Origin of the sequence: Oceaniradius stylonematis (genome assembly GCF_003149475.2) — a bacterium.
GTDB classification, from domain to species: Bacteria; Pseudomonadota; Alphaproteobacteria; order Rhizobiales; family Rhizobiaceae; genus Roseitalea; species Roseitalea stylonematis.
In genome coordinates, this window is record NZ_QFWV02000004.1 from 562955 (window position 1) to 676487 (window position 113533).

Below are 113533 nucleotides of genomic sequence, written 5' to 3' on the forward strand. Positions count from 1 at the left end.
CCGAGTTGGGCCGCCAACGCCCGGCTGGCCGTGCCCGCGCAGATCACGACGGCGTCGAATCGCGCATCGTGCGCCGACCCTCTGTGATCGAACGCAACGGCAACGCCGCCCTGATCGCGCGAAAGCCGTGTGATTGCGGCTTCGTTGACGAAGATCGCACCGCGCTTGACGGCCGCATCGGCAAGGCCGACGGAGAATTTGTGGATATCGCCGGTCGAATCGCCCTGCGTGTAGAAGCCGCCGAAAAACTCGCCTTTCAGCGCCGGCTCCAGCGCTCTTATGTCGGCCGGCGACACGGCCTCGCGCATGAGCCCGCCGCGCGCCAGCAGGCGGTTGACGTTCGCCGCATGCTCGAAGCCCGTGCGGTCGGCGTAGACATGCAGGATGCCGCGCCGTTCGAGATCGAAATCGATACCGGCGTCGCGCGCCATCGCAAACAGATGCTCGCGCGCGGCGATCGCCATGCGCGTGGTCGCCACGGTGTTGCGATCATGGTGCGGAATGCTGGCCAGGAACTCGGCCATCCATGAGTAGGTGTGCCAGGACGGCCGAAGCGAGAATTTGAGCGGCGCGTCGGAGCGCATCATCCATTTGATGCCCTTGAGAACGTTCGNCATAGCGGTTCTTGTCGAACAGGGTGACATCGTGGCCGCGTCCGAGCAGCGACCATGCGGTGGTGACGCCGGTGATCCCGGCGCCGATGACTGCGATATGTGCCATATCCGGCTCCTGACGGTTCGGCCGGCCGCGCGCGGCGATCCGGTCCGTGCCCCATCTGTCAGGAAACCTGAGAGTTTTGCCCGCTCCGGCTCTGCGGATCGCACCGGACCATCCGGTGCTGGGCTTGCTCCTTCGGTGGGCACGTCGTGGCGACGTGCCGCTCTCCAGATTTTCAAGGCGTCGCGCAGTCCTTTCGCCTGAGAGTTTCCGGGGCGGTTGCTCCTTCGGCGCCGGGCCAACCTCGACGGTTGCCCGGTCTCTCCCGCGCGACGCGGAATGGCTGCCGATACATCAAAGCATCGATCCGTGCAATACTGGTCTCGCGCGGCGACAGGCGTTAAAGCAGGCCAGCATTTGTGATCGGGTCGCGTTTGTCACAAATGTCACATTGAGCCCCTAGGGGAAGCGCGACGCAACGAATCGGGACCACGATCATGAAAATTGCAGTTCTGGGCGGTGACGGATTTGTCGGCTGGCCGACCGCGCTTCACCTGTCGGCCAAGGGCCATGACGTCCACATCATCGACAATCTGTCGCGCCGCTGGATCGACACCGAACTGGGCGTGCAGTCGCTGACGCCGATGGATTCGATTCAGGAGCGCACCCGCATCTGGCACGCCGAGACCGGCCGCCGCATCCATTTCCACCTGATCGATCTGGCCCGCGACTATGACGTGCTCAAGGGCTGGCTCGCCGAGCACCGCCCGGACGCGATCGTCCATTTCGCCGAACAGCGCGCCGCGCCCTATTCGATGAAGACCGACCGGCACAAGAACTACACGGTCAACAACAACGTCAACGCCACGCACAATCTGCTCAACGCGATCGTCGAGATCGGCATCGATCCGCATCTGGTGCATCTGGGCACGATGGGCGTCTATGGCTATTCGACCATCGGTGCGGCAATCCCCGAGGGTTATCTGCCGGTCGGCATCGAGACGATGGACGGCGATACGGTCACCCAGGACATCCTCTATCCGGCGAACCCCGGCTCAATCTACCACATGACCAAGTGTCTCGATCAGTTGCTGTTCCAGTTCTATGCCAAGAATGACGGGTTGCGGATCACCGACCTGCACCAGGGCATCGTCTGGGGCACGCACACCGCCGAGACGAAGCTGCATCCGCAGCTGATCAACCGGTTCGACTATGACGGCGATTATGGCACGGTGCTCAACCGCTTCCTGATCCAGGCGGCGATCGGCCATCCGCTGACCGTGCACGGCACCGGCGGGCAGACGCGCGCCTTCATCCACATCCAGGATTCGGTGCGCTGCATCGAGCTGGCCCTGTCGGACGCGCCGGCCAAGGGCGACAAGGTCAAGATCTTCAACCAGATGACCGAGACGCACCGGGTGCGCGATCTGGCCGAAATGATTGCCAGGATGACCGGCGCGAAGATCGCCTTCCTGCCCAACCCGCGCAAGGAAGCCGCCGAGAACGAGCTTGTCGTCAAAAACGAGCAGTTTCTGGCGCTCGGCCTCGAACCGATCACGCTCGCCGAAGGATTGCTCGAAGAGGTCGTCGATGTGGCCAAGAAGTTCGCCTACCGCGTCGACCGGTCGCGCGTGCCCGCGGTTTCGGCCTGGACCAAGGACATCGCCAAGACCGTCGAGACCGACCCCGAGGGCAAGCGCCTGAAAAGCGTGTCCTGATCGCGAGCGCAATGACCGGGTCCGGCGGTGCGCCGCCGGGTCCGCATCCCGCCATGGCCAAGCACGCCTATATCACCCTTGTCACCAACCCCGACTATGCCGGCGCGGCGATCGCGCTCGTCCGCTCGCTGACGCTGACCGGCACGCAAGCCGACATCGTCGTCATGGCGACGGGCGGTGTCGCGGCGGCCGATCTGGCGCCGCTTTCCGATCTCGGCGCCATTATCGTGCCGGTGGACCTGCTCGACACGTCGCCCGCCTTCAACGAACGCCATGGCCGGGCGAAGCTGCATGCCGACGCGCCCTTCACCAAGGGCAACAAGCCGGCCTTTCACACGCCGCTCGACAATTTCGCCAAGCTGCGCCTGTGGCAGATGGAGCAATATGACAGCGTCGTCTTTCTCGATGCCGACACGCTCGTCGTGCGCAACATCGACCGGCTGTTCGCCTATCCCGAATTCTGCGCGTCGCCGAACGTCTATGAGAGCCTCGCCGATTTCCACCGTCTGAACTCGGGCGTCTTCACCGCCCGACCATCGCGGGCGACGTTCGTGGCGATGATGGCGCGGCTCGACGTCGCGGACGCCTTCTGGCGCCGCACCGACCAGACATTCCTTGAGGCCTTCTTCCCGGACTGGCACGGCCTGCCGGTGACCTACAACATGCTGCAATATGTCTGGTTCAACATGCCGGACCTTTGGGACTGGAAAAGCGTGCATGTGGTTCACTACCAGTATGAAAAGCCATGGCAGGCGGACCACCCGAAACGCGCCCAACTGCGTCCGCTGATCGATCTGTGGCAGGCGTATCGCACGGGCGAGGCGATCCCCGACATCGACACGCTGCCCAATCCGTCGCCATGACCACCGTCCTTATCTCGGGGGCGACCGGGCAGGCCGGTCGCTTCATCGCCGAGGAATTCCTCGCCACGGGTGCCGACGTGATCGTCATGGGCCGCACATGGCCGGCGGCCGGCTTTTTCTCCGAACCGGCCGAATGGGTCGCCGGCGATCTCGATCCCGACCATGATTTCGGTCCGGCCTTCGACGGCGCCGATGTTTTCGTCCATTGCGCGTTGGCCCATGTACCGGGGAAGTATCGCGGCGGCGAGGGCGACGATCCGGAGGGTTTCCGCCGCGCCAATGTCGACGGCACGCTGGCGCTGATGGCGGCGGCCAGGCGCGCCGGCGTCGGCCGCGCCATCTTCCTGTCCTCGCGCGCGGTGTATGGTCCCAAACCGCCGGGCACGGTGCTGACCGAGACGACGCCGTGCGCGCCCGACACGCTCTATGGTCAAACCAAGCGCGCCGTCGAGATCGCGCTCGCCGGCATGGCGTCCGACCGGTTCCTGCCGCTCATCGTGCGCGCCACGGGCATCTACGGCCCCGCCGGGCCGGGCCGGGCGCACAAATGGGCCGGCCTGTTCGCCGATTTTGCGGCGGGCAGGGCGATCGCGCCGCGCATCGGCACAGAACTGCATGGCGAAGACCTCGCAAGCGCCGTGCAATTGCTCGCCACGCTGCCTGCCGACCAGCTCGGTGCCCACGGCCCGGCGCCGGTCTTCAACGCCTCCGACATTCTGCTCGACCGGCACGATCTGCTGGCGGCCTATGCCAAACGGGCGGGCATCGCCCACGCGCCGCCGCCGCGCGCCGATGCCACGGCCTTCAACGCGATGGACACGGCGCGGCTGCGGGCGCTCGGCTGGCGGCCGCGCGGCACGCTCGATCTGACGGGGCTGGCATGAGGCGGGCGCTCCGTTCATCGCGCCGCTTGCCTCACCCTTCGAGGCTCGCCGCCGATCCACCCTCATCCTGAGGTGCGAGCATAGCGAGCCTCGAAGGGCGAGGGATTGGCGCTCGCTCCTCAGGATGGGGCAAGCGAGCGCGCGACATCATCACCGCACCTCCGTCGGAAGCCGAGAGCATGTAGCCTCTTCAATCGCCCAAGGACTTGCGCTTCCCCTCGGGTCGAGCCCGAGGGTCGACGTGCGCCCTGGGCAAACGCAAAACGCACGTGGGCGCCAGCCCGCGCAAGATTTTGCGCCAGCTTCAAAANACGTTTTTATGGTGCGGTCGCCAAACCGCCCGTCCGGCGGGCTTGCGGTGATCGCCATTTTGGCTGGCTTCGAAAACCTGTCCGCCTCGCCGGTCGCTCAGCGGGGTTCGAAGCCGTTTGCGGGGGACGCCCGCTCACCAACGCCGCCAGCCGATCGTCAGGCGTAACAGCGCGCCAAAACCTTCATTCCGCACCGGCGTGGGGATTCATCATCCAGCCATGCGACCGCTCGCACGGCCCGCCGGTCCACCGCCGCGCCCGCCGTTGGNTGGTGGCCATCCGACGTTCCGATGGGCGCGGTGNGGGCAAGTATGGGGGAGGGTGGAGGCGGTTGGATAAGTTTTTATGGGCATGCCGCACAAGAATTGCGCCACTAACGGGTCGCTTCCGGCCGTGGACCGCGGCACCGCAGGGCCATCGGCCCTTCACGGGCGCCCTGCCGGCGGGTTCTCGCAGTTCAATACCGGTTTCGGGCGGTGAAGGAGTGCCGGGCCTCAGAAACGGACGAAGTGGACATCAGCGCGAAACCGTCTAGACTTCGTATCGGTCCAAAGCGTTCGCGCCCGGCTGCGCGTCAACATGCTGATTGACCAGCCGGCACCTCTGCGGCGCGTGCGTTACGGGCTGCTGGTCCTCGTGAAGACATGACATGATTGGAAGAGGACCATGAGGGCCATTCAGTTCCATCGCTTTGGCGGGCCCGAGGTCTTGCAGCTGGATGAGGTGCCGGATCCGGCGCCGGGGCCGGACGATGTGATCATTGCGGTGAAGGCGGCGGGTGTGAACCCCGCCGACACCTATATGCGCAGCGGCACATACCGCATCCAACCGGAACTGCCCTGCATTCCGGGCGGTGACGCCGCTGGCGACGTGGTAGCGTTGGGCGAAAATGTCACCGGCTTGAAAATCGGCGATCGCGTCTTTTCGGGCGTCGCGATGGGGCTGGATTTTACCGGCTGTTATGCCGGGCTGGTCAAACGCCCCGCAAAACATGTGCTGCCCATCCCCGAAGGGATCAGCTATGCCGAGGCCACAACGTTTGGCGTCTCCTACGCGACCGCCCACTACGCCCTTTTTGCGCGTGGCGGCGCCAAAAGTGGCGAAACAGTCTTCATCCATGGCGCGAGCGGTTCGGTCGGCACATCTGCGATACAGCTGGCGAAACGCGCCGGTCTAAAAGTCATCGGCAGCGCAGGTTCGGAGGCCGGGCTCGCCCTGCTGCGCGGTGAGAACGTTGACCACGCTGTCAATCACAGAGAAGCGAACTACCTCGACGCCGTCAAACAAGCTTGCGATGGCGGCGGCCCCGATCTGATCCTGGAAATGCTGGCCAATGTGAATCTCGCCGCAGACATGGAAATTGCCGGACAGAATGGCCGGATCGTTGTGATCGGCAACCGGGGCGAGATCGAGATCAGCCCGCGCATGGCGATGATGAAGGAGCTCGATATCCGGGGCATCATGCTTTGGAATGCAACGGAGGTACAGCTCAGCGACATCATGGCGGACATTCTGGCCGCGGCGGCGGAAGGCGCCATCAAGCCCAAGGTGGGGCACCAGCTGCCTCTGGGCGAGGCGGCCAAAGCGCACGAACTCGTCCTTCAGCCGGGTAATGCGGGCAAGATCGTACTGATCCCGTAACTTGAGGAGGCTTCATGAACTATCCAGATTTCATTCAATCTCAACCGTCTCTGGATATCCCCTTCCCGGAAGACGCCGTCACAACGTCGGCGGTGCGCTCGGACGGTGCGCTGGTGGTCTTCTTCCATGTGCACAAGGATGTGGAAGTGCCCGAACACCAACACGGAGCCCAGTGGGGAACGCTCGTTCATGGCAGTCTGGAGCTGACCGTCGATGGTCACACCCGCATCTGCGGACCGGGCGACAGTTGGGACATTCCCGCCGGGACCCCACATGCCGCGATCTTGACGGCAGGCAGCCTTGTGATCGACGTGTTCGAAGAGACGGACAGATATCCCCTTAAAGACTGAGGCCAATCAAGAACCAAGAATGGCAGAAAGCAAAAAAACCCGCCGGTGTTTCCACCGGCGGGTTTGTTCAATTCAGCGCTGTGGGCGGTAAGGCTTAGGCCGCCAGATCCCGCAGGACGTAATGCAAAATCCCGCCATTGTTGACGTAGTCCAGTTCGTCCGCCGTATCGATGCGGCAGATCAGCGGCACGTCCTTTTCCGTCCCGTCGGCATAGGTGACCTTGGCGATCACTTTGTCGCGCGGCTTGACGTCGGCGAGGCCCTCGATGGTCACGGTCTCGTCGCCCTTAAGGCCGAGCCCGGCCCATGAGACGCCCTCGTCGAAGGTGAAGGGCACGACGCCCATGCCGACAAGGTTCGACCGGTGGATGCGCTCGAACGATTGCGCGATGACGGCCTTGACGCCGAGCAGGTTGGTGCCCTTGGCCGCCCAGTCGCGCGACGAGCCGTTGCCATATTCGCCGCCGGCGAAGACGACGAGCGGCACGCCTTCCTCGCGGTAGCGCATCGCCGCGTCATAGATCGGCAGTTCGTCCTTGGAGGGATAGTGGATCGTGTAGCCGCCCTCGCGGCCGTTTTCGCCCAGCATGTGGTTGCGGATGCGGATGTTGGCAAACGTGCCGCGCATCATCACCTCATGGTTGCCGCGCCGCGTGCCGTACTGGTTGAAGTCGGTAACGCTCACGCCATTGTCCATCAGATAGGCGCCGGCGGGAGACTGCGCCTTGATCGAGCCGGCGGGCGAGATGTGGTCGGTGGTGATCTTGTCACCGAACAGGCCGAGGATGCGCGCGCCCCTGATGTCGGAGATTTCGCCGGCGCCCTTGCCCATGCCCGCGAAATAGGGCGGGTTCTGCACATAGGTCGAACCGTCGTCCCAGGCATAGGTCTTGCCCTCGGGCACGGTGACCGCGCGCCAGCGTTCGTCGCCCTTGAAGACGTCGGCATATTTGGCCTCGAACAGTGCGCGGGTGACATGCTCGTGGATGAAGGACTGGATCTCCTGGTTCGACGGCCAGATGTCCTTGAGGAACACGTCGTTGCCGTCCTTGTCCTGGCCGATCGGGTCGGTGTCGAGATTGATGTTGACCGTGCCGGCGAGCGCATAGGCGACGACCAGCGGCGGGGAAGCCAGATAGTTGGCCTGCACGTCGGGCGAGATGCGGCCCTCGAAATTGCGGTTGCCCGAAAGGACGCCCGCGGCGATCAGGCCCTTGTCGTTGATCGTCTTGGAGATCGGGCCGGGCAGCGGGCCCGAATTGCCGATGCAGGTGGTGCAGCCGAAGCCGACCAGGTTGAAGCCGATCTGGTCGAGCTCTTTCTGAAGGCCGGAGTTTTCGAGATATTCGGCGACGACCTGCGAGCCGGGGGCCAGCGAGGTCTTCACCCAGGGCTTCTGGGCGATGCCGAGCCGGTTGGCGTTGCGCGCCAGAAGGCCGGCGCCGATCAGCACGGAGGGGTTGGAGGTGTTGGTGCACGAGGTGATCGCGGCGATCGCCACATCGCCATGGCCGAGATCGTAATCCTCGCCCTCGACGGCGTAGCGCTTGTCGATCTGGCCGGCATCCTTCTTGTATTCGGCGGTGAAGGCCTCGCGGAACTTTTCGCCGACATCGCCGAGCGGCACGCGGCCCTCGGGGCGCTTGGGGCCGGCCATGGAGGGCACCACGTCGCCAAGGTCCAGTTCCAGCGTGTCGGTGAAGACCGGATCGGCGGAACCGGACTCGCGGAACATGCCCTGCTCTTTCGCGTAAGCCTCGACCAGCGCAATCCGGTCGGCGTCGCGGCCGGTCATGGTCAGATAGTTCAGCGTTTCGGAATCGATCGGGAAGAAGCCGCAGGTCGCGCCATATTCGGGGCCCATGTTTCCGATGGTGGCGGCGTCGGCGAGCGTCAGATTGTCGAGGCCGGCGCCGAAGAACTCGACGAACTTGCCGACAACGCCCTTCTGCCGCAGCATCTGCACGACGGTCAGAACGAGGTCGGTGGCGGTGACGCCTTCCTTGAGCGCGCCGGTCAGCCTGAAGCCGATCACCTCGGGCAGCAGCATGGAGATGGGCTGGCCGAGCATGGCGGCTTCCGCCTCGATGCCGCCGACGCCCCAGCCCAGAACGCCCAGACCGTTGATCATGGTGGTGTGGCTGTCGGTGCCGACGCAGGTGTCGGGATAGGCGATGGTCTCGCCGTCGGCGTCTTTCGTCCAGACGCACTGGCCGAGATATTCAAGGTTCACCTGGTGGCAGATGCCGGTGCCGGGCGGCACGACGCGGAAATTGTCGAACGCGTTCTGGCCCCATTTGAGGAACCGGTAGCGCTCGCCATTGCGCTCATATTCGAGCTCGACATTGCGGGCGAACGCGTTGGGGTTGCCGAACTCGTCGACGATCACCGAGTGGTCGATCACCAGATCGACCGGCACCAGCGGATTGATCTTTTCGGGATCGCCGCCGAGATTGACCATCGCATCGCGCATCGCCGCAAGATCGACGACGGCCGGCACGCCGGTGAAATCCTGCATCAAGACGCGCGCCGGGCGGTAGGCGATCTCATAGCCCGCCGTGCCCTTGTCGTTGAGCCAGTTGGCGACGGCCTGGATGTCGGCCTTGGTGACCGAGCGGCCATCCTCGTTCCTGAGCAGGTTTTCCAGCAGCACCTTCATCGAGAAGGGCAGGCGCGCAATGCCGTCAAGGCCGTTCTTTTCGGCTTCGGCAAGGCTGTAATAGGTGAAGCTCTTGCCGTTCACCTCAAGCGTCTTGCGGCAATTGAAACTGTCGATTGTGGACACGATGACTGACCTCCGGTTGGCCCGGCGCGTGGGCGCCCGGCGCCGCCGCTGCCGACCCTTTCGGCCCGATCAAGCTGGCGGTGAAATTGTTGGCGATTGCGCATTGCAGCAATCGCAGCGTCACGGCTTGTGAATAGATACAAATCGGTCAGGTTGAAAGACCAACCAAGGTCAAAAAGCGCGGGCGATTGCGCGCGGCGGCCATTGTGTGCCAATCAGCGCGCAAACGGGGAACGCCATGAAGCTTGTAGCGGACGGGCTCGCCGCCCGGCGCGGCAACGAGATGGTCTTCGAGGGCGTCGGCTTCGCGCTTTCGGCGGGCGAGGGCATGGCGGTCACCGGGCCCAACGGGGCCGGCAAATCGACATTGCTTCGGGTTCTGGCCGGGTTCCTGCGTCCCGTCGCCGGCGCAGCGGCGATGACCGGCGCGCCCGGCGGCATCGCCGAGATCGCCGCCCATGCCCATTTCCTGTCGCCGCTCAACGCGATGAAGCCGGCGCTGACCGTGCGCGAGAACCTGAATTTCTGGCGCGCCTTCGGCGAAGCGCGCGCCGCAATGCCGGAGGAAGCGCTCGAACGGGTCGATCTGGGCCATGCGATCGACGTGCCGTTCTCGGACCTGTCGACCGGCCAGCGCCGCCGCGCCGCCATCGCGCGGCTGTTCGTCAATCATCGGCCGGTCTGGCTGCTGGACGAGCCGACATCGGGGCTCGACGCGCGCACTGAGGCCGCGTTCGCCGGCATCATCGCCGGTCACATGTCCGATGGCGGCATCGTCATCGCCGCCACGCACCTGCCGATCGAGGTGGCGGGCATGAAGAAGCTGCGCTTCACCGACGGGGGGGATGCATGATCGCGCTGATCCTCCGCGACGTGAAGCTGGGCGTTCGCGCCGGGGGCGGCGCGCTGATCGGCATCCTGTTCTATCTGGCTGTCGTCACGGTTGCGCCGTTCGCGATGGGGCCGGATCTGAACCTTCTGGCCCGGATCGGCCCGGCCATCCTGTGGACCGGGGCGCTGCTGGCATCTCTGCTCGGGCTTGAGCGGTTGTTCCAGATCGACCATGAGGATGGAGCGCTCGATCTTCTGGTGATTGCCCGGCACGAAACGCCGCTGGCGCTGACGGTGTTCGCCAAATGCGTCGCCCACTGGCTGGTGACCGGGCTTCCGCTTGTGCTTGTAACGCCGCTGCTGGGACTCCTTTTGAACATGGACGCGACCGCCATCGGCGCCACCGCGCTGACATTGCTGGTCGGCACGCCGGCGATCACCTTCATCGGCGCGGCGGGCGCCGCGGTCGCCGTCTCGCTGCCGCGCGGCGGGCTTCTGGTCTCGGTGATCATCCTGCCCTTCACCATCCCCGTCCTGATCTTCGGGGTGATGGCGACGCTGGGCGCGGTCGAAACCTTCGCGCCGTTCCTCCAGCCGTTCACGTTCCTTGCCGCGCTGACGCTGTTTTTTGCCGTGCTCGGCCCGTTCGCTGCTGCGCTCGCTCTGAAAGGGCTGCAGGATTGAGCAGCCGATGTATTGCAAAAATGGTATATTGCAGTTATGGTATGGACAGTCGAAACGCTTGATCAACGGGTTGATGACGAACTCGGGGCACTGCCAAATGACATGCGGGCCAAGTTCGTCTGGATTGCCGAGTTGATCGAAGCGAAGGGGCTGCCGAACGTCCGTGAACCTTACGTAAAACCCTTGGAGCGCGGGCTGTGGGAGATCCGCATGAAGGGCCGGGACGGGATTGCGCGTGCGATCTATGTCACGGCTCGATCGGAGCGGGTCATTGTCGTTCGGGTGTTCCGGAAGAAGTCGCAAAGGACACCACGCAGTGAAATCCGATTGGCGCTGGAGAGAGCAGCAGAAGCGAAATGACCAAACTCAAAGACCTGAAGGCCAAATGGTCCGAGGACCCCGAATTTCGCGCCGAGTATGATGCGCTGGAGGAGGAGTTCACCCTGGCGGCGGCGATGATCGAGGCGCGCATGCGAGCGTCCATGACACAGGAGCAGATCGCCAAGGCGATGGGCACCACGCAGGCGGCCATTGCGCGGCTCGAGAGTGGCCGTGTTCCACCTTCCACGCGCACGCTGCAGCGTTTCGCCGCGGCCACCGGCACGAAGTTGCGCATCCTTTTTGAGCCCGATGCCGACAATCGAACTGACCACCCATCTTGATGCCGACCAGGCGACCGTCCGCGCGCAGGTCATGCGTCCGGCCGTGCTGCCGCATGTTTCCGCGCCGCTGCTCCGCTTTCGGCCGATCGAACCGTCGGTCCTGCCGGACATTTGGCAAGGCGGAGACTGTCGGCTCGGCATGTCCTTGTTCGGCATCGTGCCGCTCGGTTGGCAGATCGTCGGGATCGAGCCGCAGCCGATGCGCGATGGCATCTGGTCGATCCGCGACAATGGCCGCGGCCGGCTGATCCGCACCTGGGATCACTGGATCGAGGTCGCGCCGGAGAGCGAGGGCACCCGCTACACCGACCGCGTGACGGTTGATGCCGGTGTGCTGACACCGTTCGTCGCCCTGTTCGCGCGCATCTTCTATGCCCACCGGCAGCGGCGTTGGCGGCGGCTCGTGGCGAACGATTTCCACCTCGATCGATAACGCGCACGTGTGCGACCGATTGTCCGAGATCAATTGCGCGGCCACAATTGCCGCTCTAAGAAGACAGCCATGAGTGACGCCGCCGCATCCAAGCCGGGATTCTGGACATCTTTGGCCAATCCGACCCGCTTCATGGGCCTGTCGGCGTCGATGTTGCCATGGCTGTGGGCGATCGCCGGGGTGCTGACGATCGGCGGCCTTGCGTGGGCCTGGAACGCACCGCAGGACTATCAGCAGGGCGTCACCGTCCGCATCATGTACATTCATGTGCCGGCGGCATGGCTGGCCATGTTCGCCTACGCCGTGATGGCCGCATCGGCGCTCGGCACGCTGATCTGGCGCCATCCGCTGGCCGACGTCTCGATCCGCGCCGCCGCGCCCATCGGCGCCGCCTTCACGCTGATCTGCCTGATCACGGGCTCCCTCTGGGGGCGCCCTATGTGGGGCACATGGTGGGTCTGGGATGCGCGGCTGACCTCGGTGTTCGTTCTGATGCTGATGTATCTGGGCATCATCGCGCTGCAGCGCGCGATGGACGATCCGGCAAAAGCCGCACGGCCGGTGGCGATCCTCGTCCTGGTCGGTTCGGTCAACATTCCGATCATCAAATTCTCGGTCGATATCTGGAACACGCTGCACCAGCCCGCGTCTGTCATCCGCTTCGACGGGCCGACGATCCATCCGACCATGCTTTGGCCGCTTCTGGTGACGGCGATCGGCTTCATGGGGCTGTTCGCCGCCATGCACATGCTGGCCATGCGCAACGAAATCCGCCGCCGCCGCGCCGCCGCGCTGCGCCGCGCCGGCGCGCGCGGCCCGTCCGCCGCCCCGGCGACGGCCGTTCTGGAGGGCTGACACGATGCTCAGCCACTCCGCCTTTGTTCTGCTCAGCTACGGGGCGGCCGCCGCCGTGCTCGGCGCGGTGCTGGTCTGGCTGTTCATCGACCGCGCGGCGACCATGGCCGAGCTGGACCGGCTCGAACAGGCGGGCCTGAAGCGCCGTTCGGCTTCGGGAGGCGACGAAAGCCGATGAACAGCACGGACGCGCCGACCCGCCGGTCGGGCATTTCCTGGCCGATCATGATCGCGGTGATCGTCTTCTTCGCGCTGGCTGGCGTCTTTGCCTACATGCTGGTGCTGCCCGACCGGGTGGCGTCGACCGTGCCGTCGGCCCTGATCGGACGCGACGCCCCGCAGACGCCGCTGCCGGCGGTCGAAGGCATGACGACCGAGGCGGGCGATCCGATGCCCGGCTTCGATCCGGCCATGCTCGAGGGCAACATCTCGCTCGTCAACATCTGGGGTTCCTGGTGCGCGCCCTGCCGCGAGGAGCATCCATGGCTGATGGAGCTGGCCAACGATCCGCGCATCCGGCTGATCGGCTTCAACTACAAGGACAAGCCGGAGAACGCGATCCGTTTCCTGCGCCAGCTCGGCAATCCCTATGATGCGGTCGGCGCCGACGGCAATGGCCGCACGGCGATCGAATGGGGCGTCTATGGCGTGCCGGAGACCTTCATCGTCGGCCCGGACGGCGTGATCGCCTACAAGCATGTCGGCCCGATCAGCCAGGACATCATGACCCGCAAGATCGTGCCGGAGATCGACCGGCTGGCGGCGGATTGAACCTTGGTGCATTTCCCTCGCCCCGCTTGCGGGGAGAAGGCAGCGCCGGCACCACACGATAGCGCTTCCCATTCTCCGCCCGCACGCCTATATGCGGCGCAACAACAGCCGCTTTTCCGAGACATTCAATGGCCCTTCGCAACATCGCGATCATCGCGCATGTCGACCATGGCAAGACGACGCTGGTCGACGAACTTCTCAAACAGTCCGGCGTCTACCGCGACAATGAGCGCGTCGAGGAGCGCGCGCTCGATTCCGGCGACATCGAGAAGGAGCGCGGCATCACGATCCTTGCCAAGGCCACCTCGGTGACCTGGCAGGATACGCGCATCAACATTGTCGACACGCCCGGCCACGCCGATTTCGGCGGCGAGGTGGAGCGCATCCTGAACATGGTGGACGGGGCGATCGTGCTGGTCGATGCCGCCGAAGGGCCGATGCCGCAGACCAAGTTCGTCGTCGGCAAGGCGCTCAAGGTGGGCCTCAGGCCAATCGTCGCCGTCAACAAGATCGACCGGCCCGACGCGCGCCCGGACGAGGTGATCAACGAGGTGTTCGACCTGTTCGCCGCGCTCGACGCCGATGACGAACAGCTCGATTTTCCGATCCTGTACGGCTCCGGCCGGGACGGCTGGATGGCCGCCGGACCGGACAAGCCGTCAGACGCTTCGCTTGCGCCGCTGTTCGACCTGGTGCTCGACCACGTGCCGGAACCATCGGTGGGCGACGGCCCGTTCCGGATGATCGGCACGATCCTCGAGGCCAATCCGTTCCTGGGCCGCATCATCACCGGCCGCATCCATTCCGGTTCGGTCAAGCCGAACCAGACCATCAAGGTGATGGACGGGGACGGCAAGACGCTGGAAACCGGCCGTGTCTCCAAGATCCTCGCCTTTCGCGGCCTCGAGCGCCAGCCGATCGACGAAGGCCGGGCCGGCGACATCGTCGCCATTGCGGGCCTTTCCAAGGGCACGGTGGCCGACACGTTCTGCGACCCGTCGGTGACCGAGCCGCTTCCCGCGCAGCCGATCGACCCGCCGACCGTGACGATGAGCTTCATCGTCAACGATTCGCCGCTCGCGGGCACCGAAGGCGACAAGGTGACCAGCCGCGTCATCCGCGACCGGCTGATGAAGGAGGCCGAGGGCAATGTGGCCCTTAGAATCGAGGATTCCGAGCAAAAGGACGCCTTCCACGTCTCCGGCCGGGGCGAGTTGCAGCTTGCGGTCCTGATCGAGACGATGCGCCGCGAAGGGTTCGAACTGGCGGTTTCGCGGCCGCGGGTCGTCATGCAGACCGGCGAGGACGGCGCAACGCTCGAGCCGATCGAAGAGGTCGTCATCGATGTTGACGAGGAGCATTCGGGCGCCGTCGTCCAGAAGATGAGTGAACGCAAGGGCGAGATGATCGAGCTCAAGCCGTCCGGCGGCGACCGGGTGCGGCTGGTCTTCCATGCGCCGACGCGCGGGCTGATCGGCTACCAGTCCGAGCTTCTGACCGACACCAAGGGCACGGCGATCATGAACCGGCTGTTTCATGAATATGCGCCGTTCAAGGGCACCATCGCGGGCCGCAACAATGGCGTTCTGATCGCCAACGAGCCGGGCGAGGCGGTCGCCTATGCGCTGTTCAACCTCGAGGACCGGGGTCCGATGGTCATCGATCCGGGCGTCAAGGTCTATCAGGGCATGATCGTCGGCATCCACACGCGCGACAACGATCTGGAAGTCAACGTGCTCAAGGGCAAGAAGCTGACCAATGTGCGTGCCGCCGGCAAGGACGATGCGGTCAAGCTGACCCCGCCGGTGAGGATGACGCTGGAACGCGCCCTGTCGTGGATCCAGGACGACGAGTTGGTCGAGGTGACGCCCAAGTCCATTCGCCTGCGCAAGCTCTATCTCGATCCGCACGAGCGCAAGCGCTTCGAAAAGACCCGCGCCAGCGCCTGACCGGCGGTCGACCGCCGGGCACGTCAACAGGATGTGAAATTGATCGGCGCGGGGGCAAAACGCTCTTGCCCGACGCGGCGCGCTGGCTCATGGTTAACAAATCATGACCGCGCTGACGATCGACATACGCCCCGCAGACCCGCGCGATGCGCCCGGGATCGCCGAGGTGCATGCCGAAGCGTGGCAGAACGCCTATGCGGGCATCATCCCCCACACATCGCTGCGCGGCATGATCGGCCGGCGCGACCATCGCTGGTGGCAGCGCGCGATCCGGCGCGGCACGTCGGTGATGGTGCTCGATCTGGGCGGCATGATCGCCGGCTATGTCACCTACGGTCTCAACCGGGCGCGCGCCCTGCCGCAGGATGGCGAGGTCTACGAGATCTATCTGCGCCCCGAATATCAGGGCGTCGGTTTCGGCAGCCGCCTGTTCGCCGCCGCGCGCGGCCAGCTCGCGAGCCATGGCTGCAAGGGCCTGGTCGTGTGGGCGCTGGCGGAAAATATCGGCGCGACGGACTTCTACCGCGGCCAAGGCGGCCAGCCTGTGGCCGAAGGCGCCGAGGTGTTCGACGGCCGCAAGCTGGCCAAGATCGCCTACGTCTGGAACTGAGCGGCGCTCGCCCTCGGTCCTACGCCTTCCTCATCCGGTCGTAGGCTTCCTTCATTTTCAGACCAAGCTCCTTGGCGGCCTCGCCAACCTCTTCGGCCGATTTGTCGAACTGCGCGCGACTGGCAAATCTGTCCCAGTCCTTCATCAGTTCGTCCCACTCGTCTTCGGCTTCGCGTGCGCCAAGATGCAGTTGAAGACGCAGCTCATCCCGCATCCTTTTCAGGTCGTCGGTCCAGTCCGCGTTGTCGGCCATCGCCGCCTCCAATTGCTGGTATCATCGCACCGGCTCCGGCCCACTATGAAGGATCCCCGGCTCAAAACATAGGACGGCTTTGCGTGCGAACCGAGCTGGACGCGCAAATCCGCGATCTGACGGCGCCGTGCCGCGCACTCCACCCTATAACGGACTATCCGGCCAAATTTTTCACGGAATGCCCCGAATTCCGTCGCAAGGTCCGCGTGGCGGCGAGACGTAGAAGCCGCCGGTCCCGGTCCAGGCCGGCGTTGCGCGCCGCAACCGGTCCGACAAGGCCGCGCGGACTGATTCCCAGCGCCTGCCGAAACATGTAGCTGAATGCGCTTGGCGATTCATAACCCATGTCGAGGGCGACTGAAGCGACCTTCTCGCCGGCGGCAAGCCGCGAAACGGCGTGCAGAATGCGGACTTGCCGCAGCCATCGCGATGGCGGCATGCCGGTCTCGGCGGCGAACAGGCGTTCGGCGGTCTTGCGGCTGGCCGGGGCGGCGGCGAGCCATTCGTCGACGGACGCAATCCGGCCGGGATCGTCAAGCGCGGCCTGCGCGACACTGGCTATTCGCCTGTCCTCCGGCATGGCGACGGACAATGGCACTTCCCTTGCCGCGACGAGTTCATGCAGCAGCAGATCATCGATCGCCTGGCGGTGACCGTCGGCGCGGCCATTTGCATTTTCCGGCATGGTCGCCGAGATCAGTGCCGCCAGGAGCGGCGTCATCGCCACGATGCGGCAGTCACCGCCGAGCCTGGCCGATTCGGTCCGGTTCACGTCGACATAGAGCATCTCGTTGTTGGAACCGTAGCGCATCCAGTGATCGACATCGGGCGGGATCCAGACGGCCATGGCCGGGCTCAGCAGGAGAACCCGGTCCGGCGTGCCCACATACATGGAACCGGATGCCGCCGAGATGAGCTGGCCGAACCCATGGCTGTGCCAGCCATAGCTTTCGCCCGTGGCCGGGCGGATCGTCTCGCCCGAATAGCGCGGCCTTCCGCCATCTTCGGGCGGGTCCTGCATTTCATCGCTCTGAATGCGCGTCATGTCTGACGATTTCTCGATGCTCTTCGGCTTTGCGTCGATATTACGTCATAGCGGCGCGGGCTAGCAATAGCCAGACAGAGCGCCGCGATGTCCGCGCCAGCGCCAAGCCGGGTTTGCCGCCATGCCGAAGCGCACCCTCCTGACATGGTTCGTCCTGGGTCACCTCGCCAATGACTGGCCCATCGCGTCGCTATGGCTGATCGTTCCGGTGGCCGGTATGGCGACGGGCTTGACGCCGGCCGAAGTCGGACTGCTGTTCACCGTGTTCAATGTCGGTGGCGCGCTGGCCTATCTGCCCGCCGGCATTCTCGCCGATCATGTCTCGAACAGGGGCCGGCTTCTGGTCGCCACGTTCTGGTGGGTAGCTGCGGGATATGGCCTTGCAGCACTGGCGAGCGGCTTCTGGAGCCTTGCGCTGCTGCTGGCGCTGGCCGGCATGGGCAATGCGGCCTGGCATCCGATCGCCACCGGCGTGCTCACCCATGACAGCCGGGAACGGCGTGCCCAGGCGCTGGGCGTGCACGCCATCGGCGGGTCGCTGGCGGAAGTCTGCGCGCCGCTTGCTGCCGGCATTCTTCTTGCCCATCTGGACTGGCGCAGCGCGCTGGCCGTGTCGGTCGTCCCGACCGTTCTGCTGGGTGTGTGCTTCATCGGGGCGGCCCGCGCAATTCCGCGGGTTCAGGCAAAGACGGTCCGCGGCGAGGAATTGCTCGGACTGCTGCGCCAGTGGCACGGCGGCGACGGTCTGCGCATCGTTGCGATGATCTGTCTGTACAACATGGCGCTGATCGCCATGTTGAGCATGATTCCGCTCTATCTGGCCGACGCGCACGATATGACGCCGGCAGCCATCGGCATCGTCTTCTCGGCGCTTCTCGTCGCCGGCGCGCTGATGCAGCCATGGGTGGGCCTGGTGTCCGACAGGGCGGGCCGCAAGCCGGTTCTGACGGCGGGCAATCTGGTCGCCGGGCTCGCCTGCGTTGTTTTGTGCTTCGGACCGGCATTCTGGCCGATGCTGATCGCCATGGCCGTTGCCGTCGCGGCGCTGGATGCGATCCGCGCGGCGATGCTGGCGGCGGCGGTCGACCAAACGGGCCGCAGCGAGGGCACGACGCTGGGTCTCGCCTTCGTCCTGATGGACGGCATCGGCGCGCTGGGCGCCGTTCTGGCCGGCCTTGCTGCGGGGTTTTCATGGCCGCACATGTTTGCCCTCGCCGCATTGCTGTCGATCGGGTCTGCGGTTTTGGCTGCCGCCGGTCGCTCCCCAAACCGGCGTTGCGCCCGGGGCGGTTTTCGATTGTGATGGCGCCATGATCACCCGCCGGACGGCGCTCGGTCTTGTTGGAGCGGGCGCCGCCATCGCCAACCCCACCGGAGCCGCCATGGCCGAGACCCAGGCCGTCATCGACGATTTCAGCCGGCCCGGACCGCTGGCCTCGAACGGGGCCACATGGCGCTATGCCGCCGACGGGGTGATGGGCGGGGTTTCGCGCGGAGCGATGACGTGCGAGGCGATCGAGGGCCGGCCCGCCCTGCGTCTGACCGGGCAGGTCAGCCTCGACAACAATGGCGGCTTCATCCAGCTCTCGCTCGATCTTTCGGACACCGGCGCTGCGGTCGATGCGAGCGGTTTCGCCGGCATCGCGGTCGATGCGAACGGCAATGGCGAGCGCTACAATGTGCACCTGCGCACCGACGATCTGCGCCAGCCGTGGCAGTCCTACAGGCAAGGCTTCCATGCCGGGTCCGGCTGGCGGACATGCCGGCTGCCTTTTGCCGGCTTCGAGGGCCATCGGACCCCGGCGCCGCTCAATGTCGCCCGGCTCCGCCGCATCGGCATAGTCGCCATCGGCCGCGAGTTCGGCGCCGATATCGCGGTTGGCGGAGTACGCTTCTTTTCCTGACCGTTGCGTTCGCCATGGCGCTTGGAACGGGCGGGGCGGCATGCATGCGATTTCGCTGTATCGGGACGCGCGGTATGATAGGCGTTGACGCCGCGTCAGCAAAATGGCGCACGCCGCGCCGTATTGTCGAAGAACCGAGCGACCGGAGACGACCACCGTGCAGATCATGACCGCGTTTTCTCAATACATGCCGCATGGCATGTGCCTCTCGTGGCAGCCCTGGCTTGTCATCTTGTGGGCAGGGTCCGACTTGCTGATCTTCATCTCCTATTTCGCCATACCGCTGGCTCTGCTCAGCGTGCTGCGCCAGCGGCCGGACCTGAAACATCGCGGTCTGGTCGGACTTTTTGCCGGGTTCATCATGCTGTGCGGACTGACCCATGCATTGTCCATCGTCACGCTCTGGATCCCGATTTATCCGCTGCAGGGCTATGTGAAGCTGGCAACGGGTCTGGTCTCGGCGGCGACCGCGATCGTCCTGTTCCGCCTGGTGCCGACGCTGATCACGATTCCGACACCCAGCGAGCTTCAGGAGGCGAACCAGAACCTGAAACGGGAGATCGCGGCGCATGAGGCCACGCTGGCGAAGTTGCGGCAGGCCCAGCACAATCTTGAGGCCGAGGTCGAGGAGCGAACGGCGGAACTGAAGCGCGCGAACGCCCAGCTTGCCATTTCGACGCGCGAGGCGGTTCATCGCAGCCGGAACCTGATCGCCGTGGTTTCCTCGATCGCGCGGCAGAGTGCGCGCAGTCATGGCGATGCCGGCGGTTTCATCGATACCTTCATCGGGCGGCTCAATGCGCTGGCCGATGCGACATCGATCGTCATGAAGGGCGAAACGCGGACCTCGGCCGATCTGGGTCAGGTGGTCAGGACGCAGTTAGAGCCGGTTCTGATGACATATGGCGACCGGATCAAGGTCGAAGGCCAGCCGATCGATGCCGGCTCGGAGGCTGCCCAGCAGATCAGCCTGGCGCTTCACGAACTGGCCACCAACTCCCAGAAATACGGTGCGCTTTCCGCCGATGCCGGAGCGATCAGCGTGTCGTGGACAAAGCGGGCGGCCGATGGCGACGACGCCGAGCGTCTCGTGCTGCGGTGGGACGAGGAAATCTCCGAGGCGGCAGCGCGATCTTTCGCGGATGCGGGATCGGGCGGATTTGGAAGCCGCTTGCTGACGAAGATCGTTCCGACCGTTCTTCGCGGCAGTGCGCGACGCGAGGTGGAGGACAGCACGCTGACCTATGAGCTCATCTTGCCCCTGTCGGCATTGAAGGACAATGTGAACCGCGACGGCGATGCGGATCTGGCGGCGCGCATCGTCGACAGGGATTTCGGTTTGGCCTGAAGACCCATAGCGGGCCGACCTGTGCCCGGGCAGACTGCCCGGCCTTTCGGCGGCGGATGGGCTGTTCCGGCATCCGCCGCACCGTGCCGCTGCGCGCCGGACCGTCCGGTCCGGTCAGTTCCGGTGGTAGCGCCGCAGCTCCGGGCCGGACGTGATCATCGCCGAGGGTTCGTCCGCACCGGCAGGCAGCGGCGTGTCGGCGGTGCACTGGGCGCATCCGCAGGCCGAATAGCCCGGCCAGGCCGGCGGCGACCGGTTGGTCCACGAACCGATCCACCCGCCGCTGCTCGCGCACAGCGGGTTGCAGATGGCCGGCGCTTCGGCGTCGGAGCCGGGAAATGTCGTGCTCTCCAGATCGCAGCTTCCGCTGAAGGCGCCCCTGACGGCGGTTTCGACGGTGCCGCCGAACGTGTGGAACGCATCCCGGTCGGTCGTCGGCATGTTGACGAGGATCGCGTCGTTTCCGGTCAGCACCGCCTTCATCTGGGCATAGAGCGGGTCCTGCGCGCTCAGCGCATCCAGGATGCTGGTGCGGGCCGGGAACAGATAGGACAGATCCCCGGACGGTGGCGCGATCGCGTTCTGGACGACGGTCTGTTGCGTCATCAGGTTGGCCAGCGTGAAGGGAAGCGTGCCGCCGCCCGCAAGGAAAGTCGAATTGCTGTTCACGCCGACCACGTCGGCATAGAACATGTTCGGCACACCGGTGTCCTTGCTCCATGGAAAGGCGCGCAGCTTGAGCATCCCGCGCGTCGCATCGGACATCTGCGACATGCTTTCCGAAAAGCCGATCGACGTCCGGCCATAGCCTTCGCTGAAATAGCCGGCGCGGACATACTGATCCTCCACGCCCGGCAGCGACGGGATGGCGCCGGTCAGCGCATTGTACCAGCTCGCGCTTTCGGAAAGCCTGGCCAGCGCATCGACGATCGACTGGTCGAGCGGGTTCATCGACGGCCACGCGCCATTGTCCAGAAGCCCCTTGACCATGTAGTCGACGGCGATCGTCGTCTTGCCCGATATGTTGAGCATGGCGCCGGTCCGGTCGAACGGCACCGGGCTGATATAGACGCCGGCCGGGTTGACCGACAGGAATTCGGGCAGCGTGCTCACGCCGTCCATGTCGGTATCGCCATCCCGGTAGAACATGATGTTGGTACAGCCCAGCATGGGCAGGGCGAACATGCTGCCGTCGTTCCGGGTCAGCGCCTTCTGCGCATATTCGACGAAATCGGAGGCGTCGGAGATCGAGCTGGCGGGCACCGGCGTCGTCTGCGTCTTCCAGTAATCGAGATACATCGCGTCAAAGACGAACACGTCGATGGGGGCCTGCGTCCCGCTGCCATTGGTGTAGACCGGGTCGGACGAATAGCCGCCGTCCCAGACATTGCCGTCGGTGATCAGGTACAACTTTTCGGTCTGGCCTGCCGCCGCCCATGCCGAGCAGATGGACGACGCGAAGGCATCGATGTCCGGAACATAAGGGTAAAGCCCGGCGGCGATGCATTGCTCGCCGTCGGTGCAGGGGGTGCCGCAGTTCTGCGCCAGCGCCCTCTGGGACGGAGCGAACGGGACAAGCAACAAGGCCAGCGCACAGGCTCTTGCGAACAGTTTCACGGCAACACCTCCCACGCTCCGCCTGCATGGCAAACGAAAGCATTTCCAAAATCTACTTTGTCAAAAACGGCTTACCATGTGACTATAAAAGAAACAGTCTCATGCGAAATTGATTGTGTCATATATAAAACTGCATTGAAAGGCTTTCCTCGAAATTATGTTTTGACGATATTGCTGTAGTATATTCGAAGACCACTATCCGACTGGACCCGCCGGCGGGCCGCGTCCCGCCGCCCCACGCCCAAGGTCGTGTTGCGGTGCGGTGGGCGCGCGGCTATCAACGGGCGGCGATTTCATGTTTTTTGTCGCGCTTTCGAACCGCAGGGCGGCCAGCCCGTGGCCGAGGCGCTCCGAGCGGAGACCCCCATGCGCATCGACGCCATTTCCATCGGCGACACGCCGCCGCACGATGTCAACGTCATCATCGAGGTGCCGCTGGGCGGCCATCCGATCAAATATGAGCTGGACAAGGACGCGGGCACGCTGGTCGTCGACCGGTTCCTCTATACGCCGATGGCCTATCCGGGCAATTACGGCTTCGTGCCGCACACGCTGTCCGACGATGGCGACCCGATCGACGTTCTGGTGTGCAACACGCGGCCGCTTATCCCGGGCTGCGTGATCAATGTGCGGCCGATCGGCGTGATGCTGATGGAGGACAATTCGGGACAGGACGAGAAAGTCATCGCCGTGCCCTCGCCCGCGCTGACCAAGCGTTATGACGGCGTCAAGGACTATACCGACCTGCCGGAGATCACGCTGCAGCAGATCGAGCATTTCTTCGAGCACTACAAGGATCTCGAGCCCGGCAAGTGGGTCAAGCTGGGCGGCTGGCAGAACCGGGACACCGCCGAGAAGCTGATCGTCGAGGCGATCGAGCGGGCCAAGGGCTGATAGCGGGCGACGCCGGCCCGGCGGCTCAGCCTTGCAGCCGCCTCCAGACATCGATCCCCGACCAGTCCTCGAGGAACCTGTAGGGATAGGCCGGCAGCGGAGCCGATGACACCTCGCCCAGCGCGCTGAGATCATCGGGTTCCAGCGCCAGATCGACGGCGCCGAGATTGCCTTCGAGCTGTTCGGCGGTGCGTGCGCCCAGAAGAACGGTGGCGACGCCGGGACGCGCCAGCAGCCAGGCAATCGCGACATGCGCCGGCGGGCGCCGGTAGCGCGCGGCGATCGACCGAAGCACGTCAAGGATTGCGTGGGTGCGCGCGGTGTTGCGCAGCTCATAGGCCTCCACGCCCCTGTCCGGATCCTCGCCCAGCCGCGTGGCGCCGGCGGGGCGCCGGTCGGCCCCGTACTTGCCGGTCAGCCAGCCGCCGCCAAGCGGCGACCAGGGCACGACGCCGATGCCGGCCTCCAGCGCGCATGGCAGCACTTCGATCTCGATGCCGCGCTCGAGCAGGTTGTATTGCGGCTGGAGGGCGACCGGAACCGGATAGCCGCCGGCGCGGGCCGCCGACACGATCTTCTGCAACTGCCACCCGGCGACATTGGACCAGCCGACAGCATGGACCTTGCCGGCGCGCACCAGATCGCCGAGCGTCGCCAGCGTCTCCTCCACTTCCGTGTGCCGATCCCAGCCATGGACGTAATAGAGGTCGATGGCCTCGACGCCGAGACGCTTGAGACTTGCATCGACCGACCGGACAAGCGCCCGCCTTGACGCTCCATGGCTGCCGGGCGGCGGGGCGAAGCGCCCCTTGGTCGCGACGATCAGGTCGTCAACCCCGCCGCGCTGGCGCGCCCAGTTGCCGATGATCCGCTCGGACGCGCCCTTGCCATAGACATCGGCCGTGTCGATGAAGGTGCCGCCGCGGTCGACGAAGAGGTCAAGCTGGCGGAACGCCTCCGCCTCGTCGGTCTCGACCCCGAAGGTCATGGTGCCCAATGCCAGTTGCGACACGACGGGGCCGCCGCGGCCCAACTGTCGGACCGGCATGGCCATCTGGCTTGCGGTGCGCTGCGTCAATCCCTGTCTCCCCTCGGTGGCGGAGGCGCCGGCATGGTCGTCCGATCGGCGCCAGCGGCAATGTCAGACGCTGGCTTTCCGGCGCGCAAGGGCGCGTTCTGAAAAGCGCTTTTCACATTTGGGCGACCGCGGACGCGCTAGGCCGCCGTCTCGCCGGCCTTCAATCGCTCGACGAGCGCAACGACCGGTCCGATGCTGTCCTTGTCCATGAAGTCGAAGCCGTGCAGTTCCTCGCGTGCCGCCTGCCTGTCCCGGTTCATCAGGCTTCCGATGATCAGCATCATCCGGTCATAACGGGTCAGTTCCCTGGGGTCCTGCCGTCCGCGCAGCGCCACATGATGCATCCTGTCGATCAGGTCCTGCGGCAGGCTTTCGGCGATCCAGCCGTCGAGCTTTTCGCCCGCCGAGACGCCAGACACGGTGAACACGATCACCGGCTTTTCGACAATTGTGTCGAGATGGCGCCGCACCCATTTCCAGAACATCAGCTTGTGATAGATGACCGGGCTGCCAAGGACAAGAAAATCGAAATCCCCGATCGATGCCCCGCCGGCGTCGATGTCGTATGCGTCGAGCCCCGTCGCCTCGGCGATCCACCGCGCATACTGGCCGGTGCTGCCATATCTGGTGGCGTAGAAGATGGCACCCTTCATGACATCACCGTGTGCTGGGACATGCGTGGAACCTAGCGGAACGGCCCCGCTTCGCATTGATCGGTGTTAACGCGAGAAGCGCCCGGCCGACTTTGCAATCGATGCCCTGGCGGGTTAAGGCCGATGGCAACCCGCCCCGGCGCATCCGCGCGCAACGGTGGCCTGGTCCCACCGATGCCGGAGCCGATCGATGACCACAGACCGCGCCCTGATGCCAGACTATCTGCGCCTGTTCGCGCTGTTCGGCATCGTCGTCGTCAATGTCCAGTTCATGGCCTATCCGATCGAAGAGGGCTTTGTCGGCGCAACGCAACAGAGCCCGGCCGATGCGGTGGCGGCATGGCTGGTCGGCGGGCTGGCTCTTCTGAAGAGCTACGGGCTCTTTTCCTTCATGTTCGGCGTCGGGCTGGCCTTCCAGATGCGCTCGGCGGAGAAGCGGGGCCTGGTCTTCGGCCAGTTCTACCGCAACCGAATGATGGGCCTGGCCCTGTTCGGGCTGGCCCACGGGCTCCTGTTCTTTCCCGGCGACATTCTGGTTGCCTATGCGATCACCGGCGCGATCCTCTACCGAGTTCGCACCTGGCCGGCCGGCCGCCTCATCCGGCTGGGTACCATCCTTCTGGTCGTGCAGCTCGTTTTGACCATGGCGATGATCGCCGCGTTTCCGACCGCGCCGGCAGAAGCCGCCGCGCTCGAACGCTACATCATGACCGAAGGGTCCTTGGCGCAGGTTCTGGGCTTCCGGGCGGTGATGTTCGTCATCGCCTTCATCTTCGTGCTGCTGGCACAGGGCATGGCGGCGCTTGGCTGGTTCTGCCTTGGGCTGGCGGCGGTCAAGTCCGGGCTGATCGACGCGCCGGGCCATCCGGTCTGGCAGAAGGCGCGGCGCTGGTGCCTTGTGCCCGGTCTGGCCCTCAGCCTTTCGGCGGCGGCGATCTGGCAGTGGCACGACCCCCTGATGGGAGAGTTGCTGGTCGTGCTCGTCGCGCCGTTGACGACGCTCGGCTATCTGGGCCTGATCGCAGCGCTGGCCCGCCCGCCGGGACCCTTCATGGCGCGGCTCCTGACCGCCGGCGGTTCCAGCCTGACCATCTATCTGGGCCAGTCGATCCTTCTGTCGACGATCTTTGCGCCCTACGGGCTCGGCCTTTGGGACGCTGTCGGTCCGGCCGCCGCCGTGCTGATCGCAATCGGCGTGACGATCGCGCTGATCGTGCTTGTCGCCCTGTGGCGCATGCGTTTCGCATTGGGCCCGTTCGAATGGGCGTTGCGGTGGATCAGCCGGCGCGGCGTTGCAGGCGCAGCCTGAGGCGTCAGATAATCGCCGGGGCCAGCACGTTGCGGACGATCTGGCCGACGAAATAGATGCCGATGAACAGGACGATCGGCGAGATGTCGATGCCACCCAGATCGGGCAGGAAACGCCGGATCGGCCGCAGCAGCGGTTCGGTCGCCTTGTAGAAAAACTCGCCCAGCATCGAGACGAAGCGGTTCGACGAATTGACCACGTTGAAGGCGTAGAGCCACGAGAAGATCACCGCGCCGATCACGATCCACGTGTAGATGTTGAGCGCAAACAGAAGTGTGTTGATGATCGTCAGGCCCACGCTCGTTCTCCTTTTCGCCGGGACGCCCTCACATAGGCGCACCGGGCCCGATCGGCAAGCGTGGCGGCACCCTTGCGCTCCCGGACAAAAAAGCCTTTGTGCCGGCCGGCCAAAACGCCTATCGCCGCGCGATGAGCGATGATGGTGCAACCGGCGAGCCGGCTCCGGGGCGTTTCGAGGCATTCGCCTATCCGGCCTATGTCAAATACTGGACGGCGCGGTTCGCCACCACGTTCGCCACCTATGTGGTGGCGGTCGCGGTCGGCTGGCAGGTCTACGACCTGACGCGCGATCCGCTCGATCTGGGCATTATCGGACTGGTGCAGTTCCTGCCGCTGCTGCTTCTGGTGCTGGTCACCGGCACGGTGGCAGACCGCTATGGCCGGCGTACGGTGATGGCCGCGTCGACCGCTTTGGCATTCCTGTGCGCCTTGGCGATCCTGTACTTTTCCTGGCGCGGGCTGACCTCGCCGATGCCGATCTTTGTCGCCCTGTTCGGCTTCGGCATCGCGCGGGCCTTCTTCGCGCCGGCCTCGCAGTCGCTGGTCGTCAATCTGGTGCCGCAGCGTGTCTTTCCCAATGCGGTGGCGTGGAATTCCTCGGCCTGGCAGACCGCGTCCATTCTCGGTCCGGTCGCCGGCGGTCTTCTTTACGGCATCGGCGCGACCTTCACCTATGCGGTCTCGGCGCTGATGCTGGCGGTGGCCACCGCGCTTGTCCTGACGATCCCCAAGCCGGCCGAACGCTCCCACATCACCAAGGTGACGTTCGATTCGCTGTTTGCGGGCCTGCGCTACATTCGCGACCAGAAGGTTGTGCTGGGCGCCATCTCGCTCGACCTGTTCGCCGTGTTCCTGGGCAGCGCCGTCGCGCTTTTGCCGATCTTCGCGCGCGACGTTCTCGACGCGGGGCCATGGGCGCTTGGCATGCTGCGCGCGGCGCCCGGCGTCGGCGCGGTGCTGATGGCGGTCTTTTTGGCGACCTCGCCGGTGCGCGACCATGCCGGCCGCATCCTGCTCGTTTCGGTCGGCCTGTTCGGCGTCTTCACGATCGTCTTCGGCCTGTCGCAGCTCGCCTGGCTGTCGGTGATCGCGCTGGCGCTGATCGGCGCCTTCGACATGATCAGCGTCTATATCCGCGAGACGGTGCTGCAGATATGGACGCCCGATGAGGTGCGCGGCCGGGTCAATGCGGTCAACATCGTGTTTCTGGGCGCCTCGAACGAGTTGGGCGACATGCGCGCCGGTTTTGTCGCCGCCTGGATCGGCGCCGTGCCTGCGGTGGTCATTGGCGGCATCAGCTCGGTTGCCGTCGCCGCCGGCTGGGCGCTGCTCTTCCCGCAATTGCGCGACGTGCGGCGTCTCGACCGGCAGGAATAGATCACCGGGCGGCTGCGGTTTCCCGCTCGAAGACGATGTCCAGAAAGTCGGCCAGCCACCGGCGCACGGCGTGGTCGTGGTGCAGGCGTCCATGCAGATGGTCGCGCCCGATCTGCGCGCCCGGCAGCTCGAACCGGTGCGCGCCGCGCACCACCCAGCGCTGCATCATCGCCTGGGTCAGTTCGGCATGGAACTGCACCCCCCAGGCATTCTCGCCATAGCGGAAGGCCTGGTTGGGATAGGCATCGGCGGTCGCCAGATGCTCGGCGCCCGATGGCAGCGAGAAGCCCTCACGATGGAACTGATAGATCATGTCGGGCCAGTCCATCAGCGCCTTGCCGGCCTCGGTCGGCTCGATCGGATACCAGCCGATCTCGACAAGGCCGTCGTCGCGCCCGGCAACCGTGCCACCCAGATGGTTGACCAGCATCTGCGCGCCCAGACAAATGCCGAAAAACGGCTTGTTCTCCCTCAATGGCACGGCGAGCCAGTCGGTCTCGCGCTTGACATAGTCTTCGGGATCGTTGGCACTCATCGGGCCGCCGAACATCACCGCGCCGGCATGGTGTTGGAGCGTGTCGGGCAGCGGGTCGCCCATGGGAGGCCGGCGGATGTCGAGCGCGTGTCCGCGCGCCTCGAGCATCTGGCCGACGCGGCCGGGTGACGATGTCTCCTGGTGCAGGATGACCAGAACGGGCTTTTTGGCGTTGCCAGCGTCGTGCCCGGTTCCGGCTGCCGCGCTTGTGGTGCCGTCAGCCTTCATCGCCGCCTTCGATGCCGAGCCGCTCCTGCACGCGCTGACGCATCAGCACCCGGTCGCGTCCGCTGACGCCGAGCAGTTCGGAGATGCGCCAGACCACATTGTCTTCGAGCTCGTGGCGTACGCCGTCGGCATAGACCATCTCCCACAGGATCTCGATGAAGCCGATCCGGTCGGAGGCGCTCATCGTGTTCATCAGGATCGAGGTAAACCGGTAGAGATCGACCGCTTCGCCATCGGCCTGGCGCGCTGCCTTGATCAGCGTTTCAAGTTCGGTCTTGTCGAGCGAATATTCTTCGCCGAGCACCGCGGCAAACCGCTCGCGCTCGACCGGGCGAAGCACGCCGTCGGCCTGGATGACGTGATACATCAGCGCCGCAGCCGCAAGTTGCGGGCTGTCGGGTTCGGCGGCGGCCGCGCCATCCGCACCATCGACAAGTTCCCTGACAAACGACCGGAACCGGTCCAGCATGACATCGCCCCATCTGTTGTCGGCCCAAGAGCCCGTCCGCGCCGAACGGACCCCGGCGCGCCGCTGGCCTCCAATCTAGACCGAATCCGCCCTAAAACAACCGGAAGCGGCGGGGCTTGTCCGGCTCGCCATCCTCGACGCCCGGATCGTCCGGGATAGGCGGCTTGAGCGGCGCTTGCTCCCCGGTATCAGCATCTGCCTTGACGCCGACGTCCGGTTTATCGGCCGGCTTGGCGGGCGGGTCGGCGGCCGGCGCGGCGGGCGCAGGTTCCGCCGGCGGCTGCGATGTGCCGGCCTGCGCCCTTGCGGGGTCATTGGCGCCGGCCTTGCCGTTGGCCATCGCTGCAGAGGCCGCCGCCGCGGCGGCCATTTCGATGGCGGGTGCGGGCTTGGCCTTGTCCTCGGTGCCCCGGTCCTCGTCCATCCCGGTCGATTCGGGAGCGGTTTCGGTGTCGGCGGCTGGCGTTTCGTCGGACGCGTCGCCCGCAGCCCTGGTCCGCTCCTCGCGCGCCGCTTCGACCCGGGCAGCCAGATCGACCGGCTCGCCGATCGTCTTGACCGGCGCGGCATCGGCTTGCGGCTCGGGCTGTGCGTCCACGACCGGCAGGGCCGGTACGACCGTTTCCTCCGCGTCGACGGACGGGCCGGCATCGGCAGGCGTGCCCGGCACCATCGGGTCGAGATCGTTCTCGATCAGCGCGCCGGTGCGTTCGACCGGCACCTTCCATTCAAACGCATCGATCCGCCCGGTGACGGGCGAGAAGGGTGACCATTTCTCGGCGACGATGCCGTCGGCCGTCCAGGCCGGATCGCGCGCGGCACGCACGGCCCGCGACAGCCATTCGCGCACCTTGCCCTGATCGCCGGTCTCGGCATCCTCAATGTCGGCCATCAGCATGAAGGCGCTTTCGCGCGGCTGGTTGCGCAGGACCGCGGCGACCGATTTTCGCGCCTGCTCGAACTCGCCCGCCTCCAGCGCCATCTGCGCGACGATGAGCGAGGATTCGGTGGTGTTGGGCTTGATCGCCTCCAGCCGCCGCGCGCGCTTGAGCCGGTCGAGCGCCGAATCGCCCGGACGCGCATTGACGTAGGCGAGCGCCACGTCCGGATGGGGCGCCTTGCGCCAGCAGGTTTCCAGCACCTTGACGCCGCGCCGCATCTCGTTGAGGCGGAAGGCGGCTTCGGCGGCGGTGACGGCGGCGGGCGCGAAACCCGGCGCCAGACGGTGCGCTTCCAGCGCCGCCTGTTTGGATTTGGCCGGATCGCTTTCGGCATTGTCCATCGCCAGCGCCGTCAGCAGCACGGCGCGCTTGCGGTCGGCATCCTCGCGCGCGACATGCTTTGCGGCCTTTTGCTTTTCGAGCAGGCGGATCGCGCCGTCCCAGTCGCCCGAGGCCGTCTTCAGGTCGATCGCCGCCTTGCCGGCCCAGATCAGTTGCGGACCGAGTTCGGCGGCCTTTTCCGCATAGTGCTTCTGGGCTTCCCGGTCGCCGAGCCGTTGCGCCTCCATGTAAAGCCCGCGCAGGCCCAGAAGACGCAGTTCGGGGTCTTCGAGCATCGCCTCGAACTTCTGCCGCGCATCGCCATGCTTGCCTTCGAGCAGGGTTGTCTGCGCGTCGAGCAGCTGGATCAGCGGCTCGGTGGTCTCGTTCAAAAGCCCGCCCGCCTGCTTGAGCATGCGCCGCGAGGTGGCCGGATCGCCCGATCCGGCGGCAATGATGCCGGTCGACAGCGACTGGTAGCCGCGGTCGCGCTTGCGCGCGCGGAAGAAGCGGTTGAGCCGTTCGGGCGAAGTGAAGACGACGCGGATGATCCACCAAGTCAGCATGATCGCCGCGACGATTGAAACGACGCCGACGGCGGCGACCATCAGTGAGACATGGATGAGCTGGTCACCCACGGTGACGGCGACATCACCGGGCATGTCGGCGAGCCAGGCAAAGCCGAAGCCGAGCGCGAAAACCAGCGCGATGAAGATGAGCACCTTGATCATGGCAACGCTCCCTTACTGCGTCGCGCCGGCCGGGGGCGCGGAGGGACGCGCCGCCGACATGGCGTTGGCGAGAGCGCCGGCGACGAGCTGATCGACGGTCTGGCGCGCGCGGACCCTGTCCATGAAGTCCGCCGAGGCGGCCTTGGCCGGATCGGGGAGCGTCTCCCATTCGGCCAGCGCGCCTTCGAGATTGCCGTCCTTGAGCCGGGTTTCGACGCGGGCGGCGATGGCGCCGGGCGTGTCGCCTTCGGCCTCGCCGACCGGACGCACCTGCACCAGCGACCGGGCGCTCGACATCAGCCGGTCGCCGAGCGAGGCGTTTTCGTCCAGGCCCTGGCCGGTGGCGACGATCCGGTTGGCAACGGCGGCGAAACCGTCGGAGAGTTGCGTGACCGTCGGCACGCCGGAGGCGGCGAAATCGCGCAACTGCGCCACGGTCTCGTCTTCGCCGGCGACCGAGGCATAGGCTTCGAGCTCGGTCGCAAAGGCGCTGCCGCGATCGATGGCCGATTTGAGGCCGGCCGCCGCGATGGCCCGCGCGACGACGGTGGAATCCGCGCCACCCTCGGCCAGCCGGTCCTGCGCCTCCGACAGCGCCGCTTCGTTGGCGTCGATGCGCGCTGCGAGCGCGGCCAGCCCGTCACTGACCGTCGTTTCCATGCCCTGAACGCTGTCGCGCACGGTGCCGACGTCGCCGGCCAGCGTGTCGAGATCGCCGCGCAGCGCATCAAGGTCGCCCTGCACTGCGGCGACGGTTTCGCCGAGCGCCTGCATCGCCTCGGCGCCGGCGGCGTCCGCGCCGCTTGCGGAAAGGTCCGCCATCTGTGCGGTCATGCCCGTCACCTGCGCCTCGATCTGGTCGAGACGGCCGGAGAGGGTTTCAAGTCCTGCGCCTTCGCCGGCGGCGCCCGACGACATGGCCGAGCGCAATGCGTCGATATCGGCGGTCAGCGTCTCGATGGCGGACAGCGCGCTGCCGCTGTCGGCCTGTGCGCTCCGGGCCGCTTGTGCCGCCGCTTCGATCTGGCCGGCCAGTTCGGCGGGCACGGCCGCTTCGCCCGACGCGGGCGCTGCGGCCATCTCGTCGAGACGCGCCTGCAACTGCGCGATCTCGGACTGGACCGGTGCCAGATCGACGGTCTCGGCGGGTGCCGAACCGAAGGAGGGCAAAAGACCGGTCCATTGCAGTCCTGCGCCGGCGACGAGCGCGATCACGCCGCCGATGATGCCACCGGCGATGGCGCCCGAACCGCCGCGCCGCGCGGGCGCGGGAGGGGTCGGTGGCGCTGCACGATGGGTGCGAGGCGTGTCTGCGTCGCCGCTTCTGTCGGTTCCGCCCGGTTGGGCTTTCTCCGCCTTTCCGTCTTCTCCGGCTTTGGCGAATGGCGAAGCTTCATTGCCGGTGGCTGAAGCCTTGTCCCCGGCGGTCGAAGCCCTGGCGCCTGGCTTGGCGGCCTGCTCCATGGCCACCGGTTCCGCCGCCTTGGGCTTCGCAGCCTTTTCGGCCGACGATTTGGAGGCACCGCCGGCGGTCTTCTCCGCCTCGAGATCGATGGTGACGGGCTTGCGTGTGCCGCCTCGTCCCGTGCCTCGCGACGGTCTTGCGCGCTGTGCCATGAACGCTCTCCCTTGAACCAGCGGACCAGATGTTGCCCGGTTCTAGCACGGCGGTGCGGAATCAAAAGCCGTCATTGGTCAAGTGCCGGCAATCAGGACGAAAAATGTCGCCGCACCGTCTCGACGAGCGCGTCGTCACGCGGTGCCGGCGCGGCAACGATCGACGCCTGCGCAAGCCTTTCAAGGGGCTCGCCGGCGCGCTCGGAAATCAGAAAAAGCGTTGTGTTCTCAAGCAATTGTTGGCGACCCGTTGCCTCAAGGGCATCGGCGAGCAGCCGGGCGGACATGCCGGAGTGCAGCAGCATACCCTCGAGATCGGCGCTTTTTAGTGCATTCGTGATTTTGTCAGTCAAGTGACTGACTTTTTGTATTGTGTAGGTCTCGATCAAGGTGACCTTGCGTCCGGTTTCCGACAGGCGCCGCTCCAGTTCGCCCGTCCGCACGCGGCCGCACAGATAGGCGACGGGCGCATCGGCGGGGATGGCATGGCCGACCAGTCCGGCGAGCGCGATGGCGTCGCCGTCGGCGGACCTGACATCGACCATGCCTGCCTCTCGCGCGGCGCGCGCGGTTGCATCGCCCACCGCAAAGACCGGCATGGCGCGCACGGCATCGACCAGCGCCGGCGGCGCGTGGATTATTGCCTTGGCGCTGGTGACGGCCGCCGCGGCACTGCGCCCGGCTTCGGCAATCGTTGCATCCTTCACCGGCAGGTCTACGCTTTCGGTGAACGGGCAGATGATGGCTTCGATGCCGGCCTCACCCAACGCGGCGGCGGTGCGCGATGCGCCCGGCTCGGGCCGCGTCACCAGAACGCGCGGGCGGCGTCCCGTCACCGGTCAGGTCCAGCTTTCGAAAAAGCCGGCGCCGGCACGGGCGCGCAATTCGTCGCCCGCCGTCCGCCCGAGCGTTTCGGGATCGCCGGCGGGGCCGCTCGACGCGATGTCGTGCGAGACCGTGCCGTCCGGCGTCAGGATGGTGCCGAAAAAATCGATCGTATCGCCGTCGATCCGGGCATGGCCGGCGATCGGCGTGCGGCAGGAGCCGTCGAGCGCGGCCAGAAAGGCCCGCTCGCAGGTGAGCGCGGTTTCGGTCGCGATGTGCTTGAGCGGCGCGACCAGCGCGTCGGTGCGCGTGTCGCCGGTGCGGCCTTCGATGCAGATCGCGCCCTGGCCCGGCGCCGGCGGGAAGACGTCCATCGCGATCAGATCGGTGATCACATCGGCCATGCCAAGGCGCCTCAGACCCGCATTGGCGAGCAGCGTGGCGTGCGCGACGCCGTCCTCGAGCTTTTTCAGCCGCGTCTGCACATTGCCGCGAAAGCCGACCACTTCGACATCTGGGCGCGCGCGGCGCACCAGCGCCTGGCGCCGCAGCGAGGAGGTGCCGACGATGGCGCCCCTGGGCAGCGCGTCAAGCGTCGGCGCCGCCTTGCCGATGAAGGCGTCGCGCGGGTCCTCGCGCTCAAGGAACGCGGTCAGCGCCAGACCTTCGGGCAGTTTGGTCGGCATGTCCTTGGACGAATGCACCGCCAAATCGATATCTCCGGACAGGAGCTGCGCCTCGATCTCCTCGGTGAACAGGCCCTTGCCGCCGATTTCCTTGAGCTCGCGGTCCTGCACGCGGTCGCCCTTGGTCGAGATAACGACGATCTCGATCGCCTCGGGCGCCATGCCATGGGCGGCGACGAGCCGGTCGCGCACCTCGTGCGCCTGCGCCAGCGCCAGCGGGCTGCCCCGCGTTCCGATCCTGACCGTCTCCGACCCCTGTGCCACGGTTTGCTTGCTCCCCGATCCATGATAGGCGACCTGTTCCCTAACCTGTCTGGCCGAGGGCGGCAATCGACCCTTCGCCCTATCGGAATTTGCGCCATGCCGACCGTGCTGGGCATCGAGACGAGCTGCGACGAAACCGCCGCCGCCATCGTGCGGGCCGGCGCCGGCGACGCGCGCGGCGAGATCCTGTCGAACATCATCTACAGCCAGTTCGGCGAGCATGCCCGCTATGGCGGCGTCGTGCCGGAGATCGCCGCCCGCGCCCATGCCGACAAGCTCGACCGGGTGATCAAGGCCGCGCTTTCAGAAGCGGGCACCGATTGGGACGCGATCGACGCGATTGCGGCGACCGCCGGCCCCGGCCTGATCGGCGGGCTGATCGTCGGCACGATGACCGGAAAGGCGATCGCGCTGGCGCGCGGCAAGCCGTTTCTGGCGGTCAACCATCTGGAAGGCCATGCCCTGACCCCGCGCCTGACCGACGGCCAGCCGTTCCCCTATCTGCTGCTGCTGGTCTCGGGCGGGCACACGCAGATGGTCCTGGTGCGCGGCCTTGGCGACTATGAGCGCTGGGCGACGACGATCGACGACGCGCTCGGCGAAGCCTTCGACAAGACGGCCAAGCTGCTGGATCTGGGCTATCCCGGCGGGCCGGCGGTCGAGAAGATGGCCAGCACAGGCGATCCCGACCGGTTCGCACTGCCAAGGCCATTGAAGGGCGAGGCGCGGCCGGACTTTTCGTTTTCCGGCCTGAAGACCGCGCTGCGCAAGACGGCGACCGATCTGGGCGCGCTGACCGACCGGGACGTCGCCGACCTTTGCGCCGGTTTCCAGAAGGCGGTAACCGAGACGCTGGAAGACCGGGTGACGCGCAGCCTGGCGCGCTATCGCGCCGAGATCACCGACATCTCGCCGACGCTGGTCGTCGCCGGCGGTGTCGCGGCCAACAAGGCGATCCGCGCGATGCTGGAACGGGTCTGCGCCGAGCATGGCTTTGCCTTTCTCGCGCCGCCGATGGAGCTTTGTTCGGACAATGCGGCGATGATCGCCTGGGCCGGGCTCGAGCGGTTCCGGCGCGGCGAATCCGACCCGCTGGATATTGCGCCGCGCCCGCGCTGGCCGCTCGACGGCGACAGCGCGCCGCGGATCGGCTCGGGCCGCAAGGGCGCCAAGGCATGAGGGACGCCAAGGCATGAGGAGCGCGAGACGATGAGCGTGGCGGTGGTCGGCGCCGGCGCGTGGGGCACGGCCCTGGCGGCGGCCATGGCGCGGAACGGACAGCGCGTTGCGCTGTGGGGCCGCGATGCCGGCGTCGTCGGTGAGATCAATACGCGGCGCCGCAACCGCTTCTATCTGGGCGATGCCGATCTGCCCGAGGCGATCGATGCCACGACCGATGCGGGCACAGCGCTGGCCGATGCCGACATGGTGCTGCTGGCGGTGCCGGCCCAGACGATGCGCGCGGTGCTGACCATGATGGTGCCGCATCTTCATCCGCACATGCTGCTCGTCTCCTGCGCCAAGGGCATCGAGCGCGGCTCGGGCGCGCTGATGACCGAGGTGATGGGCCGGACGGCGCCCGCCAACGCCAATGCCGTCCTGTCGGGGCCGAGCTTTGCGGCCGATGTGGCGCGCGGCCTGCCGACCGCCGTGACGCTTGCGATGTCGGACGAAGCGCGCGCGCTCGCCGCCTGCCGGGCGCTTGCCCGTCCGGGACTGCGGCTTTATGCGAGCGGCGATGTCGCCGGCGTCGAATATGGCGGCGCGCTGAAGAACGTGCTGGCGATAGCCGCGGGCATCGTCGCGGGCCGGGGCCTTGGCGCCAGCGCGCAGGCGGCGCTGACGACGCGCGGCTTTGCCGAGATGAGCCGGCTTGCGGTGGCGCTCGGCGCACAGTCCGAAACGCTCGCCGGGCTTTCCGGCCTTGGCGACCTGATCCTGACCTGCGGCTCGGACCAGTCGCGCAATTTCGCCCATGGCAAGGCGATCGGGCGTGGCGAGGACACGTCCGGGCTCAAGCTTGCCGAGGGCGTTGCGACAGCAGGCACCGCCGCGCGCATTGCCGGCGACCATGGCATCGAGGCGCCGATCATCGCCGCCGTCGCGGCGATCGTCGATGGCACCCTTGACGTCGATGCCGCGATCACCACCCTTTTGTCGCGGCCCATCAAACCCGAAACCGAAAAAGGCTGACCATGTCCAATTACTGGCTCTTCAAATCCGAACCCTTCAAATGGTCCTGGGAGCAGCAAAAGGCCAAGGGCGAGGCCGGCGAGGAATGGGACGGCATCCGCAACTATCAGGCGCGCAACAACATGCGGGCCATGAAGCTGGGCGACAAGGCGTTCTTCTACCATTCCAACGAGGGGCTGGAGATCGTCGGCATCGCCGAGGTCTGCGCCGAAATCCACCCCGATTCGACCACCGACGATCCGCGCTGGGAGTGCGTCGACATAAAGGCGGTGTGCGACATGCCGCAGCCGGTGACGCTCAAGGACGTCAAGGCCAACGCGAAGCTGGCGGACATGGCGCTTGTCACCTCGATGCGCCTGTCGGTCCAGCCGGTCACCAAGGATGAGTGGCTGGAGGTCTGCCGCATGGGCGGGCTCGACAACCCGCCGCTCTGAGCCCTCGAAGGGCCGGCCATGTCTCAAAAAAGCCCGGATCGCGGGCGACATCGGGCGAAAAAAACGGGTGCCAGAGCGTTCCAACATGACGGGTCGATCGTTCAAACGCTGGCTGGCGCGTGTGCGCCAGGGCCGGGCCGGCATCACCGGCCTGTTCTGGCTGTCGGCGGGCGAAACCACGATTTTGCCCATGCCGGTCGAGATCGTTCTGATCCCGTTGATGCAGTATGCGCGCGACCATGTGTGGCGCATGGCAACCAGCGTGACGCTTGGCGCCGTTGCCGGCGCGGTTGCCGGTTATCTCGTCGCCTATTTCTTCATGGAAGCGGCCGGCAACAGCTTCGTTGCCCTGGCCGGCTGGCAGGACGAGCAGGCCCGCTTCGCCGAACTGTTCGACCGCTACGGCTTTCTGGCCATCGTTCTGGTCGGCATGTTGCCGCCGATCCCGTTCCAGCTTGCGATCGTGTCGGCCGGCGCGACGGGCTATCCGTTCGCGCTGTTCGTTCTGGCAACGCTCATCGCGCGGGGCATCCGCTATTTCTTCCTTGCGGCGGTCGTCCGCCTTTTTGGTGACCATGTCGCGACCGCCTATCAGAACAACCGTGCGCTGGCGCTGACGGTGCTGATCGCGCTGTTCTTCGGCGCGGTCGGCCTGATCGTCTATTTCGAACGCGGCTTTGCGTAACCCGAAAAGCAGACGGCCCGCCAATGGCGGGCCGTTTTCGGTTTTGCCGATCGGGCCGGTCAGCCGGTCTTGTTCTGGCGGTTCTCGATCAGATCGTCGACCACGGAGGGATCGGCGAGCGTCGATGTGTCGCCGAGCGAGCCGAAATCGTCCTCGGCGATCTTCCTCAGAATACGCCGCATGATCTTGCCTGAGCGTGTCTTGGGCAGGCCCGGCGCGAACTGGATCTTGTCGGGCGAAGCGATCGGGCCGATCTCCTGACGCACATGCTGGACAAGCGCCTTGCGCAGGCCGTCATCGCCGTCATAGCCGCCCATCAGCGTCACATAGCAATAGATGCCCTGGCCCTTGACCTCGTGCGGATAGCCGACAACGGCCGCTTCCGACACGGAATCGTGGCTCACCAGCGCGGATTCCACCTCGGCCGTTCCCATCCGGTGGCCGGAGACGTTGATGACGTCGTCGACGCGGCCGGTGATCCAGTAATAGCCGTCGGCGTCGCGCTTGCAGCCGTCGCCGGTGAAATATTTGCCCTTGTAGGTGGAGAAATAGGTCTGGATGAAGCGCTCATGGTCGCCATAGACCGTGCGCATCTGACCCGGCCATGAATCGACGATGCACAGATTGCCCTCGGCGACCGTCTCCGAATGCACCTGGCCCTCATTGTCGACCAGCTGCGGCTGGATGCCGAAGAAGGGCCGCGTCGCCGAGCCCGGCTTGAGCTTGGTGGCGCCGGGCAGCGGCGTGATCATGATGCCGCCGGTCTCGGTCTGCCACCATGTGTCGACGATCGGGCATTTCTTCTCGCCGACGACATTGTAGTACCATTCCCACGCCTCGGGATTGATCGGCTCGCCGACCGAACCCAAAAGCCGCAGCGTCTTGCGCGAGGTGCGATTGACGAAAGAGACGCCGGCGCCCATCAGCGCGCGGATCGCGGTCGGAGCAGTGTAGAAGATCGTCACCTTGTGCTTGTCGACCACGTCCCAGAAGCGCGAAGCGTCGGGATAGGACGGTACGCCCTCGAACATCAGCGTCGTCGCGCCGTTACACAAGGGGCCGTAGACGATGTAGGAGTGGCCGGTGACCCAGCCCACATCGGCGGTGCACCAGTAGATGTCGCCATCCTGGCAATCGAAGACATATTGGTGGGTCATCGATGCGTAGACCAGATAGCCGCCAGTCGTGTGCAAAACGCCCTTGGGCTTGCCGGTCGAACCGGACGTATAGAGGATGAAGAGCGGATCCTCGGCCTTCATGCGTGCCGGCTTGCATTCCGGCTTCTGCTCGCTGACGGCTTCGTGGTACCAGACGTCGCGGTCGGAGAACCATTCGATCTTGCCGGCGGTGCGCCGGACGACCATCACCGTATCGACCTCGACCCCCTCGCGCTCGGCCACCTCGACGGCCAGATCGACATTGTGCTTGAGCGGAACCTTCTTGCCGCCGCGCAGGCCTTCGTCGGCCGTGATGACGAAGCTGGACTCGCAGCCGACGATGCGGTCGGCGAGCGCGTCGGGCGAAAAGCCGCCGAAGACGATCGAATGCACCGCGCCGATCCGCGCGCAGGCGAGCATGGCATAGGCCGCCTCGGGGATCATCGGCAGGTAAAGCGTGACGCGGTCGCCCTTCTTGACGCCGCGCGCCTTCATCGCGTTGGCGAGCCGGCAGACCTCGTCATGCAGTTCGCGATAGGTGATCTTCTTGTCGTCGTAGGGATTGTCGCCCTCCCAGATGATCGCCACCTGGTCGCCGCGCTTTTCCAGATGCCGGTCGATGCAGTTGTAGGAGACGTTGGTGACGCCGTCCTCGAACCATTTGATCGCGACCTTGCCGGTGAACGAGGTGTTCTTGACCTTGGTGTAGGGCTTGAACCAGTCGATCCGCTGGCCGTGCTTGGACCAGAAGCCTTCGGGGTCGTCGACGCTCTGCTGATACCAGGTCTTGTAGGTCGCATCGTCGATCAGCGCCTTCTTCTTGACCGCCGCGGGGACCGGATACACTTCACCTGACATCGAAAACCTCCACTTGGTTCGCGGGCACGCCGCCTTCACTCCCTGATGCGACGGACGGCTGGGCCGCCCGCGCGGGTCGGCACGGGTGTAGCGCGAAGTCTTCGTTGGCGTAAATTAGACCATGGATAGCGCAACGCCCGCTGCGGCCGTGCGGCGTATCCGACATTGGGCGAAGACGGGCGGCTTATGCGCCGCCCAGCGCCTGTGCGGCGACCGCTTCGGCAAGCGCCGTCTCCAGCGGCGTGTGCGGCTCGGCGCCGATCAGCGCCTCAAGACGGCTGTTGTCCAGCGAATGGGGCGTGTCCCACAGATAGCGCATCTTGACGACTTCGCGCACCAGCGGGTTGAACAGGCCGATCACCCGCATGATCGCCCAGGGCGCGGCGCCCTTCCTGAGCGGCCGGCCGACAGCGGTCTCCATGGCGGCATGAAACGCTTCTCCCGTCACCGTGTGGCCGGCAAAGTGCAGCCGGGCAAACGACGGGAGCGTCTCGCGCCTGTCCGCCACCATGACGAAAGCGCGGGCAAAATCGGGCATAAAGGCGAAGGCGTGGTCGATATCGCGCCGGCCCGGCCAGACGACGCGGCCCTTCTTCAGATCCTTGGCGATGACCAGGTCGAACCAGCTTCCGTCCACCGGTCCGCCGAAAAAGTCGCCGGCGCGCAGCACGACCGACCGCAGGCCGGTCTCGCTTTCGGCGCGCAGCCGATCCTCGATGGCGACGCGGATGCGGCCTTTTTCGGTGTCGGGCGCCATCGGCGTGTCCTCGGTCAGTCCGGGGCGGACCGCGGTACCGTAATTGTAGACATTGCCGGGCAGCATCACGGTCGCGCCGGCGGCCCGGGCGGCGGCGATGACGTTTTCGGCCATCGGCATGGCGAGCTCGTCCCATTTGTCATAGGGCGGATTGAGCGCGTGCAGGATGACGTCCGCGCCGGCGCAGGCGGCGATCATGGCCTCGCGGTCCATGGCGTCGGCCTCGACCGGTTCGACGCCGGCGGGCAGCCGGCCGAGCTTGGCGCCGCGGGCGATGCCGCGAACGGTCCAGCCGGCCTCGATGAAAGCCTCGGCGGCGGCGTGCCCGATCCGTCCGGCCGCGCCGGCAATAACGATTGTGCTCATCGGTTGCATCTCCTCAATCCTGATGATGCGCCATGATCGGCCATCGCCAGATGAATGAATAGACAAGAGTTCGACTGTCTAATATTCATTTTCGAATGGATGGAACGCGCTTCGACTGGAACCTGATCCGCAGTTTTCTGGCGGTGCTCGACGCCGGCACGCTGAGCGGCGCGGCGCGGCAGTCGGGCATTTCGCAGCCCACTCTGGGACGGCATGTGGGCGAGTTGGAGGCGCAGACGGGCCTTGTCCTGTTCGAGCGGGGCCGCGCCGGGATGATGCCGACCCAGGCTGCCTTGCGGATCGCCGACGAGGCGCGGGCGATGCGCGACAGCGCGGCGGCGTTTTCGATGGCGGCGACCGATCAGGAAACGCGCGTCGAGGGCACGATCCGGCTCACCGCCAGCCGGGTGATGGCGACCTTCGTGCTGCCGCCGGTGCTGACGGCGCTGCGCGCGGCCGAGCCCGCGCTTGCCATCGAACTGGTGGCGAGCGACGGCATCGAGAACCTTTTGGCGCGCGATGCCGACGTCGCCGTGCGCATGGTGCGGCCGACCCAGAACGATCTGATCGCGCGCAAGATCAACGATTTCGTCATGGGCGCCTATGGGCACGAGGACTATCTCGCCCGCGCGGGCACGCCGCGGACGATCGACGATCTCTACCGGCACACGCTGATCGGCTATGACCGGACGGATTTGATCGAGCGTGGCATGCGCGCGCTGACGGGCGGCTATGACCGCGATGCCTTCCAGATCCGCACCGACGACCAGATCGCCTATTGGGCGATCGTCGAGGCGGGCGCCGGCATCGGGTTCGGGCCGCGCTTTGTCGCCCGGAGGAACCCGGCCCTGCACAGGGTTCTGCCCGATCTGCAGATCGCGCCGCTGCCGGTCTGGCTCGCCTCGCACCGCGAATTGCGGCACAGCGCCAAGGTGCGGCGGGTCTATGACTTCCTTGCCGACACGCTGTCGGCGCTGCCGCTCGACCGGGACGGCAAATAGCCGATGACGAGGCTGCTCGCCCCGACCGCCAGAACGATCAGCGACCAGCCGGTGAAGACCAGCGCCAGCGAGAATGTTTCGGCGAGAGCGCCGACGAAGGCGGGCATGAACAGCAGACCGGCATAGCCGAAGGTGGTGATCACCGCGATCGCAACGGCCGGCGGAAGGCCGGGATAGGCGCCGGCGGCGGAAAACAGGATCGGCACCATGTTGGCCATGCCGAGACCGGCGATGAAGAAGCCGGCGCAGGCGACGAGGAAGCCGGGTGCCGTGCCGGCGATGGCCAGCCCGGTCGCCGCTACCGCAGAACTGGCAAGGAAGATGCGCCGGTCGCCGAAACGGGCGCGCAGCCCGTCGCCCAGAAACCGCACGGCGGCCATCGTCGCCGAGAACGCCGCGAACGCATAGCCGCTGACGACCAGCGGCGCGCCCAGCTCGTCGCGCAGATAGAGCGCGCTCCAGTCGATCACCGTGCCTTCGGGCGCAAACGCCAGAAGCGTCAGGATGCCGAGCCCGTAAATTCCCGCCTCGCGCGGGATGCCGGTCCGACGAGGCGTGCGGGCCTCGCCGGTTTCACTTGCGTCGACGCCGAATTCGTCGGGCCGGTATTGGCGCCATGCCCACAGCGCAACGGCCAGGCCGATCGCGCCGACCGCCAGCGCATGGCCCATCTCGCCGAGCGTGACGATCATCGCGCCGCCGGTCAGTCCGCCGACCATGCCACCGAGCGACCAGAAGCCGTGAAACGAGGACATGGCGGGCCGGCCGGCGGCCTTTTCGACGCCGATGCCGTTGGCGTTCATCGCATTGTCCATCGCGCCCAGAAACGTGCCGAGCCACAAAAGCGCCAGCGCGGCGGCCGGCAGCGAGGGCGCGAGCGTCAGAAGAACCAGCGAAGGTGCCAGAAGCACCGACGTCCAGCGTACCACCGCGACCGAACCCAGCCGCGTCACCATCCAGGCGCCGCCGATCAGTGCGATCACCGCGCCGATGCCGAACAGCACGATCAGCCGTCCGAGCACCGCCTCGCTGATGCCGAGCCGTTCGACGAGCACGGGGATCTTGGTCGCCCAGTGGCCGACCATGAAGCCGTTGACGAAGAATGCCGCAAAGACGGCCAGCCGTGCCAGTTTCAGGCGCCTGATGTCGGGCGGCATGCCGCTTGCGCTGGTTTGAACGGTCGACATGACGGCTCCGCAAAGAACAGCTTTCCTTAGAGCGGTTTCCGCGCTTCTCAAAGCGGTTTGAGAGCAGGGGCGTCAGAAGCCGTACAATTGCGCCGGATTGTCGACGAGAATGCGCTTGCGCGTCGCCGCGTCGGTGACGACGCGCAGCAACGCATTGAGCAGGACACCCGCGTCGGGCATCTGTGCATCGGCCAGCATCAGATGCGGCCAGTCGCTGCCCCACAGGCACCGTTCGGGATTGGCGGCCACCAGCGCGGCGACGAGCGCATCCGTCGCTTCATAGGGCGCGCCGGCGAGACGGTAGAGGCCGGACAGCTTGACCCATGCCCTGCCGCCTGCGAGCAGCGCAAGGAGGCGCTGGAAACCCGGTTCGTCCGGTCCCGCCGCGACATCGGGCCAGCCAATATGGTCGAAGACGACATCGACCGGCATGGAGCGCACGCCGTCATCGAGTTCGGCCATGTGGCGGTGCGTGTTCATCAGCATCTGGACATGCAGGCCGCGCGCCTTCAGCCGGTCGGCCATGGCGGTCACGCCGGCCCAGCTCAGGACACCGCCATGGACATAGTTGAGCCGCACGCCCGACAGGCCCGCTTCGGCGAGCGCGTCCAGTTCGGCGTCGGTGGCTGCATCGGTGACGAGCCCGATGCCGCGCGCCCGGTCGCGCCCGAGCCGGGCGACGGCGGCCTTGGTCACCGCATTGTCGGCGCCATAGAGGATCGAATGGACGATGACGACGCGGTCGAGGCCGAGCGCGGCCATGTGCCGTTCATAAAGCGCGATCCAGCCCTCGAAATCGAGGTCCGGCGCGGGGTCCTCGACGCGACCGTCCCAGAGGTCGAACTCGCCCGGCGCCGCGACCATGTGGATGTGGGCGTCGCAGGCGCCCGGCGGCAGCGGCCGGTCCGGGCTTTGGGGAACGGCGACGGGCATTTCGGCATGGGGCTTCATGGCAGGTCCGGTGCAAAGGCGGTTGACGTCGGCGGCCGGCTTAACGCGTTTGCGCCGTCACGCACAGGTGCCGACCGTCATGTTTGCGCCGCACAATGCGAACCGCTAAAGAATGGTTGCGCCCTTCCACCCTTGTCCGGGAATTCCTGCCTTGACCATCACCAAACTGCTCGTCGCCAACCGCTCCGAGATCGCCATCCGCGTGTTCCGCGCCGCCAACGAGCTTGGCATGACAACCGTCGCGATATGGGCCGAGGAGGACAAGCTGGCGCTGCACCGGTTCAAGGCCGACGAGAGCTATCAGGTCGGCCGCGGCGGGCATCTGGACAAGGATCTCGGCCCGATCGAGAGCTATCTGTCCATCGAAGAAGTGATCCGCGTTGCCAAACAGTCGGGCGCCGATGCGATCCATCCCGGCTACGGGCTTCTGTCGGAAAGCCCCGAATTCGTCGATGCGTGCGATGAAGCCGGCATCATCTTCATCGGGCCGCGCGCCGACACGATGCGCGCGCTCGGCAACAAGGTCTCGGCCCGAAACCTCGCCGTCGAGGCGGGCGTGCCCGTGGTGCCGGCGACCGAGCCGCTGCCCGACGACATGGACAAGGTGCGCGCCATGGCCGCCGAGATCGGCTATCCGGTGATGCTGAAAGCGTCCTGGGGTGGGGGCGGACGCGGCATGCGCGCCATCCGCTCCGAGGACGATCTGGAACGCGAGGTGACCGAGGCCAAGCGCGAGGCGATGGCGGCGTTCGGCAAGGACGAGGTCTATCTGGAAAAGCTCGTCGAGCGGGCCCGCCATGTCGAGGTGCAGATCCTCGGCGACACGCACGGCAATGTCGTTCATCTGTTCGAGCGCGACTGCTCGATCCAGCGGCGCAACCAGAAGGTCGTCGAACGCGCGCCGGCGCCCTATCTCGACAATGCGCAACGCGCCGAACTGGCCGAACATGCGATGAAGATCGCCCGCGCCACCGACTATGTCGGCGCCGGCACGGTCGAATTCCTGATGGATGCGGATACCGGCTCGTTTTACTTCATCGAGGTCAATCCGCGCATCCAGGTCGAGCATACGGTTACCGAGGAAGTGACCGGCATCGACATCGTCAAGGCGCAGATCAGGATTCTCGAGGGCGAAAGGATCGGCGATCCGGCATCGGGCGTGCCGGCGCAGGAGGACATCGCGCTGCACGGCCATGCGCTGCAGTGCCGTATCACCACCGAAGATCCCGAGCAGAACTTCATTCCCGATTATGGCCGGATCACCGCCTATCGGGGCGCGACCGGCTTCGGCATCCGGCTCGATGGCGGCACGGCCTATTCGGGCGCGGTGATCACGCGCTTTTACGACCCGCTTCTGGAAAAGGTGACGGCCTGGGCGCCGACGCCCGAAGAAGCGATCCGGCGCATGGACCGGGCGCTGCGCGAGTTCCGCATCCGCGGCGTCGCCACCAACCTGACCTTCCTTGAGGCGATCATCGGCCATGAGGATTTCAAGGCCAACCGCTACACGACCAAGTTCATCGACACGACGCCGGAGCTGTTCGCCGCCGTCAAGCGCCAGGACCGGGCGACCAAGCTCCTGACCTATCTGGCCGACGTCACCGTCAACGGCCATCCCGAGACCAAGGGCCGGCCGAAGCCGCCCGCCCATGCGGTGCCGCCGGAACCGCCCTTCGTCGGCGGGCCGGTGCCCGAAGGCGGCACCAAACGGATGCTGGACGAGATGGGGCCGGCGAAGTTCGGCCAATGGCTGCGCGAACATGATCCGGTGATGATCACCGACACGACGATGCGCGACGGGCATCAGAGCCTGCTCGCAACGCGCATGCGCACCTACGACATGGGACGGATCGCCGGGACGTATGCGCGCGCGCTGCCGAACCTTCTGTCGCTGGAGTGCTGGGGCGGGGCGACCTTCGATGTCTCGATGCGGTTCCTCACCGAGGACCCGTGGGAGAGGCTGTCCGTCATCCGCGAGGCGGCGCCGAACATTCTGTTGCAGATGCTGCTGCGCGGCGCCAACGGCGTCGGCTACACCAACTATCCCGACAATGTGGTCAAGCACTTCGTCCGGCAGGCGGCGAGCGGCGGCATCGACCTGTTCCGCGTCTTCGATTGCCTGAACTGGGTGCCGAACATGCGCGTCGCCATGGACGCGGTCGCCGAGGAGAACAAGATCTGCGAGGCGGCGATCTGCTATACCGGCGACATCCTCAATTCGGCACGGCCGAAATACGATCTGAAATACTATGTCGGCATGCTCAGGGAACTGGAAGCGGCCGGCGCGCACATGATCGCGGTCAAGGACATGGCGGGCCTTCTCAAGCCGGCCGCCGCGACGGTGCTTTTCAAGACGCTGCGCGAGGAAACGGATCTGGCGCTGCATTTCCACACGCACGACACGTCCGGCATCGCGGCGGCGACGATCCTTGCGGCGATCGATGCCGGCGTCGATGCGGTCGATGCCTCGATGGACGCCCTGTCGGGCCTGACGGCGCAGCCCTGCCTTGGTTCGATCGCCGAGGCGCTGACCGGCACCAAGCGCGATCCGGGGCTGGACCCCGAATGGATCCGGCGCATTTCCTTCTACTGGGAAGCGGTCCGCGCCCAGTACGCCGCCTTCGAGAGCGATCTGAAGGGGCCGGCGTCGGAGGTCTATCTGCACGAAATGCCGGGCGGGCAGTTCACCAATCTGAAGGAACAGGCCCGCTCGCTCGGCCTCGACACGCGCTGGCACGAGGTCGCCCGCGCCTATCACGACGTCAACATGATGTTCGGCGACATCGTCAAGGTGACGCCGTCCTCCAAGGTGGTCGGCGACATGGCGCTGATGATGGTCAGCCAGGATCTGACGGTCGCCGATGTCGAGAACCCCAAAAAGGACATCGCGTTCCCGGACTCGGTGGTCTCGATGATGCGCGGCGATCTGGGTCAGCCGCCGGGCGGCTGGCCGGAGGGCATCCAGAAAAAGGTGCTCAAGGGAGAAGAGCCCTACACCGACGTGCCTGGCTCTCTGCTTCCGCCGGAGGATCTGGACGCACGTCGCGCCGAAATCGAGGACAAGCTCGGCCGCGAACTGAACGAATATGAGTTCGCCGCCTATCTGATGTATCCCAAGGTGTTCACCGACTTCGCGCTGGCGCAGGACAAATACGGGCCGGTCAGCGCGCTGCCGACACCCAACTATTTCTACGGTCTGCCGGCGGCCGAGGAGGTTTTCGTCGACATCGAAAAGGGCAAGACGCTGGTCATCCGCTGCCTTGCCGTCGGCGAGCCGGACGACAAGGGCATGGTGACGGTGTTCTTCGAGCTGAACGGCCAGCCAAGGCGCATCAAGGTGCCAGACCGGGTGCACGGCGCCGAAAGTTCGGTCGCCCGGCGCAAGGCCGAGGACGGTAACGAGGCCCATGTCGGCGCACCGATGCCGGGTGTCGTCTCGACCGTCTCGGTGGCCGGCGGCCAGGAGGTCAAGAAGGGCGACGTGCTGGTGTCGATCGAGGCGATGAAGATGGAAACCGCACTGCACGCCGAACGCGACGGCACGGTGTCCGACGTTCTGGTCAAGGCCGGGGACCAGATCGACGCCAAGGATTTGCTGGTGATTTACGCCGCCGGCCAGGCGGAATGAGGGCCGCGCCCCGCGGTGAATGCGACCTTCGGCACTTTTGGTTCGTCACCACTTACCTTATTATGTGAGTGGTTGCTTACTGAAAAGCGCCGGCCGGTCACCGGCACGGCGCGACCGGGCTTGAGCGGCGGGCAATGCGCCCTTGGCGTGACGGGGCGAATTGGCCTAAACCGCATCCCGAACGATGGGACGTCGCTCGGAGATGGGGCATTCCGCCCGCCGGGTCTCCTCGCATTCAGGATCACAAAGCTCAGATGACCAACGAAAAAACCCGCGACATCGTCCTGATCGCACTTTTTGCCGCGATCATGGCCGTGCTCGGCGTCTTCCCGCCGATCACGCTGCCGCTCGTCGGCGTGCCGATCACCGCCCAGTCGCTTGGCGTGATGCTGGCAGGCGGCATATTGGGCGCACGGCGGGGCGCGCTCGCCATGGTTCTTTTCCTGGTGCTGGTCGCTGCCGGCCTGCCGCTCCTGTCCGGCGGCAGGGGCGGTTTCGCGGTCTTTCTGGGGCCAAGCGGCGGCTTTCTGGTCGGCTGGATCGTCGCCGCCTTCGTCGTCGGTCTGATGGTCGAACGGTTCTGGCCGCGGCTCGGCCATGTCAACGCGTTCGCCGCCTGCGTCTTCGGCGGTATCGTCGTCCTCTATGCGATCGGCATTCCGTGGATCGCGTTCGCCGCCGAGATTTCGATCGCGCAGGCCTTTGTCGGCTCGATGCCGTTCGTGCCGGGCGATGTGATCAAGGCGGTCATCGCCGCGACCGTCATCGTGACCGTGGCGCGGTCCTACCCGGTCATCGTGTCGCGCTAGCGGACCCATCTTGCACGCGGGAAGGCGCAGCCATTGATCCAGCTTGAAGGGGTGACCGTTCGCAAGGGCGATACGCTCATACTAGACGCGATCTCGGTGACGCTCACCGAACGGCGGATCGGCATTATCGGGGCGAACGGATCGGGCAAGAGCACGTTCGCGCGGCTGCTCAACGGGCTGGAACGGCCGACCACAGGCACAGTCCGGGTCGACGGGCAGCCGACGGACCGGAAATCGCCGCTGGGCAAGGTGGGCTTCGTTTTCCAGAATCCCGACAACCAGATCGTCATGCCGCTGGTCGATGAGGATCTGGCGTTCGGTCTTCGAAAATCCGGCCTGTCGAAGTTCGAGATCGGTGCGCGCGTGCGTAGCCATCTGGACCGGTTCGGGCTCACCCACCTGAGCGAGCGGCGCACCCACGAACTGAGCGGCGGCGAAAAGCAGCTTGTCGCGCTGATCGGCGTTCTGGTGATGGAGCCGGCGATCATCGTGCTGGACGAGCCGACCACATTGCTCGACCTGCGCAACCGGCGCATACTGGTCTCGTTTCTGGACAGGCTCGACCAGACGCTGATTGTGGTGAGCCACGATCTGGAGCTGATGGCGTCGATGGACCGTCTCATCTGGATTGACGAGAGACGGATTCGCGGCGACGGCGATGCCGGCGACATTGTGCGCGCCTACCGGGAGGCGATAGCGACCGAACCATGCTGACAAGCGATTACGTCCCCGGAGACAGCGCCGTTCATCGCGCCCGGCCGCTGATCAAGGTCGGCCTGCTGTTCGTCTTCTGTACATGGCTTTTCTTGCAGGAGGGCTGGCTGTCGCTGAGCGTCGCCGGGATGGCACTGGCGGCGCTCCTTGCTGTCGCGCGCATTCCGCCGAGGATGGTTTTTGCCGCCGTCCGTCCGGCCCTGTGGGTGCTTGGCCTGATCTTCCTGGCGCAGCTCTTTCTCGCCGACTGGCGTTTCGCCGGCTTCGTCGTGCTGCGCTTTGCCGTGATGATCCTCGCCGCGTCGCTTTTGACGCTGACCACGCGGACGAGCGATCTGGTCGAGGCCATCGAAGGCGCCTTGAGCCAATTTCTTCCGCAAAGATCGGCCGAAGCGATCAGCCTCGCCCTGTCTTTGTGCCTGCGCTTCATCCCGAGGGTCCGCGACATCTTCGATGAGGTGAAGAATGCGCAAAGGGCGCGGGGGCTGGGGACGAGCTGGCGGGCGCTGGTCACGCCGACCATCGTCCGGGCGCTCAAGTCGGCCGACGAGATCGCGCGGGCCATCGTGGCGCGCTCGCCTGGCCCCGCCGACGGACCGGCAATGCCGGATGGCCGCCATGTCCGGTGACGACGCGACCGAAGCGGACGCCGGGCAGTTCGCCGATCTGGTCCGCAAGCGCCGGTCGGTGCGCGCCTATCTCGACACCGATGTCAGCCGCGCGCAGATCGAAGCCATCCTTGACATGGCACGCCACGCGCCGAGCGGCGGCAACATGCAGCCATGGAATGTCCATGTGCTCGGCCGGCAAACGATCGGCGAGTTGGGCGATGCGATCCGGACGGCGCTCGCCGAGCCCGACTACGTCGAGACAGGCGATTACCGCTACTATCCGGCACGACCCGTCGCGCCCTATGGCGACCGCATCCGGCAGGCGGGCCACGATCTTTACGAGGCGCTGGGGATCGGCCGCCGGGACGTGGCCGCGCGCCGCGAACAGAAGCTGAAGAATTTCGATTTTTTCGGCGCGCCAGCCGGCCTTCTGGTGACGATCGATGCGCGGCTGGAGCGCGGAAGCTGGATCGATGTCGGCCTGTTCCTCAACGCGCTGTCGCTGGCGATCGTCAGCCAGGGGCTCGGATGCTGCCTGCAGGCCAGCTTTTCGAGCCATGGCGATGCGGTGCGGCGGGTGCTGGGCCTTGAGCGCGATGCGCTGGTCGTCTGCGGCGTCGCCGTCGGCCATGCCGACGAGACCCATCCGGTCAACCGGCAGCCGCTGCGCCGTCAGGACGTTGCCGAATTTGTGCGGTTTCACCCATGATCGAAATTCGCGGCCATCATCTGCTGTGCGCCGTAACCTTTGTCGGGCGGGGCTATTCGCGCCGGTTCGAACGCGATTACAGGCGCGTCATCGCGCGCATGAACGACAATGAGGAGATGGTCATCGTTGGCGGGCCCGACGCGATATGCGCGTCGGTAAAGGATTGCGCGGGCAGCCATTGCCATGAGGAGCGGATCGTCGCCCGCGACCGGGCCGCCCTGGCCGCAATATCGGCGCTGACGGGACGCATGCTGACGGTCGGCTCGCGGATCATGCCGCACGATGTCTTCACCGCGCGCCACCGGGCGGCGTTTCGCGATGGGACGATCCGCGCCGCCTGTGCCGATTGCCAATGGTCGGACCTGTGCGACCGGATCGCCGCCGACGGCTTTCAGACGACTTTGCTGGACCGGCGGTGAGGGGATCGGCGGTCATGGCGTCGCGCATTGCATTGTCGATCCTTGAACATCTGCGCACGCGCCCCGGCGCGCCGGTCCTGCATTTCGGAACCGGGACGATCAGCGCCGGCGATCTGGCGGACAGGATCGACCGGCTGTCGCGCGGGCTGCGGTCGCTGGACCGGCATGGGCGCATCGGGATCGCGATGGAGACGGCGCCGGACACGCTGGCGCTGTTCATCGCTTCGCTGATCGCCGCGCGCGAAACCTTCGTGCTCGATCCGTCCTGGCCGGAGGCGACGATCGCCCACGTCACGGCCAGCACCGGGCTCGATGCCGTCGTCGCCCAGATGGACGCAGCGCCCGCCGGGGCGATCGGCGCCGAAACGCTCGCCCGGATGGGTGCCGACGCGCAGGTGCCCTTCTCGATGGATGAGGATGCGGCCGAACCGCTCTTCACCCTCTTCACCTCCGGCTCCACGGGCATGCCCAAGGGCTGCCGGCGCACCGAAACCTCCTGGTTGAGAAGTTTCGAGGCCGACCGCGCGCTCGCCGATCTTGAGGGGCGGGACCTGGTGCTGGTTCCGGGCAATCTGGCGCATTCGCTGTTTCTCTATGCGGCGGTGCGTGGCCTGTGGGCCGGCTGCGCCATCGCGCTCTTTCCCCGCTTTCGTCCGGACCGGGTGTTGGCGCTTGCCGACCGGTTCGGCGATTGCGCCATGTTTGCCGTGCCCACCCAGTTGAGCGCGCTTTGCGCGGCGGCCGAGCGCCGGCATCCGGGCGTCAAGCGCGTGCTGCTCACGGGCTCCAAGCTGCCTTCCGCGGTCGCCGGACAGGCGCGGCACACATTTCCCGGCGCGGCCCTCATCGAGTTCTACGGCACGACCGAACTGAGCTACGTCGCCGCTCGTCATGTCGATGCCAACGATCCGCCCTCGCTGGTCGGCAAGCCGCTTGCCGGCGTCGATGTGATGGTCGTCGACGATGCGGGCGCGCCATGCCCGCCCGGCGCCAGGGGCCGCGTTTTCGTCCGGAGCGGCATGGCGTTCGACGGCTATGTCCGGAACGGGCGCTTCGAGCCGGCAGAGGCGTCGATCGGCGTCGGCGACGCGGGATGGCTGGACGAAGAGGGCAACCTGCATCTGGACGGGCGGATCGACCGCATGTTCCAGTCGAGCGGACGCAACATCGTCCCCGAAACCATCGAGGCGGCGCTTGCGGCGATGGAGGGCATCGAGGCCGCGGCCGTGTTCGGCATCCCGGACCCTGTGCGCGAGCATCGCATCGTCGCGGTGCTCAAGGCGCCGGTCGCGTCCGGCCGGTCGGCGATCGTCGGCGGCCTGAAGAAGAGCCTGCCGCCCTATGCGATCCCCGGACACTATTTCGAATGCGGCGACTGGCCGCTGACCGTTTCGGGCAAGCCGGATCTGGTCACGCTGCGCGAACGGCTCGACGGCGGAACGCTGGAGCCGCTTGCGTGAGCGGCGCGGTGTGGATGGCCGGCGCCCGCCGGACCCCGGTCGCCCCGCGCGGCGGCGCGTTCGCAGGGCTCGACGCGCACCGGATCGGCGCGGCGCCGATCACGGCCCTTGTCGATGACCTCGGCCTTGCCGGCGATGCTGTGGGCTGCGTCATTTTCGGAAACGGCGTTTATGGCGGCGGCAATCCGGCCCGGCTGTCGGCGCTCGCCGCCGGCCTGCCCGAAACCGTTCCGGCGATGACCATCGATACGCAATGCTGCGGCGGGCTGGACGCGATCCATCTCGCGCACAGCCTCGTCGCCTCGGGCGCGCACGAATTCGTTCTTGCCGGCGGCGTCGAATCCTACAGCGCCGCGCCGCGCCGCTTCCGGCGTTCGGCGGCGGGAGAAGCGGATGTCGAATATCAGCGGCCGCCCTTTTCGCCCTGGCCCGGGCGCGATCCGGACATGCTCGAAGCGGCCGCGCTTCTGGCGCGGCAGATGGGAATTACGCGAGCGGAACAGGAGGCGTTCGCCTGCCGCAGCCATGCCGATGCGCTCACCGCGCGGGAAAGGCTCGCCGCCGAATGCGTGCCGCTCGGCGGTCTTGCCCATGACGCGTTCACCCGGCGGATCGGCCCGAAGCTGTGCGCGCGGCTGCCGGTCCTGGCCGGCGATGATGCGCACGGGCTGACCACGGCGACCACGGCTGTCGAAGCCGATGCGGGCGCGGTCTGCGCGATCGTCTCGGACGGTTTTTTGGCGGCCCATCCGCATCTCAAACCGCGGGCGATCCGGGTCGCCGGCGGCCTGTCGCTGGGCGACGATCCCGCCATGCCGGCACTGGCGCCTGTGGCGGCGGTCCGCGAGACGCTGGCTCGCTTTTCCTTGGCGATGGATGGGTTCGACGTGTTCGAACTGATGGAGGCGTTCGCCGTGCAGGCGATTGCGTGCATCCGGCTGGCCGGCTTTGCGCCGGAGCGGACCAATCTGGGCGGCGGCGCGCTTGCGCGGGGTCATCCGGTCGGCGCATCGGGCGCGACCAACGCGGTGCGGCTCTACCATGAAATGCTGGTTCGGCCCGAGGCCGGCAAGGGCCTTGCCGCGATCGCCGGCGCGGGCGGGCTCGCCGCAACGCTAGTGCTTGCGCGGTAAGGCCGGACCCGCGCCGACGCGGGACGGTTTGCGGCAGCCAGCGCCGTCACATCAGCTTGAAGGGCACACCCGACAGCAGCGCCTCGACATAGCGCTTCTTCTGAAAGTGGCCGTTCAGCGAGACGCGCGGCATCGCCGTCGGGTTTTGGAGGCATGCGGCATTCAGCACGCCGGGCTGTGTGGTCACGGCGGCGGCGAAACCGGCATCGGCCACTGCCTTCACCTCGCGCGCGCCGACCGCTTTGGTCCAGCCATAGGGATAGGCAAACGACTGTGGCCGGCGGCCCGCATAGGCTTCGACGGCAGCCCTCGATTGTTCGATCTCGGCGTTCAGCCGTTCGTCGCTGACGCGGCGCAGATTGACATGGGTCATGGTGTGCGCGCCCAGATGCACCAACCGATCTTCGGCCAGTCGGCGCAGTTCCTCCTCATCCATGACAAGCGAATCGACGATGGCCATCGGGTCGATATTGTGAACCTGGCGCGCGACGTCATCGATCCTTTGCACCGCTTCGTCCTCGTCGATCGACTGGACGAAGGCTGCAAAGCGTTCGAAGGCAGCGAACTTGCGGGCCGTCGTTGTGGCCCGGAGGGTTTCCGGCCCGTCGCCGAAATCGAAGTCGATCCTGTCGGCCTTGCGGGCGATGGCGGCGGCGGTCTCCCACCATATGGAGCGTGTACGTTCGACGAAGCCGGGATTGATGAAGATCGTGTAGGGTACGCCGTGCCTGCGGAAGACAGGTGCCGCGAACTCGGCATTGTTGCGGTAGCCGTCATCGAGCGTGAACGCGACGAAGCGGCGCTGGTCGCCGGGCTCGGCGAGTAATGCCGGCAGGTCGTGCAGGTGAACCGGCGTCAACCCGCTTTCGAGCGCGGTCTCGACGGCCTGCTCGAGAAATTCCGGCGTTACGGACAAAAGTGCGTTGGGCGAGAACCTGGTGGTCTCCTGTTCAGGGCGGACGTGATGAAGCGTGAAGATCACGCCACGGCCGGCGGCGGATGGAAACAGCGACCGGACACCAGGCAGGGCGACGGCTTCCAGCCCGGCGCGGATGATGCCGTATTTCAGGTAACGCTTGGCTGTTGCACGCGCTGCCATTTGTCCGCAAGCTCCCTTCGTCAGGTTTGGTGACCGGCTTTGAGGATTCGCCTGGTCAGGACCCGCCCGCCTGTCAGCGGCAGATCGATCAGGCCCGGCCTGGGATCGTTGCGGGCAAAGGTGGCGCAGGCCCGGACCCGTCCGAACGAGCGCAAATCGCCGCCAAGGCCGATGTCCCTGCGGGCCATCAGGCTGGTGGCCGCGACGGCATCGCGGGCCAGATACATCCACGCCGTCCCAGGCGTTGCCGCGGCGGGCGCATTGGGCTGATCGTTGGCAAGCCGCCACAGCATCGTGCCAAGATCGATGCCGGCGGTCGAGCACAGGCCGAACCATGACCAGGGGCGCGGAATGACGTCCAGCAGCCTGAGCGAACCATCCCTTTGGTCGCGCTTGAACTCCACTTCGACCAGACCATGGTGGCCGAACGATGCGAGGATTGTGCGGGCCGCTTCGACAACGCCCGGCTCCTCGACGATCTCGACGAATGTGCTCTTACAGCCGAAATCGACCGGATACTGCCGGGTGCGGCGGGCGGTGAACTCGGCGACCGGCTTTCCATTGTCCCAGAGGGCGGCGTAGGAGAACTGGTCCTCTGCGGCCTTGAAGAGAAACGGGATGGCGCCTTCATCGAGCGGCCCGGGCCAGCCGATCTGGTGCTTTACATGGCGCAACGAGCCGGGGAGGGGGGAATCGTTGCTGATATGGGAAACCGGGACGCCGGACGCGCCCAGACTGCGCGCCAGGGCCAGCGCGCCATGCGCACCACCCAGAACGAATGCGCCTCGTTTGTCCATCGTCAAGAGTTCCCCAAAACCTCACGTCAGGTTAGCTGGGAATCACTAAGAAAGAGCTATGGGTGGCCGTGCCGATTGCGCGCGTTTCTTCGCCGGGCCGCCGAGGACATCGGCCGCACTGGCCGGGGCCGCCGCCAAGGCCATGATCGGGCCGGATTTCGGTCTCGCCAAAGGCATGGCACAGCCATGCCCGCGCCCTGCGCATTGCCGCACAGCGTGCCGAAAACCGTCAGTGTCGGTCTGGAATTTTGGAGCGGGCGATGAGATTCGAACTCACGACCCCAACCCTGGCAAGCGTGAGATTGCGAAATGCAGAACCGGCCCTGTTGAACACAAAACGGAACGAAACGGCACGAAATTGATGATCTTGAGCCGCCAATCGGCCCAGTCGCTGTTGGCCGATTGGCGGCATTAATCGAAATGTGCTCGATCGTGCAGGTCCAGGCTCGGTCACCGCGCTGGAACCGCACTTTCTCCAGAGCGTGACCTCAGGAGGCAACTGCATCTTCAATTCGCTGATGAGGCCCAGAGAGCCGCCACCGACCAAAGGCTGCCGTGACCTGCACTCAGGCGTTCAGGCCGGCGGCGCATGCGCGAAAGTCTTGCACTGCTGGAGCTGCGCCATCGAGTGAAACAGGAACGGACCTGTCGCCAAGAAGAGCTGTTGCGGTGTGGTTGAACTCGAGGCCGTTTAGTACGTTGCCGAAGCCGCTGTCAGTGACCGTTAGGGACCGGCCTTCATCCGAGGCAATGTGGCGGTCTGTCGTGATGGTAAGCCCTCTCGGGCCATCGAAACGCATGGCAAAGATCGGGCCGCCAGGCCAGGGCTCCACCGTTCTGACCTCGATTGCGTATTCTGCTATCGCGGGATCGTACGTCACGCGGACGAAAGCGTTTTCACCGTCGTGAATGAGTTCGCAAACTCGGCCAGGCCTGGTCTCCCAGGCCAATGCAGGCGTCGCGCTCAGCAAGATGACCGCAATCGCGCGCGAGAATCGGATCAGCATTTGGGCTCTGACGCCTCCGCGTATCAAGACCGTTGCTTGATGGAGATGGAGCAAAGCGAGGGGCCGTCAATTGGGCAATGGCGGCCCAGACAGTCCAAACTGCTGGTAGCGCGTTTTCGAGCCAGAGCTGCCGTTGGCGGGCGAAGTCCGGTTTCGGCCCAATGCTGGCCTTCGAGTTCAGCACGGGCAACGTCTGCAATTGGTGGCAGACCCGACATTAGATGTTTGGTCCCGGTACTGTGGCCGATCACCGTGCTTCGGTTATGGATGTGGCCAGACCAAAAAACGAACGTCCAATTGATCGTTTCGCACTACATTCGAGTGACTGGAAATTACTGTCTTTACTTGTTTAGGACTTGGTCCAAAGTCGGCGCTATCTTTTTCATGTCATAACCTTCCGAATAAAGGAAATGCCCTGGGCCCGGTGGCCGAAATTTTGCAACATGCTTGCGAACTTCGCCTCGGCGGTTGCTTTCTCAGTTTCTGTGGCATCCCGGACCGCAAGTGCCAACTCGGCGAGGTGATGAGCTTTCCACCGACCTGGTGTGTCCACGGTTCTATGAAGGTTTAGGGCGTTGAGCTGCTGCCGGTTTGATGGACGGCTGATTAAGCTCCCATAGCTCGTTTTTCGTATGCCATTGGGCTCATGTAATCCAGCGTCGAATGACGACGCCGGGGATTGTAGAAGCGCTCGATGTAGTCGAACACGTCGGCCCTGGCCTGATCCCTCGTACGATAGACCTTACGGGCGGTCCGCTCGGTCTTCAGCGACGAGAAGAAGCTCTCCATGGCCGCATTGTCCCAGACATTGCCCGACTGGCTCATCGAACAGGTGATGCCGTGATCGGCCATTAGGCGCTGGAACTGCTCGCTCGTGTACCGGCTTCCCTGATCGCTGTGGTGCAGCAGTTCGTCGGGCTTGCCGCGTCGCCAGATCGCCATGACAAGGGCGTCGGTGACCAGATCGGCGGTCATCGCATTCTTCATCGACCAGCGGACAACGCGCCGGGCGAACAGGTCGAGCACCACCGCAAGATAGAGCCAGCCTTCGGCGGTCCAGATGTAGGTGAAATCCGCGACCCACTTCCGGTTCGGCCCATCCGCCGCAAAGTCACGCTCAAGCACGTTCGGTGCGATGACAGAGCGTACGCCGGTATCCTTCGGAAGCTGGCGGCGGCGAGGCCGGGCCCGAAGGCCATGAAGTCGCATCAACCGTTCGATGCGATGCAGGCCGCAGACGAAGCCTTCCTCAAGCATGTCGCGCCAGACACGGCGGGCGCCATAGGTCCGATCCGAGAGCAGGAAGCTTGCCCGGATGCGTTCAGTCAGGCTCGCATCGGCTCTGGCCCGTGCGCTGGGCGACCGTGTCAGCCAGGCAGGGAAACCGCTTCGCGAGGTGCGTAGCACGAGCGCCCCGCACATCCAACTGATCCTGCTGCCCGTCAGGCGATGCTTGCATCGCCGAGAGGGGCCAGATCCCCCGGTGTTTCGCAATGAAGGCAAACATCACGCCTGGTCCTTTGCGAAGTAGGCCGCGGCTTTTTTAGAATGTCGCGCTCGGCCTTCAGCTTGGCCACCTCACGCCGCAGCCGGCGCACCTCGTCATCGGCTGGCGTCATCTGCCCCTTGCCGGGAAACGCTTCGGCAGGATCGTTCCCATATTGCTTGATCCAGCGACGAAGTACTGTCGCATGGACATCGAGGTCGCGGGCGGCCTGCGTCACACTCACGCCACGCATCGTCACCAAGTGAACCGCTTCCGTCTTGAATTCGCGGCTGAACTGTCGTCTCGACATGTCTGATCTCCAGTTTCAAAAACACCCTAACTCGGTGTCCTCAAAACCGGCAGCAGCTCACAAAGCCGCCATCGGCAGCAGTGCCACGAGGGATCCAAAAAAGGTCGGGAGATGACATGCTCCCCTGAATGTACCCATTCATAGGTTAGCCCTGTTCACGTTGTGGTCCGCTTCGGACCGGGTTGCAAACTCGTTCGGTGTGAGCCCGTCGAGGCTCGTGTGTGGCCGGTGCCCACCATGACCGTCTTGATGCCACGATCATTGAGGGCGCGCGCCAGAATTATCGCCGTCGCCCGTTTGCCGACGGCGCAAACGGTGCCGAGGACCGCGATGCGTGGACAGGTGACGTCATGGATCTGGCCGCTGAACGGGCGCCGATCTTTCTTGTCACGCGGCCTGCGGACATCGACAATGCCGACCTTGTTGGCGACGCAAGCCGCCGCGAACATCGGATCGTCGTTGAGGAATTCGTGCATCCCGCTGACGATGTTGAAGCCGTGGCTCATGGCCTCGANGGCTTTCAGCGCGCGCCAGCGCGTCGGCCAGGTCGCGGTAGATCGGAAGGCGTTCGGCGCGTCTCCGAGCACCTCACCGGCATCGAGGCCGGCCTTTTGGCTGTCGATGACCGAAAGGATCTCCTATTTCTCCGAGTGCCGGACCAGGCCATTGGCCGTCTTGCCGTCAATGGCTCCGAATTTGCCTTCACATTAGATGATCGCTGTACTGGTCTGTTTTGCGTGGTTGTGAGATGAAAACGGGACAACCGACGCCGNTGTGATTCCCTCAAATGCTGTCTGGGCCAGCGCGGGGAACGCGGCGGCTCGGTCCTCAGGTGTCGCTGGTCAGTGCGATCAGGCATGCCTCCGCAAGAGCACGATCGGGCTTATCGGCACCCAAGGGCGTGGCCCAGCCAGCCTTTTCAACAATCCCGCGCCGCTGGAACCTGCTGGCATCGTTGATCTCCACCATCAGACCGGTCGCATCGGGGTCGTTGCGTGACTTCTGGACACAATAAGGCGTCAGTGCCGTTGCGGTGGCAGCCATGGATTGCTTGTTCGACATCTCCATCGCGGTGCCCTCGGTCACCCAGCCGCCCCATCCAAATCCGATGATGGCCAAGGCAGCAGCGCCGGCGGCCGCGCCCATGAACGCAGGCTTCGTCCACACAGGGATGTTCATGATTATGTCCAATCGGTTTTGAGAACAGACACGCAAAATCGCGCGCAGGATGCGTTCTTTTAGCACACAATACCATATATCGCCCATGTTTTTTAATGGGCTTGAAATAGCTGATCTGACCGCATACATATAAATCACGGTCACGATTCATAATCGACCATAGAATTTCGAAAAATAATCAGCGTATTTTTACTTCGATATGTTCGAAGCTATTCTTGTATACGCTGCGCGCACAAGAACGCGCGGCCGTTCTGCGCGACCATCGTACGTTTTCCAAGGTATCAGCCATGACCCGCCGAACCACGCAGACCTCTGTCCGATTCTCGTCCGCATTTGATCTGCCGGGGTTTGACCAGCGGCAGCCAGCGGGAGACTACCGCGTCGATTTCGACGAGGAACAAATCGAAGGGACTTCCCGGCTTGCGTGGCGGCGTGTCGGCACTTTCATCCATTTGCCGGCGATCGCGACCCAAGCGTCGATACGACAGACGGTGCCGATAAAGCCGGCTGATCTCGACGCCGCTCTACAAAAGGACCAGCAAAAACCATGAACATTGCAAGACGTTTCCGGAGCAAAGCAGGGTCAGCTAGAACCGAAGCTCCAACGCACCTCTTCAAGGTCGGGCAGACCGTTACGTTGAAGAGTGAGTTTGGAAGACGAGCCTCGCCCACTGACATTTACCAGATCACGGCGACGCTCCCGCCTCAAGGCGGCTCGCCGCAATATCGCATCCGCAACGACGACGAAGGCCATGAGCGGGTGGCCACGCAAGACAGTCTCGAACAGGCCGATAGTTCGCAGCCCGGTTCTGACGCAGCTCTCATCGAAAGGACGTTCGGCGATGGCCAAGGGAAGAAGACGCAGCAATCGCGAGATCAGAAAGCCGAAGAAGGAAAGGCCTCCGCCCAAGACTGAAAGTTCGTTCTCCAAGCAGATCAGCACTGCCGCAGTGGCGGGCTCCTCGCGCGCCAAAGGCAAGGGCTGACACAATGGCACTGGAGTTTCCAAATCTGAGCCGCAGCTTCGACGAAGCACGAAACGCCATACGCTTCAGCGGTTATGACGGCATGACCCAGGTGCCGTTCCTGATCGAGGCGGGAGCACTGCCGAGGTCTGGCAAGACTGCGTTGTCGGAAGAGGAGTGCCTGACGGCATTCGACGCCGCACGCGGCTCGATCCACAATGTGGCGCGCAAAACCTATTCATGCGGAAGGCGCCCGTTTTACACCCTGACCGTCGCCGATTTCTGATTGACCACCGATCAAGCCAAGCGGCTATCTCCGGGTCCGGTTACCGAACGCAGGCGGCGCGAGCCTGAATGGCTCGACGCAGTTGCCTTCCCCGATTGAAGTGGGCGCGCTGGCGATTTCCGGCAGGATTGCACTGTCGAAAGCCGAATACTGATGACGTTCAGCGCTGCCCGCAGATCCACCCTCACACCGCGATGTGCGCGCTGAGCATGGTGGACCGCTTGTGGCGTCCGACGAAAGCAACGAACAAGCGGCCAATGGCAAAAAGGGACCTGCGATGACTCTCATCAAGACCGACTGTTGGATGCCGCTAGCGAAGCTGGCCTCGAGTGCGCTTTTGCTGACCGCAATAGTGATGGTTTCGGCATTGCCAGTGTGGGCGCAGGACGGCACCGGCCCCCCTCCAGAGAACGCGCATGAGCGGACGTACAATGGCGGCTGGGATTGCGATATCGGATTTCGCCTGACGGACGGGCTCTGCGTCCAACTCGACCTTCCAGCAAACTCCTACGCGACAGGACGATCCTACGGGACGGGCTGGGCCTGCCGCCGCGGCTTTGAGGAGGTGGAAGCCAAAGCCTGCGCGGCGATCTTCGTTCCCGAGAATGCCTTTCTGCGGTCTTCCGGCTTTGATTGGCAATGCGAGCGCGGCTACCGGGAAGATCAAGACATGTGTGTCACCATCGAGCTTCCCGATCACGCTTATCTGACCGGCGAGCCTTCAGGATCGGGATGGGCCTGCAATCGCGGTTTCATGGCTGACGCGGACAGATGTATTCCGATCGCCGTTCCCGCGAACGGGTATCTGACCAACTCGGAGTACGGCGCGGCGTGGGCCTGTGAACGGGGATTTGGTGAAATCGATGGGCGGTGTGATGCGGTCGCAGTTCCGGCAAACGCCTTCCTGGACAATAGGTCCTACGGGCCGGGATGGCGCTGTGAGCGTGGGTATGAGGCCGAAGGCAATGCCTGCATCGAACTGGAGCTGCCCACTAACGCGCATCTCGATCGTGACGGCAATGCGTGGCGCTGCGACAGGGGCTTTCGAGTGACGGATGGTCGGTGCATTCTTGGACGATGACACGTTGCCGAAGGCTCATTTGAAAGAGAGGGCGGGCATGCGCGTGCGCATCGGATGTAACCTGAAGTACGAATTGCCCCAGCCGACACCGCTGATCGCCATACTGAATGTTCATCACTCACGCTTTGGCGACCTTGAACGGGCCGACTATTTGGCAACGTCGCCCAGCGTACCGCTCGAAAACTACCGGGACGGCTTCGGCAATTGGTGCACACGAATGGTAGCGCCCGCCGGCGATTTTGCGATCTCCACCGAGGGTATCTTCCGGGACTCCGGCGAGCCCGACCCGATCTCGCCTGGCGCGCGCGAACATCGGGTCGAGGACCTGCCCTTCGAGACGCTCGTCTACCTTCTCGGAAGCCGTTACTGCGAAACCGACCTCCTCTCGGACGAGGCCTGGCGGCTTTTCGGCAACACCGACCCGGGTTGGGCGCGGGTTCAAGCCATCTGCGATTTCGTGCACGACAGCGTTGTGTTCGACTACATGCAGGCCGATGCGACACGAACGGCCTCGCAAACCCTGTCCGGCCGCCGGGGCGTGTGTCGCGACTTCGCGCATCTCGCCATCGCGTTCTGCCGTTGCATGAACATCCCGTCGCGTTACTGCACGGGCTACCTTAGCGATATCGGCGAGCCTGAACCGCATCCGCCAGGGGATTTCGCGGCCTGGATGGAAGTCTTCCTCGACGGTCGCTGGTGGGTCTTCGATCCGCGCAACAATACCAGGAGGACCGCACGGATCCTCGTGGCCAGGGGCCGCGATGCCGCCGACGTTCCTTTGACGCAGACCTTTGGTCCGAACACCCTGAGGGATTTCCGGGTCTGGACCGTGGAAGCCGAAAGAAGCGACGGGTTGGGAAAAGCCGTAAAGTGCGAGGAGAACAGCCCATGACGGACGGCACCGAAACAGGTTCTGCGATCGAGAAGGCTCGCGGCGACGTGGCCGCGGAGCGCGCTTGCCTGAGATGCACGATGACGTTCTGGAGCGACAGTTTCGGTGAACGGATTTGCTGCCGCTGCAAGAGATCGGCCGCCTGGCGGTCCGCTGTCTCCGTGAGCACTGGACAAAGCCGCCGTCGCTCGTCGGCACGCACGTCGTAGGCGCCGCCTGTGCCGCGAGTCGCGATCACCCACAACACGACGTACCGATACACGACGGCCGTCGCCTTGGCGCCGCACCGGATGATGCTGCGTCCGCGGGAGACCCGCGATCTGACGCTGGTCGCCTTCGATCTGGACATCTTGCCGGCCGCAAGGATCGACTGGTCGCACGACGTGGCGGGAAATGCCATTGCGGCGGCGACCTTCGCGGCGTCCTCGGATGTCTTGACCATCGGTGCGCGGACGATCGTGGACCTGACGGCGCCCGTCTGGCCGGTGTTTGCGATCGCGGCCTCGGCGATCTCGTACCCCTTCATCTATGCCGCCGACGACTGGACCGACCTGGGTACGCTTGCATCGCCGCAATATGCCGATCATGCAGGCCGGCTTTCCGATTGGGTCGAGGCGTTCGTCATGCAACGGCCGACCGATACGTTGTCTTTGCTCAAAGATGTCGCAAACGGGGTGACGGCTCAAATCACTTACCAAAGCCGGGAAACCGAAGGCACCCAGGGACCGCTCGAAACGCTGGACAGGGGCTGGGGCTCCTGCCGCGACTTTGCGGTTCTGTTTGCGGAGGCGGCACGGACGCTCGGGTTTGGTGCGCGTCTGGTGTCCGGCTATCTTTACGATCCGACCGGTGACCGGCTCGGTTCGGCTGCAGCCGGCTCCACCCATGCATGGGTCGAAGTCTTTGTCCCCGGCGCCGGATGGATCCCGTTTGACCCAACCAATCGGGCTATCGGATCCGCCAACCTGATACCGGTCGCGGTTGCGCGAAAGATCGAACAGGTGGCGCCGGTGAGCGGCAGTTTTTTCGGAACCGGCGTCGATCTGATCTCGATGGACATTGAGGTGCGCGTCGAGGATGTCTGAAATGCCGGAGCCACAAACTCTGGAGCCATGGTGCGTTCGATCTCGGCTGCGTTCTGCCCCGTCAGTTCCCAAGCCGGAAACCTGATCTCAATGCACTTGCTCGCCGGCAACAGACTTTCGATCGGGCGATGAACAACGGCATCTTGCGCCCGGAGCGCATGGCGACATCGAGGTGGCTCTGTCGCCAACCGGTGGTGCCCGAGCGGACCTGTCACGGCGGCAAACAGCTGGTGCAGTTCAGGCGCCCCTACAAAACACCGCGTTCTGGCGTCGATAAGGAAGGTCTGATGCGCTGCCGCGCCAGCAAGACCGATTGCGATGTTTGCCCGCTGAAGCAGCAATGCTGTTCCAAGGAGCCAGCTCGCAAGGTCCTGCGCTCCATCCACGAGGGCGCACGCAACATGGCGCGCGACACCACCAAGACCGACGCCTATGTGACCGCCAGCTATGCGTGAAACAGGGTCGAGATGTTGTTCGCCCACCTGAAACGCATCATCGGGCTCGACCGGTTGCGCCTCTGGGGACCCAACGGCGCCAGAGATGAGTTCATCCCGGCGGCAACAGTCCAAAATCTCCGCAAGCTCGCAAAGCTGGTGCCGCAACCAGTGTGAAAGGTTAAGCCAGACCCGCCCATCGCTTTGCCAAATCCGACAAGAGCAGCGACTTGTTCAACACCATCTCCGCTTTGCAGCCTTTGGCGCGATTAGGGCCAGCATCCTCAGCGGACAACAGCTCCAACGGAGGCTACCAACGCCGTGGTGTGATCGGGCGACGGGGAGATAGTTGCGTGGAAGCTTCGATCGTGGCTTGCCCTGCGGGGGGTGGGGCGCCAACCTCATCCGCATGCGTCTGGGGCTCGCCACTTGCCTGTGGCTGTGAGAGGCGGGCCTAACGCAACAATCGATCGTCCTGATTCGCGGCGTTGGACTGTAAGCCGAATCTCGGCAAAATCGACAGTCGTCTCGAAATCCGAGTTCAATACGGCGGATTCACGTGTGGAATTCGTACGCGTTTTCAAGGTCTCAAAGCCCACGAAAGCTTGGACATGTAACCGCGCTGTAACCGCGACCGGCCAAAACCCCACAAAGCAACAACTCCCGCGAGCGGGAGAGCGCCGCCAAGCGTCTGAGAAACCGTCTCTGTTCAACCCGGAATTTTGGAGCGGGCGATGAGATTCGAACTCACGACCCCAACCTTGGCAAGGTTGTGCTCTACCCCTGAGCTACGCCCGCTCACGTCCGGCTGGCGCCGAACCGCCGCTTAATGCCGCAAGCCTTGGGTGAATGCAAGTGGGTTTTTGATGCCGTTTCCGGTGGCCCGTCCTGGCCTTGTGTTCGCCGTCCGGCTGCGTCACAAAGCGGCCAAACCGAAGCCCAGCCGCAGGCCCGAAACGCCGCCATGACCGACGATCACAGACAGGACAGCGACGCCACGGCGGCTCCTCCGGCGGTTGCCGCAAAGACCCCGGACGATCTGTTCGCCTTTCTCGACGCCCTGTCGATCGCGACGACGACGCACGAGCATGCGCCGGTCTTCACGGTCGCCGAAAGCCAGGCGTTGCGCGACGAAATCCCCGGCGGGCACACCAAGAACCTGTTTCTGAAGGACAAGAAGGGCCGCTACTTCCTTCTGACGGTGGGCGAGGAGGCGGAGATCGACCTCAAGCGTATCCACACCCGGATCGGCGCGCAGGGCCGTGTCTCGTTCGGCAAACCCGAAGCGCTGATGGCGCTTCTGGGCGTGGTACCCGGCGCGGTCACCTGTTTTGGCGTCATCAACGATGCCGACAACCAGGTGACGCTGATCTTCGATGAGGCGCTGATGGAGCATGAGATCATCAACGGCCACCCCTTGCGCAACGATGCGACGACGTCGATCGCGCGCGACGATCTCAAGCGTTTCGTCGAAGCGACCGGCCACGCCTTCACCATCTTGAATCTGAGCGCGCCCGAGGCGACATAACGCCCATCACGGGATGAATTGCAGAAAAGCGCATCGTCGCGATGCGGGGACAGTGACCATGACCAACAACGACAATCCTTTTGCAACGGGCGGCGGCGCCGGCGGCTATGGCAACCAGACGGTGGATTTCGGCGCAACGCCCGCCAACGGCGCGGCGAACAGCTCGCCCGCAGCGGCGCCCGGCGCGCTGATCAAGGACACGACGACCGCCGACTTTCAGACCGACGTCGTCGCCGAGTCGCGCAACCAGCCGGTGCTGATCGACTTCTGGGCGCCCTGGTGCGGCCCGTGCAAGCAGTTGACGCCGGCACTCGAAGCGGCGGTCCAAAAGGCGGGGGGCAAGGTCAAGCTCGTCAAGATGAACATCGACGAGCACCCGGCCATTCCCGGCCAGATGGGCATCCAGTCGATCCCGGCCGTGCTCGCCTTCGTCGACGGCCAGCCGGTCGATGGCTTCATGGGCGCGCAGAGCGAAAGCCAGGTCGAGGCCTTCATCGACAAGCTGGTCAAGCAGTCCGGCGGCGGCGCGCAGGGCGCGGCCATCGAACAGGCGCTCGCCCAGGCAACGGAGGCCGCCGCTGCCGGCGACGTCAACGGCGCCGCGCAGCTCTTCACCATGGTGCTGCAGCAGGAGCCGGAAAACGCCGCCGCCTATGGCGGCATCGCCGCGCTGATGGCCGATCACGGCCAGCCGGACCGGGCGCGCGACATGCTCGACCAGGCGCCCGAATCCATTCGCGAGGCGCCGGAGCTGGCGGCGGTCCGCACCAAGCTGGAGCTTGCCGAAAAGGTTGCGCAGATCGGCGATCCGGCGGCGCTCGAGGCGCGGCTTGCCGGCAATGAAGACGACCATGATGCCCGCTTCGATCTGGCGCAGATCCTCAATGCGCGCGGCGAACGCGATGCGGCCGCCGACCATCTTCTGGCGATCATGAAGGCCGACCGCGAATGGCGCGAGGACGGCGCGCGCACCGAACTGCTCAAGTTTTTCGAGGCATGGGGCCAGACCGACCCGGCGACGGTGAAGGCACGGCGCAAGTTGTCGAGTCTTCTGTTCCGCTGATCCGGGAAGGGCCGGCGGCGGCGCAGGGGTTGCTGGCAGCCGCCGCTGCCCCATCTTTAGCGCCATGAAACACAACAAGTCCCGGCGGTGATCCCATGCAGGCTGGCAACACGGTCTATCGCGATCTCGACGATGTGCCGGCGGTGGTTCCGGTTTTCCCGCTGTCCGGTGCGCTGCTGCTGCCCGGAAGCCAGTTGCCGCTGAACCTTTTCGAGCCGCGCTATCTGGCCATGTTCGATGCCGCGCTCAAGGGCAGCCGCGTGATCGGCATGGTGCAGCCCGTCTTCAGCGGCGAGCAGGGCAAGCCGGACAGGCCGAACCTGTGCAAGATCGGGTGTCTGGGCCGCGTCACCGCGTTCAGCGAAACCGGCGACGGGCGCTATCTCATCACGCTGGAAGGCATCTGCCGCTTCCGGATCATCGAGGAACTGTCTGTGACCACGCCGTTCCGGCAGTGCCGCATCGCGCCGTTCGCCGGCGATCTGGCCGACAAGGATGAGGGCGCCGATGTCGATCGCGAGCAGTTGCTGGCCGCCTTCCGCGACTATCTGGAGGCCAACCAGCTCGAAGCGGACTGGTCAAGCGTCAACAAGGCCAACAATGCCGCGCTCGTCAACGCGCTGTCGGTCATGTCGCCCTACGGGCCGGCGGAGAAGCAGGCGCTGCTCGAGGCGCCCGATCTGAAAAGCCGCGCGGAAACGCTGGTGGCGATCACCGAAATGTCGCTGGCGCGCGACAATGATGATTATGCGCGCACATTGCAGTAGGCTTTGCGGGTAGACCGGCCGATTCCCGGAAACCGCGATGACCGACGATCCCAAGCCCCAGACGCCCCAGACCGACAGTCCCGCCGACGCATCGCCGCCCGTCGGCGGCGAGACAGATGCGCATGGCGGTATCGATCCCAAACTGCTCGACCTTCTGGTCTGCCCGCTGACGAAAAAGACGCTGCGGCACGATGTCGAGGCGAACGAACTGGTGTCGGAAGCCGCCGGCCTTGCCTATCCGATCCGCGGCGGGGTGCCGATCCTGCTGCCGTCCGAAGCGCGCTCGCTGCGTGACGACGATGGCGACGCAGAGCGTGCCTCATGAGCACGGCGAAAGAACCGGCGGCAAAGCGTCACAAGCGCGGCGATGCCCGGCGTGAGGCGCTGGTGCAGGCGGCGGCGGAGCGGTTCTGGACGCGCGGCTATGCGGGCAGTTCGATTGCCCAAGTGGCGGCGGCGGCCGGCGTGCCGCTCGGCAATGTCTATTACTATCACAAGACCAAGGCGGACCTTGCGATGGCCGTCGCCGACCTGTTCGTCGGCCAGACCGAGGCACTGATCGACGAGGTTTCCGCCGAGAGCGACGATCCGCGCGGGCGTCTCAAGGCGCTGGTCGGGCGGTTGCGTGCCTCGCAGGCGCCGCGCCTTGCCCATGGCTGCCCGATCGCGGCCGCCTGCCGCGACTTTCGCGACGAGGCGCCCGAGGCGGCACGCCGTGCGGCCGAAAGTTTTTCGATCCTGACCGGCTTCATCGCCGCCGAGCTCGGCCGGACCGGGATGCGTCCGGCGCTGGCACTTGCCAGGGCGCGGGCGATCGTGTGCGACTGGCAGGGCGGCATCGCGCTCGGCCATGCGCTGGGCGAACCGCCCGTTCTGGCCGAGGCGTTCCTGCGGATGGAACGGCTGGCGACGCAGCCCTGACGCGCCGGAAACTGGCCTTCAAGCCCATGCCGACCGGCCACAATCCGGTCACCAAATGATCCACCGCGCGCCGCCATTGCGACCGATTGTCGCCCTCACCATCACCAAATGTTGCGCCCGTTTGCTTTCGGTTCGCAGTCAGGAGGGTGATGATGACCGATACGATGACGGGCGTGCCGCCGGTGCCGCCGAAACGATCGACCGGGGGGCTGAGCCTTGGGGCAAAATTCTTCGTGCTTGGCATTTTGGCGGTGCTGCTCAGCGTGCCGCTTTTCGCCGTGTGGCTGCTGGTGCAGGACCGGGAGGCCAACTATCGCCGCGCCGTCGCCGAGATCGGTGCCCAGTGGGGCGGCAGCCAGACGCTGACCGGACCGCTGCTGGCGGTGCCGGTCACCGTTCTGTCCAATGTGCGCGGACAGGACGGCCGCACGGTGCAGCGCCGGGTCGGTCGAACGCTGCTGATCGCGCCGGAGACGCTCGATATCACCGGCCAGGTCGATCCCGATCGGCGCAAGCGCGGCATTCATGAAGCCATCGTCTACCAGGCCCGCCTGACGGCTCGCGCGCAGTTCGGCGCGCCCGATCTCGATGCGCTGGCGCAGCCGGTTGTCGCGGCCGACTGGTCTCGCGGCAAGCTGGTCGTGGCGCTCGGCGATCTCAAGGGCATCGAGACGGTTACGATCACGCGCGGCGAAACGGCGCTGGACGATGTGTCGCCGGGTATCGGCATTGGCTCGGCCGTCCGGCAATCGGGCTTCCATGTCCCGGTCGATCTGTCGGGCGGTTTCGCCGATGGCCGGACGACCGCCGGCTTTTCACTCGATCTGGCCTTCAAGGGCTCGCAGACGCTCTGGTTCACGCCGGTCGGCGGGGAGACCAAAGTGGCGCTGGCATCGCCATGGCCGCATCCGAGCTTTTCCGGCGCTTTCCTGCCGGCGGCGCGCTCGGTCGGCGAGCAGGGGTTCGAGGCGTCATGGACCGTGCCGCAACTGGCCCGGCCGATCCCGGCGGTGGCCCTGGCCGATGGCCATGCGCCGCTATCGGCCTTTGCGGACGCGCAGTTCGGCGCCGATCTCTATCAGCCGGTGCATTTCTACCGTTTCGTCGACCGGGCGGTGAAGTATGGCGTCCTGTTCGTCGGCGCGGCGTTCCTGGTGATCTTCNTTCTATGTGCTGCTGCTGGCGCTGGCGGAGATGATCGGCTTTGCGGCGGCCTATGCGGCGGCGGCCGGCGCCACCGGCGCGGTGGTGGCGGGGTTCACGGCAACGCTCTTCGCCGGGCGCCGGTGGGCACTGTCGGCCTTTGGCGGGTTCGCGCTGCTTTACGGCGTGCTTTATGTCGTGCTCAGCCTTGAGGACGCGGCTCTTCTTGCGGGCGCGGTGACCGGATTTGTGATCCTGACCGCGATGATGTTCGGCACCCGCAAGGTCGACTGGTCGGCTGGCGGGTCACCAGCGGTGAAAATCTGACGTCAGATCGGGTCCCCGCGCAGCAGGCGCGGCGCGGGGCCCGCAAGGCCGGCAGCCTGCCGGATGAAGAAGCTCTTGAGCTGCGGCATCCGGTCGACCAGCCCGAGCCCGAGATCGCGGACCGCGCGTACCGGCGCCAGATCGTTGGAGAAGAGGCGGTTCAGCACGTCGGTGGTCACGCCCATCTGCACCGTGTCGAAGCGGCGCCAGCGCTGATAGCGCTCCAGAACGTCGAGCGCGCCGATGTCCTGGCCGAGGCGATGCGCTTCGACCACGGTTTCAGCCAGCGCGGCGGCATCCTTGAAGCCCAGATTGAGACCTTGTCCGGCGATCGGATGGATGCCGTGCGCGGCGTCTCCGGCCAGCGCGAACCGCTCGGCGACGAAATCGCGCGCCAGCGTCAGGCCGAGCGGGTAGGCGCGGGGCCCGTCCTCGACGGTCAGTTCGCCCAGCTTGAGCCCGAAGCGCTGTTCAAGCTCCATTTCGAAGGTGAACGGATCGGCCTTCAACAGGCGTTCGGCATTTTCGGTCGATTCGGTCCAGACGATGGAGGACCGGTTGCCGGTCAGCGGCAGGATGGCGAACGGGCCGGCGGGCAGGAAGTGCTCCTCGGCGCGGCCCTCATGCGGGCGCTCATGGGCGATGGTGGCGACGATGCCGGACTGGCCGTAATCCCAGTGAACGGTTCTGATGCCGGCCATGTCGCGCAGCCGCGAGCGGACCCCGTCGCAGGCGATCAGAAGCCGCGCCTCGACGATCGTGTCGTCGCCGGCCATGATCCGCGTCAGTGCACCGTCGCGCTCGAAACCGGTCACGCCCGCGCCCTGGACGATGGTGACGCCGGCCTCGGCACAGCGCTGGCGCAAAATGCGGTTCATCTCGACATTGGGCAGCATGTGGGCAAACGGCTCGCCCGGCGCCACATCGCCGTCGAAGGTCAGGAATACGGGCCGCACCGGATCGGCGGTGCGGCTGTCGGTGACGATCATCTCGGTCATTGGCTGGGCATGCGGCACCAGCGCGTCCCAGCAGTCGAGCGCCTCGAGCATCTTGCAGGCCGCGGCGGCAATGGCCGATGCGCGGCCGTCCTTTTCCCACACGCCTTCGGGCGCGGCGTCGGCAACGACCACCGACAGGTCCGGCGCGCCTCTTGCGACCGACAGCGCCGTGGCAAGGCCGACATAGCCGGCGCCGGCGACGAACACGTCGCAACGGTCGGGCAGGGCCGGCTTTTTCGCCTTGCTGCGCGCGGATTTCGTGCTTGCCTTGGCCATGGGTCTGCCCTTTCAGCGCCGGTGCGTGTGTCACTTGACTTGATGTGCGCGCTTGTAGCAAGGCGGCAACACGTCGCGCAAATCCGCGCGTTGCCACGATCCCCGAACGGCGAGCCGAAATGTCCCAGGCGATGCAAAAGGTCCTGTCGATCCTCGATCTGGAGGCGGCGGGGGAAAACCGCTTCACGGGCCGCAGCCCGCAATCGGGCTGGCAGCGCGTGTTCGGCGGACAGGTGATCGGCCAAGCGCTGGTTGCCGCGCAGCGCACGGTCGATGCCGCCCGGCATGTCCATTCCCTGCACTGCTATTTCATGCGCCCGGGCGATCCTGCGGTCCCGATCGACTATTCGGTCGACCGGATTCGCGACGGCGGCAGCTTCAACACGCGCCGCGTCGTTGCCGAGCAGGGCGGTCGCGCGATCTTCTCATTGTCGGCCTCCTTCCAGCATGACGAGCCGGGCCTCGACCATTTCATGCCGATGCCGCCCGAGGTGCCGATGCCCGAAGCGCTGATGGGCGAAAGCCAGCTGATCGAGAGCTTCATCGACAAGGTGCCGGACAACATCCGCCGCTACTGGCTGCGCGAGCGGCCGATCGAATTGCGCCCGGTTTCGTTCACCCATTATGTCAGCCGCGAGAAACTGCCGCCGGTGCAGCATGTCTGGGTGCGGGCGACCGGCCCGGTGCCCGACGACCGCGCGCTTCAGGCCGCCGTTCTCGCCTATCTGTCGGACATGACGCTGCTGGACACCTCGCTGTTTGCGCATGGCCGTGCGATCTTCGATCCGGACCTGCAGGTGGCGAGCCTCGACCACGCCATGTGGTTCCACCGCCCGCACAAGCTCGACGACTGGCTGCTCTATGCCCAGGACAGCCCCAATGCGTCCGGCGCGCGCGGCTTCACCCGCGGCGGGCTCTACACCCGCGACGGCGTGCTGGTGGCGTCGGTCGCCCAGGAAGGGCTGATCCGCCTCCGCAAGCGCTGAAAAAACGAGCAGATCGGCTATTTTGCACAATATTTGTGCGCTTGATGGTTTCCGCCGTGCCCGCTTTCCGAGCATCATATAAAAAAGCCTTTTGAAAACAGTGTTTTGCCAAACTGGCACGCTGTGTGACTCCTCGTTGTGCGATGCAGCGTGCCCATAGGGCCGGCGCGCTGTGATGTCCGCCGGCGGCATGGTGCCGCTGCGGCAAGCAAACGGGGAAGACAAGCGCATGAAAATAGTCATGGCTATCATCAAGCCCTTCAAGCTCGACGAGGTGCGCGAAGCGCTCACAGGGCTGGGCGTTCAGGGCCTGACCGTGACGGAGGTCAAGGGTTATGGGCGCCAGAAGGGACACACCGAGATCTATCGCGGCGCCGAGTACGCGATCAGCTTCCTGCCCAAGCTGAAGATCGAACTGGTCGTCGACGACGACATGATCGACAAGGTGCTGGAAGCCATCGCCGGAGCCGCCAAGACCGGCCAGATCGGCGACGGCAAGATCTTCGTCCACTCCATTGACCAGGCGGTGCGCATCCGCACCGGCGAAACCGATTCCGAAGCGCTGTGACGCCGCTTCGCCATTCAGGAGTTCTCCACCCATGACACAACGCAAACTTGCAACACTGGCGGGCACCGGCCTTGCGGCGACCATGATGATGGTGGCGCCCGGTTTCGCCCAGGAGGCGGCCGAAGCCGCCTCGACCGCGCCGTCGGCCGAGGTCCAGTACATCTTCAACACGCTGCTGTTCCTGATCGGCGGCTTCCTGGTGATGTGGATGGCGGCCGGCTTCGCCATGCTCGAGGCGGGGCTCGTCCGCTCCAAGAACGTCTCGATGCAGTCGCTCAAGAACATCGCGCTCTATTCGATCGCCGGCCTGATGTACTGGATCGTCGGCTACAACCTGATGTACGCCAATGTCGATGGCGGCTTCATCGGCTCGTTCGGACCCTATTCGTTCGATCCGGTCGGAGGCGATGCGCTCGACACGGGCTATTCGACGGCGTCCGACTGGTTCTTCCAGATGGTGTTCGTGGCGACCGCAGCCTCGATCGTCTCGGGCACGCTCGCCGAACGCATCAAGCTGTGGCCGTTCCTGATCTTCGTGGTCGTGCTGACCGGCTTCATCTACCCGATCGCCGGTTCCTGGCAGTGGGGCGGCGGCTGGCTCAGCGAGATGGGCTTCTCCGACTTCGCCGGCTCGACGCTGGTGCACTCGGTCGGCGGCTGGGCGGCACTCGCCGGCGCGATCCTGCTGGGCGCTCGTACCGGCAAGTTCGGCGCGGACGGCTCGGTCCATCCGATGCCCGGCTCGTCGATCCCGCTGGCAACGCTTGGCACGTTCATCCTGTGGCTCGGCTGGTTCGGCTTCAACGGCGCCTCGCAGCTCGCAATGGGCACGATCAGCGACGTCACCGACGTCAGCCGTATCTTCGCCAACACCAACCTGGCTGCCGCTTCGGGTGTCGTGACGACGATCGTTCTGCTGCAGATCCTCTACAAGAAGATCGACACCACGATGGTCCTCAACGGCGCGCTGGCCGGTCTCGTCTCGATCACCGCAGAGCCGCTGGCACCGTCGATCTGGCAGACCGTCATCATTGGCGGCATCGGCGGCGCGATCGTCGTCTTCACGGTTCCGCTGCTCGACAAGCTGAAGATCGACGACGTGGTCGGCGCCATCCCGGTTCACCTGTTCGCAGGCATCTGGGGCACGCTGATCGTGCCGTTCTCGAACGGCGACGCGAGCTACGGCGTGCAGCTTATCGGCATCCTGGCCTATGGCGTGTTCACGCTGGTCGCCTCTTTCGTGGTCTGGTTCATCCTGAAGGCCGCGATGGGCATCCGCGCCAGCGAGGAAGAAGAGATGATGGGCCTGGACATGTCGGAAACCGGCGTCGAGGGCTATCCGGAGTTCACACGCGGCTAATGCCGCCCCGCGGGGCCGGCCAGACCGCCGGCCCCTGCACCACAATCAGGCCCGCAAGGGCCATCCAGATCCCGTCGTGATGGTTACCATCACACCAACTGACCCGGTCTCCGCGACCGGGTCTTTTTTGGTTTGTGAGCCATCCGGGCGGGCGGGCATGGTTAATGTGCGTTTAACCAGTGGCCGCTAGGCTTCCGCGCGACATCGCAGCCAATCTCCAGACCGCACGCGCACGGGACCTACAATGTCGGCAGACCGTTTCGACCCCCATCACGGCCACGCAGACCTCGCCGACGGCGCATTTGCAGCGGATATGGCGGGTGCCCACGGCTCCGTCGGGGACTGGCTGCGCCGACAGGTTCGTTTCGCGGCCGGATGGGCGCTTCTTGCAGTTGTCGGTTTTATCGTCCTTTCGCTGCTCGGCTGGAACGTTGCCGACCCCAGCCTCAGCCACGCCACCGAAGCGCCCGTCACCAACTGGATGGGCTATCCGGGCGCGGTGACCGCCGATCTGGCCATGCAGTTCTTCGGACTGGCCGCGCTGGCAGCGCTTGTCCCATTGGTCGCCTGGGCCGTGGCGCTGATCCGCGACCAGGTTCCGAACCATGCCGGGCGCCGGATGGCGGCATGGTTCGCGGGCGCCCTTGGTGCCGCGGCGGCGATTGGCTGCCTGCCGCCGACCGCCGGCTGGCCGCTGCCGTCGGGCCTCGGCGGTGCGCTGGGCGACATGGTGCTTCGTGTGCCCGGCACATTCACCGGCGGCTATCCGTCAGGCTTCGCCGCGGTCGTCGTCGCGCTCGTCATGGCGCCGCTTGCGGCCGTTCTTCTGGCGTTGGCGAGCGGGATCGGCTGGCGCGGAACCGATGACGACCGGCCTTTCGATGCCGACGATGACGAGGAAGAAGGCGGTTCGCTGATCACGATCGGAGCGCTCCTGCACGGCATCTATGCGCTGCGCACGGCCGCCCGCCGCGTTCTGCCCGCCGATGCGTTCGGGGGCATGGTTCGCCGCCGCTCCGCTTCCACGCCGGTGCCCGCCACGCCGCGGGCCGAGCCGCAATTGGAGCCGTCGATGGACGCGATGCCGGCGCCGGACGCCGACGCCGCGCAATGGCAGGATGCCGGGGACTGGGCACCGCAGCCGGCGCCGACGGAGGCGATGCCGGAGCTGCTCCCCACCGAGCAGGCCGCGACGCGCGTCGCCGCGCCCGCGCCGCCGCCCAAGCCGAGCGTGCGTGTTCAGCGCGAGGCGCAGCCCTCGCTGATCAAGGACGGCGTGTTCGAGCTGCCGCAGATCCACTATCTGAACGAACCCAGGAACATCGTCCGCGACGAGACGCTGTCGGACGAGGCGCTCGAACAGAACGCCCGCCTTCTGGAAGGCGTGCTCGAGGATTTCGGCGTCAAGGGCGAGATTATCCAGGTCCGCCCCGGACCGGTGGTCACGCTTTACGAACTCGAGCCGGCGCCGGGCATCAAGTCGTCCCGCGTGATCGGCCTGGCCGAGGACATCGCCCGCTCGATGAGCGCCATCGCCGCGCGCGTCGCCGTCGTTCCCGGCCGCAACGCGATCGGCATCGAACTGCCCAACGCCCGGCGTGAGACGGTCTATCTGCGCGAACTGATCTCCTCGCAGACCTACGACAAATCCAAGGCGAAGCTGTCGCTGACGCTGGGCAAGACGATCAATGGCGAGGCGGTGATCGCCGATCTGGCGAAGATGCCCCACCTGCTGGTCGCCGGCACCACCGGTTCGGGCAAATCGGTGGCCATCAACACGATGATCCTCTCATTGCTCTACAAGATGACGCCGGACGAGTGCCGGCTGATCATGATCGATCCGAAGATGCTGGAACTGTCTGTCTATGACGGCATTCCGCATCTTCTGACGCCCGTCGTCACCGATCCCAAGAAAGCGGTCGTCGCGCTCAAATGGACCGTGCGCGAGATGGAACAGCGCTACAAGAACATGTCCAAGCTCGGCGTGCGCAACATTGACGGGTTCAACACCCGCATCCGCGAGGCCAAACGCAAGGGCGAGGAGCTGAGCCGTACCGTCCAGACCGGCTTCGACCGGGAGACGGGCGAGGCGATCTACGAGACCGAAGCGCTCGATCTGCACGTCATGCCCTATATTGTCGTGATCATCGACGAGATGGCCGACCTGATGATGGTCGCCGGCAAGGACATCGAGGGCGCCGTCCAGCGCCTGGCGCAGATGGCGCGCGCCGCAGGCATCCACGTGATCATGGCCACGCAGCGTCCGTCGGTCGATGTCATCACCGGCACGATCAAGGCCAACTTCCCGACGCGCATCTCCTTCCAGGTGACCTCGAAGATCGACAGCCGCACGATCCTGGGCGAGCAGGGCGCCGAACAGCTTCTGGGCATGGGCGACATGCTCTATATGGCCGGCGGCGGCCGGATCCAGCGTGTCCACGGCCCGTTCGTTTCCGACGAAGAGGTCGAGGATGTCGTCAGCCACCTGAAGGCGCAGGGCGTGCCGCAGTATCTCGACGCGGTCACCGAGGATGACGAGGAAGACGAGGCCGGCTCCGAAGGCGGCGCGGCGGACGCCGGCGGCGCAAGCGACAGCGAAGACCCCTACGACCAGGCGGTCGCCATCGTCATCCGCGACCGCAAGGCGTCGACCAGCTACATCCAGCGGCGGCTCGGCATCGGCTACAACCGCGCCGCCACGCTGATCGAACGGATGGAGCAGGAAGGCGTCATCGGGCCGGCCAACCATGCGGGAAAACGCGAGATCCTGGTTCCGTCCGAAGAAGAACGCATGGCGGGCATGTGACCATGCCGCGACGATGTGTGATCCATGACACGTGGTCCGCGTCCGGCTTCGCCTTAGTGAAGTCAAACTGTGTCTCCAGATGAACCGCAAAAGACGACCCACCGATTCCGGGAAACCACCATGACCGACGCAAAAAGAGCCCACCGGACCCCGATGACCCGCCGCGGCGCGCTGACCGCCGGCGCTGGTCTCATCGCCGCCTTCGCGCTGCCCGGCGCGACGCGCGCCCAGGCTTCGGGCGCCCCGCAGCAGATCGCCGACCATTTCACCCGCGTGCGCACCATGATGGGCGAGTTCGTGCAGTTCGGCCCGTCCGGCGAGCAGACCGGCGGCCGCTTCTTCATCGAACGGCCCGGACGTGTGCTGTTCCTTTACGAGGAGCCGTCCAACATCCGCGTGGTTGCCGACGGCCGTTCGGTGCTGGTCAACAACACCAAGCTCGACACCTGGGATGCCTATCCGCTCAACAAGACGCCGCTCAACCTGGTGCTCGGCGACCGCATCGATCTGAGCGGCGGGCGCGTGCAGAGCGTGGTGGAGGCCGAGGACCTGACGACGATCGTCCTGCAGGACAAGCAGATATTCGGTGATTCGACCATCACCATGATGTTCGATCCGTCGAGCTACGATCTGCGCCAATGGACCATCCGCGATGCGCAGGGCAAGGACACGACCGTCATGATCTTCAATGTCCGCGAGGGCGTGACCTTCGGCGAAGGCACGTTCGACATCGACTATGCGCGGGTGCGCGAGAAAGACCCCAGCTATTCGCGCTGACCGTCTTCCGGCACGACAAGGAACTTGTGCGCGACGGCCGCTCCATCGGGGCGGCCGCTTGTTTTTGGGCCCCGGCGGGGCGAGAAGGCACCCGGTTCACGAGTTCAGGACCATTTTCCTTTCGCCACGATCCGGCCTTACCGATGACGCAGCCCTTCACCATCGCCACCTGGAACATCAATTCGGTGCGCCTCAGGCGCGGGCTGGTGGAGCGGTTTCTCGCCGAGCATGCGCCGGACATACTGTGTCTGCAGGAAATCAAGTGCCAGGACGACCAGTTCCCGGCCAAGGCGTTCGCCAGGGCGGGCTATGAGCATGTCGCACTGCACGGCCAGAAGGCCTATCACGGCGTGGCCACGCTTTCGAAAATACCCTTCTCAAGCGTCGAAAGGCGCGATTTTTGCGGTTTGGGCGATGCCCGGCACGTGGAATGCACGGTCGATGTGAACGGCAGCCGCATCCGCGTGCACAATTTCTACGTTCCGGCCGGCGGCGACGAGCCCGATCCCGCCATCAATCCGAAATTCGCGCACAAGCTGAAATTCCTCGACGAGATGCGGGCGATCACCACCGAGACCGGTGCGCATGACGCCGCGCTTCTCGTCGGCGATCTGAACATCGCGCCGCTGGAAAACGATGTCTGGTCACACCGGCAGCTGCTGAAGGTGGTCAGCCACACGCCGGTCGAGACCGAGACGCTGGAAGAGTTGCGGCGCGAGGCGGGCTGGGCCGACCTGATGCGTCATCATGTTCCCGGGGACCAGAAGCTGTTTACCTGGTGGAGCTACCGCGCCAGGGACTGGGCCGCGTCCAATCGCGGCCGGCGGCTCGATCACATCTGGGGATCGGAAGCGTTGCGCGGGGCGCTCACCTCGATGAATGTGCTGACCGAGGCGCGCGGGTGGGAAAAGCCTTCCGACCATGTGCCGGTCGTCGCTCGGTTCGCGCCATAGGCCCGTCAGAGCTCGGGTGCCTGCCGGAGGCGCCGTTCCGCGACCTCGATGTCCTTGATGAGCTGTTGCAGATCGTCGGAAAGCTGCCGATGGATGGCCATGGCCGTTTCCGGATATTCCGCCAGCATACGGCGGAACAGGGCACGGCTGATCCGCAGCACCTCGGTCTCGGTGTCGGCCTGGGCGTCGGTCATCCACTGGGTTTCGGTGATCAGGGCCAGTTGGCCGAGCACACTGCCCGGACCGGCGCTCTGCACCGGCTTGCCGCCATCGGGCGCCGACCGCGACAGCGTGACGGCTCCGCTGACGATGACGAAGCCGCAATCGGCGCGATCGCCCTGGCGATAGAGTCTCCGGCCGGCGCGAAACTGAAGCCGTTCGGCGCCGAATGCCAAAAGGCGCAGCTGCTCGGCAGTCAACTGCTGGAACAGGCCCGCCGCCGAAAGGGCGCGTATGTCATCGTTCAGCGTCATGAAAGGCTCGGGCGCCACCGGCATGATTGCCGGCGTCGCTGTTACATGACCGGCGCGCCGTTGGAAAGGACGGCGCCGCCAAAGGGCATGTCCGCATGTGGACGCAGGGCCGCTTTGCCCCGAAATGTCCGACTTCGGACGAAACCGTTCAGGGCACCAGCTTGTAGCCGCCGCTTTCGGTCACCAGAAGGGATGCGTTGGAGGGATCGCTCTCGATCTTCTGGCGCAGCCGGTAGACGTGAGTTTCCAGCGTGTGGGTCGTCACGCCCGAATTGTAGCCCCAGACCTCTTCGAGCAGCGTGTCGCGGGTCACCACCTGGGCGCCGCTGCGGTAGAGGTATTTGATGATCGAGGCTTCCTTCTCGGTCAAGCGGATCTTGCGGCCGTTGCCGTCGATCAGCATCTTCTGGCTCGGCGTGAACGTGTAGGGGCCGACCGAGAAGGTCGCGTCCTCGCTCTGCTCGTGCTGGCGCAGCTGCGCGCGGATGCGGGCCAGCAGCACGGCGAACTTGAACGGCTTGGTGACATAATCGTTGGCGCCCGCTTCCAGCCCGAGAATGGTGTCGGAATCGGTGTCGTGGCCGGTCAGCATGATGATCGGCGCCTTGAAGCCGCCCTTGCGCAGGATCTTCACCGCCTCGCGGCCGTCCATGTCGGGCAGGCCGACATCCATCACCACCAGATCGATCATCGCGCCGCGCGCCGCCTCGACGCCCTTGGTGGCACTGGCGGCCTGCAGCACGTCGAACTCCTCGTAGAGCGAGAGTTGCTCGACCAGCACTTCGCGCAGATCATCGTCATCGTCGACAAGCAACAGCGTTCGGGTCGTCATGATCCACCTTCATCGGTTCGGCCCGTGCGGTTGCGCGGGAAGGGTCAAGTATCTGGCCCTTTTGGCATCTTAATGGCAGTTTGCGTGTCAACAAAGGCTCAACTTTGCGTGTCTGCCGCGTCAGCGCACCGTGAATGTCCGTGAGCGAACAAGGCGCCGGCACCCATGCTCACAACCATTGAAGTAAGGCGCAAACCGGGCGAGAGCGCACGCGGCGTACTGATTGCCGGCGCTCGGACGCTGTCATGCGCGCTGGGACGTTCAGGCCCCTCGATCTTCAAGCGCGAGGGCGATGGTGCCACGCCCGCCCATGCCGCCATGCGACCGCTTTGGGGTTATTGGCGCCCCGACAGGGGCGTTCGGCCGCGATCTATCCTGCCGCTGCACCGGATCGGGCCGGATGACGGCTGGTGCGATGCGCCGGAACACCCGTCCTACAACGCGCCCGTGCGGCTGCCGTTTGCCGCCTCGCACGAGGTCATGCGCCGCGCCGATTGCCTTTATGACATCTGCATCGTGCTCGACTGGAACATGGCGCCGCGCGGCCGCGCACGGCATCGCGGATCGGCGATCTTCCTGCACATGGCCAAGCCGGGCTACCCGCCCACGGCCGGCTGCATCGCGCTGGCACGCCGTGATCTTGAATGGCTGGTCGCCCGGATCGACCGGCGCAGCCGCTTCGTCGTCGTGCGCTGATCAGACGCCGATCAGGCCGATCACGGCGCCCATGACCGTGGCGACCAGCAGCCAGTGAGCGCCGTCGATCAGCGTCAGGTCCCATCCGGCGTTCTGGTAGCGGTGGTTGATCGCCATGGTGGTGGCGATGAAGCCGGCCCAGACGAAAAGACCCGAGATGATGCCGTTGCGCAGGGTGACCTGTCCGTCGCCGAGATGGCCGATCAGCCCTGCCAGAACGAAGGCCATGACGAGCTGGCAGGCGAAGGTGATGGCAAACAGGGCCGGGCCGAACCTGGCGTCTTCGGGTGCGATGCCAGCCGCCTTCATCCACGGCCTGGACAGGGCACCGTAATAGACCGCGCCGACAATGAATGCGCACACCGTGGCGGCGAGCACCGCCCAAAGGTTGATACCGCCAAATGTCACCGCTGCCTCCTGCTTTGACCGCTGGCAGACAAACACCATGCCGCTTCGCGATCAAGCGGCACGCCAGCCGCCGCCGCTCACACTTTTTTGCTTGGCAAATCAGCGCGAAGGCGCCACCTTGATCGTGTGTTCAACGAAGTGAAAGGAGGTGATCCGATGTCGAGTGGTTCCATGGGTCCGGTTCGGTCTTTGCGGGTCATCATCCGTTGGAGCAGTCTCTGACGGCGTGAGCGCCCCGCGCAGCCGGTGACGCCCTGAAGGGCGCAAGGCCTGACGGCCGGCCGGAGACATGAATTGCGGAAGGGCCGCCCGAGCGATCGGGTGGCCCTTTTTCGTGCTTGCCGTCCTCTCTCTTGCGCTTGGCGCGCGCTTGGGGTTGGCCGGTTCAGAAGTCGATCGCCAGGCCCTTGACCTCCCAGTCGCCGTATCGGGCCGGGTCCTTGCCGCCGCGTCCGCCGCGTTCGGCTTCCGCCTGCGCCTCGAACCGGTCGACCTCGGCGCGGCGCGCTTCGGCTTCCTTCAGGGCGCGCTGGGCCGCCGGCGGCAGATCCTCGAAGCGCCGCGCCGGCGCTTGGTCGGCATCCGGATCGGATGTGATGTCCTCGCTCGCCATGCAGCCCCCTTCGGTCGATTGTTGAAACTCTGACGGCGCTCATCCATTTATATGGCGGGTTGCCGGGCCGCGTCCAGCATCCCCCTAACCGTGCCGATGATGGAGCCAGAGCGAATGAACATGATCAAGACCGCCATGCTGATCGCCTTCATGACGGCGCTGTTCATGGGCATAGGATATCTGATCGGCGGTACGGGCGGGATGATGATCGCGTTTGCCATCGCGGTCGTCATGAACGGCTTTTCCTACTGGAACGCCGACAAGATGGTGCTGCGCATGAACGGCGCGGTGGAGGTCGATGAGCAAAGCGCGCCCGAATATTACGGTATGGTGCGCGATCTGGCCGCCAATGCCGGCCTGCCCATGCCGAAGGTCTACATCATCAACCAGGAGCAGCCCAATGCGTTCGCCACGGGCCGCAATCCCGAAAACGCCGCCGTTGCCGCGACGACCGGCCTTTTGGACCAGCTGACGCCCGAGGAGGTGGCCGGCGTGATGGCGCATGAACTGGCCCACATCCAGAACCGCGACACGCTGATCATGACGATCACAGCGACGCTGGCCGGCGCGATTTCCATGCTCGGCAATTTCGCGCTTTTCTTCGGCTCGGGCCGCGATAACAACAATCCGCTGGGCATTGTGGGCGTCCTTATCGCAATGATCGTCGCGCCGTTCGCGGCGATGATCGTGCAGATGGCGATCAGCCGGACGCGCGAATATTCAGCCGACCGGCGCGGCGCGGAGATTTGCGGCCGGCCCGACTGGCTGGCCAGCGCCCTTGCCAAGATCGCCCGGGCTGCCGGCCGTTCGGTGAACGTGCCCGCCGAGCGCAATCCGGCGACGGCGCACATGTTCATCATCAATCCGCTCAACGGCCAGCGTGCCGACAGCCTGTTTTCCACCCATCCGGACACGCAGAACCGGATCGACGCGCTGATGGCGATGACCGATGCCGGCGGCCCGCCGGCACGGCCGCATCGGCCCGAACCCGCCCCGCGCCGCACATCGGGCGTTCCGGGCACCGGCAATCGCTGGGGCCGTTCTCATGACGGCAGCGACGGCAATGGCGGACCCTGGGGTTGAGCGCCTCCGCCCGCCGTCGCAAGCCCACAAAACGCACAGCCACACATGGCGCAGCAGAACGGCCCGGCCTCGCCGCCCGGCTGGCGGGCCAGCGCCTTTTGAGCGCGATCGTCGATTCGCGCACGCCGATGGATGCGCTGACCGACGACAGCCACGGCCATCCGCATTATCTGGCGCTCGATGCGCGCGACCGGTCGCTTGTCCGCGCCATGCTGATGGCGGCGCTGCGCCACCGGGGCGATCTCGAAGCGCTGATCGACCGGTTCACCGACCGGCCGCTGCCCGGCGGCGCCGCATCGCTGCGCGCCATCATCCATCTCGCGCTGGCGCAGATCCTGTTCCTCGACGTGCCGGACCACAGCGCCGTCGATCTTGCGGTCGAGGCGGCGCGCACCGACCCGCGCAACCGGCGCTTTGCAGGGCTGGTCAATGCGCTTTGCCGCCGCGCGGTGCGCGACCGGGAAAAGATCCTCGACGCGATCGCCCGTTCACCGTCGCGCGCGCCGGGATGGTTCGCCGAGCGGCTTACCGAGATCTATGGCGCGGAGAAGGCCGCCGCCATCGAAGCGTGCCACCGGCGGCCGGCGCCGATCGATCTGACGCTGGCCGACGAAAGCCCCGAAAACGTGGCGCTGTGGGCGGAACGGCTCGGCGCCATCGCGCTGCCCACCGGTTCGCTGCGCCTGACGTCCCATACGGCAATCACGGAACTGCCCGGATATGCCGATGGCGTCTGGTGGGTTCAGGACGCGGCGGCGGCGATCCCCGCGCGCCTGTTCGGCGATGTCGCCGGCCAGCGGGTTCTCGACCTTTGTGCGGCGCCCGGCGGCAAGACCGCGCAGCTGGTCGAGCGCGGCGCCACCGTCACCGCGCTCGACCAGTCGGCGAACCGGCTCAAGCGCCTTGCCGCCAATCTCGACCGGCTCGGCCTGGCCGATCGCTGCGAGACGGTTGCCGCGAGCCTGTTCGATCATGGGGCGGACGTGCCGTTCGATGCGGTCCTACTCGATGCGCCGTGCTCGTCGACCGGCACCGTGCGGCGGCACCCCGACGTGCCCTGGACCAAGACCCCGGAAGACATCGCCAAACTGGCCGCGCTGCAGGCGCGGATGCTGGAGCGGGCGGCCGACTTCGTCGCGCCCGGCGGAACGCTGGTCTTTTCCAACTGCTCACTCGATCCGAGCGAGGGCGAAGACGTGGCGCGCGCCTTTTCGCGCGAACATGCAAACTTCGAGCCTCTTCCGGTGACCGATGACGACCTGCCCGGCCTTTCATCGGCGATCACCGGGGAAGGATTTGTCCGAACCACACCGGCGGATCTGCCGCTTGCCGGCGATGAGGCGCGGCTTGGCGGGATCGACGGTTTTTTTGCCGCGCGCTGGCGCCGTAGGGTCTGAAAAACGACAATAAAGCATTGGTTTGGCATAGCTGCGCAATGCAGTTATGGTTTCAGCCGATTGGGGAATCGGGGCGGAAGCCGTGGCACGTTCTCGCTGGAATGCGCAGCCGGGATACTGGGGAGTCAGCACCGGCCTGCTGTGGGAACGGCTGCGCTACCGGCTGCAGTCCGGCTCGATCACCAATTGGCAGCTTGTCGGCCCGGTTCCGGCGCGGCTGCTGCTGTCGCCGTCATGCCTGCGGCCCAGCGATCCGCTTCTGGCGCGCGACTTCTATCAGGGGCGCTACAGCTTCGGCGGGCGCACGGTCGAGACCGGCAGCCAGTCGCCCTTTCTGGCGGAGCCGCCATCGGCGGCCTGGTATGCCGAACTTCACGGCTTCCGGTGGCTGCGCCATCTCGCCGACGCCAACACCGATCTTGCGGCAGCGCAGGCACGCGCGCTGATCGAGGACTGGATCAGCGGCTACGGCAAGCGGCTGCGCGAACCGGCCTACGACCTGCCGACCACCGCCAGCCGCTTGATTGCCTGGATCCAGCACGCCCGCTTCTTTCTGCAGAGCAGCGAGCACGGTTTCTACCGCCGCTTCATGATGTCGCTGTCGCGGCAGGTTCGATATCTGCGCAACGCGCTGCGCGGCTATCCGGACTGCATCGACACGCTACAGGCGCTGATCGCCCTGTCGGTCGCTTCGCTCGCCATCCCGACGGCCGAGCGCCGTCAGCAGCGCATTGCCCGGCAGCTCGAGTTCCAGCTCAAGCGCCAGATCCTGCCAGACGGTGCCCATGTCAGCCGCAACCCGGCGCATCTGCCCGAACTGCTCGCCGATCTTCTGCCGCTGGCGCAATGCTATGTGGCCGCCTCGCGGCCGGTGCCGCCCGAACTGGTGCGTGCCGTCGACCGGATGTTTCCGCGCCTGCGTGCCATGCGCCACCGCGACGGGCATCTGGCGATGTTCCACGGTGCCGGCTACGACAAGACAGACCTGATCGCCGCCGTGCTGCGGCTCGACCAGACCGAGGGCAAGACCGGCCCGCATGCCGTGCAGAGCGGCTACTATCGGCTCGAGGCCGGCGACACGGTGATCATCGCCGACACCGGCACGATCCCGAAGGGCATTGACGGGGCGAACTGCCATGCCAGCGCGCTGGCCTTCGAACTGTCGACGCTGCGCGGCCGCATCGTCACAAATCTGGGCGTCGACCGGCTGCTGCGGGCTGATTTCGGGCCGGTCGCCCGCGCCACGGCCGCCCATTCGACGCTTTCGGTGGGCGATGTGTCGTCGGCGCGCTTTCGCCGCTTCGCCGGCGCGCCCCGAAGGCATGACTGGCGCGCGGTGTCCGGTCCGCGCCGGGTCGCGGTCTCCGACTGGCAGAGCGACGGCATGACCGGCTTTTCGGCCGAACATGACGGCTATCAGCGCGTCTTTGGCCTTGTGCATGAACGCGGCATCGCAGTCCGGCCCGATGGCGGCCGTGTCGACGGGTACGATCTGCTGCGCCCGCCCTCCGGCCGCAAGCCGCATGCGGTTGCGGCGCAATTGCGCTTTCATTTCCATCCGGGCGTGCGCGTGAGCGCGACGCAGGCGGCCAACACGTTCCTGCTCTCTCTCGAAAGCGGCGAACGCTGGGCGTTCCGCGCCATCGGTGCGCCCGCCGCGATCGAGGAAAGCCTCTTTCTGGCGGCCGTCGCCGGCCCCGTGCGCACGGCGCAGATCGCGATCGGCATCGAGTGGCCGGAGACCGAACGGGTGAGCTGGCGCTTCGAGCGACTGTCCGACTGACAGCCCGACGATTTGCTGTGCGTTGCGGACCGGCCGTGGCGGGCTGGCGGTGGGCAATCGGCGTGGCGCCATGATAAGCGGGCGCCATCATCCGTCCCAGCCGAGGAAGTCCGCCCATGGCCGTCGCCGCCAAGACCATCGCACCGCCCGACCGCGTGCCCGTGCGCCGGGCGCTATTGTCGGTGTCCGACAAGACCGGGCTGGTCGAACTGGCGGCCGCGCTCGCGGCGATGGACGTCGCGCTGGTCTCGACCGGCGGGACGCGCCGGGCACTGGCCGATGCCGGGCTCGCGGTTACCGACATTTCCGAATTGACCGGGTTCCCTGAAATCATGGACGGAAGGGTGAAGACGCTGCATCCCAAGGTGCATGGCGGGCTTCTGGCCGTGCGCAACGATCCCGACCATCAGGCCGCCATGACCGAACATGGCATCGAGGGCTTCGATCTGGTCGTCGTCAATCTCTACCCGTTCGAAGAGGTCGTCGCGTCGGGCGGCGATGAGGCGACGACGATCGAGAACATCGACATTGGCGGCCCGGCCATGGTGCGGGCCTCGGCCAAGAACCATGGCCATGTGGCGATCGTCACCGACCCGGATGACTACGACATGGTGCTCGGGCATCTGTCGGACGGCAAGGGCACGACCGATCTTGCCACGCGCCGCCGCCTCGCGGTCAAGGCGTTCAAGCGGACGGCGAGCTATGATGCGGCGGTTTCCCGCTGGATGGAGACGGCGTTCGATGCCGAACCGTTCGATGCGCTCGATGCGCTGGGCGGGCGCCGTGTCGCGACGATGCGCTATGGCGAGAACCCGCATCAGGCGGCAGCGCTTTATCTGACCGGCGAGACCCGCCCGGGCGCTGCCACGGCGAGGGTACTGCAGGGCAAACCGCTCTCCTACAACAACATCAACGACACGGACGCGGCCTTCGAGCTGGTCAGCGAGTTTGGCGCGGAGACGCCGGCGGTGGCCATCATCAAGCATGCCAATCCGTGCGGCGTCGCGCGCGCCGGAACGCTGATCGACGCCTATCGCGCCGCATTCGATTGCGACCGCACATCGGCGTTCGGCGGCATCGTCGCGTTCAACCGTGAACTGGACGCCGAAACCGCCCGCGCCGTGCTTGAGATCTTCACCGAAGTCGTCATTGCGCCGGCGATCAGCGACGGCGCGCGCGAGGCTTTTGCGGGCAAGCCCAATCTGCGCCTTCTGCAGACCGGCGGGCTCGCCGATCCGCGCGCGCCGGGCTTCGTCGTCCGGCCGATCGCCGGCGGCTATCTCAAACAGGGGCGCGACGCGGCGGTCGTCGACGACATGGCCCTGCGCGTCGTCACCAAACGCGCGCCGGACACGCGCGAAATGAACGATCTGAAATTCGCCTTCCAGGTTGCCAAACACGTCAAGTCGAACGCGATCGTCTATGCGCGCGACGGCGCCACCGTGGGCATCGGCGCAGGCCAGATGAGCCGTGTCGATTCAAGCCGCATCGCCGCGCGCAAGGCGGTCGACGCCGCCGAGGCGCTCGGTCTCGCCGAGCCGAAGACCAAGGGATCGGTGGTTGCCTCGGACGCGTTCTTTCCGTTCGCGGACGGATTGCTGGCGGCCGTCGAGGCGGGCGCGACAGCGGTCATCCAGCCGGGAGGCTCGATGCGCGACGATCAGGTGATCGAGGCGGCCGATGCGCACGGCATCGCCATGGTGTTCACGGGCACCCGCCATTTCCGCCACTGACCCGACGACCGGGCGGCTCGGCGCCATGGTTTTGCCATCGGTTTGCCGCATTCGCGGCTAAGGTGCGGCGCCGGGAATGCCGCGCCCGTCTGACATGTTCGTGATGGGTACGGGGAAACCTTGCGGTAACTTTCCGTCAACTATATTGCGTGGATCGGAAGCGACTATCGGGACCTCTAACATGCGTGTGCGTTCGGCTTTCACCGCATTGGCGCTGTCGGCAGCGGTCGCGCTGGCCTCGTGCCAGGGCAGCGACGTGCTGAACCTTGCCGCCGAGGCGCCGCTGCCGCGCGATGTCGTCAACATCATGAGCGCTAAGGGGATGACCAAGTCATCGCCCATCATGATGCGCATCTTCAAGGAAGAAGAGGTGCTGGAGGTCTGGAAGCAGACCGACACCGGCCGCTACGATCTCGTCAAGACCTATGAGATCTGCGAGTTTTCCGGCGACAAGGGACCAAAATTCCGGGAAGGCGACCGGCAGAGCCCGGAAGGGTTCTACTTCGTCAACCGGAACCTTCTGAACCCCAATTCGAGCTATCATCTGTCGTTCAATCTGGGCTTTCCCAATGCGTTCGACCGCTCGCATGGCCGCACCGGCTCGTTCCTGATGGTGCACGGAGATTGTTCGTCGCGCGGCTGTTACGCGATGACCGACAAGTACATCACCGAGATCTACGCGTTCGCGCGCGAGGCGCTGCGCGGCGGCCGGCAGAACGAGTTCCAGGTGCAGGCCTTCCCGTTCCGCATGACGCCGGAAAACATGGCCGCGCACCGCGACAGCCCGCATTTCGAGTACTGGAAGATGCTCAAATCGGGCTATGACCATTTCGAGCTGACGCGCACGCCGCCCAAGGTCGATGTCTGCGAGCGCAAATACATCTTCAACCAGATCCCCGAGGACGGCGACTTCGAAGCGGCTGCGCAGTGCCCGCAGACGACGATGCCGGCGCCGCTGGCCATCGCCTACAACCAGCTCAAGCAGCAGCACGCGCTGCAGTTCGAGCGCGCCGTGGCGCGCCTCGAGGGCCGTCCGCTCGATCTCAGCGAGGGCATGACCGGACTTCTGGACCTGCCGCCGACGCCGGTGCGCCAGGTCGAACCGCTCACGCCGGCCGAGGTATTGCCGACCGTCGGCCAGCCGCCCGAGGCATCGGTTCAGCCGGCGCCCGCCGTGCAGCCTGCAGGACAATCCGCGCCGTCATCGGCCCAGTCGACGCCGCTGACGGCGATCACGCCCGGCACGGCCGGCCCGATCATTGCGACGTCCAGCGGATCGGGCATCACCGCCAATTCCGGCCCGCAGGCGGCTCAGGCTGCGCCGGGCGTCGCCCCGGATTCCGGCGCCGGAACCGGGGTTCCCCTGCCGGCCTCGCGGCCGTTGCAGTGACCGCGCCATGAGCGGAGAGGCACTGTCCGACGATTACGATCTGCGCGGGCTGAACTGCCCGCTTCCCGTGCTGAAAACGCAGAAGCGGATGCGCGCCATGGCGGCCGGCGAGCGGCTCTGGGTGCGCACAAGCGACCCGCTCGCGGTGATCGACATTCCCAATTTCTGCCGCGAGAGGGGCCACGGCCTGATCGAGACCGAGAGCGTCGATGACGGCCACCGCTTCCTGATTGAACGGGGCTGACGCGCGCCGCTACCCGCTTTCGGGGCGGCTCGCCGGCACCGGCACATCGAAGCCGGGCCGCAGCTGGTAGCGTTCCATCTCCGCCTCGCTGGCCAGCGACGGCCGATAGGGCCGCGGCGCCGGCACCGGATAGGCGTCGATCGCCGCGCCGCCCAGCACGATCGCGGTCATGCTGGCGCCTTCGGCGCCTCCAAGTCCGACCCGCGCGGCGCGCGGTTCCCGGTCCATCGTGCCTATGAGAGCAGTGTCGAAGACGATGTTGCCATCGACATCGCGCCCGTCCCAGCGGGCGGCACGCGCCTCGTCGGTGCACACGACCGGCCGCAGATCGGCGGGAACGCCGTCGGCGTCGGTTCCCGGAACGCTGTCGAGATCGACGGTGGTGGCCGCTTCGGCGCTGAAACCGTCCTGCAGCAGCGTCGCGCTCTTTTCGGCGCGCTCCTTCTGGCTTTCGGTGCCCATCACCACGGCGACCAGCGTGCGGCCCCCGCGCGTTGCCGATGCGACCAGATTGAAGCCCGATGCGCATACGAAACCGGTCTTCATGCCGTCGGCGCCCTCGAAGCGGCCAAGCAGCAGATTGTAGGACGGGATCAGCTGTTCGCCGAAGCTGATCGCCTCGATGGAAAAATAGTCGGCGCGGTCGGCAAACTCGGTCCTCAGCGCGCGGGCCAGAACCGCCATGTCGCGCGCGGTCGTATATTGCTGTTCGTCGTGCAGCCCGTGCGGATTGACGAAACTGGTGTTCGTCATGCCAAGGCGCGCCGCTTCCTCGTTCATGCGTGCAACGAACGCCGCCTCGCTGCCCGCCACCGCCTCGCCGAGCGCGACGGCGATGTCGTTGGCCGAGCGGACGATCACCATCTTGATCGCATTGTCGACGGTCATGATCGATCCGGACGGATAGCCCATCCGGCTCGGCGGCGTGGAGACGGCGTTGGCGGTGACGCGCACCGGCGAGCGCAAGGTCAGTTCGCCGGCCTCGAGCGCACGGAACGTGACATAGGCGGTCATCAGCTTGGTCAGCGAGGCCGGGCTCCAAAGGTCGTGCGCCTGCTCGTGATGCAGCACCGACCCGGTTGCCGGCTCGAAGACCAGCGCCGGCGCGGCCTCGGCGGCGATCGGCAGCCCGAGCGCCAGAACCAGCGCGGCTGCGGTCCGCGCCGGCATCGTCCTGCGTGCAGTTGGTGCGATCATCATGTTCCCCGGCCAGCCCGTTTGCGCCGCATCCCGCGCGGCTCCGTTGCGCCATCAAACAAATCGTGCCCGGTCATGGCAACCGCGAAATGATGACATCGGCGCGAGCGGCGCGCTATATGGAGCCCAGATCAGACAGGCCGTGTCCCGGTCCCAGCGAGAGAGAGCCTTCATGCCCTTATTGAACCGCGCCGCCGAACTGCAGGATGAAGTCAGCGGATGGCGCCGCCATCTGCACGCCCATCCCGAACTGATGTTCGATGTGCACGACACGGCCGCCTTCGTCACCGACAAGCTGCGCGCCTTTGGCTGCGACGAGGTGGTGACCGGTCTTGGCCGCACCGGCGTCGTCGGCGTCATCAAGGGCAATCGCGGCGAGGGCGAAACGATCGGCATGCGCGCGGACATGGATGCGCTGCCGATCCATGAAGCGACGGACGTGCCGCACAAATCGACCATCGCCGGCAAGATGCATGCCTGCGGCCATGACGGACACACCTCTATGCTGCTCGGCGCGGCCAAATATCTTGCCGAGACGCGCAACTTCGCCGGCACGGTGGTCGTCATCTTCCAGCCGGCCGAAGAGGGTGGCGGCGGCGGCAACGAGATGGTCAGGGACGGGCTGATGGAACGCTTCGGCATCGACCGCGTCTACGGCATGCACAACATGCCCGGCGTCGATGCGGGCGCGTTCGTCATCCGGCCGGGCGCGCTGTGCGCGGCGACCGACGAGTTCACGATCACGGTGACCGGAAAGGGCGGCCACGCCGCCATGCCGCAAAAGAGCATCGATCCGATCGTCATCGGCGCGCAGATCGTCACGGCGCTGCAATCGATCGCCTCGCGAAACACCGACCCGGTCGGGTCCATCGTCGTGTCGGTGACCAAGTTCAATGCCGGTACGGCCTACAATGTCATTCCCGGAACCGCCGTTCTGGCGGGAACGGTGCGCACGCTCGACGAGGATGTCCGCAAGCTGGGGGAGGAACGGCTGCACGCCATCACGCACGGGATCTGCGAGGCGCATGGCGCCGAGGCCCATATCAAATGGCATCGCGGCTATCCGGTGACGGTCAATCATGCCGACGAGACGATGATCGCGGCCGATGCGGCCGAGCAGATCACAGGGCAGGGAACAGTGCCGACCGACATCAAACCGATGATGGGCGGGGAGGACTTTTCCTACATGCTCAACGCCCGGCCGGGCGCGATGATCATGATCGGCAATGGCGACAGCGCCGGACTGCATCACCCCGAATATGATTTCAACGACCAGATCATTCCGGCCGGCATCAGCTTCTGGGCCAAGCTCGCCGAAACCAATCCCGCGCGCTGAGCGCGGGCGTCATTCGGCTTTCTGGGTTTTCTGACCGGTAGCGGCGGCTTCGCCGTCCATGCCCCGCGGGCAGTAAAGATCGTGCAGGACAGCGAGCACCTCGGTCACTTCGCGGCCCTGCAGCGAATAATAGATCGTCTGCGCATCACGCTCTGTCTTGACCAGGCCCGCCTCGCGCAGCTTGCGCAGATGGTGCGACATGGCGGGCTGTGACAGGTTGACCGCCTCGGCCAGCTTGACCACGCTCCATTTCTGTTCTGACAGCGCGCACAGGATGCGCAGGCGCACCGGCTGGGAGAGCATTTCCATCAGCCGGGCCGCCTCGGCGATATGCGGTTCGAGCTCTTCGATATCCATTATATAAGACCTCTTGAATATTAACTGATGAGAATATAACTATCGGATCATCGCGGTGCAAGCAGGCGCTGCGAAAAGGGCGGAAAGCCCCGTTCAACCGGTTGGGATCAAGGAAAGCTTCATGGCCACCGAATTCACCCCCTTCATGTCGCTTCTGGGCGGCTTTCTCATCGGCGTCGCCGCCATCGCGCTGATGGCGCTGCATGGCCGCGTTGCCGGGATGACCGGCATCATGGCCGGCATTCTGCCGCCAGCCGTCAGCGACTGGCAGTGGCGCGCCGCGTTTCTGGCGGGCGCCGTCATCGCGCCGGCCCTGTTCCTGTTTGCCGGCGGAACCGTGCCGTTCGCGGTTCCCGTGCCGGTCTGGGCCATGGTCGTCGGCGGTCTGATTGTCGGCATCGGCGTACATTTCGGCTCGGGCTGCACGTCCGGTCACGGTGTCTGCGGCATGGCGCGCCTGTCGCCACGCTCGATCGTCGCCACCATCACCTTCATGATCACGACGGGCATCACCGTCTATGTCATGCGTCACGTTCTTTCGGTCGGAGTTGCCTGATCATGCATATCGTTTCAGCCCTTCTCATCGGCGCCGTCTTCGGCCTGGGGATCGCCATTTCCGGCATGGCCAATCCGGCCAAGGTGATCAACTTCTTCGACGTCGCCGGCACGTGGGACCCCAGTCTCATCTTCGTGATGGGCGGCGCGCTGGTCACCACGGCGATCGGCTATCGTATCGTCTTCGGCACGCGGTCCCGGCCGCTGTTCGCCAAGAATTACTCCCTGCCCACGCGCACCGATCTCGATGCGCGGCTGATCGGCGGCTCCGCCCTGTTCGGCGTCGGCTGGGGTATCTCCGGCTTCTGCCCGGGCGGCGCCATCCCGGCACTCGGGCTCGGCCAGCCGGCCGTTCCGGTCTTCGTCATCGCGATGGCCGCCGGCATCATCGTCGCGCGCAGCGCGCTCAGTCCCATGCTCAGCAAGACCGCTTCTGCGTAAGCGGCATAAAAGGAGTCCCATAATGACACTTCAGTTCCAGCCCGACATGCAGGTCAAACCGGACGTTGCGGCCTTCTTCGATCCGCAGACCAACACGATCTCCTATGTCGTCAAGGACCCGGCAAGCAACAGCTGCGCCATTGTCGATTCGGTGCTCGATATCGACTATGCGGCCGGCCGGCTGTCCTATGACAGCGCCGACAAGATCATCGAACACGTCAAGGCCAACGGCCTGACCGTCGAGTGGATCATCGAGACCCATGTCCATGCGGACCATCTGTCGGCGGCGCCCTACCTTCAGGAGAAGCTTGGCGGCAAGATCGGCATCGGGGACCAGATCACGATCGTCCAGGACACGTTCGGCAAGGTGTTCAACGAGGGCACAGAGTTCCAGCGCGACGGCTCGCAGTTCGACCGGCTGTTCGCCGACGGCGACACCTATCAGGTGGGCTCGATGACCGCCCATGTGATGGCGACGCCCGGCCACACGCCGGCCTGCCAGACCCATGTGATCGGCGATGCGGCCTTTGTCGGCGACACGCTGTTCATGCCCGATGGCGGTTCCGCCCGCGCCGATTTCCCCGGCGGCGATGCAGGCGTGCTCTACGATTCCATCCAGCGTGTTCTGGCGCTGCCGGACACGACCCGCCTGTTCATGTGCCACGATTACGGTCCGAACGGCCGCGACATCAAGTGGGAGACCACGGTCGCCGACGAGAAGGCGCACAACATCCATGTCGGCGGCGGCAAGAGCCGCGATGCGTTCGTCGCCATGCGCACGGCGCGCGACGAAACGCTCGACATGCCCAAGCTGATCCTGCCGTCGCTGCAGGTGAACATGCGCGCCGGCGACGTTCCCACGGACAAGGACGGCAACCCGATGCTGAAGGTTCCGCTCAACAAGCTCTGAGCGGCCAGCGTTGCGGCCCGGACGGCGTCCGGGCCGCAGCATCCCGAAACAATTCAAGAGAAGGCCCGATGTGATGCGCAAGCCGCCTCATCTCCTGCAGCGCTATTTCCCGGTGCTCGATTGGGGGCGCGGCTATGATGGCGAGACCCTGACCGGCGATCTGGTCGCCGCGGTGATCGTCACCATCATGCTGATCCCGCAATCGCTCGCCTATGCGCTGCTGGCGGGTCTGCCGCCCGAAATGGGCCTCTACGCCTCCATCGTGCCGATCGTCCTTTACGCTCTGTTCGGCACCTCGCGGGCGCTGGCCGTCGGCCCGGTCGCGGTCGTCTCGCTGATGACGGCGGCGGCGATCGGCAAGGTCGCCGAGCCCGGTTCCTCCGACTATATCATCGCCGCTTTGACGCTGGCCTTCATGTCGGGCGCGCTTCTCGTCGCGATGGGGCTTTTGCGCCTCGGTTTCGTCGCCAACTTCCTGTCGCATCCGGTTATTGCCGGCTTCATCACCGCGTCGGGCATCCTGATCGCTGCCTCGCAGCTCAAACATCTGCTCGGCGTCAGCGCCCACGGCCACACGCTGCCCGAGATCCTGGGCAGCCTGATCGCCGATCTGGGTGCGCTCAACTGGATCACGCTTGTCATCGGGGTCGCGGCCACCGCGTTCCTGTTCTGGGTGCGCGGCGGGCTGAAGCCGATCCTTGTCCGCATCGGCATAGCAGAACGCCTTGCCGGACATCTGGCACGCACCGGCCCGGTCTTCGCCGTTGCGGTCACTGCGTTGGCCGCCTGGTACTGGAACCTTGGAGAGGCGGGCGTCAAGCTCGTCGGCGACGTGCCGCGCGGCCTGCCGCCGCTGACCCAACCGTCCTTTTCGCCCGATCTATGGCTGGCGCTCGCCGGTCCGGCGGTGCTGATCTCGATCATCGGCTTTGTCGAATCGGTGTCGGTCGCCCAGACGCTGGCCGCCAAGCGGCGCCAGCGCATCGACCCGGATCAGGAACTGATCGGCCTGGGCATGGCCAACATGGGCGCCGGCATGACCGGCGGCTATCCGGTCACCGGCGGCTTTGCCCGCTCGGTCGTCAATTTCGACGCCGGGGCGCGGACGCCCGCAGCCGGCGCGTTCACCGCGATCGGCCTTGCCATTGCCTCGCTGACGATCACGCCGTTCATCGCCTTTCTGCCGCAGGCAACGCTGGCGGCAACGATCATCGTCGCGGTCCTCAGCCTGGTCGATTTTTCGATCTTCCGGACGGCATGGGTCTATTCGAAGGCCGACTTCGTCGCGGTCGCCGCCACCGTTCTGGTCACCCTTGTGATCGGCGTCGAGGCCGGCGTGACGGCAGGCGTGCTCCTGTCGGTGCTGATCCACCTCTACAAGACGTCCAAGCCGCACATGGCGGTGATCGGCCAGGTGCCGGGCACGGAGCACTACCGCAACGTCAAGCGCCACGAGGTGATCACCGATCCGCACATCTTGCAGCTTCGCGTCGACGAGAGCCTTTATTTCGCCAATGCGCGCTATCTCGAGGACAAGCTCTACGCCATGGTTGCCGACCATCCCGAGCTCAAGCATGTCGTCCTTGCCTGTCCCGCGGTGAACGCCATCGACATGAGCGCGCTGGAATCGCTCGAGGCGATCAATGAACGGCTCGAGGCGCTGGGCGTGAAGTTCCATCTCACCGAGGTCAAAGGCCCGGTGATGGACCGGCTCAAGCGCAGCCATTTCCTCGACGATCTGACCGGTGAAGTCTTCCTCAGCCAGCATCAGGCGCTGTGCACCCTGTCCTCGGCCAGGCCGGTCAATGGCGACGGCCAGCCCCGCTACGACAAAGCGGATGCCGAGTTGGATTTGCCCGACGCATTTGATAAGCGAGACGGCGACGGTCCCGTAGCTCAGCAGGATAGAGCATCAGATTCCTAATCTGAGGGTCACAGGTTCGAATCCTGTCGGGATCGCCAGATCAGACCCGGCCCCTTACGTATCGACGAAGTCCGAGCCGCGTCCCATCGAGAAGCGGACATCGGCCTTCGGCGTATCCTGTTTGCCGGCGACGGCGGGCGCGGACCGCGTCCGCACCACGACGGTCTCGGCGATCCGGTCGCCCAGCCGCTGGTTCCGGTACGCTTTCATGACCGGCGTTGACCGTCCGGCCGCCACGGACGCGCCGGCGGGTCTTGGCTGCCTTGAGCGCATGTCATGCCGCGCTTGGTCCATGCCGCGCTGTCTGAGGCGCGAGGCGCCCGCTCGCCGGTCCGATGCTTTCAGTGGCGGCACCGCTCAAGTGCCGATGAAGCTGACGATCGCCATGGCAGCAGCGAGCAGCAGGATGGTCTGAAGACAAACCAGCGCGACATGGCGCCCGCCCAACCCGACCATTGCGCCGAGCGAGGTCTTCACGCCAAGCGCGGCGATCGCCGCTATCAGCATCCAGCGGCTTGTTTCGACAAGAGCGGCAACAAACGGCTCGGGAAGGACGCCCAGAGAGTTGATCGCCATGAAGACGATGAACATGACCACGAAAAGGGGCACGCCGACACCTTTCGCTTCGGGCGCCCGGAAGAAGACCGCAATGGCGATGATCACCAAGGGCAACAGCAGCACCCGCTTGAGCTTCGTCAAGGTCGCCATGTTGCCGGCTTCGTCGCTGATCGAATATCCGGCACCAACGACCTGTGCAACATCGTGGATCGTCGCGCCGATCAGAAAGCCGGCCTGCAGGTCGGTGTAGCCGAGCATCGAGAACACGATCGGATAGGCGATCATGGCGACGGTCGACAGGGTGGTGACCGCGACCACGGTGAACAGCGTATCCTGATCGAGGCCGGCGCGCCTTGGCATCGCGGCAGCGATGGCCAGCGCAGCGGATGCGCCGCAGATGGCAACCGCGCCCCCCGTCAGCAAGCCGAGCTGGGTTGACCGTTTGAGGACAGGCGCAAACAGCCAGCCACTGGCAATGGTCATCACCACGAGGCCGACAATGACCGCGACCGACAGCCAGCCCTGCTCCGCCACCTGGCCGAAGCTGAGACGGAAGCCGAGCAGGGCAACACCCATGCGCAACAGGGTCTTGGCGGCAAAGTCGATGCCGCCCTTGCATTGCTCATTGTCGGCGAGGAAGTGGAAGGCCATGCCGATCAGCAGGGCGAACAGCATCACCGGCGCGCCGTAGTGGTCGGACAGAAAGCCCGCGCACAGTGCGACGGTAACGACGACGATCAGCCCGCGATAGCCGTGCCGCAAGGCTGCAAACGGAGCAAGCACGCCGTCAATCCGCCGATGCGGCGAGATCGAAGGATTCCTGCGGGAAGAACTTCGCAAGACGGATGTCGGCGGTGCGGGCATGGCCTTCCATGCCCTCGAGGCGCGAGATGCGCGCCGTCGCTTCGGCGACGGGTCTTGCGCCGTCGCGCGTGGCCCGCTGCCAGGTGACCGTCTTCATGTATTTGTGCACCGAAAGCCCGCCCGTGTACCGGGCCGCCCCCGAGGTCGGAAGGACATGATTGGGTCCGGCGGCCTTGTCACCGAAGGCCACCGTCGTTTCCTCACCGAGAAACAGCGAGCCATAGGAACGAAGCCGGCCCAGCCACCAGTCGAGATCGGCCGCCTGAACGTGCAGGTGCTCGGGGCCATAGGCGTCGCAAACCTGTGCCATTTCTTCCCGGTCCGAGCACAGGATGACCTCGCCATGGTCACGCCAAGCGGCTTCCGCGTTCTTCGCGTTCGTTTCGGGCAGCTCGGCGATGATGGTCGGCATGAGCCGCATCACGGCTTCGGCCAACGCGCGGTCGTCGGTCACCAGCCAGACAGGCGAGTTGTAGCCGTGTTCGGCCTGCCCAGCGAGATCCCAGGCCACCAGATGCGGGTCGGCGGCCCCATCGGCGACGACCATCGAATCGGTGGGACCGGCGAACATGTCGATGCCGACCCGGCCGAACAGCAGGCGCTTGGCTTCGGCGACATATTGGTTGCCGGGTCCGACCAGCATGTCGGCCCTGGGCAGGCCGAACAGACCAAACGCCATGGAGGCGATGCCCTGCACGCCGCCCATGTTCAGAACGGCGTCCGCGCCGCACAGCTGCATCGTGTAGAGGATCGCCGGAGGGATACCGATGCCGGGTTTTGGCGGCGAGCATGCGGTGATGTGATCGACGCCCGCCACCTTAGCCGTCGTGATGGTCATGATCGCCGAGGCGATATGGCTGTAGCGTCCGCCGGGGACGTAGCATCCCGCGGCCGAGACCGGGATGTGCTTCTGCCCGGCGAAGAAGCCCGGCTGAACCTCCAGCTCGCAAGGCTGGATCGTGACCTTCTGGGCCTCGGCGAACCGGCGGATATTGTCGTGGGCGAAGCCGATATCCGCCTTGAGCTTGTCCGGCACCTGGTGCGCGGCCGCGTCGAGGGCGTCCTGCGGCACCAGGGCCGGGCCCGTCCAGCCGTCGAACTTTTGCGCATGGGCGCGTGCCGCAGCATCCCCGCCCTGCTCGATTTCGGTGAGCAGCGCCTGCACCGTGGCCTGCAGATCGGACTGGCCGGTCTCGGCCCGCCGGTCGGCCTTCTTCAGATATTCGATCGTCATCGACGCTTTCTGGCCCCATTCTACCTGTGATCGGCGCGGCGGAACGCGCCTTGTACGATGCGGTCGATGACCATGGCGACGAACAGGATGGCGAACCCTCCCAGAAGACCGGGCCCCTTGGCGGCGAACTGCAACGCTTCCAGGANGGTTCACGCCGGTCATGATCGAAGGCAGCGCGAGCGGCAGTTCCACATCCTTCAGCAACTGCCAGCGCGAAGCGCCGAACGCGGTTGCCGCCTCCTTGATGCTCTCGGGCACGCCGCGCATGCCGAGCGCGGTCAGGCGGATCACCGGCGGCATGCCGAAGATGATCGTTGCCAGAATGCCGGGCGGATTGCCCGTTCCGAAGAACGCGATGATCGGGATCAGATAGACGAAAGCCGGCAATGTCTGCATCAGGTCGAGAACCGGTTCGGCGAACCTGTAGGCGCGCTGGGATTTGCCGAACCAGATGCCCAGCGGAATGCCGATGACGACGCACAGGACCACCGCGGCGCCGACGAGCGCAACCGTTTCCATCGCGATCTCCCAATAGCCCAGCAGCGCGATATAGGCGAGCGCGGCGGCCGTGAAGATCGCCACGCGAGGACCTGCCGCGCGCCAGGCAAAGACGCAGATCACGGCCATGATCACCGGCCAGGGTGTGCCGATCAGGGCAAGGGAGATGGTGTCGAGGATCTGCCTTACGACAAGCACGATGCCGTCGAACGCGCCCGCGCCGCTGCGCGCCGCATCGTCGATCACCGCTTCGAGCCAGCGCGCGGTTGCGCCATAATGGTCCGGATCGGCCGGAAACGCCGTCAGCCAGTCCGGAATGTTCTCTATGGTGAAGCGGTAGACGGTCAGCGGCATGATGACCAGGCCAAGCGCAACTCCGAATACGATGTTGGGCGTGCGGTAGCCCGAGGGTACGGCGCCCGGCGCCACGCGCCAGCGGGAGTACTGCTTCTCATAGACGACGTTCGACCAGATGCCCTGTACAAGACGCAAAACGACAAGCAACGCCAATCCGGACAGCAGGATCATGAACGCGTCGGCGGCCGCCGCTTCGGCCGTCTCGCGGCTCCGCTCGGCGGCCCGCGTGAGATTGCTTGCAAGTGTCTCGAACCGGCTGGGGTCCTCGCCGGCATCGCGCGCTGCCTGCGCCTGGAGGAGAAACTCCTCGGCGCGCGCCGCCTGACGCTCGGCTTGCGCCATGGCGTCGGCGCCCAATTCACCCCAGGTGCCGCGTCCGATCTGCACCCAGGCGATGATCTCCAAAATCAAGAAGGCCCAGAAGAAACCCCACACGCCGCGTGCTGCCGACCAGAACGGGCCGAAAAGGGCGGCGGCCCAGTTGAAGGTCCGCGGTATTCCGGCCGTTGTGTCGTGAATGGTGTGGAACGCGTTTGCGTAATAGTCGGGATTGCGATCCACGAAGTCGGCAATGGAGCGATCCAGCTCGTTGCGATCGACCTCGATATCCTTGACCGACGACGCCTTGGCGGCCGGAGCCTGCACGTCGGTTTGCGATGGTTGAACGTTCATCACCGGCCTCCCTGAATGCCGCGCAGCAATGTGGTCTTGGTGATGATGCCGACATCCTGGCCGGCCTCGGTGACAATCAACGGATGTTCGCTGCCAACGGCGACGTCGATGAGCGAATCCAGGTCCTGGTCGCCTTCGACGCGGATGGCGCCGGCCGATGCTGAGCCATCGGCCAGGGGCTCCATGATCGTGTGCGCCCGCACCAGTTTCAGCCGGGAAATGCCTTGCACGAACTCGCGCACATAGTCGTCGGCCGGTTTGGTGACGATCTCTTCGGGGGTGCCGATCTGGACGATGACGCCGTCCTTCATGATCGCAATTCGGTGGCCGATGCGGATGGCCTCGTCGAGATCGTGGGTGATGAACAGCGTCGACTTGTTGAGGTCGCGCACAAGCGCCTTGAACTGGTCCTGCAATTGCAGCCGGATCAGCGGGTCGAGCGCCGAGAACGGCTCATCCATCAGCAGGATTTCCGGGTCGCTGGCAAGCGCCCGGGCGATACCCACGCGCTGCTGCATGCCTCCGGACAGCTCGCGTGGCAGGCGGTCTTCGTAGCCGGTCAGATCGACCAGTCCGAGCGTGTAGTCGGAAATCGCCCATCGCCTGGACTTGGGAATCTTCCGGATTTCAAGCGGATAGGCGACGTTCTCGCGCACCGAGCGATGTGGCATCAGTGCCATGTGCTGGAAGACCATGCCGATGTGGCGGGCCCGCATCTGGCGCAGTTCGGCATTGCCCATCGCCCCGACATCGGTGCCAAGCACCTTGATGGAACCGGCGCTCGGCTCGATGAGCCGGTTCACGTGCCGAACGAGCGTCGACTTGCCCGAGCCGGACAGCCCCATGATGCAGAAGATCTCGCCGCGGGCGACCGAAAACGAGGCGCTGCGCACGCCGATGACGGTCTGGTACTTCTCCAGAGCTTCGGTCTTGGAGAGGTTGGTTCGTTCGGCATCGGCGATCGTCTCATCGGCACGCTCACCAAAAACTTTCCAGACATTGGACAGTTCGACGACGGTCTCAGCCATATGAACTCGCAGTGGATTGTCAGGGCGTCTGCCCGGTGGGGCGCTGTCGCGGAACGGGCGTTCCGCGACAGTCCGGCGACAAGGTCAGTTCGTCAGCCAGCCGAGCACGATGTCTTCGTTCTCGGCCACCCAGTTCCTGGCGAACTCTTCCACGTCCACATCCTCGACGGACAGGGCATAGCCGGCCTGGCTGAGCACTTCCGGCGGCATCTGGTAGCTGTCGAGCATCGCGGCGACTTCAGGGAAGTCGTCGCGGATGGACGCCGCGTAGTGCAGATGAAGCGTTGCGCCCTTCCATGCGGTCGATGCCGACGACTTCTCCAGCCATTGCGGGTCGTCGGTCGGCTGGATGATGGTCCATGTGTCCGGATCGTGCGGCGGTTCGTCGAGATAGACAAGGTCGTAGGCGACAAAGATGAAGTGCGGCTCGTAGCAAAAGCCCATCCATGGCTCGTCAGCCGCTGCCGCTGCGCCCAGCTCACCCCATGCGACGGTGCCGTCATACTCCTTCAGCTCCATGGTCTGATCGTAGCCATAGGACTTGGCCCGGATCTTCTCGATGACCGTCGATGCCCAGCCCGGCGCACCGATCCACACTTCCGGCGTCCCGTTTCCGTCCTTGTCGAAGATCGCCATCTTGTCGGGATCGGTCAGGTCATTGATCGAGGTGATGCCGTAGGTGTCGGCGGTGTGCTGTGTCACGCACATGCCCTGTACCGCCTGAACCGGGTTCTCGTTCATCACGACGGTCTTGTTTTCGTTGACGAATTTGTTGTGGAGATTGGCCTGGTTGGGCAGCCACACCTCCGGATGCAGGTGCATCGAGCCGGCATCCATGGCTTCGAATATGATCGGGTTTGTGCCGCTTTGCAGCTCCACTTCCAGGCCGAAATTCTCTTCGATGACCACCTTGAGGATGTTGGAGGTCGCGTTGGCTGCCGGCCAGTTCGGCACACCAAGCACCAGATCGGCGGCCTGGGCCGCAGAAACGGAACTCATCGAGACGAGCGCCGTCGCGATCATCAGTCGGGATTTGCTGTTCAGCATGGCAGGTTTTCCTTTCCCAGATGGTCGGATTTTGGGGGCACGGAAGCTGCGCTCGACCCGCGCGCTGCTTCGCTGGATTGGGAGTCGCCGGTTGAGAACGCGACGCATGCATCGACGAGCACCTGGAGCGTGTCGAACAGCATCGCTTTGTTGCGCAAACGGTCGGCAATCAGTGAGAACTCGGTGCAACAGACCATCAGAACATCGGCGCCGCGCTCCACCAGGCGATCGGCTGAGACCTGCAAGGCGCCGATCGCGTCTGGCGTGACGCCGCGCTTCTTGACGCTGCGGATGATGTCAAGACGCGCGTCGGCGTCGTTGCCGTAGATCGGCGTCAGGCCAACCTGCGCGAAAGGACCCTCAAACACACGCGTGGCCTGCAAGGCGGGCGACCCCAGAACGCCAATGCGCGCGCCAGGCGCCGTTTGCTCTAGCGCCTTGCCCGATGCCAGCCGCACCATGTCGAGAAAGGGGATCGAAACCGCCTCGGCGATCACGGGCGCATAGTGATGTGCGGTGTTGCAGGGCATTGCCAGCGCATCGGCGCCGGCGCCCTCGAGATCCTTGGCCATCGCAGCCAACACCGGCCCCGGGGCTTCACCGCCGTCTTCGATCAGTGCCCTGATCCGCGACGGCACCTGCGTGTTGTTGTGCACGATCAGCGGGACATGGTCGCAATCGTCATTGGCGGGCACGGCGTCCAGCATCTTCTGCATGAACAGGATCGTGGCTTCCGGGCCCATGCCGCCCAGAACGCCGATTGTGGCTTTTCGGGATGTCATGCTGCCCCGTCCAACGAGATGTGGGCCAGCGTGTGGGCGATGATACCGGCAATATGCTCGCAATCGTCGAGCGTGAAGGTCAGCGGGATGCGCATGTCGAACAGGCCGGCAAGAACCCGGTCGGTTTGTTTCAGGTCTTGCGGTTCGATGTAGGTCCAGCTGTGATGGTTGGAGGTGAATCCGGTCGGGTCGGCATCGCCAAACCATTTCAGTTCGACACCCAGGACCTTGTTGGCGGCGATGAATTCCCTGGCAGAAGCCTCGTCGACCCAGGGAAGACGGAACTGGATCGAGCTGCCGACATAGGCTTCTGCCTGCGGGCGGTTCGGCAGGACCACACCGGGAATTGCGGAGAGGCGGGTTGCCAGAAGGTCGTACCGCGCGTTCCAGCGGCGGGTGTTCTCGTCAAGCGCGGCCAGTTGCGGCAGCAATATCGCGGCGCGCAGATTGTCCATGCGGCCGGACATGTTCGGCGTTTCAAGCCTGATGGCGTCGAATGCCTCCCTGGGGGGCGCTGCGCCATGGCGCTCATAATGCATGTACGAGCCCGACAGCATGATCGCGCGGGCCATGAATTCGGCATTGTCCGAGGTCAGCAGCCCGCCTTCACCGGAGTTGAGATGCTTGTAGGTCTGGGTCGAGAAGCACCCCGCCAGGCCGAAGCTGCCGCTGGGCCTGCCGTTCCAGCCGGCGCCCATCGTATGGGCGCAATCCTCGATGAGCACGATGCCGGCATCATCCAAAAGGGCGACGAGCGCGTCCATGTTGCACAGATGACCGCGCATGTTGGACAGCAGCAGAACCCTGGCGCCGGTCGATGCGATCTTGCGCCGCAGGTCTTCAAGATCGATGACAAGGTCTTCGGTAATGTCGACCAGAACGGGCCGGGCCGCGACGCCGGCGATCGCACCGGGCACCGGGGCCAGTGTGAATGCGTTGGTCAAAACCCGGTCTCCGGGCCCGACGCCGGCGGCCCGCAAAGCCAGCGACATCGCATAACCGCCCGACGCGCAGGCGAGGCAGTATCTGGCGCCCAGATAGTCCGCAAAGGCACGCTCGAGACGCGAAACGGAACTCTGTTCGCCTTCCGCGACATTGTACCGGTGAAGGCGACCGCCGCGAATCACGTCGATGGCGGCCGCCACCGCCGCTTCTGGCAGAGCCTCTTGCTGGGTAAAACTGCCGCGGAAGGGGTCCAACACCGTGCCTCCGCTCACTCGGCCGCCTGCATGACCGGCTTTTCGTAGCCGAATGCGTCGGTATAGCCGAACAGCGCGACCGCGCCGCCGGTGTGGAGGAAGACGATGTTCTGATCGTCGGCAAATTCGCCCTTGGCGACGAGGTCGATGAGGCCGGCCGCGCCCTTGCCGGAGTAGACCGGGTCCAGCAGGATCCCTTCCAGCCGCGCGAACATCTCTATGGCCTGCAGGCATTCGGGCGTCGGAATCCCATATCCTTGGCCGACATAGTCAGTGTTGGCGACAATGTCTTCGCGCGCGACCACGCCCGGACAGCCCAGCTTTTCGGCCGTTGCGACGGCCAGTTTGTAGACGTTTTCCTCCTGCTTCGGCTTCGGCGCCCGGACGCCGATGCCGAGAAGCGGAATGTTGGCGTTGATCGCCTTCAGCCCGACGATCAACCCGGCCTGGGTGCCTGCGCTGCCCGTTGCATGGACGATCCTGTCGATCTTCAAGCCCATGGAATTGGCCTGCTGGACCAGTTCCATGGCCGCATTGGAATAGCCCAAAGCGCCCGTCGCGTTCGACCCGCCCCCCGGGATCGTATAAACGTTGCGCCCGCTCGCGCGGAATCCGTCGGCGACCGCCTCCATCTCCGCGTTCATGTCGAGGCCGCCGGGCCGCTTCTCGGCCGTTGCCCCGTGCAGAAAATTCAGGAAGACGTTGCCATTGTTGTTGTAGTTCGGGTCCTTGGAGCCGGTCCGATCCTCCAGCAGGATGTGACAATCCATGCCCAGGCGCGCCGCAAACGCGGCGGTCTGGCGCGCGTGGTTGGATTGCGTGGCGCCTTGGGTAATCACCAGATCGGCACCCTGAGCCTGCGCTTCCGCCATCAGGAATTCGAGTTTTCGCGTCTTGTTGCCGCCGGTCGACATGCCGGTGCAATCGTCGCGCTTGATCCAGATACGTGGACCGCCAAGCGTCTCGGAGAGCCGATCCATGGGCTCAAGTGCGGTCGGCAAGTGTGCCAGATGCACCCGCGGAAAACGCGAAAAATGCATGAATGACATCTCCTATTTGGACTTTCGAAGGATGTTGACACGGTGTTTCCAGACATTCAAATGCATTTTTGAAGCCATAACATGCAAGAAATGCATATTGGAGTGAGTCAGCATGAGGATTGACTGGATCGACGACATCATTGCGCTGCTCGATACGGGATCGGTCGTGGAAGCGGCAGCGATGCGCAATGTTTCGCAATCGGCGTTTTCGCGACGAATCCAGACACTTGAGATATTGCTGGATGTCACACTGATCGACCGCCGGTCGAAGCCGAACCGGCCTGCGACCGCCTTGCGCAATCACGAGGAGCAATTGCGGCAGGCGGCGCGCCAGCAGCGCAGTCTGATCANCGCTCGGCCCACAGATCGTCAAGCTGATTTCCGGCCTCGGCAAGGCACATGTGCGTCTGCGGTCGGCCAACCTTGACGAATGCGAGGCCTTGCTGCTCACCGGCCAGGCCGATTTCTCGATTACCTACAGTCTCGACTCTGACAATTCCGACCACCGCGCCGCAATGACGATGGAGGCCTTCATCGCAAACGAAAGGCTCATCCCGGTTTACGGGACGCAGAGCGTCAAAGAGATGCTGTGGCGTTTTCACACCGGCAGTCTGGACGTGATCGCCTATCCCGCCGACGTGTTTCTGGGCATTGTCGTTGAACGCCAAATCTTCCCGCGCCTCGAACGTCAGTGCCGGCTCAACATCGTCGCGGAGACGGCGCTGACATTGGCCGCCATGCAGATGGCATCCGCCGGCGTCGGCGTCGCCTGGGTTCCGGAGGCTCTCGCGCAGGCCGATCTTCGAGACGAACGGCTGAGCGATCTCAGCGGCCAGCTCGGCGGCCTGGAGATGCAGATCGTCGCGCGCAAGCGCGCCGAGGACGCGCCGGACTTGCACGCCCGCATCTGGAACGCGCTTTCGCGCGCCGGCGCCGTCGTGCCGTAGACCGGGGAGACTTGCGGCGGCCTCGGTGCGTCGGAGCCCGGTGCCATCGCAATTCCCGCCAAAATCCGCTGTCCATCGGGTCGGCCAGCCGGAGGCCCAAATCCATGCCGGGGGTCGGCTGCCTTTCTGAGTCACCAAGGGGCGACCCAGGCCAGCAAGGACATGTCGCTCCAAGCGTTGGGGGATTACACAGCCGTTCGGCACGTCATGGTCGCAGCATAGACCAGCCTTTCATGAGACCGGTTCAGCCGCACGATGAAGTGCTCTAATCGCCATAGCGTCTCGGAGATGTCGAGATGGCCCGGCTCGCCGTACGAACGCCGCGTGCCAGCGCCGTCGCAACATCATCGCCATTGGCCAGCGCCGCGAGAAAAGCGGCATTGAACGTGTCGCCCGCGCCGACCGTATCGATGACTTCGACCTCGGGGGCTGTTGCTTCGCGGATCGCGCCGCGATGGTGCGCACGGGCGCCATCGGGGCCGCGCTTGAGGACGAGAAGGTGGTCGGCGCCGGCGCGTGCGACAATTTCTTCCGCGGCAGCTTCAACGCTTTGAGCATCGGCCAGTTGAACGACTTCGTCCTCGTTCAAAAGGCTGGCATCGGCCGTCGCGAGCCATTGCCGCATCATGGACCGGACGGCTTGGCTCCACCCGTCCGGCGGCCATCCGGGGTCGATTGCCACTTGCCATCCCAGCCCCTTGAGCGCGTCGATCAAGCCGGTCGTGTTCTGCATCAGGTCCGGCATCAGAAAGCCGCCGGCAATGATCGCCCAGGCATGCGAATGCGGTGCTTTGGTCAGCCGGCGCATGACCATGCGCGTGTCCGCGCGCATCAGATGTCCGGGCGTTGTGAAGAAGGCCCGATCGGCGTCGGCGTGGACTATGCCGACGGTCACCGTCGTCGCGCCCGGGCTGACAATCCAGTCGCAGGTTTCCTCGTCGAACGCGTCACGCAGCCACGCGCCGAAAACGTCATCGCCGGTGGCCGCGATCAAGCGGTGGCCGATTCCCATGCCGCCGAGGGCGAGGGCCGTGTTGCCGGCGGAACCGCCGGCCCGCATCTCGCTGTGATCGACGACGATCTCCGTTCCGAAGTCCGGCCAATCGTCGATCTTGCCGAGAACGAGATCGACGTTGACGTTGCCGATCACCAGGATGGACGCCGCCTTCATCGCGCACGAACGCCGCTGACGGCCATCGCTCAGTCGCCGGCCCGGGCGACCAGGGGGACATAATCCTCAAGGTCGCCGGCCGGGAAATGCACGGTTTGTCCAAGTTCCGCGGACCGGTAAAGGCCGATCAGGATCTCGACGACTGCAAGGCCGTCCTCGAATGTCTCGTCCGGCCGTTCGCCCTTGCGGAAACGCTCGACCATATGGCGATTTTCATCGGTGTAGCCGTAGATGCCGGCCTCGTCTTCCAGCACCGGCATCAGGCCCTGCTCGGCATTCTGCTTTTCGACCAGGTCCTCACCCTCCGCGCCGGTGACCGCGCGCGACATGAAGACCTTGAGACCGGTCGAAAGAGAGTTGAACTCCATGGAGTATTCCGGACCCAGGAGTTCGAGCTGGATGCGCAGACCGGCACCGACATAGGCCCAGGACGTTGTCGCCTCGATCATCAGTTCCAGGCCATCCTCGTCTTCAAGCAGGATGGTGGCGCGCGCGAAGTCCTCCGCAGGCCGGTTGCGGTAATCGACCGCTTCGCCATAGCGTTCGCGCAGTTGGTCGGCATAGGCCGGCCGCGTCCATTTGAGGTTGGCGACCGTGCCATTGACCCATTTGACGGTCAGCGACTTGCGCGGCGCATCGGGCTTGGTGAGCAGGTGACGGGCGACCTCGACGGAATGGCACATCATGTCCGACAGCACGCCGCCGCCCTGTTTGTCGCCCCTCCAGAACCAGGCTTCATGCGGACCGGCATGCTCTTCGGCGGCGCGCGCCAGGTACGGGCGCCCGGTGGTCGAGGCGGCCCGGCGCCAGACGATTTCCTTGCCGCGCAGCACCGCCGTCGAGAACACCTGGTTTTCCAGATAGCCGTGGTTGAGGCCGGCGTCCTCGGCAAGCCGCAGCATCTCGCGCGCGTCGGCAATGGTGCGGGCGAGCGGCTTTTCGCAGGCGACGGCAAAGACCTTGCTCCGCCCCGACGTCACTTCGGCGTGGATTATCCGCATGATGTCCAGGCGCGTGTTGTTGGGCGTCAAAATCCACACGGCGTCGATATCATCGGCTTGCAGCATCTTCTCGAGCGAGCCATGCGCGGTGCAGGTGCCCAGCTCCAGTTCCGTCACCAGATCGACAATGCGCTGGCGGTTTTCCGCCTTGCGGCTGTAGACGCCGGTGACTTCGACATTGCGGACACCAACCATCGAACGCAGATGAAACTGGGCAATGAAGCCGGTGCCAATCAGACCGATGCGCAGCTTCGATTTCGGCAGGTTGGTCATTGGTGTCTCCCTTGGTGTTGTGTTGTCAGGCTTTTTGGCGGTGCCGTGGTTCCGCGGACCTTGAGTTGGGTGGCGACGACCACCGGTTCATCGGGCACGGCAGCGCCAGACAGCCGGGACAAGAGGATTGTCATCGCCTGGCGACCGATATCGGCGCGCGGCTGGCTGACGGTTGTGAGGGGCGGTTGGAACGCGGCGCTCAGGAACAGGTCGTCGAAGCCGACCACGGACACATCATCCGGCACCGAAACACCCTGCCGGTTCAATTCACCGATGACACCGAACGCCATCTCGTCATTTGCGCAGAAGATCGCGGTCGGCAGCACGGGCAATGCGAGCAGGGCGCGACAGCATTGCACACCTGATTCGAGCAGGTAATCGCCCCGCTGCTCGAACCCCTCGCGGATGGCCAGCCCGGCCAGCTTCATGGCAGTGCGGTAGCCTTCCATGCGTCTTTGGCTCATCGGTTCCGGCAAAGGGCCGGTGATGTGCGCGATATTCTGGTGGCCCAGTTCGATCAGATGATTGACCGCAGAAAGCGCGGCAGCATGGTTGTCGATGACCACATGCGGATATCCCGAACCCTCGACCATTTCGAGCGCCACGACCACCGGCTCGTCGCCTGTCGCGCGTGTGTCGTTGGGCGCGGGCAGCTTGCCTGTCATCAGGATCATCCCGTCGGCGTGGCCATCGCCAAGCATGGCGAAATACTCGGTCTCGCGCACCGGATCGTCCTCGGTATTGCCCATAAGCACCGAGTAACCGGCCTCTCGCGCCGCCGCCTCGACCCCCTTGAAGACCTCGAGATAAAACGGGTTGCCCGCATCGCGGACGACCAGAAGTATCGCCATCGATCTTTGCGTGCGCAGATTTCGGGCACTGACATTGGGGCGGTAGTCGAGGGCGGCGGCGGTTTCTCGAATTCGCGACAGCGTCGGCTCGGCGACAAGCCCGGTTCCGGCCAGCGCACGCGACACCGTGGCCGGCGAGACGCCGACCATATCGGCGATGTCCTTGATCTTCGGACGTCCAGCCAACTTTCAGCCCCGCATGGCCCGGCCGCGGCCGTAGAACAGCATCAGCACCAGGAGCGTCGCACCGAAGACAATCTGGCGGCCGGCTTCGTCGATGTTGATCGTCGTCAGGATGGACTGCAGGATCACCAACAGAACGGCGCCGGCCATGGTTCCCGTGTAGCCGCCCTTGCCGCCCGACAGTGGCGTGCCGCCGAAGACCACGGCGATGATGGACGGCAGCATGTACTGCTCGCCGACATTGGCAAAGGACTGGCCCGAATAGCCGAGCAGGCAGATGCCGGCGATCGCCGCGAACATGCCCGACAAGATGAACAGGGACACGCGCATCAGGCGTACCGGCACCCCGGCCATCGCGGCCGCGTGCTCGTTGGAGCCGATGGCATAGATGCGGTGACCGAACACGGTCCGTCGCAGCAGAAAGGCCATGAACGCGCCGATGCCGATCCAGAGCCAGATGATGCCCGGCAGCCCCAGAAGAAAGGGCTGGGTGACAAAACCCGACAGGGCCGGCGCCGCATTGCCCGAGGGTATGCCCTGGCGGACGACGACCAAAAGTCCTTGCAGGACGCCAAGCATGCCCAGCGTCATCACCAGCGGCGGAATGCGCAGCAGTGTCACGCCGACGCCGTTAATGAGGCCGAACAGCCCGCCGATGGCGACACAGGCGAGTATCGCCGGCACGATGCCGGCATCGGCCCCGTTCATGATGTTGCCGGCGACGATCGCGCTGAGCGACACGACACCGCCGACCGACAGGTCGATGCCCTCGCGGCCACCAAGAATGACCAGGTTCTGCCCCGCAGCGACGATGCCGAGCAGGGCTGCAACGATGAGCAGACGGAGGATCTGTTCGCCCGACGCAAAGCCCGGCGACAGAAGTTCGCCGGCGACCAGCAGGGCGGCAATCAGCGCGAGCGCGACGATGATGGGCTGCCGCACGAGGCGCTCGGCGGAGAGAGCGGCGGTTCGTCCAATGCCGGGTTCGGCGGCGCTCATTGGCCGGCCCTCCGCGAGACGAGGATACCCACCGTCAAAGCGACCAGTATGGCCAGGCCCTGCACAAGGTTCTGCCATTCCGAGGGCGTGCCGACGAAGAAGACCAGCGAGTTGACCAGGCCGATGATCAGCGCACCGATCACCGATCCGGCAACCGAGCCGACACCGCCGGACAATGCCGTCCCGCCCAGCACGACGGCCGCGACGCTGTTCAGTGTCATCGCACCGCCGACCAGAGGGTCGCCGCTGGCCGTATCGCCGGTGATGCACAGTGCGGCCAGCGCCGCGAACACGCCGCACAGCGCATAGCCGCGAATGCGCGTCATGGTGACAGGCAAACCCGACTGGTAGGCCGATTGCTGGTTGTCGCCGACCGCCAGCAGCTGGGTGATGAGCCGCGTGCGTGCGATCACATAGAGGATCACCGCCACAGCGACCGCCAGGTAGATGACGAACGGCACATCGAAGAGCCGGCCGCCGTAGGTGCGCCAGTAGACGCTCGGCGCAGGGATGCCGGAGACCGGCATGATGTAGAGCGCGATGCCGGTAAAGATGATCGACGTGGCAAAGGTCGCAACGATCGGCTGCAGGCGCAGACCGGCGACTATGATGCCATTGAAGATGCCGCAGGCGAGGCCGATGCCGATGCCCGCGAAGCAGGCCACCAGAACCGACAGTGCCGAGCCGCCCATCAGCTGCATCAGAACGATGATGGACACATTGACCAGCGACAATATCGCGCCGACCGACAGATCGATGTCGGCGGCATAGACGACGTAGGTCTGCGCCACCGCCAGCAGCATCAAGGCCAGATAGGTGCTGACCAGTCCGGTCAGGGCGCCGAACGACAGGCTGTTGGGCTCGAACAGGCCGTTGAGCACCAAGAGCGCGATCAGGATGACAAACGCCGGCAGGAACGGAAAGCGCTCGAAAATGCGGCCGATCCCGGTGTGGGCGCCAGCGCCCGGTTGTGCAACGAGACCACTCATCAAGCGGCCTCGTAGGCGGCATGGTAAAGGTTGTACCGCGTCCGGTCCGCGCCGGTCAGTTCGCGTGCGATCGCGCCTCCGCTGAACACCAGGATGCGGTCGGCATTGGTGAGCAATTCACTGTCCTCGGACGAATAAAGGATGATCGCCATACCCTTTTCGGCGAGTTCGCGGATCAGCGCGAACAGTTCCGTCTTGGTCGCCAAATCGATGCCCTTTGTCGGATCGTCAAGCAGCAGCACCTGGGGCGGATCGGTCAACCAGCGCGCGATGACGATCTTCTGCTGGTTGCCTCCAGACAGAGAACTGATCGGGTGGGAAAGCGTCGCATACTTCGTCCGCAGCGCCTGTAACGCGGGCAGCACGGCCGCTCGCAAGCGACCGGGAAAAGCAAACGTCAGCCGGTTCCTGAGGAAATGCACCGGCGTGACATTTTCAAGGATCGGCCGGTCCGTGATGACACCGTCATGTCCGCGGTCGCCCGAGATATAGGCCATGCCCTGGCGGATGGCCGCGCGCGGCGCGGTGGCCGTGTAGGGTGTGCCGTTCAGCGTGATCGTACCCGCTTGCCGGCGGCTCGCGCCGAACAGGGCGCGCAAGACCGAAGACTGGCCCTGGCCGTGCAATCCGCCGAAGCCAACGATCTCGCCGGCTGCAACCGAAAAGCTGATTTCGGAAAACCCAGGGCCGGAGATATTCTGGACCGACAGGATTGTCTTGCCGGTCCGGCGGGTTCCTTCATCGTCGGCATTGCCCGTCGCGATGAGGGCCTCCTGACCGCCGACCATCGCGCGGATCACCATGTCATGGTCGGCATCGGAAAGCGCCATCGTCGTCACGGTCTCACCGTCGCGCATGATCGTCACCCGGTCGCCGATGGCGAAGATCTCGTCCATCCGGTGGGAGATGAAGATGATCGATCGCCCTTCGCCGCGCAGCTTGCGCAGCACATCGAAGAAGCGCTCGACCTGGGCGCTGTCAAGCGCCGAGGTGGGCTCATCGAAGATCAGGACCGGCGCCTCGGTTGCCAGTGTCTTCATGATCTCGACGAGCTGTCGCTGATCGGCGCGCAATTTGACGACGGGCGTGTCCGCGGCAAAGCCATCGCCCAGTACGTCGGCAAATGGCGCCATATATCGCTCCGCGGTCGCGCCGACTGCCGCATGGTCGACAAAGACACCGGCATTGGCCGGCAATCGCGCCAGGGAGATGTTCTCGGCCACGGTCCGATGCGCAGCCAGGCTCAGCTCCTGATAGAAGATGCCAATGCCCAGCTCGCGCGCCATCTGCGGGCCTGTGACGGTCACGGGCCGGCCATCGATAATCACCTCGCCGGCGTCGGGCCGCACGCTTCCGGAAATGATCTTGCACAGGGTGCTCTTGCCGGAACCGTTGGAGCCGATAAGCACGTGCACTTCGCCGCTCTCCAGCACCATGTCGCCGCGTTTGAGGGCAATGGTTGCGCCATAGGCCTTGCGCGCACCGCGAACCTGCAGTTTGGCCATTGTGTTGATCTCCCAGTGCACCGCCCGTCTGCGGGCCAGCACGAATGCGCCGGCCCCGACGTCCTTGCGCTTACTGGAACAGCGCTTCGGCTTCCTCGATGCTCAAGGAACTCGAATAGGAATAGTGGCCCGGCTGCCCGTCAAGTGCCGAGGCGGCCTCAGCGACATTGTTGCCATCGATGAACGGGATCGGCAGATACAGCGCGTTGCCGTACACGCCATCATCGGCCGGCTCCTTCAGTTCGCGCCCCTGCAGCATGAAGACCGCAACATTGAGCGCGCTGGCCATCACGCCGGGCGGGTTGACCGAAGCGCCCGACGTAAAGTCGTTTTCGACCCACAGATCGATGAAGTCCTTGCGGATTTCACCCGTGGCGGCGATTTCATCGACGCGATCG

110 protein-coding genes, 2 tRNA genes, 5 pseudogenes and 1 riboswitch (2 of these 118 cut by a window edge) are annotated in these 113533 nt (G+C 65.3%); of the genes and pseudogenes, 69 read left to right on the forward strand and 48 right to left on the reverse strand.

Annotated features, from left to right (window positions below):
* Window positions 1-720, reverse strand: a pseudogene (locus tag DEM25_RS06405) (D-amino acid dehydrogenase); it reaches 469 nt to the left of the window's first position.
* Between the two features lie 175 nt (window positions 721-895).
* Window positions 896-995: riboswitch (glycine riboswitch) on the reverse strand.
* A gap of 159 nt (window positions 996-1154) precedes the next feature.
* Here DEM25_RS06405 and DEM25_RS06410 point away from each other — a divergent pair.
* The 5 genes from DEM25_RS06410 (at window position 1155) to DEM25_RS06430 (ending at window position 6424) form a co-directional block, all read left to right on the forward strand.
* Window positions 1155-2375, forward strand: a complete 1221-nt coding sequence (locus DEM25_RS06410; RefSeq protein WP_109768855.1) for an NAD-dependent epimerase/dehydratase family protein — start codon at window positions 1155-1157, stop codon at window positions 2373-2375.
* An 11-nt stretch (window positions 2376-2386) separates the two neighbouring features.
* Complete coding sequence (locus DEM25_RS06415) at window positions 2387-3238, forward strand: glycosyltransferase (RefSeq protein ID WP_245412778.1); 852 nt, start codon at window positions 2387-2389, stop codon at window positions 3236-3238.
* Complete coding sequence (locus DEM25_RS06420) at window positions 3235-4122, forward strand: NAD-dependent epimerase/dehydratase family protein (protein ID WP_109768854.1); 888 nt, start codon at window positions 3235-3237, stop codon at window positions 4120-4122. The genes DEM25_RS06415 and DEM25_RS06420 overlap by 4 nt, the downstream gene beginning before the upstream one ends.
* A gap of 977 nt (window positions 4123-5099) precedes the next feature.
* The gene (locus DEM25_RS06425) at window positions 5100-6074 is read left to right on the forward strand and encodes an NADPH:quinone reductase (protein WP_109769462.1); all 975 of its coding nucleotides are present in this window, start codon (window positions 5100-5102) and stop codon (window positions 6072-6074) included.
* Window positions 6075-6088: 14 nt separating this feature from the next.
* Complete coding sequence (locus DEM25_RS06430) at window positions 6089-6424, forward strand: cupin domain-containing protein (protein WP_109769461.1); 336 nt, start codon at window positions 6089-6091, stop codon at window positions 6422-6424.
* 94 nt (window positions 6425-6518) lie between these two features.
* Here DEM25_RS06430 and acnA read toward each other — a convergent pair whose 3' ends face one another.
* The gene (gene acnA, locus DEM25_RS06435; RefSeq protein WP_439650652.1) at window positions 6519-9209 is read right to left on the reverse strand and encodes an aconitate hydratase AcnA; all 2691 of its coding nucleotides are present in this window, start codon (window positions 9207-9209) and stop codon (window positions 6519-6521) included.
* A gap of 238 nt (window positions 9210-9447) precedes the next feature.
* Between acnA and ccmA the strand changes: the two genes are divergently transcribed.
* The 10 genes from ccmA to DEM25_RS06485 all read left to right on the forward strand — a co-directional run bounded on the left by ccmA (window position 9448) and on the right by DEM25_RS06485 (window position 16004).
* Complete coding sequence (ccmA, locus tag DEM25_RS06440; RefSeq protein ID WP_109769463.1) at window positions 9448-10062, forward strand: heme ABC exporter ATP-binding protein CcmA; 615 nt, start codon at window positions 9448-9450, stop codon at window positions 10060-10062.
* Window positions 10059-10724, forward strand: coding sequence for a heme exporter protein CcmB (gene ccmB, locus DEM25_RS06445; protein ID WP_109769459.1), 666 nt, complete (start codon window positions 10059-10061; stop codon window positions 10722-10724). The genes ccmA and ccmB overlap by 4 nt, the downstream gene beginning before the upstream one ends.
* A gap of 12 nt (window positions 10725-10736) precedes the next feature.
* Window positions 10737-11084, forward strand: coding sequence for a type II toxin-antitoxin system RelE/ParE family toxin (locus DEM25_RS06450; protein ID WP_245412779.1), 348 nt, complete (start codon window positions 10737-10739; stop codon window positions 11082-11084).
* Window positions 11081-11386, forward strand: coding sequence for a helix-turn-helix domain-containing protein (locus tag DEM25_RS06455; protein WP_109769457.1), 306 nt, complete (start codon window positions 11081-11083; stop codon window positions 11384-11386). The genes DEM25_RS06450 and DEM25_RS06455 overlap by 4 nt, the downstream gene beginning before the upstream one ends.
* A complete protein-coding gene (locus DEM25_RS06460) occupies window positions 11355-11819 on the forward strand; it encodes a hypothetical protein (RefSeq protein ID WP_109769456.1) in 465 nt (154 codons plus the stop codon). The genes DEM25_RS06455 and DEM25_RS06460 overlap by 32 nt, the downstream gene beginning before the upstream one ends.
* Window positions 11820-11888: 69 nt before the next feature.
* The gene (locus tag DEM25_RS06465; protein WP_109769455.1) at window positions 11889-12674 is read left to right on the forward strand and encodes a heme ABC transporter permease; all 786 of its coding nucleotides are present in this window, start codon (window positions 11889-11891) and stop codon (window positions 12672-12674) included.
* A 4-nt stretch (window positions 12675-12678) separates the two neighbouring features.
* Complete coding sequence (gene ccmD / locus DEM25_RS06470; protein ID WP_109769454.1) at window positions 12679-12852, forward strand: heme exporter protein CcmD; 174 nt, start codon at window positions 12679-12681, stop codon at window positions 12850-12852.
* Window positions 12849-13445 (forward strand): DsbE family thiol:disulfide interchange protein, encoded by a 597-nt coding sequence (locus DEM25_RS06475; RefSeq protein ID WP_109769453.1) that lies wholly within the window; start codon window positions 12849-12851, stop codon window positions 13443-13445. The genes ccmD and DEM25_RS06475 overlap by 4 nt, the downstream gene beginning before the upstream one ends.
* A gap of 128 nt (window positions 13446-13573) precedes the next feature.
* Window positions 13574-15394, forward strand: a complete 1821-nt coding sequence (gene typA / locus DEM25_RS06480) for a translational GTPase TypA (RefSeq protein ID WP_109769452.1) — start codon at window positions 13574-13576, stop codon at window positions 15392-15394.
* 103 nt (window positions 15395-15497) lie between these two features.
* Window positions 15498-16004 carry a GNAT family N-acetyltransferase gene (locus DEM25_RS06485; RefSeq protein WP_109769451.1) on the forward strand — a complete coding sequence of 169 codons (507 nt, stop codon included), beginning with the start codon at window positions 15498-15500 and terminating at the stop codon, window positions 16002-16004.
* A 19-nt stretch (window positions 16005-16023) separates the two neighbouring features.
* On the opposite strand, the gene DEM25_RS06490 is transcribed toward DEM25_RS06485, so the two are convergent.
* Window positions 16024-16257, reverse strand: coding sequence for a hypothetical protein (locus tag DEM25_RS06490; protein ID WP_120222648.1), 234 nt, complete (start codon window positions 16255-16257; stop codon window positions 16024-16026).
* A gap of 154 nt (window positions 16258-16411) precedes the next feature.
* Window positions 16412-17302: an AraC family transcriptional regulator gene (locus tag DEM25_RS06495; RefSeq protein ID WP_120222649.1), complete on the reverse strand. Its 891-nt coding sequence runs from the start codon at window positions 17300-17302 to the stop codon at window positions 16412-16414.
* A 121-nt stretch (window positions 17303-17423) separates the two neighbouring features.
* Between DEM25_RS06495 and DEM25_RS06500 the strand changes: the two genes are divergently transcribed.
* The 3 genes from DEM25_RS06500 to DEM25_RS06510 all read left to right on the forward strand — a co-directional run bounded on the left by DEM25_RS06500 (window position 17424) and on the right by DEM25_RS06510 (window position 20554).
* Window positions 17424-18605, forward strand: a complete 1182-nt coding sequence (locus DEM25_RS06500; protein WP_109765753.1) for an MFS transporter — start codon at window positions 17424-17426, stop codon at window positions 18603-18605.
* Between the two features lie 7 nt (window positions 18606-18612).
* On the forward strand, window positions 18613-19206 hold the full coding sequence (locus DEM25_RS06505; protein ID WP_109765752.1) for a CIA30 family protein: 594 nt from the start codon (window positions 18613-18615) through the stop codon (window positions 19204-19206).
* A 166-nt stretch (window positions 19207-19372) separates the two neighbouring features.
* The gene (locus tag DEM25_RS06510; protein WP_196780282.1) at window positions 19373-20554 is read left to right on the forward strand and encodes a sensor histidine kinase; all 1182 of its coding nucleotides are present in this window, start codon (window positions 19373-19375) and stop codon (window positions 20552-20554) included.
* Between the two features lie 114 nt (window positions 20555-20668).
* Here the strand turns inward: DEM25_RS06510 and bcmE are convergent, their stop codons facing one another.
* Entirely contained in the window at window positions 20669-22171 is a 1503-nt protein-coding gene (bcmE, locus tag DEM25_RS06515; RefSeq protein WP_158585184.1) for a thiamine pyridinylase, read from the reverse strand.
* Window positions 22172-22537: 366 nt separating this feature from the next.
* Between bcmE and ppa the strand changes: the two genes are divergently transcribed.
* Window positions 22538-23065: an inorganic diphosphatase gene (gene ppa, locus DEM25_RS06520; RefSeq protein ID WP_109765748.1), complete on the forward strand. Its 528-nt coding sequence runs from the start codon at window positions 22538-22540 to the stop codon at window positions 23063-23065.
* 25 nt (window positions 23066-23090) lie between these two features.
* On the opposite strand, the gene DEM25_RS06525 is transcribed toward ppa, so the two are convergent.
* Window positions 23091-24113, reverse strand: coding sequence for an aldo/keto reductase (locus DEM25_RS06525; protein ID WP_109765817.1), 1023 nt, complete (start codon window positions 24111-24113; stop codon window positions 23091-23093).
* A 167-nt stretch (window positions 24114-24280) separates the two neighbouring features.
* Window positions 24281-24796, reverse strand: a complete 516-nt coding sequence (locus DEM25_RS06530; RefSeq protein WP_158585185.1) for a flavodoxin domain-containing protein — start codon at window positions 24794-24796, stop codon at window positions 24281-24283.
* Window positions 24797-24986: 190 nt separating this feature from the next.
* Here DEM25_RS06530 and DEM25_RS06535 point away from each other — a divergent pair, with 190 nt between their 5' ends.
* Window positions 24987-26105, forward strand: coding sequence for a DUF418 domain-containing protein (locus tag DEM25_RS06535; RefSeq protein WP_109765746.1), 1119 nt, complete (start codon window positions 24987-24989; stop codon window positions 26103-26105).
* A 4-nt stretch (window positions 26106-26109) separates the two neighbouring features.
* Here DEM25_RS06535 and DEM25_RS18085 read toward each other — a convergent pair whose 3' ends face one another.
* Complete coding sequence (locus DEM25_RS18085; protein ID WP_109765745.1) at window positions 26110-26403, reverse strand: YggT family protein; 294 nt, start codon at window positions 26401-26403, stop codon at window positions 26110-26112.
* Window positions 26404-26534: 131 nt separating this feature from the next.
* Between DEM25_RS18085 and DEM25_RS06545 the strand changes: the two genes are divergently transcribed.
* A complete protein-coding gene (locus DEM25_RS06545) occupies window positions 26535-27782 on the forward strand; it encodes an MFS transporter (protein WP_109765816.1) in 1248 nt (415 codons plus the stop codon).
* A gap of 1 nt (window position 27783) precedes the next feature.
* Here the strand turns inward: DEM25_RS06545 and DEM25_RS06550 are convergent, their stop codons facing one another.
* The 6 genes from DEM25_RS06550 to hemC form a co-directional block, all read right to left on the reverse strand.
* The gene (locus tag DEM25_RS06550) at window positions 27784-28545 is read right to left on the reverse strand and encodes a glutamine amidotransferase (protein WP_109765744.1); all 762 of its coding nucleotides are present in this window, start codon (window positions 28543-28545) and stop codon (window positions 27784-27786) included.
* The gene (locus DEM25_RS06555) at window positions 28535-29014 is read right to left on the reverse strand and encodes a tellurite resistance TerB family protein (RefSeq protein ID WP_109765743.1); all 480 of its coding nucleotides are present in this window, start codon (window positions 29012-29014) and stop codon (window positions 28535-28537) included. Before DEM25_RS06555 ends, DEM25_RS06550 begins: the two co-directional genes overlap by 11 nt.
* 91 nt (window positions 29015-29105) lie before the next feature.
* A complete protein-coding gene (locus DEM25_RS06560) occupies window positions 29106-31007 on the reverse strand; it encodes a heme biosynthesis protein HemY (RefSeq protein ID WP_109765742.1) in 1902 nt (633 codons plus the stop codon).
* A 12-nt stretch (window positions 31008-31019) separates the two neighbouring features.
* Window positions 31020-32624, reverse strand: a complete 1605-nt coding sequence (locus DEM25_RS06565; protein WP_109765741.1) for a COG4223 family protein — start codon at window positions 32622-32624, stop codon at window positions 31020-31022.
* Window positions 32625-32716: 92 nt separating this feature from the next.
* Window positions 32717-33460, reverse strand: coding sequence for a uroporphyrinogen-III synthase (locus tag DEM25_RS06570; protein WP_109765740.1), 744 nt, complete (start codon window positions 33458-33460; stop codon window positions 32717-32719).
* A 3-nt stretch (window positions 33461-33463) separates the two neighbouring features.
* Window positions 33464-34399, reverse strand: coding sequence for a hydroxymethylbilane synthase (gene hemC / locus DEM25_RS06575; protein ID WP_109765739.1), 936 nt, complete (start codon window positions 34397-34399; stop codon window positions 33464-33466).
* 96 nt (window positions 34400-34495) lie between these two features.
* On the opposite strand from hemC, the gene tsaD reads away from it, so the two are divergent.
* From tsaD to DEM25_RS06595, 4 genes are all read left to right on the forward strand, one after another.
* A complete protein-coding gene (tsaD, locus tag DEM25_RS06580; protein WP_109765738.1) occupies window positions 34496-35578 on the forward strand; it encodes a tRNA (adenosine(37)-N6)-threonylcarbamoyltransferase complex transferase subunit TsaD in 1083 nt (360 codons plus the stop codon).
* Window positions 35579-35608: 30 nt separating this feature from the next.
* Window positions 35609-36592: an NAD(P)H-dependent glycerol-3-phosphate dehydrogenase gene (locus DEM25_RS06585; protein WP_109765737.1), complete on the forward strand. Its 984-nt coding sequence runs from the start codon at window positions 35609-35611 to the stop codon at window positions 36590-36592.
* 2 nt (window positions 36593-36594) lie between these two features.
* Entirely contained in the window at window positions 36595-37026 is a 432-nt protein-coding gene (locus tag DEM25_RS06590) for an EVE domain-containing protein (protein WP_109765736.1), read from the forward strand.
* 85 nt (window positions 37027-37111) lie between these two features.
* A complete protein-coding gene (locus DEM25_RS06595) occupies window positions 37112-37711 on the forward strand; it encodes a YqaA family protein (RefSeq protein ID WP_158585186.1) in 600 nt (199 codons plus the stop codon).
* A 59-nt stretch (window positions 37712-37770) separates the two neighbouring features.
* Here DEM25_RS06595 and acs read toward each other — a convergent pair whose 3' ends face one another.
* Both acs and DEM25_RS06605 read right to left on the reverse strand, forming a co-directional pair.
* Window positions 37771-39726 carry an acetate--CoA ligase gene (gene acs / locus DEM25_RS06600; protein WP_109765734.1) on the reverse strand — a complete coding sequence of 652 codons (1956 nt, stop codon included), beginning with the start codon at window positions 39724-39726 and terminating at the stop codon, window positions 37771-37773.
* A 184-nt stretch (window positions 39727-39910) separates the two neighbouring features.
* Complete coding sequence (locus DEM25_RS06605) at window positions 39911-40849, reverse strand: NmrA family NAD(P)-binding protein (RefSeq protein ID WP_196780285.1); 939 nt, start codon at window positions 40847-40849, stop codon at window positions 39911-39913.
* Between the two features lie 95 nt (window positions 40850-40944).
* On the opposite strand from DEM25_RS06605, the gene DEM25_RS06610 reads away from it, so the two are divergent.
* Complete coding sequence (locus DEM25_RS06610; protein ID WP_109765732.1) at window positions 40945-41850, forward strand: LysR family transcriptional regulator; 906 nt, start codon at window positions 40945-40947, stop codon at window positions 41848-41850.
* Here the strand turns inward: DEM25_RS06610 and DEM25_RS06615 are convergent.
* Window positions 41793-43037, reverse strand: coding sequence for an MFS transporter (locus DEM25_RS06615; protein WP_109765731.1), 1245 nt, complete (start codon window positions 43035-43037; stop codon window positions 41793-41795). The two genes, DEM25_RS06610 and DEM25_RS06615, sit on opposite strands and share 58 nt — an antisense overlap.
* Window positions 43038-43109: 72 nt before the next feature.
* Window positions 43110-43988 (reverse strand): amidohydrolase family protein, encoded by an 879-nt coding sequence (locus DEM25_RS06620; protein ID WP_109765730.1) that lies wholly within the window; start codon window positions 43986-43988, stop codon window positions 43110-43112.
* Window positions 43989-44139: 151 nt separating this feature from the next.
* Between DEM25_RS06620 and pyc the strand changes: the two genes are divergently transcribed.
* From pyc to DEM25_RS06660, 8 genes are all read left to right on the forward strand, one after another.
* The gene (gene pyc, locus DEM25_RS06625) at window positions 44140-47616 is read left to right on the forward strand and encodes a pyruvate carboxylase (RefSeq protein WP_109765729.1); all 3477 of its coding nucleotides are present in this window, start codon (window positions 44140-44142) and stop codon (window positions 47614-47616) included.
* 254 nt (window positions 47617-47870) lie between these two features.
* Complete coding sequence (locus DEM25_RS06630; RefSeq protein WP_109765728.1) at window positions 47871-48425, forward strand: biotin transporter BioY; 555 nt, start codon at window positions 47871-47873, stop codon at window positions 48423-48425.
* A 33-nt stretch (window positions 48426-48458) separates the two neighbouring features.
* Window positions 48459-49139, forward strand: coding sequence for an energy-coupling factor ABC transporter ATP-binding protein (locus DEM25_RS06635; RefSeq protein WP_109765727.1), 681 nt, complete (start codon window positions 48459-48461; stop codon window positions 49137-49139).
* On the forward strand, window positions 49133-49768 hold the full coding sequence (locus DEM25_RS06640; RefSeq protein ID WP_109765726.1) for an energy-coupling factor transporter transmembrane component T family protein: 636 nt from the start codon (window positions 49133-49135) through the stop codon (window positions 49766-49768). The genes DEM25_RS06635 and DEM25_RS06640 overlap by 7 nt, the downstream gene beginning before the upstream one ends.
* A complete protein-coding gene (locus tag DEM25_RS06645) occupies window positions 49758-50459 on the forward strand; it encodes a nitroreductase (protein WP_158585187.1) in 702 nt (233 codons plus the stop codon). The genes DEM25_RS06640 and DEM25_RS06645 overlap by 11 nt, the downstream gene beginning before the upstream one ends.
* Complete coding sequence (locus DEM25_RS06650) at window positions 50456-50878, forward strand: DUF1284 domain-containing protein (protein WP_109765724.1); 423 nt, start codon at window positions 50456-50458, stop codon at window positions 50876-50878. The genes DEM25_RS06645 and DEM25_RS06650 overlap by 4 nt, the downstream gene beginning before the upstream one ends.
* A 14-nt stretch (window positions 50879-50892) precedes the next feature.
* Complete coding sequence (locus tag DEM25_RS06655) at window positions 50893-52338, forward strand: class I adenylate-forming enzyme family protein (RefSeq protein ID WP_158585188.1); 1446 nt, start codon at window positions 50893-50895, stop codon at window positions 52336-52338.
* Window positions 52335-53471, forward strand: coding sequence for a thiolase family protein (locus tag DEM25_RS06660; RefSeq protein WP_245412780.1), 1137 nt, complete (start codon window positions 52335-52337; stop codon window positions 53469-53471). The genes DEM25_RS06655 and DEM25_RS06660 overlap by 4 nt, the downstream gene beginning before the upstream one ends.
* Before the next feature lie 46 nt (window positions 53472-53517).
* On the opposite strand, the gene DEM25_RS06665 is transcribed toward DEM25_RS06660, so the two are convergent.
* The 6 genes and pseudogenes from DEM25_RS06665 to DEM25_RS18090 form a co-directional block, all read right to left on the reverse strand.
* A complete protein-coding gene (locus tag DEM25_RS06665; protein WP_109765722.1) occupies window positions 53518-54570 on the reverse strand; it encodes a polysaccharide deacetylase family protein in 1053 nt (350 codons plus the stop codon).
* A gap of 20 nt (window positions 54571-54590) precedes the next feature.
* Window positions 54591-55367, reverse strand: a complete 777-nt coding sequence (locus DEM25_RS06670; protein ID WP_109765721.1) for a hypothetical protein — start codon at window positions 55365-55367, stop codon at window positions 54591-54593.
* A gap of 566 nt (window positions 55368-55933) precedes the next feature.
* Window positions 55934-56374: a hypothetical protein gene (locus DEM25_RS06675; protein ID WP_109765719.1), complete on the reverse strand. Its 441-nt coding sequence runs from the start codon at window positions 56372-56374 to the stop codon at window positions 55934-55936.
* A gap of 606 nt (window positions 56375-56980) precedes the next feature.
* A pseudogene (locus DEM25_RS06680) lies at window positions 56981-58170 on the reverse strand (IS3 family transposase).
* Between the two features lie 155 nt (window positions 58171-58325).
* Window positions 58326-58757 carry a DUF1611 domain-containing protein gene (locus DEM25_RS17890; protein ID WP_281004527.1) on the reverse strand — a complete coding sequence of 144 codons (432 nt, stop codon included), beginning with the start codon at window positions 58755-58757 and terminating at the stop codon, window positions 58326-58328.
* A gap of 241 nt (window positions 58758-58998) precedes the next feature.
* Window positions 58999-59493 carry a hypothetical protein gene (locus tag DEM25_RS18090; protein ID WP_245412781.1) on the reverse strand — a complete coding sequence of 165 codons (495 nt, stop codon included), beginning with the start codon at window positions 59491-59493 and terminating at the stop codon, window positions 58999-59001.
* Between the two features lie 143 nt (window positions 59494-59636).
* Here DEM25_RS18090 and DEM25_RS06695 point away from each other — a divergent pair, with 143 nt between their 5' ends.
* The 7 genes and pseudogenes from DEM25_RS06695 to DEM25_RS18095 all read left to right on the forward strand — a co-directional run.
* Window positions 59637-59900: a hypothetical protein gene (locus DEM25_RS06695; protein WP_109765717.1), complete on the forward strand. Its 264-nt coding sequence runs from the start codon at window positions 59637-59639 to the stop codon at window positions 59898-59900.
* The gene (locus tag DEM25_RS06700) at window positions 59897-60265 is read left to right on the forward strand and encodes a hypothetical protein (protein WP_109765716.1); all 369 of its coding nucleotides are present in this window, start codon (window positions 59897-59899) and stop codon (window positions 60263-60265) included. Before DEM25_RS06695 ends, DEM25_RS06700 begins: the two co-directional genes overlap by 4 nt.
* Window positions 60266-60339: 74 nt before the next feature.
* Window positions 60340-60600, forward strand: coding sequence for a DUF1488 family protein (locus DEM25_RS06705; protein ID WP_109765715.1), 261 nt, complete (start codon window positions 60340-60342; stop codon window positions 60598-60600).
* Window positions 60601-60877: 277 nt separating this feature from the next.
* On the forward strand, window positions 60878-61681 hold the full coding sequence (locus DEM25_RS06710) for a hypothetical protein (RefSeq protein WP_120222650.1): 804 nt from the start codon (window positions 60878-60880) through the stop codon (window positions 61679-61681).
* A gap of 37 nt (window positions 61682-61718) precedes the next feature.
* Window positions 61719-62573, forward strand: coding sequence for a transglutaminase-like domain-containing protein (locus DEM25_RS06715; RefSeq protein WP_109765713.1), 855 nt, complete (start codon window positions 61719-61721; stop codon window positions 62571-62573).
* Window positions 62574-62791: 218 nt separating this feature from the next.
* On the forward strand, window positions 62792-63658 hold the full coding sequence (locus DEM25_RS06720) for a transglutaminase family protein (protein WP_109765711.1): 867 nt from the start codon (window positions 62792-62794) through the stop codon (window positions 63656-63658).
* 296 nt (window positions 63659-63954) lie between these two features.
* A pseudogene (locus DEM25_RS18095) lies at window positions 63955-64269 on the forward strand (transposase); the annotation flags it as partial.
* A 546-nt stretch (window positions 64270-64815) separates the two neighbouring features.
* Here DEM25_RS18095 and DEM25_RS06730 read toward each other — a convergent pair.
* Window positions 64816-64890 (reverse strand) — tRNA-Gly (locus tag DEM25_RS06730).
* Window positions 64891-65056: 166 nt separating this feature from the next.
* Between DEM25_RS06730 and DEM25_RS06735 the strand changes: the two genes are divergently transcribed.
* The 7 genes and pseudogenes from DEM25_RS06735 to DEM25_RS18480 all read left to right on the forward strand — a co-directional run bounded on the left by DEM25_RS06735 (window position 65057) and on the right by DEM25_RS18480 (window position 69841).
* Entirely contained in the window at window positions 65057-65620 is a 564-nt protein-coding gene (locus DEM25_RS06735; protein WP_109765710.1) for a prolyl-tRNA synthetase associated domain-containing protein, read from the forward strand.
* A gap of 58 nt (window positions 65621-65678) precedes the next feature.
* On the forward strand, window positions 65679-66683 hold the full coding sequence (trxA, locus tag DEM25_RS06740; protein WP_109765814.1) for a thioredoxin: 1005 nt from the start codon (window positions 65679-65681) through the stop codon (window positions 66681-66683).
* 95 nt (window positions 66684-66778) lie between these two features.
* Window positions 66779-67450: an LON peptidase substrate-binding domain-containing protein gene (locus tag DEM25_RS06745; RefSeq protein ID WP_109765709.1), complete on the forward strand. Its 672-nt coding sequence runs from the start codon at window positions 66779-66781 to the stop codon at window positions 67448-67450.
* 130 nt (window positions 67451-67580) lie between these two features.
* A complete protein-coding gene (locus DEM25_RS06750) occupies window positions 67581-67775 on the forward strand; it encodes a Trm112 family protein (protein WP_245412828.1) in 195 nt (64 codons plus the stop codon).
* A complete protein-coding gene (locus tag DEM25_RS06755; RefSeq protein ID WP_109765707.1) occupies window positions 67772-68371 on the forward strand; it encodes a TetR/AcrR family transcriptional regulator in 600 nt (199 codons plus the stop codon). The genes DEM25_RS06750 and DEM25_RS06755 overlap by 4 nt, the downstream gene beginning before the upstream one ends.
* Before the next feature lie 164 nt (window positions 68372-68535).
* A pseudogene (locus tag DEM25_RS06760) lies at window positions 68536-69522 on the forward strand (inner membrane CreD family protein); the annotation flags it as partial.
* A gap of 43 nt (window positions 69523-69565) precedes the next feature.
* Entirely contained in the window at window positions 69566-69841 is a 276-nt protein-coding gene (locus DEM25_RS18480) for an inner membrane CreD family protein (protein WP_120222652.1), read from the forward strand.
* A gap of 2 nt (window positions 69842-69843) precedes the next feature.
* Here DEM25_RS18480 and DEM25_RS06770 read toward each other — a convergent pair whose 3' ends face one another.
* Entirely contained in the window at window positions 69844-71115 is a 1272-nt protein-coding gene (locus DEM25_RS06770; RefSeq protein WP_109765705.1) for a ubiquinone biosynthesis hydroxylase, read from the reverse strand.
* A gap of 119 nt (window positions 71116-71234) precedes the next feature.
* Between DEM25_RS06770 and DEM25_RS06775 the strand changes: the two genes are divergently transcribed.
* The 6 genes from DEM25_RS06775 to xth all read left to right on the forward strand — a co-directional run bounded on the left by DEM25_RS06775 (window position 71235) and on the right by xth (window position 78565).
* Window positions 71235-72101: an acyl-CoA thioesterase gene (locus DEM25_RS06775; RefSeq protein WP_109765704.1), complete on the forward strand. Its 867-nt coding sequence runs from the start codon at window positions 71235-71237 to the stop codon at window positions 72099-72101.
* A 229-nt stretch (window positions 72102-72330) separates the two neighbouring features.
* Entirely contained in the window at window positions 72331-72669 is a 339-nt protein-coding gene (locus DEM25_RS06780; RefSeq protein WP_196780288.1) for a P-II family nitrogen regulator, read from the forward strand.
* Between the two features lie 31 nt (window positions 72670-72700).
* On the forward strand, window positions 72701-74029 hold the full coding sequence (locus DEM25_RS06785) for an ammonium transporter (protein WP_196780289.1): 1329 nt from the start codon (window positions 72701-72703) through the stop codon (window positions 74027-74029).
* 313 nt (window positions 74030-74342) lie between these two features.
* Window positions 74343-76835 carry an FtsK/SpoIIIE family DNA translocase gene (locus DEM25_RS06790; RefSeq protein WP_109765811.1) on the forward strand — a complete coding sequence of 831 codons (2493 nt, stop codon included), beginning with the start codon at window positions 74343-74345 and terminating at the stop codon, window positions 76833-76835.
* 120 nt (window positions 76836-76955) lie between these two features.
* A complete protein-coding gene (locus DEM25_RS06795; protein ID WP_109765703.1) occupies window positions 76956-77612 on the forward strand; it encodes an outer-membrane lipoprotein carrier protein LolA in 657 nt (218 codons plus the stop codon).
* A 143-nt stretch (window positions 77613-77755) separates the two neighbouring features.
* On the forward strand, window positions 77756-78565 hold the full coding sequence (gene xth, locus DEM25_RS06800) for an exodeoxyribonuclease III (RefSeq protein WP_109765810.1): 810 nt from the start codon (window positions 77756-77758) through the stop codon (window positions 78563-78565).
* A gap of 5 nt (window positions 78566-78570) precedes the next feature.
* Here xth and DEM25_RS06805 read toward each other — a convergent pair whose 3' ends face one another.
* Window positions 78571-79038 (reverse strand): Crp/Fnr family transcriptional regulator, encoded by a 468-nt coding sequence (locus tag DEM25_RS06805; RefSeq protein WP_109765809.1) that lies wholly within the window; start codon window positions 79036-79038, stop codon window positions 78571-78573.
* A 148-nt stretch (window positions 79039-79186) separates the two neighbouring features.
* Window positions 79187-79870, reverse strand: coding sequence for a response regulator transcription factor (locus tag DEM25_RS06810; protein ID WP_109765702.1), 684 nt, complete (start codon window positions 79868-79870; stop codon window positions 79187-79189).
* Window positions 79871-80035: 165 nt separating this feature from the next.
* Between DEM25_RS06810 and DEM25_RS06815 the strand changes: the two genes are divergently transcribed.
* On the forward strand, window positions 80036-80566 hold the full coding sequence (locus DEM25_RS06815; RefSeq protein WP_109765701.1) for a L,D-transpeptidase family protein: 531 nt from the start codon (window positions 80036-80038) through the stop codon (window positions 80564-80566).
* Here the strand turns inward: DEM25_RS06815 and DEM25_RS06820 are convergent, their stop codons facing one another.
* Window positions 80567-80974 carry a DUF1761 domain-containing protein gene (locus DEM25_RS06820; RefSeq protein ID WP_109765808.1) on the reverse strand — a complete coding sequence of 136 codons (408 nt, stop codon included), beginning with the start codon at window positions 80972-80974 and terminating at the stop codon, window positions 80567-80569.
* Window positions 80975-81359: 385 nt separating this feature from the next.
* Window positions 81360-81587 (reverse strand): DUF1674 domain-containing protein, encoded by a 228-nt coding sequence (locus DEM25_RS06825; RefSeq protein WP_109765700.1) that lies wholly within the window; start codon window positions 81585-81587, stop codon window positions 81360-81362.
* A gap of 114 nt (window positions 81588-81701) precedes the next feature.
* On the opposite strand from DEM25_RS06825, the gene htpX reads away from it, so the two are divergent.
* From htpX to DEM25_RS06855, 6 genes are all read left to right on the forward strand, one after another.
* Window positions 81702-82670 (forward strand): zinc metalloprotease HtpX, encoded by a 969-nt coding sequence (gene htpX / locus DEM25_RS06830; protein ID WP_109765699.1) that lies wholly within the window; start codon window positions 81702-81704, stop codon window positions 82668-82670.
* Window positions 82667-84067: an RsmB/NOP family class I SAM-dependent RNA methyltransferase gene (locus tag DEM25_RS06835; protein WP_245412782.1), complete on the forward strand. Its 1401-nt coding sequence runs from the start codon at window positions 82667-82669 to the stop codon at window positions 84065-84067. The genes htpX and DEM25_RS06835 overlap by 4 nt, the downstream gene beginning before the upstream one ends.
* Before the next feature lie 82 nt (window positions 84068-84149).
* Window positions 84150-85850, forward strand: a complete 1701-nt coding sequence (locus tag DEM25_RS06840) for a heparinase II/III family protein (protein WP_158585190.1) — start codon at window positions 84150-84152, stop codon at window positions 85848-85850.
* A 116-nt stretch (window positions 85851-85966) separates the two neighbouring features.
* The gene (purH, locus tag DEM25_RS06845; RefSeq protein WP_109765697.1) at window positions 85967-87583 is read left to right on the forward strand and encodes a bifunctional phosphoribosylaminoimidazolecarboxamide formyltransferase/IMP cyclohydrolase; all 1617 of its coding nucleotides are present in this window, start codon (window positions 85967-85969) and stop codon (window positions 87581-87583) included.
* 181 nt (window positions 87584-87764) lie between these two features.
* The gene (locus tag DEM25_RS06850; RefSeq protein WP_196780290.1) at window positions 87765-88973 is read left to right on the forward strand and encodes a murein L,D-transpeptidase family protein; all 1209 of its coding nucleotides are present in this window, start codon (window positions 87765-87767) and stop codon (window positions 88971-88973) included.
* Between the two features lie 7 nt (window positions 88974-88980).
* The gene (locus tag DEM25_RS06855; protein WP_109765696.1) at window positions 88981-89217 is read left to right on the forward strand and encodes a sulfurtransferase TusA family protein; all 237 of its coding nucleotides are present in this window, start codon (window positions 88981-88983) and stop codon (window positions 89215-89217) included.
* A 9-nt stretch (window positions 89218-89226) separates the two neighbouring features.
* Here the strand turns inward: DEM25_RS06855 and DEM25_RS06860 are convergent, their stop codons facing one another.
* The gene (locus DEM25_RS06860) at window positions 89227-90414 is read right to left on the reverse strand and encodes a D-alanyl-D-alanine carboxypeptidase family protein (protein ID WP_245412783.1); all 1188 of its coding nucleotides are present in this window, start codon (window positions 90412-90414) and stop codon (window positions 89227-89229) included.
* A 172-nt stretch (window positions 90415-90586) separates the two neighbouring features.
* Between DEM25_RS06860 and DEM25_RS06865 the strand changes: the two genes are divergently transcribed.
* Window positions 90587-91750 carry a M20 aminoacylase family protein gene (locus DEM25_RS06865; RefSeq protein ID WP_109765805.1) on the forward strand — a complete coding sequence of 388 codons (1164 nt, stop codon included), beginning with the start codon at window positions 90587-90589 and terminating at the stop codon, window positions 91748-91750.
* Window positions 91751-91759: 9 nt separating this feature from the next.
* Here DEM25_RS06865 and DEM25_RS06870 read toward each other — a convergent pair whose 3' ends face one another.
* Window positions 91760-92107: an ArsR/SmtB family transcription factor gene (locus DEM25_RS06870; RefSeq protein ID WP_196780291.1), complete on the reverse strand. Its 348-nt coding sequence runs from the start codon at window positions 92105-92107 to the stop codon at window positions 91760-91762.
* Window positions 92108-92162: 55 nt separating this feature from the next.
* Here DEM25_RS06870 and DEM25_RS06875 point away from each other — a divergent pair, with 55 nt between their 5' ends.
* The 5 genes from DEM25_RS06875 to DEM25_RS06895 all read left to right on the forward strand — a co-directional run bounded on the left by DEM25_RS06875 (window position 92163) and on the right by DEM25_RS06895 (window position 95975).
* Window positions 92163-92663 (forward strand): YeeE/YedE family protein, encoded by a 501-nt coding sequence (locus DEM25_RS06875; RefSeq protein ID WP_109765694.1) that lies wholly within the window; start codon window positions 92163-92165, stop codon window positions 92661-92663.
* 2 nt (window positions 92664-92665) lie between these two features.
* A complete protein-coding gene (locus DEM25_RS06880) occupies window positions 92666-93103 on the forward strand; it encodes a DUF6691 family protein (RefSeq protein WP_109765693.1) in 438 nt (145 codons plus the stop codon).
* A 22-nt stretch (window positions 93104-93125) separates the two neighbouring features.
* Complete coding sequence (locus DEM25_RS06885) at window positions 93126-94013, forward strand: MBL fold metallo-hydrolase (RefSeq protein WP_109765692.1); 888 nt, start codon at window positions 93126-93128, stop codon at window positions 94011-94013.
* A 73-nt stretch (window positions 94014-94086) separates the two neighbouring features.
* Window positions 94087-95937: a SulP family inorganic anion transporter gene (locus tag DEM25_RS06890; protein ID WP_109765804.1), complete on the forward strand. Its 1851-nt coding sequence runs from the start codon at window positions 94087-94089 to the stop codon at window positions 95935-95937.
* Window positions 95899-95975, forward strand: a tRNA-Arg gene (locus DEM25_RS06895). Before DEM25_RS06890 ends, DEM25_RS06895 begins: the two co-directional genes overlap by 39 nt.
* A 16-nt stretch (window positions 95976-95991) precedes the next feature.
* Here DEM25_RS06895 and DEM25_RS17750 read toward each other — a convergent pair.
* From DEM25_RS17750 to cuyA, 9 genes and pseudogenes are all read right to left on the reverse strand, one after another.
* Window positions 95992-96147 carry a hypothetical protein gene (locus DEM25_RS17750; RefSeq protein WP_158585191.1) on the reverse strand — a complete coding sequence of 52 codons (156 nt, stop codon included), beginning with the start codon at window positions 96145-96147 and terminating at the stop codon, window positions 95992-95994.
* A 147-nt stretch (window positions 96148-96294) separates the two neighbouring features.
* Window positions 96295-97278 (reverse strand): YeiH family protein, encoded by a 984-nt coding sequence (locus tag DEM25_RS06905; RefSeq protein ID WP_245412785.1) that lies wholly within the window; start codon window positions 97276-97278, stop codon window positions 96295-96297.
* A gap of 4 nt (window positions 97279-97282) precedes the next feature.
* On the reverse strand, window positions 97283-98593 hold the full coding sequence (hisD, locus tag DEM25_RS18100; RefSeq protein WP_109765689.1) for a histidinol dehydrogenase: 1311 nt from the start codon (window positions 98591-98593) through the stop codon (window positions 97283-97285).
* Window positions 98594-98755: 162 nt separating this feature from the next.
* Window positions 98756-100120 (reverse strand): annotated as a pseudogene (locus tag DEM25_RS18340) (ABC transporter permease); the annotation flags it as partial.
* Complete coding sequence (locus DEM25_RS06920) at window positions 100120-101148, reverse strand: quaternary amine ABC transporter ATP-binding protein (RefSeq protein ID WP_109765687.1); 1029 nt, start codon at window positions 101146-101148, stop codon at window positions 100120-100122. The pseudogene DEM25_RS18340 and the gene DEM25_RS06920, both read right to left, overlap by 1 nt.
* Window positions 101149-101232: 84 nt before the next feature.
* On the reverse strand, window positions 101233-102195 hold the full coding sequence (locus DEM25_RS06925; protein ID WP_109765686.1) for an ABC transporter substrate-binding protein: 963 nt from the start codon (window positions 102193-102195) through the stop codon (window positions 101233-101235).
* A complete protein-coding gene (gene cuyB, locus DEM25_RS06930; RefSeq protein WP_109765685.1) occupies window positions 102189-102977 on the reverse strand; it encodes a cysteate racemase in 789 nt (262 codons plus the stop codon). Before cuyB ends, DEM25_RS06925 begins: the two co-directional genes overlap by 7 nt.
* Window positions 102974-104179 carry a DegT/DnrJ/EryC1/StrS family aminotransferase gene (locus DEM25_RS06935; protein ID WP_245412786.1) on the reverse strand — a complete coding sequence of 402 codons (1206 nt, stop codon included), beginning with the start codon at window positions 104177-104179 and terminating at the stop codon, window positions 102974-102976. The genes cuyB and DEM25_RS06935 overlap by 4 nt, the downstream gene beginning before the upstream one ends.
* 11 nt (window positions 104180-104190) lie before the next feature.
* Window positions 104191-105216 (reverse strand): D-cysteate sulfo-lyase, encoded by a 1026-nt coding sequence (gene cuyA, locus DEM25_RS06940; RefSeq protein WP_109765684.1) that lies wholly within the window; start codon window positions 105214-105216, stop codon window positions 104191-104193.
* Between the two features lie 112 nt (window positions 105217-105328).
* Here cuyA and DEM25_RS06945 point away from each other — a divergent pair, with 112 nt between their 5' ends.
* Window positions 105329-105643: a LysR family transcriptional regulator gene (locus tag DEM25_RS06945; protein WP_120222654.1), complete on the forward strand. Its 315-nt coding sequence runs from the start codon at window positions 105329-105331 to the stop codon at window positions 105641-105643.
* A complete protein-coding gene (locus tag DEM25_RS06950; RefSeq protein ID WP_120222655.1) occupies window positions 105618-106163 on the forward strand; it encodes a LysR substrate-binding domain-containing protein in 546 nt (181 codons plus the stop codon). Before DEM25_RS06945 ends, DEM25_RS06950 begins: the two co-directional genes overlap by 26 nt.
* 265 nt (window positions 106164-106428) lie before the next feature.
* Here DEM25_RS06950 and DEM25_RS06955 read toward each other — a convergent pair whose 3' ends face one another.
* The 7 genes from DEM25_RS06955 to DEM25_RS06985 all read right to left on the reverse strand — a co-directional run.
* A complete protein-coding gene (locus DEM25_RS06955) occupies window positions 106429-107334 on the reverse strand; it encodes a carbohydrate kinase family protein (protein WP_109765682.1) in 906 nt (301 codons plus the stop codon).
* 29 nt (window positions 107335-107363) lie between these two features.
* Window positions 107364-108608: a Gfo/Idh/MocA family protein gene (locus tag DEM25_RS06960; RefSeq protein WP_109765681.1), complete on the reverse strand. Its 1245-nt coding sequence runs from the start codon at window positions 108606-108608 to the stop codon at window positions 107364-107366.
* Entirely contained in the window at window positions 108605-109645 is a 1041-nt protein-coding gene (locus DEM25_RS06965; RefSeq protein ID WP_109765680.1) for a LacI family DNA-binding transcriptional regulator, read from the reverse strand. Before DEM25_RS06965 ends, DEM25_RS06960 begins: the two co-directional genes overlap by 4 nt.
* Before the next feature lie 3 nt (window positions 109646-109648).
* Complete coding sequence (locus tag DEM25_RS06970; RefSeq protein WP_109765679.1) at window positions 109649-110641, reverse strand: ABC transporter permease; 993 nt, start codon at window positions 110639-110641, stop codon at window positions 109649-109651.
* Entirely contained in the window at window positions 110638-111630 is a 993-nt protein-coding gene (locus DEM25_RS06975; RefSeq protein ID WP_109765678.1) for an ABC transporter permease, read from the reverse strand. Before DEM25_RS06975 ends, DEM25_RS06970 begins: the two co-directional genes overlap by 4 nt.
* A complete protein-coding gene (locus DEM25_RS06980; protein ID WP_109765802.1) occupies window positions 111630-113135 on the reverse strand; it encodes a sugar ABC transporter ATP-binding protein in 1506 nt (501 codons plus the stop codon). Before DEM25_RS06980 ends, DEM25_RS06975 begins: the two co-directional genes overlap by 1 nt.
* Window positions 113136-113205: 70 nt before the next feature.
* Window positions 113206-113533, reverse strand: the 3' end of a protein-coding gene (locus DEM25_RS06985) for an ABC transporter substrate-binding protein (RefSeq protein WP_109765677.1). It continues 686 nt past the right edge of the window; 328 of the gene's 1014 nt are visible here — the last part of the coding sequence; its start codon lies beyond the right edge, outside the window; its stop codon occupies window positions 113206-113208.

Coding starts and splice junctions, on each gene's coding strand:
- DEM25_RS06410 (WP_109768855.1), top strand. CDS start 1,155: ATGAAAATTGCAGTTCTGGGCGGTGACGGATTTGTCGGCTGGCCGACC.
- DEM25_RS06415 (WP_245412778.1), top strand. CDS start 2,387: ATGACCGGGTCCGGCGGTGCGCCGCCGGGTCCGCATCCCGCCATGGCC.
- DEM25_RS06420 (WP_109768854.1), top strand. CDS start 3,235: ATGACCACCGTCCTTATCTCGGGGGCGACCGGGCAGGCCGGTCGCTTC.
- DEM25_RS06425 (WP_109769462.1), top strand. CDS start 5,100: ATGAGGGCCATTCAGTTCCATCGCTTTGGCGGGCCCGAGGTCTTGCAG.
- DEM25_RS06430 (WP_109769461.1), top strand. CDS start 6,089: ATGAACTATCCAGATTTCATTCAATCTCAACCGTCTCTGGATATCCCC.
- ccmA (WP_109769463.1), top strand. CDS start 9,448: ATGAAGCTTGTAGCGGACGGGCTCGCCGCCCGGCGCGGCAACGAGATG.
- ccmB (WP_109769459.1), top strand. CDS start 10,059: ATGATCGCGCTGATCCTCCGCGACGTGAAGCTGGGCGTTCGCGCCGGG.
- DEM25_RS06455 (WP_109769457.1), top strand. CDS start 11,081: ATGACCAAACTCAAAGACCTGAAGGCCAAATGGTCCGAGGACCCCGAA.
- DEM25_RS06460 (WP_109769456.1), top strand. CDS start 11,355: ATGCCGACAATCGAACTGACCACCCATCTTGATGCCGACCAGGCGACC.
- DEM25_RS06465 (WP_109769455.1), top strand. CDS start 11,889: ATGAGTGACGCCGCCGCATCCAAGCCGGGATTCTGGACATCTTTGGCC.
- ccmD (WP_109769454.1), top strand. CDS start 12,679: ATGCTCAGCCACTCCGCCTTTGTTCTGCTCAGCTACGGGGCGGCCGCC.
- DEM25_RS06475 (WP_109769453.1), top strand. CDS start 12,849: ATGAACAGCACGGACGCGCCGACCCGCCGGTCGGGCATTTCCTGGCCG.
- typA (WP_109769452.1), top strand. CDS start 13,574: ATGGCCCTTCGCAACATCGCGATCATCGCGCATGTCGACCATGGCAAG.
- DEM25_RS06485 (WP_109769451.1), top strand. CDS start 15,498: ATGACCGCGCTGACGATCGACATACGCCCCGCAGACCCGCGCGATGCG.
- DEM25_RS06490 (WP_120222648.1), bottom strand. CDS start 16,257: ATGGCCGACAACGCGGACTGGACCGACGACCTGAAAAGGATGCGGGAT.
- DEM25_RS06495 (WP_120222649.1), bottom strand. CDS start 17,302: ATGACGCGCATTCAGAGCGATGAAATGCAGGACCCGCCCGAAGATGGC.
- DEM25_RS06500 (WP_109765753.1), top strand. CDS start 17,424: ATGCCGAAGCGCACCCTCCTGACATGGTTCGTCCTGGGTCACCTCGCC.
- DEM25_RS06505 (WP_109765752.1), top strand. CDS start 18,613: ATGATCACCCGCCGGACGGCGCTCGGTCTTGTTGGAGCGGGCGCCGCC.
- DEM25_RS06510 (WP_196780282.1), top strand. CDS start 19,373: ATGACCGCGTTTTCTCAATACATGCCGCATGGCATGTGCCTCTCGTGG.
- ppa (WP_109765748.1), top strand. CDS start 22,538: ATGCGCATCGACGCCATTTCCATCGGCGACACGCCGCCGCACGATGTC.
- DEM25_RS06525 (WP_109765817.1), bottom strand. CDS start 24,113: ATGCCGGTCCGACAGTTGGGCCGCGGCGGCCCCGTCGTGTCGCAACTG.
- DEM25_RS06530 (WP_158585185.1), bottom strand. CDS start 24,796: ATGAAGGGTGCCATCTTCTACGCCACCAGATATGGCAGCACCGGCCAG.
- DEM25_RS06535 (WP_109765746.1), top strand. CDS start 24,987: ATGACCACAGACCGCGCCCTGATGCCAGACTATCTGCGCCTGTTCGCG.
- DEM25_RS06545 (WP_109765816.1), top strand. CDS start 26,535: ATGAGCGATGATGGTGCAACCGGCGAGCCGGCTCCGGGGCGTTTCGAG.
- DEM25_RS06550 (WP_109765744.1), bottom strand. CDS start 28,545: ATGAAGGCTGACGGCACCACAAGCGCGGCAGCCGGAACCGGGCACGAC.
- DEM25_RS06555 (WP_109765743.1), bottom strand. CDS start 29,014: ATGCTGGACCGGTTCCGGTCGTTTGTCAGGGAACTTGTCGATGGTGCG.
- DEM25_RS06560 (WP_109765742.1), bottom strand. CDS start 31,007: ATGATCAAGGTGCTCATCTTCATCGCGCTGGTTTTCGCGCTCGGCTTC.
- DEM25_RS06565 (WP_109765741.1), bottom strand. CDS start 32,624: ATGGCACAGCGCGCAAGACCGTCGCGAGGCACGGGACGAGGCGGCACA.
- tsaD (WP_109765738.1), top strand. CDS start 34,496: ATGCCGACCGTGCTGGGCATCGAGACGAGCTGCGACGAAACCGCCGCC.
- DEM25_RS06585 (WP_109765737.1), top strand. CDS start 35,609: ATGAGCGTGGCGGTGGTCGGCGCCGGCGCGTGGGGCACGGCCCTGGCG.
- DEM25_RS06590 (WP_109765736.1), top strand. CDS start 36,595: ATGTCCAATTACTGGCTCTTCAAATCCGAACCCTTCAAATGGTCCTGG.
- DEM25_RS06595 (WP_158585186.1), top strand. CDS start 37,112: ATGACGGGTCGATCGTTCAAACGCTGGCTGGCGCGTGTGCGCCAGGGC.
- acs (WP_109765734.1), bottom strand. CDS start 39,726: ATGTCAGGTGAAGTGTATCCGGTCCCCGCGGCGGTCAAGAAGAAGGCG.
- DEM25_RS06605 (WP_196780285.1), bottom strand. CDS start 40,849: ATGAGCACAATCGTTATTGCCGGCGCGGCCGGACGGATCGGGCACGCC.
- DEM25_RS06610 (WP_109765732.1), top strand. CDS start 40,945: ATGGATGGAACGCGCTTCGACTGGAACCTGATCCGCAGTTTTCTGGCG.
- DEM25_RS06615 (WP_109765731.1), bottom strand. CDS start 43,037: ATGTCGACCGTTCAAACCAGCGCAAGCGGCATGCCGCCCGACATCAGG.
- DEM25_RS06620 (WP_109765730.1), bottom strand. CDS start 43,988: ATGAAGCCCCATGCCGAAATGCCCGTCGCCGTTCCCCAAAGCCCGGAC.
- DEM25_RS06630 (WP_109765728.1), top strand. CDS start 47,871: ATGACCAACGAAAAAACCCGCGACATCGTCCTGATCGCACTTTTTGCC.
- DEM25_RS06640 (WP_109765726.1), top strand. CDS start 49,133: ATGCTGACAAGCGATTACGTCCCCGGAGACAGCGCCGTTCATCGCGCC.
- DEM25_RS06645 (WP_158585187.1), top strand. CDS start 49,758: ATGTCCGGTGACGACGCGACCGAAGCGGACGCCGGGCAGTTCGCCGAT.
- DEM25_RS06650 (WP_109765724.1), top strand. CDS start 50,456: ATGATCGAAATTCGCGGCCATCATCTGCTGTGCGCCGTAACCTTTGTC.
- DEM25_RS06655 (WP_158585188.1), top strand. CDS start 50,893: ATGGCGTCGCGCATTGCATTGTCGATCCTTGAACATCTGCGCACGCGC.
- DEM25_RS06665 (WP_109765722.1), bottom strand. CDS start 54,570: ATGGCAGCGCGTGCAACAGCCAAGCGTTACCTGAAATACGGCATCATC.
- DEM25_RS06670 (WP_109765721.1), bottom strand. CDS start 55,367: ATGGACAAACGAGGCGCATTCGTTCTGGGTGGTGCGCATGGCGCGCTG.
- DEM25_RS06675 (WP_109765719.1), bottom strand. CDS start 56,374: ATGCTGATCCGATTCTCGCGCGCGATTGCGGTCATCTTGCTGAGCGCG.
- DEM25_RS06695 (WP_109765717.1), top strand. CDS start 59,637: ATGACCCGCCGAACCACGCAGACCTCTGTCCGATTCTCGTCCGCATTT.
- DEM25_RS06700 (WP_109765716.1), top strand. CDS start 59,897: ATGAACATTGCAAGACGTTTCCGGAGCAAAGCAGGGTCAGCTAGAACC.
- DEM25_RS06705 (WP_109765715.1), top strand. CDS start 60,340: ATGGCACTGGAGTTTCCAAATCTGAGCCGCAGCTTCGACGAAGCACGA.
- DEM25_RS06710 (WP_120222650.1), top strand. CDS start 60,878: ATGACTCTCATCAAGACCGACTGTTGGATGCCGCTAGCGAAGCTGGCC.
- DEM25_RS06715 (WP_109765713.1), top strand. CDS start 61,719: ATGCGCGTGCGCATCGGATGTAACCTGAAGTACGAATTGCCCCAGCCG.
- DEM25_RS06735 (WP_109765710.1), top strand. CDS start 65,057: ATGACCGACGATCACAGACAGGACAGCGACGCCACGGCGGCTCCTCCG.
- trxA (WP_109765814.1), top strand. CDS start 65,679: ATGACCAACAACGACAATCCTTTTGCAACGGGCGGCGGCGCCGGCGGC.
- DEM25_RS06745 (WP_109765709.1), top strand. CDS start 66,779: ATGCAGGCTGGCAACACGGTCTATCGCGATCTCGACGATGTGCCGGCG.
- DEM25_RS06755 (WP_109765707.1), top strand. CDS start 67,772: ATGAGCACGGCGAAAGAACCGGCGGCAAAGCGTCACAAGCGCGGCGAT.
- DEM25_RS18480 (WP_120222652.1), top strand. CDS start 69,566: ATGATCGGCTTTGCGGCGGCCTATGCGGCGGCGGCCGGCGCCACCGGC.
- DEM25_RS06770 (WP_109765705.1), bottom strand. CDS start 71,115: ATGGCCAAGGCAAGCACGAAATCCGCGCGCAGCAAGGCGAAAAAGCCG.
- DEM25_RS06775 (WP_109765704.1), top strand. CDS start 71,235: ATGTCCCAGGCGATGCAAAAGGTCCTGTCGATCCTCGATCTGGAGGCG.
- DEM25_RS06780 (WP_196780288.1), top strand. CDS start 72,331: ATGAAAATAGTCATGGCTATCATCAAGCCCTTCAAGCTCGACGAGGTG.
- DEM25_RS06785 (WP_196780289.1), top strand. CDS start 72,701: ATGACACAACGCAAACTTGCAACACTGGCGGGCACCGGCCTTGCGGCG.
- DEM25_RS06790 (WP_109765811.1), top strand. CDS start 74,343: ATGGCGGGTGCCCACGGCTCCGTCGGGGACTGGCTGCGCCGACAGGTT.
- DEM25_RS06795 (WP_109765703.1), top strand. CDS start 76,956: ATGACCGACGCAAAAAGAGCCCACCGGACCCCGATGACCCGCCGCGGC.
- xth (WP_109765810.1), top strand. CDS start 77,756: ATGACGCAGCCCTTCACCATCGCCACCTGGAACATCAATTCGGTGCGC.
- DEM25_RS06805 (WP_109765809.1), bottom strand. CDS start 79,038: ATGACGCTGAACGATGACATACGCGCCCTTTCGGCGGCGGGCCTGTTC.
- DEM25_RS06810 (WP_109765702.1), bottom strand. CDS start 79,870: ATGACGACCCGAACGCTGTTGCTTGTCGACGATGACGATGATCTGCGC.
- DEM25_RS06815 (WP_109765701.1), top strand. CDS start 80,036: ATGCTCACAACCATTGAAGTAAGGCGCAAACCGGGCGAGAGCGCACGC.
- DEM25_RS06825 (WP_109765700.1), bottom strand. CDS start 81,587: ATGGCGAGCGAGGACATCACATCCGATCCGGATGCCGACCAAGCGCCG.
- htpX (WP_109765699.1), top strand. CDS start 81,702: ATGAACATGATCAAGACCGCCATGCTGATCGCCTTCATGACGGCGCTG.
- purH (WP_109765697.1), top strand. CDS start 85,967: ATGGCCGTCGCCGCCAAGACCATCGCACCGCCCGACCGCGTGCCCGTG.
- DEM25_RS06850 (WP_196780290.1), top strand. CDS start 87,765: ATGCGTGTGCGTTCGGCTTTCACCGCATTGGCGCTGTCGGCAGCGGTC.
- DEM25_RS06855 (WP_109765696.1), top strand. CDS start 88,981: ATGAGCGGAGAGGCACTGTCCGACGATTACGATCTGCGCGGGCTGAAC.
- DEM25_RS06860 (WP_245412783.1), bottom strand. CDS start 90,414: ATGATCGCACCAACTGCACGCAGGACGATGCCGGCGCGGACCGCAGCC.
- DEM25_RS06865 (WP_109765805.1), top strand. CDS start 90,587: ATGCCCTTATTGAACCGCGCCGCCGAACTGCAGGATGAAGTCAGCGGA.
- DEM25_RS06870 (WP_196780291.1), bottom strand. CDS start 92,107: ATGGATATCGAAGAGCTCGAACCGCATATCGCCGAGGCGGCCCGGCTG.
- DEM25_RS06880 (WP_109765693.1), top strand. CDS start 92,666: ATGCATATCGTTTCAGCCCTTCTCATCGGCGCCGTCTTCGGCCTGGGG.
- DEM25_RS06885 (WP_109765692.1), top strand. CDS start 93,126: ATGACACTTCAGTTCCAGCCCGACATGCAGGTCAAACCGGACGTTGCG.
- DEM25_RS06890 (WP_109765804.1), top strand. CDS start 94,087: ATGCGCAAGCCGCCTCATCTCCTGCAGCGCTATTTCCCGGTGCTCGAT.
- DEM25_RS17750 (WP_158585191.1), bottom strand. CDS start 96,147: ATGAAAGCGTACCGGAACCAGCGGCTGGGCGACCGGATCGCCGAGACC.
- hisD (WP_109765689.1), bottom strand. CDS start 98,593: ATGACGATCGAATATCTGAAGAAGGCCGACCGGCGGGCCGAGACCGGC.
- DEM25_RS06920 (WP_109765687.1), bottom strand. CDS start 101,148: ATGGCTGAGACCGTCGTCGAACTGTCCAATGTCTGGAAAGTTTTTGGT.
- DEM25_RS06925 (WP_109765686.1), bottom strand. CDS start 102,195: ATGCTGAACAGCAAATCCCGACTGATGATCGCGACGGCGCTCGTCTCG.
- cuyB (WP_109765685.1), bottom strand. CDS start 102,977: ATGACATCCCGAAAAGCCACAATCGGCGTTCTGGGCGGCATGGGCCCG.
- cuyA (WP_109765684.1), bottom strand. CDS start 105,216: ATGCATTTTTCGCGTTTTCCGCGGGTGCATCTGGCACACTTGCCGACC.
- DEM25_RS06955 (WP_109765682.1), bottom strand. CDS start 107,334: ATGAAGGCGGCGTCCATCCTGGTGATCGGCAACGTCAACGTCGATCTC.
- DEM25_RS06960 (WP_109765681.1), bottom strand. CDS start 108,608: ATGACCAACCTGCCGAAATCGAAGCTGCGCATCGGTCTGATTGGCACC.
- DEM25_RS06970 (WP_109765679.1), bottom strand. CDS start 110,641: ATGAGCGCCGCCGAACCCGGCATTGGACGAACCGCCGCTCTCTCCGCC.
- DEM25_RS06975 (WP_109765678.1), bottom strand. CDS start 111,630: ATGAGTGGTCTCGTTGCACAACCGGGCGCTGGCGCCCACACCGGGATC.
- DEM25_RS06980 (WP_109765802.1), bottom strand. CDS start 113,135: ATGGCCAAACTGCAGGTTCGCGGTGCGCGCAAGGCCTATGGCGCAACC.